This is a genomic window from Acidovorax sp. Q11, assembly GCF_054950075.1.
In genome coordinates this window covers 1-114,602 of record NZ_JBUDZG010000006.1, presented here as the reverse complement: position 1 = coordinate 114,602, position 114,602 = coordinate 1, and the positions used below count along the sequence as shown (strand labels likewise).

The window sequence follows — 114,602 nt, the reverse complement described above, 5'->3', positions numbered from 1 at the left end:
ACCGGCCCGGCGGGGAATCGAACCAGTGGTGCAAACCTATAATTTGATCGCTCATGAACTTGCTGCCGCTACCCGCCTTTACCGACAACTACATCTGGATGCTGCACGACGGCCGCCAGGCGATCGTTGTGGACCCGGGCGACGCATCACCCGTGGTGCAGGCCCTGGACACACTGGGCCTAGGCTTGCAGGCCATTCTAGTCACGCACCACCATGCCGATCATGTCGGCGGTGTGGATAGCTTGCGCGAGGCCACCGGCGCACGGGTCTACGGCCCGGCGCGCGAGCGCATTCCCGAGCCCCTGGCCCGCCTGGCGCACGGCGATGTGGTGGAAGGGGCCGATGCGCTGGGCCTGCGCTTCACAGTGATCGATGTGCCCGGCCACACTGCGGGCCACATCGCCTACTACTGCGAGGCCATGGATGGTGCACCGCTGCTGTTCTGCGGCGACACCCTGTTCTCAGGCGGCTGTGGCCGGCTGTTCGAGGGAACGCCCGCGCAGATGCTGAACTCGCTGGACCAGCTGGCCGCCTTGCCTGGCAACACCCGCGTGTGCTGCACCCACGAGTACACCCTCTCCAACCTGAAATTTGCGCGGGCCGTGGAACCTGGCAACGCCGCCCTGCTCCACTACAGCAGCCAATGCGAGGCCCTGCGGGCGCAGCTCCAACCCACGCTGCCGTCCCGCATGGACCTGGAGCGAGACATCAACCCTTTCCTGCGCGTCAGGCAACCCACGGTGGCCCAGGCCGCCCGGGACCACGATGCGCAGGTGCCTGAAAACGACGCTGTGGCGGTGCTGGCCGCACTGCGTCAATGGAAGAACGAATTCCGATGAAAATTCTGCACATCGCCTGCCTGGCGGGCCTGCTCTGGCTCACGGGCTGCGCCACCACCGGGGGCCCCTCGCCCGACCAGGCGGGCAACGACACCAAAGCCATCCCCAGCACTGCACGCTCTTCCTCCCATACCCCCCAGATCCCCAACGGGCCGCTCAAGCCCATCACGGCCGCCCAAGCCAGCAGCGGCGAGGTGGCTTCGCTGTCGGCCCCGGCCGACTTGTGGGACCGCATCCGGCGCGGCTTTGCCATGCCTGACCTGCAGCACGAACTGGTGCAGGACCGCGAGCAGTGGTACGCCACCCGGCCCGACTACATGCAGCGCATGACCGAGCGCTCCAGCAAGTACCTGTTCCACATTGTCGAAGAGCTGGAGCGCCGGGGCATGCCCACCGAGCTGGCGCTGCTGCCCTATATCGAAAGCGCGTTCAACCCCCAGGCCGTGTCCAGCGCCAAGGCGGCGGGCATGTGGCAGTTCATGCCCGCCACAGGCAACTATTTCGACCTCAAGCAGAACGCTTTTCGCGACGACCGCCGCGATGTGCTCGCGTCCACGCGCGCCGCACTCGATTATTTGCAAAAACTCCACGGCATGTTTGGCGACTGGCACCTGGCCCTGGCCGCCTACAACTGGGGCGAGGGCAGCGTGGGGCGGGCCATCGCCCGCAACCAGAAGCAAGGCCTGGGTACCAGCTACACCGACCTCAACATGCCGGCCGAGACCCGCATGTATGTGCCCAAGCTGCAGGCCGTGAAGAACATCGTGGCCAACCCCGATGCCTTCCGCACCGAGCTGCCACTCATCGAGAACCACCCGTACTTCCAGACGGTGGACATCACGCACGACATCGACGTGGCCCTGGTGGCCCAGCTCGCAGGCATCCGCGAGGAAGACTTCCGCGCGCTGAACCCCTCCTACAAGCGCCCCGTGATCCTGGCGGCGGGCACGCCCCAGATCCTGCTGCCCTGGGACAACGCCAAGGTCTTCCAGCGCAACCTCGAAGCCCGCCGCGAGGGGCAGTACGCCAGCTGGACCGTGTGGTCGGTGCCCACCACCATGAGCGTGGCCGAGGCCGCACAGCGCGCCGGCATGAGCGAGGCCGACCTGCGCACCATGAACAACATCCCGCCGCGCATGCTGATCAAGGCGGGCTCGGCACTGATGGTGCCGCGCGCCAACACCACAAGGCAGGATGTGTCTTCCCACCTTGCGGACAACGGACAGGTGGCCCTGACCCCCGAAATCGTCACCCGCCGCACCACGGTGCGCGCTGGCAAGGGCGAAACCGTGGCCAGCATTGCGCGGCGCTACAAGCTCACTGCCGCCAATGTGGCCGACTGGAACGACGTGCGCGCCAACGCCGCCTTCAAGGTGGGGCAGCAGGTGGTGGTGTACCTGCCTGTGCGGCAGGCCCAAGCCAATGCCCGGGCAGGCAGCAGCAACAAGCGCTCAGCCGCCCCTCCGGCCCGCAAGGGTGGCACGCCCTCCAAGGTCAAGCGTCGCTGATGCCCCAGGCGACCCCGGACGGCACGGGCCGCCGCCCTTGGCGGAAGAAGATCAGAACCGGAGCGTGTGCATCCCCAGCAACCCCAGGATGCCCATGATGATGAGGTACAGCGCCACGATGGTGCTGAGCAGGCGCGGCATCACCAGGATGAGGATGCCTGCAATCAGGGAAACAAGCGGGCCGATGCTGAGGCTCAGCGACATGGGACAGTCCTTGGAAAAATCAATGAAGGGGTGAGGGGCCAAACCGCCAGGCGAACTGGCAGCAACTACCTTGGGTTGTGCCTGTGATTGCACCTTGGCAACCGCCCCCGCACTGTAGTCCAAACCTGCCCCAGTTTCGGGCGACTCCCCCCGGTAAAAGCGCCATTTCGCAGACCGCAGCATGGCGGCCAGAAGCGCGGGGTTCTAAGAACCTGTTCAAGATCTTTTCGGGGTCGCACAAGTCCCTTGCCGGGATGGGGTGCTAGGCGCGGTGCGCAGCCAATAGCTCGGCTATTGGCAAGCGCCGCAACGCCGCAGACCGCCCGGCAAGGCACTTGCCCGAAGGGTTGGAGTGAAATCGGGCGATTGGAAGCCCCGGCTGCTTGCATGGGCATGAACCCATGCGGCGCATCCGGCGCGTCCACTCCTCCCGATTGCACTCCAATGCGATCCCCGAAAAGATCTTGAACAGGTTCTAAGGTCAAACGCTGTACTTCTGGCGCGCCTTGCGCACCAGGTCGTTGGTGTAGGTGCGCGCCAGTTCCACCTTGGTTTCGGCCAGCTCGGGTTGCACACGCGTCAACACGCGCAGTGCGGTAGCAGGGCCGTCGTCCGGCATGAGGCCGTTGGGCGAGAAAGTCTCCCGCACGCGGCCAAAAGCGGCCAGGTACAGGCCACGGTCGCCCATCAGATACGCGGCTGGCACCGCCTTGACCAGGTCGGCTGGCGCGGCGGTCTGCAGCCACTTGAGCGCATGCACGATGCCGTTGACCAGCGCCTGGGCCTGGGCAGGCTGCTTTTGCACAAAGGCCAGGGGCGCATACAGGCTGCCCGCTGGCAGGGTGCCACTTCCGACCAGCTCCTGCGCGGCCTTGAGCGAACGCAGGTCGCCCACGATCCGCGTGTCGGCCTTTTGCTCCAGCAGCGTCATGATCGGATCGGCATGGCACAGCGCATGCACCTGGCCCGAGCGCAGTGCATTCATCGCATTGGTGCCCGAGCCCACGCCCACAAACGCCACATCCCGGGGCGACAAGCCCGCACGCACCAGCATCAGGCTGGCCGCCAGATGGGTGGACGAGCCAACGGACGACACACCGATGCGACGCCCCGCCAGATCCCCCAAATCCTTGTAGGCGGGCACAGAGCGCAGCGACACCCCGAGGGCCAGCTGAGGTGCACGCCCCTGCAGCACCAGCGAGCGGTAGGCCTGGCCCCGCACCTGCGCCCGCAGCACATGCTCAAAGGCCCCTGAGCAGACGTCGGCCACCCCATCCTGCACGGCCTGCTGCGCCTGCGCGCCCGCCGCAAAATCGCGCACCACCACCTCCAGGCCTTCGGCACGGAAGTAGCCCAGTGCATCCGCCAGCGCCAGCGGCAGGTGGTAGAGCACCCCTTGCCCGCCCACGGCCACGGTGACGCGCCCCAGCGCGGCGCCATCGGCCTGTGCCCGCACCAGCGCAGGCGCACACACCGCAGCCGCCGACAGGGCGGACACGGTGCCAAAAGCACGGCGGGTGATCAGAGACTGGGACATGGAGTCAGGCGAAAAGACAATGCTGCATTGCAACAATCGTGCCCCAGAGGGGGACAGACCGCATCAGGGAGATTCCCTGCGGGTTTCTACGTAAGCAAAAAATGATGTAAAGGGGCCATTGCAAGCGATGCACCCCTTGAGTGCATCGGCCCGCCCGGACCCACGCCGGGGTCAGCGGTAACCGATGAAAAGGATCGCCACGTTGACCAGGAAGCCCGCCGCCCACACGGCACTGCGGGCCGTGGGCATGTCCGCAACGTACATCATCACGTAGAAGATGCGCAGCAACACAAACAGCAGCGCCAGCATGTCGAGCAGCGTCTGCCCGGCGCCCAGCAGGTGGGCAATGATCACTGCACCGATAAAAAACGGCAGGGCCTCAAAACTGTTGGCCTGGGCCGCGTTGGCCCGTGCCCGCCAGTCGGTCTGCCGGGCCATCCAGGCGCGCGGGTCGTGGTTGTCAAAACCGCCGTCTTTGCGCGACCTGCCCAGGCTGCCACTTTTGGCCAGCCAGGCGCAGCCCATGGGCAGCAGTGCGGCAATCAGCACGCACCAATAAGCTGCGGTAAACCGGGCAACATGCATGGTGGTATTCATATTTTTAGACTCTTTTTGGCCGCTACCGCCTGCTGGATAAGCGCGAGCAGCTATTAAATTGTGAGTATTCTAGTGGGCGCCGGGGTGCGGCGCTGTCACCGGCGGTCCACCAGTGCATGCGCAATGGTGCCCAGGTCCACATATTCCAGCTCGCTGCCCACGGGCACCCCGCGTGCAAGCCGCGTGACATGCAACCCACGGCTCTTCAGCGCTTCGCTGATCACATGGGCCGTGGCCTCGCCCTCGGCATTGAAGTTGGTGGCCAGGATCACCTCCTGAACGGTGCCATCCGTGGCGCGCTCCATGAGCTTGTGCAGGCCGATCTCCTTGGGACCGACACCATCGAGCGGGCTGAGCCGCCCCATCAACACGAAGTACAACCCCTTGAAGGCCCCGGTGCGCTCCATGGCGGACTGGTCCGCGGGCGTTTCGACCACACACAGCCGCGTGGCATCGCGCTCCGGGTCCAGGCAGGTGCTGCACACCTCGGCCTCGGTGAACGTGTGGCAGCGCGCACAGTGGTGCACCGTGCCCACCGCCTCCGAAAGCGCCCGCGACAGGGCCAGCGCCCCTTCGCGATCATGCTGCAGCAGATGGAACGCCATGCGCTGCGCAGACTTCACCCCCACCCCCGGCAACCGGCGCAGCGCCTGGATCAGAACGTCGAGGGAGTTGGTGGTGGACATGGACAGACTAGAGGCGATGCGCGTGACGTTGTAGGGAGCGGCGGAGCCAGGCTTCGACAAGCTCAGCCCAAACGGATGTAGGGAAGAACAACAGGTGCTCGCCCTCTGCCTTCACACCCCACCCTCAAGGGCGTAGCGAGCGGGATGAGCTGCGAGGCGGACGGAGCACAGGAACCGGAACGTACTTCCTGTACGTGAGGATTCCGAGCACCGCCCAACGACGCAGATCGCCCGCTCGGTAGCCAACCCTCAGAAAGGGAATTTCATGCCGCCGGGGAGGCCTGGCATGCCTTGAGTGAGCTTGCCCATCTTCTCCGAAGATGTCTCCTCGGCCTTGCGCACTGCCGCATTGAACGCAGCCGCCACCAGGTCTTCCAGCATGTCCTTGTCTTCCGCCAGCAGGCTGGGGTCGATGGTGATGCGCTTGACGTCGTGCTTGCAGGTCATCACCACCTTCACCAGGCCCGCGCCCGATTCGCCTTCCACCTCGATGAAGGCCAGTTCGTCCTGGGCCTTCTTGAGGTTGTCCTGCATGGCCTGGGCTTGCTTCATGAGGCCGGCGAGTTGTCCTTTGTTGAACATGGTGTGGTTTCCTTTGCTTTCTTTCTGGTTGATCGATTCCCACATGGGGACAGAGATTCGGTATCCGAGATGCACGGTATTGTGCTGTGCAATGTCAGTGGCCGTCGAAACTGGCACACGCCAATCCAGTGCACTCGTGGAGCTGGCTTTGCCAGGCCACCGAGTGCGTCCCCCTCCCGCGAAGCGAGAGAGGGGGAAGGCGCCGAAGGCGACTCAGGGGGAGCTTCATCTCACGCAGGCTTGATGCTGCCCGGCACGATTCTCGCGCCGTAGTCACGCATCAGCGATTGCACGAAGGGGTCGTTGTGCACGATTTCCTCGGCGCGGCGCTGGCGCTCTGCAGCGGCAGCGGCGTTGCGGCGGGCGGGGCTGTCGATGACCACGCCCACCTCCACGCTGATCTGGGTGGCATGGCCTGCCGCCTCCAGCGCGGTGCGCAGGCGCTCGCGCGCGGTGGGCTGGTTGAGCGATTCGCGCTCCACGCGCAGCAGCCAATGGCCGCCATCGCGCGCCACCAGTTGCGACTGCAGGGCCAGCTCCCGCACCAGGGCGTTGATGGCCTCGGCCGCGACCATCTTCTGCACCGTGGCATGCCAGACATCGCCCTCTTCAGTGGGCGTGTAGCGGGCCGACGCGGGCACAGGGGCCGAATGGGGGGCGGGCTGCAAACGCGCACCGGGCTCGGGGGCCACGCGCACGGGAATCGCTACGAATTCAGGAGCAACTTGCGCTTGCTGAGCGGGCGCAGAGGCCTGATTTTCTTCAAAACTCCGCGCTTGGCGCACGGGCAGCGCCGTGACGGCGGCGGGCGCTGCAGGTGCAGCAACTGCACCGGCTGCAGGACCTGTATCGTCTTCCGACCCGGGCCAGGGCGGGGGCTCAGAAGAAGAGGTGTCGTCAGCCGCTGCAGCCCCAGTAGCGGCATCTGCCGTGCCGACCCCCGCCTCCACAACTGCGGCCGTGCCGACGCTCGATGACGACGCTCCTGGGGGCGGCATGGGCACCGCCGTTACGGGCTGCGCTACCGGGGCGGAGGTGGCCAGAGGTGCCGCCGGGGGAATAGCAGCCGATGCCAGGGGGGCCGGAGCAGCGGCCGCAGAAGCCCCTGCAGACGCAGTTTCAGGCCGCGTCAGAGTTTTTTTTTCAGCCGATTCGCCAGCGCCCCCCTGCGGCTTGAAGGCCAGCAGGCGCAGCAACACCATGGTCAGCGCTGCATATTCGTCGGGCGCCAGCCCGAGCTCGCCGCGACCGTGCAGGCAGAGGCTGTAGAGCAGCTGGGTTTCATCGGCGGGCATCAGCGCCGCCAGGCGGGCTGTTTCGGCAGCCTCGGGGTCGTCGGCATCCACAGCACCGGCCATCTGCGGCACGGCCTGGAACACCGCCATGCGCTGCAGTACGGCACTCATCTCTTCGAGCGTGGAGGCGGCAGACAGCCCGTTCATGCGCAGCGTGTCCGAGGTTTCCACCACCGTCTTGCCGTCGCCCTGGGCGAGAGCTTCAATGAGCCGGAACACATAGGAACGGTCCACCGCGCCCAGCATCTGGCGCACACCGGCCTCTTGCAGCTGGCCGCTGCCGAAGGCGATGGCCTGGTCAGTGAGCGAGAGCGCATCGCGCATGGAGCCGCGCGCAGCGCGCGAGAGCAGACGCAAGGCCTGGGGCTCGGCAGGCACGTTCTCGGTCGCCAGCACCTGCGTGAGGTGCGAGAGCACGGTTTCAGGCGCCATGGGGCGCAGGTTGAACTGCAGGCAGCGGCTCAGCACCGTGACCGGCACCTTCTGCGGGTCCGTCGTGGCAAGCACAAACTTGAGGTATTCGGGCGGCTCTTCCAGCGTCTTGAGCATGGCGTTGAACGCCGTGTTCGTGAGCATGTGGACTTCGTCGATCATGAAGACCTTGAAGCGCCCCTGCACCGGCTTGTAGACGGCCTGCTCCAGCAGGCTTTGCACCTCGTCCACCCCCCGGTTGGACGCCGCGTCCAGCTCGGTGTAGTCCACAAAGCGGCCGCTGTCGATGTCGGTGCAGGCCTGGCACACGCCACAGGGCGTGGCGGTGATCCCGCCCTGCCCGTCAGGCCCCTGGCAGTTGAGCGACTTGGCCAGGATGCGCGACACCGTGGTCTTGCCCACGCCGCGCGTGCCCGTGAACAGGTAGGCGTGGTGCAGGCGCTGCTGGGTCAGCGCATTCGACAGGGCCTGGACCACATGCTCCTGCCCCACCATCTCGGTGAAATTGCGGGGGCGGTACTTGCGGGCGAGCACGAGGTAGGACATGCGGGCGATTCTACGGGCTGGGCCGTGCGCCCCCGGCGCCGCCAGGGCAAACAAAACAGCCACTGAAAAATCAGGGCCTTCATCCGACGTACAATTGGCGGTGACGGGCCTCCTCGCATGGTGAAGCGGCCAACCGGGTCAGGTGGGGAACCAAGCAGCCCTAACTGTGGAGTCAGTGCCGGGGGTAAGGCTCGTCAACTTCTTCTTTCTTTTTGCGCGGTCGCGCAAAAACTTCCCTCTCTCCAGTGTTTCCATCGCGTGCCGTGCACTTCAGCGGCCGCTCAAGCCCCGGCGGACTGCCCCAGCCAGCGCAGCGCCCCCTCTCCCGCCACACGGCCGCTGGCCATGCTGGCGGTGAGCAGATAGCCCCCGGTGGGCGCCTCCCAGTCCAGCATTTCGCCCGCGCAGAACACGCCCGGCAAGGCCGTGGCCATGAGGTGCGGATCCAGCGCTTCAAACGTCACACCACCCGCCGTGCTGATGGCTTCATCAACAGGCCGGGTCGCCACCAAGGTAATGGGCAGCGCCTTGATCGCGTGGGCCAGGGCCACGGGGTCGTTCATGCCGTCCTTGCCCAGGTGTTCATACAGGATGCCCGCCTTGATGCCATCCAGGCCCAGGCGACTCTTGAGGTGGCTGGAGAGCGACCGGGAACCGCGCGGGTGGCGCACCTCCACCAGCACACGTTCGGCGCTGTGGTCGGGCAGCAGGTCGAGGTGGAATGTGGCGTGGCCATGGGCTTCCACCTCGTCGCGCAGCAGGTGCGATGCGGCATAGACCAGGCTCCCCTCCACCCCCGTGGCCGTGACCACAAATTCGCCACGGCGGCTGAAGCTGCGGCCCTGGCTGTCGGTGAAGCTGAGCACCACGGTCTTGAAGGGCTGGCCCACAAACTTCTCGGAAAAATGCGGCGTCCAACCCACCGTGGGTGCGGGCGTGCGGCCCAGAAGCTCTTGCAAAAAGGCGCGGCGCGTTTCGCCTGCCGGGGCATCGGCGCGCAGCACATCAAAACCGCAGTTGGACGGGCGCAGCGGCGCCACAGCCACGCCGCGCTGCGCCAGCAGCGGCACCCAGGCGCCGTCGGACCCCAGGCGTGCCCAGCTGCCGCCGCCCAGCGCGAGCACTACGGCCTTGGCGGCCACCCGCACCTCGCCTGCCGGTGCGGCAAAGCGCAGCGCGCCCTCCTCGGCCCAGCCCAGCCAGCGGTGGCGCATGTGGAACAGAACCCCCTGCCCGCGCAGGCGCTGCAGCCAGGCGCGCAGCAACGGCGCGGCCTTCATGTCGGTGGGGAACACGCGGCCCGAGGTGCCCACAAAGGTCTCCACCCCCAGCCCCTCGGCCCAGGCGCGCAGTGCGGGCCCGCCAAAGACCCGGACCAGCGGATCGACCTGCTGCTCACGTCCGGCGTAGCGGCTCACGAAAGGCTCGTGCGGCTCGGAATGCGTGAGGTTGAGTCCACCCTTGCCCGCCAGCAAAAACTTGCGGCCCACCGAGGGCATGGCGTCAAACACATGCACGGCCACACCCGCCTGGGCCAGCACCTCGGCGGCCATCAGGCCCGCCGGGCCACCGCCGATGATGGCCACGTCGCACTGCAAGGTCTCCGCAGACAGGGTGGGAGTATCGGAAGAAGGAAGGGTGTGAGACACGGGAGGCCTTGCTTAAAAAATGGGGCGTTGCGCTGCGTGGGGACCGGCAGGACCGGTCAAAACAAGGAGCCTTGCGGAGAGTCCGCAGGCCCCGGCGCAGCACGGGCGCGCTCGGGCTTTGCCAGGGCGACCGGCGCAGCGGGGGCGAGAGTATGCCCCACCGCAGGCGCATGGGCGGCCGATGCCCCTCCCGCACTGGGCGCTTCGCCCACTGCCACCAACCGCCCATCGCCTGTGAGGAAAGCGGCGTACACGGCCTCGCCCGGCATCAGCACCGAAACGGCTTCGCGGTAGCGCTGCAGTTGCGCCACCAGCGTCTGCTGGCGCTGGGGCTGGGCGGCGCTTTTGTAATCCAGCACCCACCAGCCTGCCGCTGCGTCGTCGGCATGTGCTGCGCGGCGCAACACCAGGCGGTCGATGCGCAGGCTCTGGCCCTGGTAGTGCAGCGGGGCTTCGTTGATGGCGGTCTGTACCTGGGCTGGGTCCCAGGCCCAGGCCCCCTCCCCGGCCAGGATGCCCTGTGCCATGCGCGCGGCCAGCTCGGCGGCGGCGGGGGTGATGTCATGGTCGCTGGCCAACCGGGCGATGCGCGCAGCAGGCCAGCCGTGGGCACGCAGATCGGCCAGCGGGGCACCGGCCACACCGGCCTGCTCCAGCAGCTGGTGCATGGCATCGCCCTGGCGGGACAGCGGCGTGGAGTCGCCATCGCCGGGCATGGCCACGGGCGTGGCGCCATTGGGGTCGGCGGCTGCAGCACCCGGTTTGGTGCGGGCGCTTTGCAGGGCCTCGGGCAAGGGTTGCAGCGCGGCGATGGTGAAGGTATCGGGGGTCGCCCCGGCCCCGGCGGCAGGTGCCGGGGCCGTGCCCGCGTCCACCTCGGTGACCAGTGGTGCCAGCCGGTTCCACCAACTGCCCGGCGCCGAATTGCTGGGCAACACGGATGACAGCGCCAGGCAGTGTTTCGCGCGCGTCATCGCCACGTAAAGCATGTTCAGCTCCTCGCGGCTGCGGGCCTGCTGCTCAGCGGCCAGCGCGGCTTCGGCACTAGGCGGGGGGGTCGATTCGCTGGCCAGAAAGACGAAGGCCGAGGGCACGGTCTGCTCGCCGGGCCAATCCACCAGCACGCCCATGGTCTCGGCTTTTTGCGGGCGGGTGTCGGTGTCCAGCAGCAGCACGCAGTCGGCTTCCAGCCCCTTGGCGCCGTGCACCGTCAGCAGGCGGATGGCCTGTGCATCGGCCCGGCCGGGCGCGCGCACGCCGCCCTTCTTCATGGCCCGCACAAAGGCATAGGGCGTGAGGTAGCGGCCGCCATCGTGCTGCAGCGATGCGGCCAGCAGCGCGCGCAAGTTGGCCTGTACTGCCTGGCGCTGGGTGACCGGGGCGGCGGCGGCAAAGCGGGCCAGCACATCGCCATGCTCATAGATGGCATGCAGCGCATCGTGCGGCGGCAGGCTGCCCACCCAGGCCTGGTATTGGGTCAAAACAGCCCCTACCGCCTGATGATCATTCCCTGATAGCTCACTTTTTGATAGCAAATCAAGCCAACTGCTGCCCGCATGCTCGCTCTGGCGGCGCAGCGTGGCCAGGGCCACCAGGGCCTCGTCGCCCAGGCCGAACAGGGGCGACTTGAGCGCGCGGGCCAAAGACAAGTCATGTGTGGGCGAAACCAGCACGTCAATCAGCGCCACCATGTCCTGCACCTCGGGCGCGTCGAACAGGTCGGCTTTTTCGGGCTGCACACAGGGCAGATGCAGGGCGCGCAGGGCGTCTTGCATGCTGGCCAGGCGGTCGCGCTTGCGGGCCAGCACCAGCACCTCTTTGGGCGGCGTGCCGCTGACAATCTGCGCGGCCACCCAGGCGGCGGCCTGGGTGCATTCGCGCATGCGCTGGGTTTCTTCGGCCTCGTGGCGGGGTTCGGTCAGGCTGTCGCGCCAGGCCAGGGCGTCGCGGGCTGCGCCTTGGTTGTCGTCGTCCGCATCGGTGATAGCGGGCAGGCGCAGCAACTGGCCGGGGTGTTTGGATTCGGTGGTGTGGTCGCGAAAGCCACTCGTTTCGTGCTGCGCCTGGGCCTCGCCCATCACGGCGTTGACGGCGCCGATCACGCCCTGCGCGTTGCGGCGTGTGTGGTCGCAGCTCAGCAGGTCGCCGCCCAGCCCATCACGCACAAAGGCCTGCGCGGCGATGAACACCTGCGGCTCGGCGCGGCGAAAGCGGTAGATGCTCTGCTTGGGGTCGCCCACGATGAACACGCTGGGCGCGGCAGACCCGCCACCCGAGCCCGCATAGCCCGACAGCCAGGCGTGCAGCGCCTGCCACTGTAGCGGGTTGGTGTCCTGGAACTCATCGACCAGCAGATGGCGGATGCGGGCATCGAGCCGCTCCTGCACCCAGCCTGAGAGGATGGGGTCGGCCAGCATGACCAGGGCGGTGCGCTCCACATCGTTCATGTCCACCCAGCCATGCTGCTGCTTGACGGCGGCAAACTGCGCGATCAGGCAGCGCGCCAGCCGGGCCATGCGCTGCTGATGCTGCCAGGCCTCGTGCTGGCGGCGTGCGGTGAGCAGGCGCTGAAGCTCGGGCTCGGCTTCTTGCGCGGTGGGGAACTTCTCGAGGCTCTTGGAGAGGCGGTCCTCCTTGGCGACGAACATCGCCTTGCGCAGCATGTCCAGGCGCTGGTTCAGGTCTGGGCAGGCCAGCGCGTCGATGATGGCGTCGGCCGCCTTTTGGGGGGTCTTGTTGGTCTCGGCGCCCAGCGCGCTGGCACGGCTGCGCCAGCGCTGAAGAGCAGCGTCGGTCTGCAAGGCATCAGAGGGCTCTGCCAACGCGGCCAGTTCGGGGTAGGCCTGCTGGAACGGCGGCACCGAGGCATCCACCACACCTGCCTCGTCGGCCAGATCGAACTCCACCCGCTTGGCCAGCGCCGCCGCCAGGGCCTTGTGCGTTTGCGAGCGGCCGTGGCGGGCCACCACGGCTTCGTAGTCGGCGCGCAGGCTGGCGCTCTCAGCCACAGTCTGCAAGAACGGGGGCCACACCTCGCGCACGGCCTCGGCATCGTCTTCGAGCAGCTCAAAGTGCGCGGGCAGGCCTTGTTGTTGCAGCAGCGCCAGCGGCGCCGTGCCCAGGAGCGCGGCAAACCAGCTGTGGAAGGTGCGGATTTGCACCGGGCGGCCCGCAGTGAGCAGCTGGCGGTATAGATTTTGTAGCGCCTCGCGCTTTTCCAGTGCGCCCTGGGGGCTGATTCCCCTTGCAATCAGCTCGGCCGTGAGTTCCTCCAGCGGCTTGTGGCTGAATTGCTCCAGCCACTCCTGCAAACGCTGGCGCATCTCCCCGGCCGCCTTCTTGGTGAAGGTGATGGCCAGGATCTCGTGCGGCGCGCAGCCGTCGAGCAGCGCGCGCAGCATGCGCGAAACCAGCATCCAGGTCTTGCCCGCACCGGCGCAGGCCTCCACGGCCACGCTGCGCGCGGGGTCGCAGGCAATGGCGTAGAAGGCCTCGCGCGAGACGGGACGGCCGTTGTGTTCGTAAGCGGCCTGGGTGGATTGTGGAATGCTGACGGTCATGGCGTCTCTTGCGCGGGCAACGCCTGTTCAGCGTCCGCCCAGTAGTCTTTGCGGCACAGGCCACGCACGGCGCAGTAGTCACACACCGAGCCCTCCCCCAGCGCGGGCAGCGGCGCACCGGCGGCGATGCGGGCCATGTCGTGCTGGATGCCTTCGATCAGCACATCGCGCAGGTGCACCACTTCGTCCTGTTCGTGCATTTGCGTCTCGCCACGCTCGCCCACGTTGACGTAGGCAGCGCGCAGGGTGTCGTGGCTCAGCAGGGCGGCGTAGAAGGCCAGTTGCGTGTCCTCCGCCCCGGACTTGATGCGCTGGCGGGTCACGCTGTCGCTTTCGGTTTTGTAGTCGATCACCAGCACCGTGGGCTCGCCGGTGGACGAGACGCCATCGATGCGGTCGAGGGTGCCAACCAGCTCCAGGTCACCCAGCGGCTGGCGCGACTTGACCTCGGCCTGGCGGAAGCTGGCGCCCTGCTGCTCATGCCCGGCCAGCCACTGCAGATAGCCATCGCGCAGTTGCGCCCAGCCAGCGGCAAAGGGCAGGAAGTCGCCGTCTTGCAACCGCTGCTCGTGGGTGACAGCCTCGGCGGCGGCGTCCATGCGGGCGCGGCGCTCCTCCGCGTGGTCGGTCGGGTCGGCCAGCAAAGCCTCGTGAAACTGCTGCAGTACCGCGTGCAGCCAGGTGCCAAAGTCGCGCTTGTCCACCTCGGCGTCCAGCTCGTCGGCCTCGCGCAGGCCCAGTTGGCGCTGGGCAAAGAAGCGGTAGGGGCAGTGGCGCAGGTCGGAATACGCGGTGGACGACAGGTGTTCCACCGGCAGCGCCTGGCCCACGGGCTGGGGGCGCAGCGTGGGCGTGGCAGCCACTGCGCGGGCCGCACGGTCGTCCGTGCCGGGTATAGCGGCGCCATCCAGTTGCAGGGCCAGCACCAGGGCGCTGGCCAGCAGGGGCTCGCCGCCCTCGTCGCCGGTGCGCCACAGCACATCCACCACGGGCGTGCGCAGGGCGTGGGCCCAGGCTGCCCGCTGGGCGGCCTCCAACGACTGGCGTGTGGGCAGGCCCCAGGCCTCGCGCTGGGCCTGCGACCAGTCGCCTGATGGTTCAGGTGCGGCTTGCAAACGCTTTTCATCGCAGCCCGGCAGCACGGCGGCGGCAAAGGGGCGGGCCAGCAGCTGGGGCAGCGGCAGCACAACCACGGGGGCATCGGCCGCCTGCGCGGCCACATAGCGCCCGGCTTCAAGCACGTCTTTGACCCAGCGGGTGAACTCGGCCAGCGCCATGCGGCGGCCCGCGCTGTCGCCCCAGGCGTCCAGCTCGGCCTGCTGGCCGTCTTGCAGGCGCAGGGCCGCCAGCACGCGCATGCCAGCCGGGTCGGCCTGCAGGGCTTGCCACTGGCCGACTTGCTCCAGCACAGCGCGCAGGGCGAGCAGCCACTGCGCCAGCGGGCGCGCAGTGCACAGGGTGTCGCGCCAGGCCTCCACGGTGGCCACGGTGCGGGCCAGGTGGGGCTGGGCGCTCAGGTCGCGGGCGGCGGCAGCGCTCCAGTGCTGCACCACGCCCTTGCGCAGCCATTGCTCCAGGCGGTTCACCTCGCCCGACATCAGCGCAGGGGTGTGTTTGATCCAGTCCAGCACTACGTTGGAAGAGGCGTTCCACGCCGCAGCCTGCAGCGTGGCCATGACCCGCGAAGCGGCGCGTGTGGTCGAGAGAATCCAGCCACTTTCATCGCGCACCAGCACACCGCTGCTGTCCAGGTGGGCCAGCACGCGGCGGATCAACGCCCGGTCGGTAGCAGCCAGCGCCACGGGCACCCGGCCATCGCGCACATGGGCCAACACGCGGGCGGCGGCGCGGTGGGCTTCGTCTTCGGCATCGGTGGCGGCATGCAGAGCGCGGTGGGGTGGCGCCAGAGCTTCATCGACCAATGCTGGCAGTGCAACGCAAGCCCCCTGCTCGCCCCAATGGGCCAGCAGGGCCTGGGGCAGCGCGTCGGATTGAAAACCTTCGAGTACCACCAGCGCATCCACCGCCGCGCGCACACCAGGCTCGAACAGCACATCGGTGGCGTAGCGCGAGGCCAGCACCCATTCCAGCGCCAGGCGCGCCACCAGGGCTTCGTAATGCAGGCTGCTGCCCTCGTCGGCGGTAGCCAGCAGTTTGCGGGCCTCGTCGCCCCAGGCGGCGCGTTGCGCGGGGGGCACAGCGGCCACGGCGGGAGCCAGTTGGGCGGCGGCTTCTTGCAAGGGCGTAGCCAGCATCTCGCGCTGGGCGCCCTGCCCCACACGATCGAGCAAGGCGCGGGCCGTGAGGGTGTCGCGCGCCACGTCGCCCGCAAAGTCGTCGGCCGAAGGCTCAAACACCTGTAACTGTCGCGCCCAGTTGCGGGTGGTTTCAAAGCGCGGCGCAAAGCCTTGCGGAAACTGCAGCGCCCAGTGGCGCTGGGCCCAGGGCATGAGCTGGGCGTAGGGCACCAGCACCACGGTGCGTGCCAGGTGGGCACCCTGGGCGCAGGCATGGGCGGCCACCTGGGCCAATGCGCGCTGCCACAGGCCCATGCTCCAGCCTGCGCCATGATCGCTTTTCGCTATGACAGTCATAGCGTCGCAAGCCCCGGCCATACCGGTGAATGGGGGATTGGTTTCTGTCACAATGCCCTGACTTTAAACGTACACCGGTCTCAACCCGCCCAATATCAAGGAATCCGCCATGGCCAGCGAACTCATCAAACATGTCTCTGACGCCAGTTTTGAAGCCGACGTGCTCCAACCCGGCTCCGCCGTGCTGGTGGACTACTGGGCCGAGTGGTGCGGCCCCTGCAAGATGATTGCCCCCATCCTGGACGAAGTCGCAGGCACCTACCAAGGCAAGCTGCAGATCGCCAAGATGAATGTGGACGAAAACCGCGAGATCCCCGCCAAGTTCGGCATCCGCGGCATCCCCACCCTGATGTTGTTCAAGGATGGCCAACTGGCCGCCACCAAGGTCGGCGCGATGAGCAAGGCGCAACTGACCGCCTTCATCGATCAGCAACTGGCCTGATCCCCCAAGCCCCGCTGGTGCGCTGCCTGCGGGGCATTTTTTTGGGTGCATCTGGCGTGCACGCGGCGCCAGAGTGCCGGTGCAAGCATCGGCCCATAGCACACTCCTGAAGCACCTGCTTTTTTTCCTGTCATAATTCCTCTCGATCACCGGCCTGCACGCATTGGCAGCCGGACCAAGATCCCCGGCGGGCCGGGCCTGCAAACAGCAGCCCTTCCGGCACCAGCCCCCTCCCCCAAGATTCTTACCAGCTCCGCCAAGGAGTCATTCCATGCACTTAAACGAACTCAAGGCACTGCACGTGTCTGAAGTCCTGAAGCAAGCCGAAGAACTCGAAATCGAAAACACGGGTCGGATGCGCAAACAGGAGCTGATGTTTGCCATCATCAAGAAGCGCGCCAAGGCGGGCGAGCAGGTGTTTGCGGATGGCGTGCTGGAAATCCTGCCTGACGGCTTCGGCTTCTTGCGCAGCCCTGACACCAGCTTCACGGCGAGTACGGACGACATCTACATCAGCCCCAGCCAGGTGCGCCGCTTCAACCTGCATACCGGCGACATGATTGAAGGCGAAGTACGCACGCCCAAGGACGGCGAGCGCTACTTTGCTCTGACCAAGCTCGACGCCGTCAACGGCGGCCCACCGGAGCAGAACAAGCACAAGGTGATGTTCGAAAACCTGACGCCCCTGTTCCCCAAGGAGCAGATGCGCCTGGAACGCGAGATCAAGGGCGAAGAGAACATCACCGGCCGCATCATCGACATCATCGCCCCCATCGGCCGCGGCCAGCGCGCGCTGATCGTGGCACCGCCCAAGAGCGGCAAGACGGTGATGATGCAGCACATCGCCCACGCCATCACGGCCAACAACCCCGACGTGCACCTGATGGTGCTGCTGGTGGACGAGCGCCCCGAAGAAGTGACCGAAATGCAGCGCACGGTGAAGGGCGAAATCATCGCCTCCACCTTCGACGAGCCCGCCGCCCGCCACGTGCATGTGGCCGAGATGGTGATCGAGCGCGCCAAGCGCCTGGTTGAACTGAAGAAGGATGTGGTGATCCTGCTGGACTCCATCACCCGCCTGGCCCGCGCCTACAACAACGTCGTGCCGTCGAGCGGCAAGGTGCTGTCCGGCGGTGTGGATGCCGCTGCGCTGCAGCGCCCCAAGCGCTTCTTCGGCGCCGCCCGCAAGGTCGAGGAAGGTGGCTCGCTCACCATCATCGCCACCGCGCTGGTCGACACCGGCAGCCGCATGGACGAAGTGATCTTTGAAGAATTCAAGGGCACGGGCAACTGCGAAATCCACCTGAACCGCCGCCTGTACGAGAAGCGCGTGTTCCCCGCCATTGAGCTCAACAAGAGCGGCACGCGCCGCGAAGAGCTGCTGCTGGCGCCCGAGATCCTGCAAAAGACCCGCATCCTGCGCCAGTTCATGTACAACATGGACGAGATCGAGTCGATGGAACTCATGATCAAGAACATGAAGGCCACAAAAACGAATGTGGACTTCTTCGACATGATGCGGCGCGGGGGCTGACTCTCGGCCTATGCCATAATAGAGAGCTTTTTCTGCGGAAAGTACGCTGGATGTTCCACGGCGCAAAGGTTGCACCGGGTCCCGCACGGCTCCCGCACTTGACAAGGATTGATCATGAAAGAAGGCATTCACCCCAACTACCGCGAAGTCCTGTTCTCGGACCTGTCCAACGGTTTCAAGTTCGTGACCCGTTCGTGCGTGAACACGAAGGAAACCGAGACCTTCGAAGGCAAGGAATACCCGCTGTTCAAGCTGGACACCTCTTCTGAATCGCACCCCTTCTACACCGGCACGCAAAAGTCCGTGGACAACATGGGTGGCCGCGTGGAGCGCTTCCGCAACCGTTTCGGCAAGACCGCAGCGAAGTAATTCGCCTCCTGCGTTCCCGCCAAAAAGGCAGCCCGGGCAACCGGGCTGCCTTTTTCTTTGTTTTTGCCCTTATTCTCGGTGGCTCTTCGCATTGCTGCCCACTGACGCGTGACCCCACCCACCCCTGCCATCGTTACCCAGAATGCCGTAAGCCCGCTTCCACGCTGGGCATTGCTGCTGCTGTGCATTGCCTATGTGGTGCCGGGCTTTGTCGGGCGTGACCCCTGGAAGAATGCCGATGTCACGGCGTTTGGCTACATGCTGGAACTGGCCCAGGGCCGCACGCCATGGCTCTCCCCCCTGCTGGGTGGCATGCCACCTGAAACCGAGGGACTGCTGCCCTACTGGCTGGGTGCCTGGGCCATGCAGATCGCACCCTCCTGGCTGTCGGTCGAGATGGCCGTGCGCATTCCGTTTGCCGGGCTGCTGGCCCTCACACTCATCGCGACCTGGTACGGTGTGTACTACCTGGCGCGCAGCCCGGGAGCCCAGCCCGTGGCGTTTGCGTTTGGTGGCGAGGCCCCCCCGCTTGACTATGCCCGTGCGATTGCCGATGGCGCACTGCTGGCCTTGATCGCCTGCCTGGGGCTGGCCCAGCTGTCGCACGAAACCACCAGCTATCTGGTGCAGCTCAGCTGCACTGCGCTGCTCTTTTTTGCCGTGGCCGCCATGCCCCACCGCACCGTGGCACCTGCCGTGGCGCTGGTGGTGGGCCTGCTCGGGCTGACGCTGGCGGGGGCACCCGCCCTGGCCGCGATGCTGGGCATCGGCAGCATGGCGCTGGTGGTGCTGGCCCCTGGCAGCAGCACCGACCGCCGCTGGCCCTGGGCGCTGGGCCTGCTGGCCGTCACGCTGCTGGCGGCCTGGGCAGCCTGGGCGCTGGACCTGTGGCGCTGGCGCATTGTGGGTGGTGGTGCGGGTGGGAAGGAATGGCAAAGCCTGGTGCGCCTGCTGATATGGTTTGGCTGGCCCGCCTGGCCGCTGGCGCTATGGACCCTGTGGCGCTGGCGCAAGCAGATCGTGAGCCGCCAGGGCCACCGGCACCTGCTGCTGCCCCTGGGCTTCACGGTCGTGTCGATCGCCGCCACCCTCACCACCCAGCCTGCGGACCGCGCCCTGTTACTAGGCCTGCCCGCACTGGCCGCGCTGGCCGCGTTTGCGCTGCCCACCCTGCGCCGCAGCGTGGGTGCCCTGATCGACTGGTTCACACTGCTGTTCTTCACCGTGTCAGCGCTGGCGATCTGGGTGATCTGGATCGCCATGCAGACCGGCGTGCCCGCCAAGCCCGCCGCCAATGTGGCCAAGCTGGCTCCGGGCTTTGTGCCCCAGTTTTCAGCCCTGGCGCTGGCGGTGGCGCTGGCTGCCACCGTGGGCTGGTGTGGGCTGGTCTGGTGGCGCGCGTCCCGCAACCGTGCCCCGATCTGGAAGAGCCTGGTGCTGCCCGCCGGGGGCGCCGCCCTGGGCTGGGTGCTGCTGATGACGCTGTGGCTGCCGCTGCTGGACTACGCGCGCAGCTACACCCCCCAGGTGCGCAGCGTATTGGCAGCAATGGGGCCCGAGCCTGGATGTATTCAGACGGTGGGGCTGAGCCGCGCCCAGGTGGCCGCGCTGCAGTACCACGGCCAGCTCTCGCTACAACGGGCGGGCCTGCAGGACGAATGCCTGTGGCTGCTGGCAGACATTGCGTCCTGGCCCGCGTCCGAGCGCATGGTCAACGCTGCCTTGTGGGAGCTCAAGGCCACCCTGCCCCGCCCCACCGACAAGAACGACCACCTGCTGCTGCTGCGCCGCAAAGGCCCGGCGCACTGATGTCCGAGCGCTCCACCATCACCCGGCATGCCCTCACGGTGCTGGCCGGGCAACTGGCTGTCATGGCCTTTGGCGTGACGGACACCATCGTGGCCGGCCGCTACAGCGAAGCCTCGCTGGCCGCGCTGTCAGTAGGGTCGGCCATCTTCATCAGCGTGTATGTGGCGCTGATTGGTGTGCTGCAGGCGCTGTTGCCCGTGTGGGCAGAACAGCGCGGCGCACGCGAAACCGAGGGGGTGGGCCGCTCACTGCGCCAGGCCCTGTACCTGTGTGGTGCCGCCTCGGTGGCGGGCATGGCCATCCTGCTCTCGCCCGGGCCCATCCTGCGCTGGACCGATGTGCCAGCCGCCCTGCAGCCCGACGTGGAGAACTACCTGGCCGTGCTGGCGCTCGCGCTGCCCCCGGCCCTGCTGTTCCGCATCTACAGCACCCTGAACCAGGCCCTGGGCAGGCCCCAGCTGGTGACCTGGCTGCAGGTGGGCTCGCTGTTCATCAAGCTGCCGCTGTCGGTGTGGTTCACGTTTGGCGGTGCGGGCCTGCCCGCGCAGGGCGTGGTGGGCTGCGCCTGGGCCACGCTGGTCGTCAACTGCAGCATGCTGGCCTTGGCCATCTGGCTGCTGCGCACCCAGGACCTCTACGAACCCCTGGGCCTGTGGCGGCGTATGGAGCCGCCCCACTGGCCCACCATAGCAGGCTTTGCGCGGCTGGGCATTCCGGCGGGCCTGGCGGTGATGGTCGAGGTGACGTCATTCACGCTGATGGCTCTTTTCATCGCACGCCAGGGCACCACGGCATCTGCAGCGCACCAGATTGCAGCCAATCTGGCGGCCGTGCTCTACATGGTGCCGCTGTCATTGGCCATCGCCACCAGCGCGCGCGTCAGCTACTGGCTGGGTGCAGGCAACCCGGCGCAGGCGCGCAAGGTGGTTTTTATAGGTTTTAAGCTCTCTGCGCCCGCTGGTATTGCCTTTTCAGCTATATTATTGATAGCAAAAGATCATATAGGGAGTGTGTACTCGGCCAACGCCAGCGTGGTGGCGATGACCGGGGGCGTGCTGGTGTGGGTCGCCGCCTACCACGCGGCCGACGCGCTGCAGACCCTGTGTGTGTTTGTGCTGCGCTGCTACCGCGTCACCCTGGCCCCACTGGCCGTGTACTGCACCCTGCTGTGGGGTGCGGGCCTGGGCGGTGGCTACTGGCTGGCCTACGCTGACCACGGCCCCTGGGCGCAGGCCCCTTCGCCCACCCTGTTCTGGGCGGCCAGCGCCGTTGCTCTTGTGGTCACCGCCGCCCTGTTCATGGCCATGCTCTGGCGGGCCATCACCCCGGCAGGGCAAAACCACGCAGCCGGTTTGCCGGGAAGGTGACCGAAAACACCGAGCCCTTGCCCAGGGTGCTGGAAATGTCGAGCGTGGCGCCGTGGCGCTGCAGCACATGCTTGACGATGGCCAGCCCCAGGCCCGTGCCGCCCGTCTCGCGCGAGCGGCTGCGGTCCACACGGTAAAAACGCTCCGTCAGGCGCGGAATGTGTTCGGGCGCAATGCCGGGGCCGGTGTCCTGCACAGAAAACACGGCACCGCCGTCTTCCTTGCGCGCCCACACCACGGCAATGGAGCCGCCGGCGGGCGTGTAACGCACGGCGTTGTTGACCAGGTTGGACAAGGCGCTTTGCAACTCGGTGGGCACACCGGCAATCTCGCCCTCGCTGCGCAAGGCCTCGGCTGCCGGGAAGCGAATCTCGTGCGTGCGTTGCTGGTTCTGCGTGAGCAGCGCCGACAACGCCCGGCCCTCTTCCTCGCAGCGCTGCATCAGCGACTGCACGGGCGTCCATTCGGCCATGCCGGGCAGCGGGCTGCCCTCCAGACGCGACAGCGTGAGCAGGTCCTGCACCACGCTTTGCATGCGCTGGGCCTGCTGCGCCATCATGCCCAGATAGCGGGAACGCTCATCGGAACTCAGGGGCAGGGTCTGCAGGGTTTCGACAAAACCCGTGAGCACGGTGAGGGGTGTGCGGATCTCGTGCGACACGTTGGCCACGAAGTCGCGTCGCATGGCGTCGGCCTGCTCCAGCGCCGTGACGTCGCGTGAAAGCAATAGGGTGCGCCCGTCACCATACGGATGCAGGTGCACCGAGATACGCACCGGACGCGAGGGCGTGCTCAGCCGCCCCTCCAGCACCACGTCGCTGGAGAAATCCTTGGCCGCGAAGTAGGCCGTGAACTCGGGGTTGCGTAACAGGTTGCCAATGGACTGCATCACATCGCGCTGGGCATCAAAGCCAAACTGGCTTGCCGCCATCTGGTTGCACCATTCGATGCGGCCTTGCGTATCGAGCAGCACCACGCCGTTGGGCGAGGCCTGCAGCGCCGCCAGGATCTCCTGCAGCCGGTCCTGGCTGTCTCGGACAAGCGCCTCCTGCCGGCGCAGCAGGCGCCGAGCGCGGTCCGCCGCCTCGCCCCAGATGCCGCGCATGGCAGGCACATCCGACAGGTCACCCGTACGCAGCCAGCGCAGCACGCGCACGCCGCGCAGCAGATCCCAAACAAACCAGGCCCAGCCCGCCAGCGCGGCTCCGAGGGCTGCGCCCCAAGGGCCGCCCTCCCACCAGCCCAGCCCCCCACCCGCAATCTGCCAGAGCAGGAAATACGTTATTCGCCACAGCATGCGCTCAGCAAAGCCTTTTCAAAAACACCAGGGGCGCAACGCGTGCGCCCCGTTTACAACACAAGGAGAACCGGCTCAGACGGTGTGCAGGAACCCTGCCCGCCCGGGGCACGGGCCAGCTGGGTTCGTTCACACCGCTTCAGGCCTGCTGCAATTGCACCTGTGGCTGTGCCGTGAGCCGGTAGCCAGCGCCCCGCACGGTTTCCACCATCACCGATGCGCCGCCCAGCGCCTCGCGCAGGCGCTTCACATGCACATCCACCGTGCGCTCTTCAATGAACACGTGGTCGCCCCACACCTTGTCCAGCAGCTGCGACCGGCTGTGCACACGCTCGGCGTGTTTCATCAAGAAGTGCAGCAGCTTGAATTCGGTGGGCCCCACCTTCAGGGGCTGCGCCTGAAACGACACGCGGTAGGTCGCTGCATCGAGCACCAGCTCGCCAATCGTCACGCTGTCACTCACCTGCTCAGGGGCGCGGCGGCGCAGCACGGCGCGGATGCGTGCCAGCAGTTCCTGCGTGGAGAACGGCTTGGTGATGTAGTCGTCGGCACCGGCGTCCAGGCCCGCCACCTTGTCCGGCTCGTCGCCACGGGCGGTGAGCATCAGAATAGGGATGGGCTTGGTGCGGCTGTCAGCGCGCCATTTGCGGGCCAGTGACAGGCCACTTTGGCCGGGCAGCATCCAGTCCAGCAGGATGACGTCCGGCAGCACGGCGTCGAGCTCGCGCTGAGCGGAGTCGCCGTCTTCTGCCCAGAAAGGCTGGAATCCGTTGTGGCGCAGATTGACAGCAATCAGCTCGGCAATCGCGGGTTCGTCCTCGACGATGAGGACGCGTGGGAGCTTTCTCATGGTATTGCCAAAGCCCTTTCTTCTTACAGCACGGCCGACTCGATCTCGTCGAGGGCAGTGTGGCGCACATCCTTGCCCTTGACCAGATAGATGATCAGCTCGGCCACGTTCTTGGAATGGTCTCCGATGCGCTCGATCGCCTTGGCCAGGAACAGCAGATCCAGGCTGGGCGAGATGGTGCGGGGGTCTTCCATCATGTAGGTGATGAGCTTGCGCACGAAGCCATCGAACTCCTTGTCGATGAGGTCGTCCTCCTTGAGGATGGCGACGGCGGCCTTCACATCCAGGCGTGCAAACGCGTCCAGCGTCTTGCGCAGCAGGCCCGAGGCCAGCTCGGCGGCGGTGCGCAGATCGCTCGACGGCAGCGAGCGCGGGGCGCCGCTCTCGATGATGGAGCGCACCATGCGCGCCATCTTGTTGGCTTCGTCGCCCATGCGCTCCAGATTGGCCGTGGCCTTGGAGAAGGCCAAGAGCAGGCGCAGGTCGCGCGCGGTGGGTTGGCGGCGGGCGATGATGGAGGACAGCTCCTGGTCGATCTCGACCTCCATCGCATTGATGCGGGTCTCCATCGAAGCCACGGTGTCCACGGCCTCAAGGCTGAACTGCGAAAGCGCGTAGACCGCCTGGCGGATCTGCGACTCCACGAGGCCGCCCATCTCCATGACGCGGGCGGAGACGCTGTTGAGTTCGCTGTCGAACTGCGAGGAAAGATGTTTATCGGGCATCTCGTTGTCTCCTTAGCCGAAACGGCCAGTGATGTAGTCTTCGGTTTCCTTGCGCTCGGGCTTGAAGAAGATCTGCTCGGTGGCACCGAACTCGATCATCTCGCCGAGGTACATGTAGGCGGTGTAGTCGCTGCAGCGGGCAGCCTGCTGCATGTTGTGGGTCACGATAGCGATCGTGTAGTCGTGCTTGAGTTCGTCGATCAGCTCTTCGATCTTGGCGGTGGACAGCGGGTCCAGCGCTGAGGTGGGCTCGTCGAGCAGCAGCACCGAAGGCTTCACCGCCACGCTGCGCGCAATGCACAGGCGCTGCTGCTGGCCGCCGGACAGCGACAGGCCGCTTTGGTGCAGCTTGTCCTTCACTTCGGTCCACAGTGCAGCCTTGGACAGCGCCCATTCCACGCGGTCATCCATCTCGCTCTTGCTCAGGCTTTCATAGAGCTTCACGCCAAACGCGATGTTGTCGTAGATGGACATCGGAAACGGCGTGGGCTTCTGGAACACCATGCCGATGCGCGCGCGCAGCAGGTTGATGTCCTGCTTGGGGTCCAGGATGTCCTGGCCGTAGAAGTTGATGGAGCCCTCAGCGCGCTGGCCTGGGTACAGGCTGTACATGCGGTTGAGCGTGCGCAGCAGCGTGGACTTGCCGCAGCCCGAGGGGCCGATGAAGGCGGTGACCTTGTGTTCGGCGATGTTGAGGCTCACGTTGCGCAGGCCCTGGAACTTGCCGTAAAAAAAGCTCAGGTTGCGCAGCTCCAGCGCATTCTTGCTGGCAGTGGCGGTAGCGGTGGCGTTCATTGTCAATTCCTGAAAATGGAGACTGTCTTGTCAGTGTCTGCAGTGAGGGCAGCGGGCCGGGTCAGACGCGGTTTTTCTCGCGCAAGAAGACTCGCGCAACGACGTTGAGGATCAGCACCGAGAGCGTGATCAGCAGCGCGCCGCCCCAGGCCAGACGCACCCAGTTTTCATAGGGGCTCAGCGCAAACTGGAAGATCACCACGGGCAGGTTGGCCATGGGCGCATTCATGTTGGTGCTGAAGAACTGGTTGTTCAGCGCCGTGAACAGCAGGGGGGCTGTCTCGCCACTGATGCGGGCCACGGCCAACAGCAGGCCGGTCATTACGCCGCTGCGGGCAGCGCGCAAGGTGACCATGGTGGACACCTTCCAGCGCGGGGCGCCCAGGGCAAAGGCTGCTTCACGCAGGCTACCAGGCACCAGACGCAGCATGTTTTCGGTGGTGCGCACCACCACGGGCACGGCGATCAGCGACAAAGCCAGGCTGCCGGCCCAGCCAGAGAAGTTGCCCACGGTGGCTACGGCGATCGCATAAACGAACAGCCCCAGCACGATGGACGGCGCCGACAGCATGATGTCGGTCACGAAGCGGGTCAGCTCCGCCGTTTTGCTCTGGCCGCTGTACTCGGCCAGGTACACGCCCGCCAGCACACCAATGGGCGTGGACACCAGCACGGTGAAGCCCACCATCATCAGGCTGCCCACGATGGCGTTGGCCAGGCCACCGCCTTCGGAGCCCGGAGCGGGCGTGGACTGGGTGAACATGTTCCAGTCCAGCGCAGCGAAGCCGTTGGACAGCAGCACGCTCAGGATCCAGAGCAGCACAAACAGGCCCAGCACCATGGCGCCCAGCGACAGGGTCAGACCGATGGCGTTGGAGCGCTGGCGCTTTTTGTAGAGTTGTTGGTTGAATTCCATGGAGCTTGTCTCGATAGAGGGTTTCATGGGGGCTCAGAGGCCCTTGGCCTTCTCAGCGCGCAGCAGCATGATCTTGGCGGCCGACAGCACCACAAAGGTGATCACGAAGAGCAGGAAGCCCAGGGCGAACAGCGTGGAGAGGTGAAAATCCGCCGCTTCACCAAACTCGTTGGCCAGCGTCGAAGCGATGGAGGTACCTGGCGAAAACAGCGACGTGGGCATGCGGTTGGCATTGCCGATCACAAACGTCACCGCCATGGTCTCGCCCAGAGCGCGGCCCAGGCCCAGCATCACTCCACCAATCACGCCCTTTTGCGTGTAGGGCAGCACCACACGGCGCACCACCTCCCAGGTCGTGCAGCCCAGGCCATAGGCCGATTCGCGCAGGATGGGGGGCACGATCTCGAACACATCGCGCATCACGGCAGCCACGAAGGGCAACACCATGAACGCGAGCACAATGCCCGCCGCCAGAATGCCGAAGCCATTGGTGCTTCCACCAAACAGAAAACCCACCAGTGGCATGGAGCCCAGCAGTTTCTGCACAGGCATCTGGAAATAGTCGGCAAACAGCGGGGCAAACACGAACAGGCCGAACATGCCGTAGATGATGGACGGCACGGCCGCCAACAGTTCCACCGCCGTGCCCAGCGGGCGGCGCAGCCACACCGGACAGGTTTCGGTCAGAAACAGGGCGATACCAAAGGCCAGCGGCACCGCGATCAGCAGCGCAATGCCTGCGCTAGCCAGGGTGCCGACGATGGCAATAGCAGCACCGAATTCTTCATTGACGATGTCCCACTCCACGCGCCAGATGAACTGGGCGCCAAACTTGTGAAAAGCTGGCCACGCGTAAATGAAGAGCGAGACGATGATGCCGAGCAACGCAGCCAGCACCAGCAAAGAGAGGCTCTGGGTCAGCCGATGGAAAAAAATGTCCTGGAGTCGCTGCCGCTTGGCAATCGACACCATCGACTTAGTGGGGGCGCCCGTCACTTTGACAGACGCGGGTTGTGAACTCATGGTGGTTCCCACGCTCATGTTGACTCCCATCTGGCTTCTGGAGGCCCCACAAACCAGCACCCATCGGCCAGCCAGGCCGACCGATGGGCGCCATTTTGGAGCAGACTGCTTACTTCTTGATTTGCGACCACACCTTGGAACGGATCTCAGCGGTCAGGCTGTCGGGCAGGGGCACATAGTCCAGCTCTGCGGCCATGCTCTTGCCGTTCTTGAACGCCCAGTCAAAGAACTTCAGCACTTCGGCCGACTGGGCCTTATCGGCGGGGTCCTTGTACATGAGGATGAAGGAGGCCGTGCTAACCGGCCAGCTGTTGGCGCCCTTGGCATTCACCATCGAAATACCCATGCCGGGCACGCTGAACCAGTCGGCGCTGGCGGCGGCAGCGGCAAACGTGGCGTCGTCCGGGCTCACATACTTGCCGTCGGCGTTCTGCAGCTGCAGAAAGTTCATGTTGTTTTTCTTGACGTAGGCGTACTCCACGTAACCCACGGCACCCTTCACGCGGGTCACGTTGGCGGCCACGCCTTCGTTGCCCTTGCCGCCCACCGACGACGCAGCGGGCCACTTCACGGCCGCGCCCTTGCCCACGGAATCCGCCCATTCCTTGCTGACGGCAGACAGGTAATCCGTCCAGTTGAAGGTGGTGCCGGAACCATCTGCGCGATGGACCACGGTAATGCTCTGGTCGGGCAAGGTCTTGCCGGGGTTCAATGCAGCCAGCTTGGCGTCATTCCACTTGGCGATCTTGCCCAGGAAAATCTCGGCCAGCACGGGACCGGTCACGCGCAGCTCGCCGGGCTTGAAACCGTCCAGGTTGATCACGGGCACCGTGCCACCAATGATGGCGGGAAACTGCACCATGCCATCCTTGTCCAGGTCTGCACCGGGCACCGGGGCATCCGTAGCGCCAAAAACAACGGTCTTGGCACGGATCTGGCGAATGCCACCGGAAGAACCGATGGACTGGTAGTTGAGACCTGTCCCTGTTTCCTTCTTGTAGGCTTCCGCCCACTTGGCGTACATGGGGAAGGGAAAGGTGGCACCCGCACCGGTGATATCCGCCGCGAAAGCACTGCCGACGGCCATGGAGGCCAAGGCTACAGCGACGGTTTTGAGAAATGTGCGTTTCATTATTCAGTACCTTTTGGCTAGGGTTGACAGGAACAGGCTGAACTCTAGGGCTCCAAGATGACAATTCAGTGACACAAACAACCACCCTCCGGCCATTGCCACACAAGTGACGACGAACGCCCGGCCGAAGTCACCCATTTGTCATAAATGGGGAACACACTTCAGTGTTCTAAAAAGTCCCCCTCTTCCGGCTGGCAGGCGATTTGCTGCCCCAGCCCCTCAAAAGCTCGCGGTACGATGCCGCACGAAGCTTTCACCAGAATCACATGCAGAACGGCACACGCCTCGCCGCGGTAGACCTCGGCTCCAACAGCTTTCGCCTTGAAATCGGGCGCTATGAGTTCGGTCACATACAGCGGGTGGAATACCTCAAGGAGACTGTGCGTCAGGGCAACGGGCTGGATGAGGACCGCAACCTGACACAAGACGCCATGGAGCGCGGCTGGGCCTGCCTGGCGCGGTTTGGCGAGCGGTTGGCTGGTTTCCCCCGGGCCCAGGTCCGGGCTGTTGCCACCCAAACCCTGCGGGAAGCCCGCAACCGCGAGGAATTCCTGTCACGTGGCAGCGAAGTGCTGGGCTACCCCATCGACGTGGTGTCCGGCCCCGAAGAGGCCCGCCTGATCTACCAGGGCGTGGCGCGGCTTTTGCCGCAATCGGATGAACGGCGGCTGGTGGTGGATATCGGAGGACGCTCCACCGAATTCATCCTCGGCCAGCAATTCACCCCCCATGCTGTCGCCTCGTTTCGCGTGGGGAGCGTTGCCTGGTCCCAGCGTTACTTTGCCCATGGCGAATTCACGGCCCAGGCCTTCCTGGCGGCAGAAATTGCGGCCAAGGCGGTGCTGGACGAGGCACTGGCGACCTTCCGGCCCGACGCATGGGAGGTCGCCTATGGTTCTTCGGGCACGGCAGGCGCCGTGGGCGATGTGCTGGCTGCCGCAGGCGGGCCCGAAGGCCTGATCACGCGCGACGGCCTGAACTGGCTCCATGACCGCATCCTGCGCGCACAAAGTGCCGACCGCCTGCGCATGGAAGGGCTGAAAGAAGAGCGGCGCGCCGTGATCGGGGGCGGCATCAGTGTGCTGCGCGCTATTTTTGACCTTCTGGAGATCAACGAAATGCAGGTGGCGCAAGGCGCCTTGCGGCAAGGCGCTCTCTACGACCTGCTCGACCGCGAACAACCCGAGACCGACCTGCGCACCACCACCGTGAACGGGCTCATGCAGCGCTTTGGCGTGGACATGGAGCATGCGGAGCGGGTGGCGCGCACGGCCTGCGCGCTGTTCGACCAGGCCGCCCCGCAGGGCAGCGAGCGCGCGTCGCGCAAGCTGGACTGGGCAGCCCGCCTGCACGAGATGGGCTGCCTCATCTCGCACAGCGACTCGCACCGCCACGGCGCCTACATCCTCGACAACACCGACGCTGCTGGCTTTGCCGTGCCCGAGTTGCACCGGCTCGGCGTGCTTGTGCAAGGGCAGCGTGGCAAGGTGCGCAAGCTCGGCGTGGACCTGGAGGACCCCATCTTCGTGCTGCAGTTGCTCTGCCTGCGGCTTGCTGTGGCACTGTGCCACGCGCGCCGCGACCCAGACACCGCCGGCCTGGCGCTGCAGTGCAATGGGCAGCGCTTTTTTATCCGCACACGGGCCGGTTGGGCCACTGCGTACCCACAGTCCGCACATCTTCTGCGTGAAGAGTCACAGGCCTGGCAAAAAACACCTTGGGAGCTACTCATTGACCTGCCGTAGCAATAGGCAATAAACTATATAAACTGTTTATACCGTTTATTGAATTATTGCCATGACCAACGCGCTCTCCACACCCAGCACAACGACCTCTCCGGCAGCATCGGCCCCTGCGGCACAACCTGCCAAGGCTATCAAACCCGCCAAAGCAGCCAAACCTGCAGCCAGCGCCGCAACGAAGCCCGCCAAAAAGGTCGAAGCCAAGAAGGCCCCTGCTGCCAAAAAAGCTGTGACACCCAAGGCACCCAAAGCTGCTGCGCCAGTCGTCGCAAAGGCAAGTAAGGAAATCAAAGCCAAGAAGCCCAAGCTGGTGCGCGACAGCTTCACCATCCCCAAGGATGAATATGCAGTGATCGAAACGCTCAAGCAGCGTGCCGCCACCCTGGCCCAGCCGGTCAAGAAGAGCGAGTTGCTGCGCGCGGGCCTCAAGGTGCTGGCGGGACTGTCTGACGCTGCGCTGCGCAGCGCGTTGCAGGCCGTGCCCTCCATCAAGACGGGACGCCCCAAGGCAGAAGTTGAAGCCATCAATGCCGCACCGGCAGTAAAGGCCAGCGCAAAATCCCGCAAGTAAGGCAACGGCGGTCGTACAGCCGCTGGACGAGCGAGCGAGAGGAAATGAACGCTCCGCGCGCAACCTCCTCTTCTCGCAGCGCGAACTAGAGGAACTCCGGTGATTGCACCGTCAGCAGCACCGTCTGGCTCTGGTCCAGCCGCTGGCGCTGACGCAGCCACCACACGGCACCTTTGCGGACCGCACATTCGGTGGCCTGCAACTCCAGCAACTGGGCAATGGTCTGTCCCAGCACAGGCTGGTGTCCAACAATCAGCACCGCGCCCTTGGCGCGAGGCCACTGGGCCAGCTCCAGCAGATCCTCGACACTTCCGCCGGGAAGCAGTTCCGCACGCATCTTGAACTTGCGCCCCAGCGCGTTGGCGGTCTGCTCGGTTCGCCGTGCGGGGCTCGCCAGCACACGCAGCCCCTCTGGCAGCTGCCGATCCAGCCATGCAGCCATGCGCGCTGCCTGCTTCTCCCCCCGGGAGGTCAGAGCCCGCGCCAGATCATCGCCGCCGTCCGGAGCCTCTTCAGCCTCAGCATGACGCCACAGGATCAGATCCATCATGCGGCCCTTTGCTCGACCCGGGAAATGGCCGCAGCGGGTCCGTAGCGCACCATCAAGGCATTCTGCGCACCCAGTCCATCCGTTGGGCGCGGGGCGCGGTCATATGTGCCACGCGCGTTCAGGGTCCAGGCGTCGCGGTCATCATGCAGATAGGCGACCAGGCATTCGTCCACGATCTGTTGGCGCAAACCAGGGTCCGTGACGGGCCAGGCCAGCTCGACACGGCGCATCATGTTGCGGTTCATCCAGTCGGCACTGGACAGATACAGGTCTTCCTCCACGCCCGCACGGAAATAGAAGACACGTGTGTGTTCGAGAAAACGGCCGATCACCGAGCGCACGCGGATGTTGTCCGTGACGCCCGGCACCTGGGCGGCCAGCATGCAGGCACCGCGCACAATGAGGTCAATGCGCGCTCCACGCTGCCCCGCGAGGATCAGTGCGCGAATCAACGTCTCATCCGTGAGGGCATTCATCTTGGCGACGATCCGCGCGTCCTCGCCCCGGGCTGCGGCCTGCCCGACCTGCTCGATCTTGTCGATCATGCGACGGTGCAGATGAAAAGGCGCCAGCATGAGCTTGCGCAGCTTGGGCGGGCGATTCTGGCTGGCCAGGTGGTTGAACACCCCATCCATGTCGGCGGTGGTTTCCTCATCGGCTGTCAGGTAGCTCAGATCGGTATACAGCCGGGCTGTGCGCACGTTGTAGTTGCCGGTGGAGAGATGCCCATAACGCCGCAACTGCCGCCCTTCCCTGCGCGTGACCAGCAGCATCTTTGCATGCGTCTTGAGCCCCACCACACCGTACACCACCTGCGCGCCAATCGATTCCAAGGCTTCGGCCCAGTTGATGTTGGCCTCTTCATCAAAACGCGCCTTCAGCTCCACGACCGCCATGACCTCCTTGCCCCGGCGCACCGCCTCGGACAACAGGTCCATAAGCTCCGAATCGGCGCCCGTGCGGTAGATGGTCTGCTTGATGACCAACACCTGCGGATCGTTCACGGCTTCGCGCAAGAAGGCCAGCAGGCCATCGAAACTCTCAAAGGGCTGGTGAATCAACACATCCCGCTGGCGCAACTGGTCCATGATGGACGCACCCGGCTGCAGCTGGCGCGGCCACGACGAACTCCAGGCCGGGAACAGCAACGCGGGGTCGTTGACCAGGTCCACTAGTTGCGTCAGCCGCACCAGGTTCACGGGGCCATGCACGCGGTACAAGGCGGCAGCCGGTAGGCCGAACTGCGCCAGCAGAAAATCCGACAGAAACTTCGAGCAACCGGCCGACACCTCCAGCCGCACAGCCTGCCCGTAGTGGCGATGCTGCAACCCTTGGCGAAGCGCAGTGCGCAGGTTGCGCACGTCCTCCTCGTCCAGCGCCAGATCGGAGTGGCGTGTGACGCGAAACTGCGAGAACTCGGTGACTTCCCGGCCTGGAAAAAGATCCTCCAGGTGCGCGCGGATGATGCTCGACAAACTGACGAACAGCGCCTCGCTGGGCGCCACCTTCGCAGGAATGCGGATCAGGCGCGGCAGCGCGCGCGGCACCTTCACGATGGCGATTTCGTTTTCACGCCCGAAAGCGTCGTGCCCCTTGAGACGAACGATGAAGTTCAGGGATTTGTTGGCAACCTGCGGGAAGGGGTGCGCCGGGTCCAGCCCCACAGGAATTAGCAAAGGACGCACTTCGCGCACAAAGTAGTCATGCACCCAGCGCCTCTGCTCGGGTGATCTATCACCATGGCCAACGATACGAATGCCATGCTGAGCAAACGCAGGCACCAGGGCGTCGTTGTACAAGGTGTACTGCCGCTCCACCAGATCGTGGACTTTGATAGAGAGTGCCTCGAAGGAACCTACGGTGTAGAGCCCCTTGGTTTCGCCCTTCTTGGCCGCAGTGATGTGGGGTGCGGCGCGCACCTCGAAGAACTCGTCCAGGTTGGATGACACGATGCACAAATAACGCAGGCGCTCCAGCAAAGGCACGTCCGTACGCACTGCCCAGTCGAAGACCCGCTCGTTGAATGCCAGGATGCTGTGGTCACGGTCGAGGAACATGGCGGGACGCGCCCCATCATGGGACACCTCTGGCGGCCCCCCCTCTTCGGGCAACGGCGCCCGGGATGCGTCTGCCACAGTGTCTGAACGCTCACGCTGCACGGACACAGCATCATTTGGAAGCAAGGGCAACATGGATACGCAAACGCAAAAAATGCAGGATGACCCCAGTATTTAACGACCAGATGACAATGATGTGACAGGTTTTGTGGCAGTCGCAGAACCCGTCACAGCCGCACTGCGGGCAGGTACAAGGTACTGCTGAAACAACTGTGCAGCCTGGGCCCAGGTGAAATCCATTGCGCGGCTTCGCGCCTCGGAGCGCGGAATCGCCAATGCCTGCTGACTGGCAGTCAGCAAGCTGTCATGCAGCACGCCACCACGGGGAGTACGCCCCAGATGCGCCCCCAGCACTTCCGTGGGGCCGTCCACAGGAAAAGCCGCCACAGGGGTCCCGCAGGCCATGGCCTCCAGCATCACGAGTCCAAAAGTTTCTGAGCGACTCGGGAAAACAAAAACATCGGCCGCTGCGTACACCTGGGCCAGGGCCGCCCGATCCAGAATGCCCAGCCAGCGCACCTGTGGGTACTTTGCCTTGAGCCGCGCCTCCAGCGGCCCGACACCACACACCACCTTGGTGCCCGGCATGTCCAACTGCAAAAAGGCCTCAATGTTCTTCTCGTAGGAAATTCGCCCCACATACAAGGACACGGGGTGAGCCAAAGCCCCGGTCAGCGGGCTGGGGCAGGCCGCGCCATGGAACGGAAAAGCCTGCGTGTCCACGCCATGTGTCCACGGACGCAGATTGCGGAAGCCCCGCTGCTCCAGCATCTGCAACACTCCATGCGTGGGCACCATCACACCAGACGATGGCCGGTGAAAATGCCGGAACAGCGCGTACCCCCACGACAGGGGAACCCGCAGCGCCGCGTGGAGAATTTCCGGAAATTTGGTATGAAACGCAGTCGTGAATGCCAGCCCGCGCCGCAGGCAATGGCGGCGCCCAGCCCAGCCGAGCGGCCCCTCGGTAGCCAGATGGATAGCATCGGGCTGCATGTCATCCAGCATCTTGGCCACCAGCCGACCTGGACGCACAGCCAGATCAATGCCCGCATAACCCGGACACGGCCGAGTGGTGAACAACCCCGGATGCACCACCTGCACTTCGTGCCCTACCCCTTCCAGCTCCCGCACCAGTTCCAGCAAAGTCGTGACCACCCCATTGACCTGGGGCAACCACGCGTCCGTCAACAAAGCAATTTTCATGCGGTGACTCCGGCTTTCACAGGGGATGTTGTGCTGTGCGCAGGCACAGCAGGCCACTGCAGCAGTTCAAGCCGACCGTCCAGGTGCTCCACCAGTGCGGTATGGCTCTCTACCCAATCGCCATCGTTGCAGTACAGCGTGCCACCAATCTCCCGCATCTCGGCCCTGTGGATATGGCCACATACCACTCCGTCGTGACCACGGCGGCGCGCCTCTGCGGCCACAGCAACCTCAAAATCCGTCACGTAGTTGAGGGCCTTCTTCACCTTGCCTTTGAGGTAGGCCGACAACGACCAGTAAGGCAACCCCATGCGCGCGCGCAAAGTGTTGAGGTGACGATTGAGCTTGAGCGTGAACTCATACAGGTTGTCACCCAGGTACGCGAGCCACTTGGCGCACTGGATGACACCGTCAAAATGGTCACCGTGCGTAACCCAGAGGCTGCGGCCATCGGCCGTGGTGTGCACCGCATCCGCAACGACCTCAATGCCACCAAAGGAGTGACCAACAAACGCTCGCGCAAATTCATCATGGTTGCCAGGGACGAACACCACACGGCATCCTTTGCGTGCCCGGCGCAACAGCTTTTGCACAACGTCGTTGTGGGTTTGTGGCCAGAACCATTTGCGCCGTAACTGCCAGCCGTCCACGATGTCACCCACAAGATAAAGATGATCACTGGGGTGGTGTTTGAGAAAGTCCAACAGGGCAACGGCCTGGCACCCAGGTGTGCCGAGGTGCAAATCGGAAATGAACACGGCGCGGTACCGGTGTGGCCTGCTGGTAGACAGGAGGGTATCGGGCTCGCCTTCATCCGGCCCCAGGGGCTCATGCAGCCAAGAACCGAGTGCGTCGAACGCGGCGCGCATCAGGCCCCCAGGAAGTGCTTGCGATAGCGGGGATGCAGGTCTGCCAGTCGCATCAGCATGGGCAGGTCTGCGGTGTTGAAATCGGGGTCCCAGGCGGGAGCACCCAGCACACGCGCACCCAGGCGCAGATAGCCCTTGATCAGCGCTGGAGGCTCCACGGCAATAGAGCTGTCCAGATGCTCCACCGGCAAGGGCAGGCGCGGCAGCACATGGTATTCAATCGCGGCAAGGTGGGTCTTGCGCACCTGCTGCCATATGCTCGCAGCTGCATCCCCGCTGACCACGCCGTTGTGCAGCATCGGGATGCTGGCGCAGCCAATCATGGTGTCGAGCTGGTTGCGTACCATGAAGTCCGCCAGGGCGCTCCACAAGGCCATGATCACCCCCCCGTGGCGGTGATCGGGATGCACACAGCTGCGGCCCAACTCCACCATGCGGGGGCGCAGGGTGCGCAGGCGCGTCAGGTCGAACTCGGTATCGCTGTAGGTACCGCCCACGCGCTTGGCCTGTGCGGGCGTGAGCACCCGGTAAGTCCCAATGACTTGCTGGCTCTGGGAATCACGCACCAGAAGGTGCTCACAGTAGTCGTCGAACAGATCCACGTCATGGCCTGCGATGGGGGTCGTCAATCGAGCGCCCATCTCTGCGGCAAAAACGTCGAACCGGAGTCGCTGCGCCGCACGCACCTCATCCTGATGCCTTGCCCATGTCACCTCAATGGCTCCTCGCTCCTGACCAGACTTCGCAGCCCCAGGCGCAACTGCAGAGCGATGAGAAGAAACACCAGCACCGAGGGCATCAGCAGCGGGTGACAAGGTCAGGCGGGACAATTCATTCATGGTGCAGCGTCTCTTTCTTTGAGGACGGGGCCGGCTGGAGCCGCCAGCCACTCAGGGAATCCTTTTCCCTGGCCGCGAGTGTGGAATTGGCGCATGACGCCACCGTGTCGGCGGCATGTCAGCACCATGACAAAGAAGCCTTTGCAACGGGTGCTACGCAACCCCTGGGCCTGCATAATCGGTTCAGAAAGCCGCAACGTGTCCGCACTGCCCACCCCATCTTCCCGCCGCCCTCTGCTGGCCTTCCTGGCCGTGTTTGCGTTGGCGGCAGTCTGTGCGGGCACGCTGATCTGGACGCTGGAGCGCCAAGACAGGGCGCAGCAGCGTACTCAGGCCGCAGACATGGCGGGCGACCATGTGCAGGCGCTGCAGCGTGCGATTGAGCTGGCGCTGTCTGCCAACAATGCACTCGTAGCACTGGTCCGGCAAGGACAAGGCAATGTCACCCAGTTTGAAGAAGTGGGCACGCAGATGTTGCCGTTCTACCCCGGCGTTGCAGCAATGGGCCTCTCGCCCGGAGGAGTGGTGAGACAGGTTGTCCCCCGGCAAGGCAACGAAAGCCTGATCGGGTTTGACCAGCTCAAAGACCCCCGGCAAAGCGCCGAGTCGATCCGCGCGCGCGATACGGGCCTGCTCACGCTGGCCGGCCCCATCGAGCTTGTGCAGGGAGGCCTTGGGGTGGTGGGCCGCCAACCGGTGTACCTGGACGATGACCAGGGGCGGCGCAGCTTCTGGGGCTTCACCTACGTCACCATTCGCCTGCCCGAGGTTCTGGCAGCCACCCGGCTACCCCAACTCACAGAACGCGGCTATCACTACCGCCTTTGGCGAGTGCGGCCCGACACCGGCGAAGAACAGACCATTGCGGCATCGACCCCGCCGCCCGGAGGCGATGCGGTGGGCCGCGCACTGACTCTGCCCAACGGGCAATGGACGCTGAGCCTGGCGCCTGCCAGTGGCTGGGGTGCACCCGCCATCTTGGCGCTGCGTTGTGCCCTGGGCCTGCTGTTTGCGCTGCTCATGGCCTACCTGGCCCGCCTCCTCGTGGACCTGAAGGCGCATGAACGCGGGCTGGCCTTTCAAGTGGCACAGCGCACCTCCGAAATCCAGGCCACTCAGCAGCAGCTGCGGGCCACCATCGACGCCATTCCCGACCCCCTTTTTGAGCTTGACATTGATGGCCGCTACTACAGCGTGCACAGCCCACGCCCCGAACTGCTTGCGGCCCCCGCCGAGCAATTGATCGGGCGCAACGTGACCGATGTGCTCCCCGCCCTGGCTGCGCTGTCGGTGATGGACGTGCTGAAAGAAGCCCAGACCCAGGGTTGGTCCACCGGACGGCAAATTGTGCTGGACCTGCCTGGTCTTGGTGCCACCTGGTTTGAACTGTCGGCTGCGCGCAAACCGGGCTCGCCAAGCGCAACGCCCCGCTTCATCCTTCTGTCGCGCGACATCACGGAACGCAAGCGCTCGCAAGAGCAGCTACAGCTGACCGCCCAGGTGTTCGACCAAAGCAGCGAAGCCATCGTCATTGCAGACGCGTCCCACACCATCGTACGTATCAACCGGGCCTTCACGCGCATTACGGGTTACCAGGAAGCCGAGGCTGTTGGGCAATCCGTGCGCCTGCTCACCGTGGCCGAGTCCACTCAGGAGTTTGATGCCGATGCCGTCTACGCCCGACTCACCAAAGAAGGGCACTGGGAGGGCGAAGCCTGGGGTCGCCGCAAGGACGGCGCCACTTACCCCCAATGGTTGTCCGTGAGCAGCGTGCGCGATGGCAATGGCTGCGCCACCCATTCGATCACGCTGTTCCGGGACATCACGGTGCAACGCGAGGCACAAGACCGCATTCAGCGCCTTGCACATTTTGACCCCTTGACCGATCTGCCCAACCGCGCCTTGCTGGCCGAGCGGGCCCGGCGCCACATCACCGACGAGCAGTCCAAGGGTGGCACCCTGGCGATGCTGTTCCTGGATCTGGACCATTTCAAGAATGTGAACGACTCGCTCGGCCACCGCGTCGGCGATATCCTGCTCGTGGCCGTGGCGCGTCGCCTGCAGTCTCTTCTAAGCCCCCAGGACACCGTCTCTCGCCTGGGGGGCGATGAATTCCTGCTGCTGCTGCCCTCGGCCTCCGCAGCCCATGCTGCCGAAGTGGCCACCCGGTTGCTGACGGCCGTGGCCCAGCCTTTCCAGATCGACCCGTACGAACTCACTACGACCTTGTCTGTGGGCATCGCCATGTATCCGGCCGACGGCGATTCTTTTGACACGCTGTACCAGCGTGCAGACGCGGCCATGTACCGAGCCAAACAAAGTGGGCGCAACCGATACGGCTTCTTTACAGCCGACCTGGAGGCAAGAACGGCCCGCGCACTGCAGATCGAAAATGCCTTGCGTCGCGCCTTGGAACGCAACCAGTTCGAACTGCACTACCAGCCGCAAGTGTCACTCGCCACGCGCCAGGTGGCGGGCGCCGAAGCACTGCTGCGTTGGCGCCATCCAGAACTGGGCATGGTGTCACCGGCAGAGTTCATCCCTGTGGCGGAGAGTAGCGGCATGATCGTGGCGATTGGCGAGTGGGTGCTCCACACCGCCGTGCACGACGCCAAGCGGTGGCTGGATATGCAGCTGCCCTTGCGGGCTATATCGGTCAACCTCTCTGCCGTACAGTTCCGCCACCCGCAATTGCCAGAAATGGTGACGCGCTGCCTGCAACAGGCCGGCTTGCCTGCCCGTCGGCTGGAGCTGGAGTTGACCGAGGGAGCGGCGGTAGACGACCCTGCCGCAGCACTGGCCATGATGGACCAGTTGCACGACCGCGGTGTGCGCTTGTCGATGGACGATTTTGGCACCGGCTACTCCTCGCTGAGCTACCTCAAACGCTTCCAGATCTACAAGTTGAAGATTGATCAGTCGTTCGTGCGCGACCTCGATGAGGATGCCAACGACCGAGCCATCGTGAGTGCCATCATCCGGATGGCACAGGCGCTGGGCATGCAGACCACGGCCGAAGGGGTGGAAACCGATGGCCAACTCGAATTTCTGCGAGAACAAGGCTGCGATGAAGGCCAGGGCTACCTCTTCAGCCGCCCCTTGCCCGCCGATGAGTTCGAGGCCTACCTGCGCCAGCACCTGCGCGGCTGACTGCACCGATCTGCACGCTCATGCCACTGCGGCATACCCGCAGTAGGGTTGTAAGCTGGCACTGCTACACTTTGGCACAATTTTTTTGAGGCCACCGTCTGGCCCTGCCGCCCGTACTGGTCTCTATGTCCCCGCTGTACAGCGCTCCGGAATTGCAGCGTCCTGGAGTAGCTACTGATCCCCCACTGCATCGCACCCTGCGTGAACAACAAATCCTGCTCGACAGCGCAGGGGTGGGTATCGTTTTCCTGCGCCAGCGCAGCGTGGTCCGCTGCAACCAGCGATACGCTGAGATTTTTGGCTACCCCAGCCCCGCGCGCCTGGTAGGGCTCAACACCGAGGCCTTCTACCCCGACCGCGAAGCATTCCGCGAGCTGGGTCGCTCGGCCTACCCAGTGTTGGCACAGGGACAGTCCTTCCGAGTGGAACGCCAGTTGCGCCGCCGTGATGGCACCCTTTTCTGGGGCAGCCTCACGGGCAGACTCATCAATCCGCATGACACCACCGAAGGCTCCATCTGGATCCTCGACGACATCGACGAACAAAAACGCGCCCAGGCCGCTCTCAGCGCGGCTGAACGCGAAAAGCAACTGCTGTTCGACAGTGCCATGGTGGGCATTGTGTTTCTGCGTGACAGGCGCCTGACCCGGTGCAACGACCACTTTGAACAAATGCTGGGGTTCCAGCCCGGCGAACTCATGGGCAGTTCGTCGCGCCGCTGGTACGCCAGCGACGAGGCCTGGGAGGAAGTAGGCCGCCGCTGCTATCCAGGCCTGGCATCCGGTCAATCCTATGAAGGCGAAGTGGAACTCTGCCGCAAGGACGGCACCCCGGTGATCTGCGAGGTTCGCAGCAAGTCCATCGACCCCGCCGACCCTTCTCAGGGCTCCATCTGGATCACGATGGACATCACCGAGCGCAAACAGGCCCAGGCAGCGCTGGCCCGCGCCCACGAGGAACTGGAACAGCAGGTGCAAGACCGCACCCGCGAGCTACGCGAAACGGTGGACAACCTGCACCGCGAGATCAACGACCGCAAGGCCGACCAGGAGCGTATCTACTGGCTGGCCCACTACGATGCGCTCACGGGTCTGCCCAACCGCGCACTACTGGCCGAGCGTGCCCAGCAGGCCATCCAGGTGGCCCAAGAGCACAACACGCCACTGGCTGTGATCTTCCTGGACCTGGACCATTTCAAGCACGTGAACGACTCGCTGGGACACCGCGTGGGCGATGCCCTGCTGGTCGAGATTGCCAAACGGCTGCGTGCTGTGGTGCGCGACAAGGACACCGTGGCACGCCTAGGCGGGGACGAGTTCATCCTGCTGCTGCCTGGCGCCAATGCCCATGGGGCGGCCCGGGTGGCAGGCAAGCTGCAAGAGGCGTCACGCCAGCACTACCAGATTGACCACCACGAGCTGACCATGGCCCCATCCATGGGTGTGGCATTGTTCCCGCAGGATGGGAGCGACTTCGACACGCTTACCCAGTCTGCCGACGTGGCCATGTACCGCGCCAAGCTGGATGGCCGCAACACCTTCCGCTTCTTCACCCCTGAAATGCAGGCCCAGTCGGTGCGCGCGCTGCAGCTGGAAAACGCCCTGCGCCGCGCCCTGGAGCGCGACCAGTTCCGACTGCACTACCAGCCCCAGATGAGCCTGGCCACAGGCAATGTTCGCAGTGTGGAGGCCTTGCTGCGCTGGCAGCACCCGCAACTGGGGCAGGTCTCGCCCGCAGAGTTCATTCCCATCGCCGAAGACAGCGGGCAGATCCTGCAAATTGGGGAATGGGTGCTGCGCACTGCACTCGCACAGCTCAAGGCCTGGCGGTCTTGCGGCTTCCCGGGGCTCACGATGGCGGTGAACCTCTCTGCCATCCAGTTCCGCCAGCCCCAGTTGCCTGAGCTCGTCAGCCGCATGCTGGCAGAGTTTGACCTTCCGCCCGACTCGCTGGAGCTGGAGCTGACCGAAGGTGTGGCCGTGGACGACCCGCATGCTGCTGTGGCGACCATGGACCAGTTGCATGCACGAGGGGTACGCATGTCCATGGACGACTTTGGCACCGGCTACTCATCACTGAGCCAGCTCAAGCGGTTCCAGATTTTCAAGCTCAAGATCGACCAGTCGTTCGTGCGCGACCTGGGCAACGACAGCAACGACCGCGCTATCGTGAGTGCCATCATCCGCATGGCACAGGCGCTGGGCATCCGCACCACGGCCGAGGGCGTCGAGACGGAAGGTCAGTTGGCCTTTCTGCATGCACAAGGGTGCGATGAGGCCCAAGGCTACCATTTCAGCACGCCGCTGCCTGCAGCGGACCTGGAGGTATTCATGCGCCAGCACCTGCATCGGGCCACCGAAGCGCACGCCCTGGCCTGAGCCCCGCGCCCCCTGCAGGCAGGGCGATGGCTCCGGCGTCCGTTCAGTCCAGCAACAGCTTCTGGAAAAATTGAGCTGATCCCATCCGGGGGTCCAGCGCATAGGCAGCAAACCCTTCGCGCTCATAGGACTGGATTGCCGCCCGGTTGCCAGACAGTACCTCCAGCGTGAGCTTGCAGGCACCGCGCCCCCGGGCCAGGGCTTCGACCTCTTGCAGCATGCGCTGGGCAACGCGATGGCCACGCCAGGCCGGCACCACAACCACATCGTGCACATTGACCAGGGGCTTGCAGGCAAAGGTGGAGAACCCTTCGAAACAGTTGACCAGTCCCACAGCCATCCCGGCATGGGGCGCAGAAGTGGCCCCCTCCTCTTCCAACCAGGCCATGACGCTGAACGCCTGGGGCTGCCGCTGGCGCAGCGCCTGGACCAACCCCTGCTTGACCTCAGCCTCCAGGGGCTTGCCACCGCCTGCCACGTCCCGCGCGTAGCCGTCCAGCAAATCCACCAGTGCGGCTGCATCGCGGGGGTTGGCGTAGTCCACGGCGCGCACGGTGATGCGGGGCAAGGAGTCTGTGGCCGGTTTCATGGATCGCTCCTGAAGATTGGCATGGCGGGAAAGAATGGCCCTACAGAGGCCTGTGCAAGAGTGACCCGCCGCTTAGCCCGCACGGGCTGCATCGGCCAGCCGCTGCGCGCAGGAACTCGCCATCTGAGCATCCTGTGCCTCCACCATCACGCGCAGCAAAGGCTCCGTGCCACTGGCACGGATGAGCACACGGCCCGAAGCCCCCAGCTCGCGCTCCACAGCCTGTGTCGTATCCGCCAGCAAGCGGTTCGACTTCCAGTCTTGGCCCGGGGTCAGGCGGACATTGAGCAGCACCTGGGGGTACAGCGTGACCTCTCTCAGCAGTTGGGCCAGCGTCTGGCCACTGCGCACACAGGCCTGCAGCACCTGCAAGGCGCTCACCAGGCCATCGCCCGTGGTGTGACGGTCCAGCGCCAACAGGTGGCCAGAGCCTTCGCCCCCCAGGATCCAGCGGTGGCGCGCCAACTCCTCCAGCACATAGCGGTCGCCTACTTTGGCGCGAACAAACTTCACCCCCCGGGACTGCAGGGCCACTTCCACCGCCATGTTGGTCATCAAGGTGCCCACCACACCGGGTACATGCTCGTCGCGCCCCATGCGATCGGAGGCCATCAGGTACAGCAACTCGTCGCCGTTGTACAGGCGCCCGGTGGCATCCACAACCTGCAGACGGTCCGCATCGCCGTCCAGCGCTATCCCGTAGTCGGCCCGATTGGCACGCACAGCACGCACCAGGGCGTCCGGGTGCGTGGCGCCCACTTCCTGGTTGATGTTCAGGCCATCGGGGGCACACCCGATCGACAGGACTTCGGCCCCCAGTTCGTGAAACACCTTGGGGGCTACTTGATAGGCCGCACCATGGGCCGCATCCACCACGATTTTCAGCCCCTTGAGGGTCAAATCCTGCGGGAAGGTGCTCTTGCAGAATTCGATGTAGCGCCCAGCGGCATCATCCAGCCGCCGCGCCTTGCCCAGATTGGCCGAGTCGGCCCACACCGGTGGCTGGGCCAGGGCCTCTTCCACGGCGAGCTCCCAAGCGTCGGACAGCTTGGTGCCCTGCGCACTGAAGAACTTGATGCCGTTGTCGGGATAAGGGTTGTGGCTCGCACTGATGACCACACCCAAGCTGGCCCGCTGGGCACGGGTCAGGTAGGCCACACCGGGTGTCGGCAAAGGCCCGAGCAGCACCACATCCACGCCCGCCGAATTAAAGCCGGACTCCAGTGCGCTCTCCAGCATGTAGCCAGAAATTCGGGTGTCCTTGCCGATCAACACCGTGGGACGTTCCTCCGTCTGCCGCAAGACACGCCCCACTGCGTGCGCCAAGCGCAACACAAAATCCGGCGTAATGGGTGGCTGCCCCACCGTGCCACGGATGCCATCGGTTCCAAAGTACTGGCGCGTCATGTTGCTGCGTCTCCTCGTGTTGATCTAGTTGTTGGCGGGACGGCTCTCCATCCCACCTGTTTAGCCGCTATGGGCGCCCTCATGAATACCCTGCGCGCCGCCCCTTCAGCCCGCCTGCTGCATGGCTGACCACACGGCCAAAGCTGCAACCGTTTCGCGCACATCGTGCACACGCACCACCGAAGCCCCGCGATCCACCGCCAGCACAGCGGCGGCCACACTGGGCACCATGCGCTGGTCTACATCCAACCCCGTCACAGCCCCCAGCGACGACTTGCGCGACCAGCCCGCCAGCAGCGGATAACCGGCCTTCTTCAGAACACCCTGCCCGGCGAGCAAGGCGAAGTTCTGCTCCACCGTTTTACCGAAGCCGATGCCCGGGTCCAGGAGAATTTGGTCCTTTTTGGCCCCTTGGGCCAGCAGATTATGCGCATGCAGCTCTAAAAATGATAGCACTTGCGGCACTACATCTCCCGTCATGGGGACCGCCTGCATGGTCTGAGGGTCGCGATGCATGTGCATCAGGCAGACACCACATTGGGGATGGGATGCCACTGCGGCCAAAGCACCCGGTTGCCGCAAGGCCCAGATGTCGTTGACGATATCGGCCCCCAGGTCCAGCACCGCCCGCATCACGGCAGGTTTGTACGTGTCCACCGAAATCGGCACGCCCAACGCCACCGCCTCGCGCACCAGCGGCACCACACGGGCCAGTTCTTCGTCCAGAGGCACGGCCGGGCTGCCCGGGCGGGTGGACTCGCCCCCGATGTCCAGGATATCGGCTCCGTCCTGGAGCAATTGCTCGCAATGCCGCAACGCCGCGACGGTAGAGGCATGGCGCCCACCATCAGAAAAGGAGTCCGGGGTCACATTGACGATGCCCATGACCTTGGGTCGCTCCAGATCGATGGAAAAGCGGGAGGTTTGCCAGATCATGAATCACTACGAGGAAGCCTGTGGAGCCAGTCGAAACGGCGCGTATGCACCGAACCCAAAAGCGCAGGAGAAGAGAAGAACAACAGCCTCAAACACAACGAAAAACGGGGCACAAGGCCCCGTGGGAACGGCGGAACCAGGCAAACCCTCAGGCCGCCGTGGGCGCGGTGTCTGCTGCCACTGCAGGGGTGCCGCCGCTGGAGTTGTCACCACCCGACGGAGGGGTGCGGGGCGTCCAGTCCTTGGGAGGACGGGGCTCCTTGCCCGCCATGATGTCGTCCAGTTGCTCGGCATCAATGGTTTCCCATTCGAGCAAAGCCTTGGCCATGGCGTGCATCTTGTCGCTGTTCTCTTCGATCAAGCGGCGCGCCAGGTTGTACTGCTCGTCGATGATGCGACGCACTTCGCCATCAACCTTCTCCATGGTCTGCTCGCTCATGTTCGTGGTCTTGGTGACCGAGCGGCCCAGAAAAACCTCACCCTCGTTTTCGGCGTAGACCATAGGCCCCAGGGCCGCAGTCATGCCGTAACGGGTCACCATGTCGCGTGCGATATGCGTAGCGCGCTCAAAGTCGTTGCTGGCACCGGTGGTCATCTGGTTCATGAACACCTCTTCAGCAATGCGGCCACCAAACAGCATGCTGATCTGGTTGAGCATGTACTCACGGTCATAGCTGTAGCGGTCCTGCGCAGGCAGGCTCATCGTCACGCCCAGGGCACGGCCACGGGGGATGATCGTGACCTTGTGCACAGGGTCGCACTTGGGCAGCAGCTTGCCGATCAGGGCGTGGCCAGACTCGTGGTAGGCCGTGTTGCGGCGCTCTTCCTCAGGCATGACCATGCTCTTGCGCTCGGGGCCCATGAGGATCTTGTCCTTGGCCTTTTCAAAGTCCTGCATCTCCACGGTGCGGGCGTTGCGGCGGGCCGCCATCAACGCAGCCTCGTTGCACAAGTTGGCCAGATCGGCACCGCTCATGCCGGGCGTGCCACGGGCAATGATTGCCGGGGCTACGTCCTGCCCGACCGGAATCTTGCGCATGTGCACGTTCAGGATCTGCTCACGGCCACGGATGTCTGGCAACGTCACATACACCTGCCGGTCAAAACGACCTGGGCGCAGCAGAGCCGCATCAAGGATGTCTGGGCGGTTGGTGGCGGCCACCACGATCACGCCCAGATTCGTTTCGAAGCCGTCCATCTCGACCAGCATCTGGTTCAGCGTCTGCTCGCGCTCATCATTACCACCGCCCAGGCCGGCGCCACGCTGGCGGCCCACGGCGTCGATTTCATCGATGAAGATGATGCAGGGGGCATTCTTCTTGGCGTTGTCGAACATGTCACGCACACGGGCGGCGCCCACACCAACGAACATTTCCACAAAGTCCGAACCCGAGATGCTGAAGAACGGCACCTTGGCTTCACCCGCAATGGACTTGGCCAGCAAGGTCTTGCCGGTGCCGGGTGGGCCAACCAGCAACAGGCCGCGCGGAATGCGGCCGCCAAGCTTCTGGAACTTCTGCGGGTCCTTCAGGAAGTCCACGACTTCCTTGACCTCTTCCTTGGCTTCGTCGCAACCCGCCACGTCCGCAAACGTGACTTGGTTATTGTTCTCGTCGAGCATGCGCGCCTTGCTCTTGCCGAAGCTGAAGGCACCGCCCTTGCCGCCACCCTGCATCTGGCGCATGAAATACACCCACACGCCAATCAGCAGCAGCATGGGGCCCCAGCTGACCAGCAGGGTCATGAGAAGCGAGCCTTCTTCACGGGGCTTCACGTCGAACTTGACGTTGTGGTTGAGCAGGTCGCCCACCAGGCCCCGGTCCAGCACTGACGCGTTCGTACGGATCTTGCGGTCATCGGTCGTGATCGCCACGATTTCACCGCCGCTCAAGCCCTCAGGGATGGTCGCGCTCTTGATGCGGTTGTTCCGGACTTCGTCAAGAAATTCGGAATAGCCGATGTGTCCGGCACTGGCGCCAGTGCGGGTGTCAAACTGTTTGAACACCGTGAACAGCACCATGGCTATAACCAGCCATACGGCAATTTTTGAAAACCACTGATTGTTCAAGCGGGGCTCCAGTTGCGGGGAACAGAAAACGGACACACTGCCGTCACGGCGTATGTGTGGCGCATTTTAGGTCTTTCAAGCCACCGGGACACCCATATTCCCACTGACGGCCATGGGATCAGCACGGGCTTTGCTGCCAAATTTCACGAATTCCTGACCGGAGGCAAGCTAACTCAGACCGCCTTCTTAAGCCCCATGCCCACGAGAAAGGTTTCTGACGACTTGTCGCGCGAAGCCTTGGGTTTGAGCGGTTTGACCACTTTGAAGGTCTGCTTGAACAAGGTCACCAGATCGTTGTATCCGCTGCCGTGAAAGAGCTTGACCACCAGAGCCCCATCCGGTTTCAAATGGTTGCAAGCAAAATCCACAGCAAGTTCCACCAGGTGGGCAATGCGGGCTGCATCGGCCGACCCGATACCAGACAGGTTGGGCGCCATGTCGGACACCACCACATCCACCACACGGCCATCGAGCGCCTGCTCCAGGCGCTCCAGCACATCGGGCTCACGAAAATCGCCGTTGAGGTAGGTCACGCCCTCGATGGGCTCCATGGGCAGGATATCCAGCGCGATGATCGCGCCATTGAGCTGCCCTGCCGCCGCACCCGTGGGGGACAGGCGCCGACGCAGGTACTGGCTCCAGGCCCCCGGGGTGGAGCCCAGGTCCACCACCGTGTAGCCCGGTTTGATGAGGCCCAATTGCTCGTCAATCTCCTTGAGTTTGTAGGCAGCGCGCGCGCGGTATCCCTCTTTCTGGGCCAATTTGACGTAGGTGTCGTTGACGTGGTCGTTCAGCCACGCCTTGTTGACCTTCTTGCTCTGGGTTTTGACTTTCATTACTTTTTTCTTTCAGCCTCGATAATACGGCCCATGCCCCAAATTCAACTGACTCCCGCCGAGCGCCGGGAACAACGCGCCAATGCCCACCACCTGGACCCCGTAGTCCTGATCGGCGGCGATGGTCTGACCCCTGCCGTCAAGAAAGAGGTGGATGCCGCCCTCAATGCCCACGGGCTCATCAAGGTCCGCGTCTTTGGCGACGACCGCCCGGCGCGCGAACTGATGTACCAGGAACTCGCCGCCGAACTCAACGCCGCCCCCGTTCAACACATTGGCAAACTGCTTGTACTCTGGCGCCCCATGCCCGCCAAGGCCAAGGCAGTGGACGAAGACCGCATGCCCGGCCCACGCGATGTCAAGGTGCTCAAGTTCAGCAAACAGGGCGGCCAACGCCCGGAAATCAAACAACTGCGCGTGCTGGGCAACCAGCGCCTGACCTCGGGTGGCCAGATAAAGCGTGCCAAGCCCAAGCAAAAATCCATCAAGAAACGCCAGGCAGACTGATGAACCGCGCGGCAGCACCTGCAGCCCCGGTCGGCGCGGCGCCTGTCCGCCACATCCTCTGCATGAAATGGGGCACGAAGTACGGCCCCGAATATGTCAACCGGCTTTACGCCATGGTCCGTCGGCACCTGAGCGGCGATTTCCGCTTTGTCTGCCTGACGGATGACAACACCGGCATACGCAGTGAGGTGCAATGCCTGCCCATCCCTCCACTCGATCTGCCGCCTGGCATTCCCGAGCGGGGGTGGACCAAGCTGGCCACCTTCAGCCGGGACTTGCATGGCCTCAAAGGCACGGCCCTGTTCCTCGATGTGGACGTGGTAATCACCGGATCGCTGGATGATTTCTTCACCCGGCCCGGCGAATTCCTGATCATCCACGACTACAAGCGACCCTGGCGCATCACCGGCAATTCGTCCGTGTACCGCTTTGAGCTGGGCGCGCACCCCGATGTGCTGGAGCATTTTCGGGGGCATTTTGCAGAGATTCGTCTGCAGTTTCGTAACGAACAAGCCTACTTGTCGGACTTCCTGCACCGCCAGGGCAAGCTCGCCTACTGGCCTGCGGACTGGTGCCCGAGTTTCAAGTACCACGGCATCCCGGCGTGGCCTACCAATTACTGGCGTGCCCCCTTTGTGCCGCCTGGTGCGCGTATCGTGATCTTTCACGGGGAATGCAACCCGCCCGATGCACTTGCCGGTCGGCGCAACCGTCGCTTTCGCTACATCCGGCCCGCCACCTGGGTTGCTGAGCACTGGCACGATTAGGCCCATAGAAAACAGCAGCTACAGCGTCACCAACAGCAGCGCAGCCCCGCTGGTCAGTTAGTGCTGTACAAAAGCCCGGGGCAATCCTGGATCGCCCCAGCAAGCACCATCAGACACTGGCCGAATCAACTTCAGACTCAGTCAAAGCCGTTTCCTGCCGCAGGGTGTGCCAAAACACCACCAGGGCGCAGACCCACTGCAGCACGTACATCACCGTCCCCACGCTGTGCCACAGACGCAGGTCCTGCCGGGCCACGATGCGAGGTGCTACGCCATACTGATTGAGCAACGCCAGCAGCAGGCCACCCAATATAAAAAGCATAGCAGCCTGCGCCCATGGGTATTGCGCTACGGTATTGCGGGGCCGAGAAATCAGCAACAACACCAGACAACATGCCACGGCCACCCAGGTCTGCGCAGCAAACAGCCGGGCCGCCATGTTGCCAGCAATGCTGGGAGACGGCAGGTAGGCAAACAACAGAGGCACCACCAGAAACCCGATGGTGGTCAAGCTGCCCCACCAGAGGGATGCCACCAGGGCGGGAAGGCGGTGGCGCATGCGCCGCACGGCGGTGTTCACAGGTAGCTCACGGCCACCACTTCGTAGCGACGGATGCCGCCGGGCGCCTGCACTTCGGCGGTGTCGCCCTCTTCCTTGCCGATCAGCGCGCGCGCGATGGGGCTGGAGATATTGATCAGTCCCTGTTTCAGATCGGCCTCATCCTCGCCCACGATCTGGTACTTCACGGTATCACCAGAGTCCTCATCCTCCAGCTCGACCGTAGCGCCAAAGACCACCTTGCCGCCGCCATCCACCCCGCTGGGGTCGATGACTTGCGCCACAGAGAGCTTGCCCTCGATCTCCTGAATGCGGCCTTCGATAAAGCCCTGGCGATCCTTGGCCGCGTCGTAGTCGGCGTTTTCACTCAGGTCGCCTTGCGCACGCGCTTCGGCGATGGCCGTGATCACGGCGGGCCGCTCCACGGTCTTGAGGCGGTGCAGCTCTTCCTTGAGCTTTTCAGCGCCGCGTTTGGTAATCGGAATGGTGGCCATTTTGTTGAGACTCCACAAATCAAAACGGTGAAAGCGCAAAGCACTTCCACCGGTCAGCCGCCGTATCACACCCCGGACGGGCCGGGCAGTGTGAAAAGGCAATCTACAAAAGGAAACCGCCGCACGTTGCCGCGCGGCGGTGTCTGGTCAGAGGCAGATTATGCCGCTTTTACCGGGCGGCAAGCCACCCCCAGGCCTCGATCAAGCGGCCAACTGGGCGTGCAGTTCCTGCACCGAGTACACGTCGAGCTTATCGAGGTACTTCATGCCCTCGACGGCCGCCTCGGCACCAAAGATGGTCGTGAAAGTCGTCACACGGGCCAGCAAGGACGAGGTGCGGATCGCACGCGAATCGGCAATCGCATTGCGACGCTCTTCCACGGTGTTGATCACCATCACGATCTCGTTGTTCTTGATCATGTCCACGATGTGCGGCCGGCCTTCGGTGACCTTGTTGACCACCACCACCGGGACACCTGCCTCAGCAATCGCTGCAGCAGTGCCCTTGGTCGCCACCAGATCGAAGCCCAGCGCCACCAGCTGACGCGCGATATCCACCGCACGGGGCTTGTCGTTGTTCTTCACAGTGAGGAACACCTTGCCCGAAGTCGGCAGCTTGGTGCCCGCACCCAGCTGGCTCTTCACAAAGGCTTCGCCAAAGGTCTTGCCCACGCCCATCACCTCGCCGGTGGACTTCATCTCGGGGCCGAGGATGGTGTCCACACCAGGGAACTTGACGAACGGGAACACAGCTTCCTTCACACTGAAGTACGGCGGTGTGGCTTCCTTGGTGATGCCCTGCGAAGCCAGCGACTGGCCCGCCATGCAGCGTGCTGCGACCTTGGCCAGCTGGATGCCGGTGGCCTTGGAAACAAACGGCACCGTGCGCGAGGCCCGGGGGTTCACCTCCAGCACGTAGATCACATCCTTGCCGTCCACTTCCTGGATGGCGAACTGCACGTTCATCAGGCCGACCACGTTCAGGCCTTCGGCCATGGCAGCAGACTGGCGCTTGAGCTCGTCCACCGTGGCTTGCTTGAGGTAGTACGGGGGCAGCGAACAGGCCGAATCACCTGAGTGCACGCCGGCTTGCTCAATGTGCTCCATCACACCACCGATGAAGGTCTTGCCTTCGGGGTCGCGCAGGCAATCCACATCGCACTCGATGGCGTCATTCAGGAAGCGGTCCAGCAGCACGGGCGAGTCGTTGCTCACCTTGACAGCCTCGCGCATGTAGCGCTCCAGGTCGCGCTGCTCGTGCACGATTTCCATCGCGCGGCCGCCCAGCACGTAGCTGGGGCGCACCACCAGGGGGTAACCCAGCGTGGCGGCCTTTTCCAGAGCCTCGGCTTCAGTACGCGCCGTGGCATTGGGCGGCTGGCGCAGGCCCAGGTCGCCCAGCAGCTTCTGGAAACGCTCGCGGTCTTCGGCCGCGTCGATCATGTCGGGGCTGGTGCCGATGATTGGCACGCCTTCGGCTTCCAGGCCCAGTGCCAGCTTGAGCGGCGTCTGGCCGCCGTACTGCACGATCACGCCGTGTGGCTTTTCCTTGTCCACGATCTCGAGCACGTCTTCAAGCGTCAGCGGCTCGAAGTACAGGCGGTCGGAGGTGTCGTAGTCGGTCGAAACCGTTTCAGGGTTGCAGTTGACCATGATGGTTTCGTAGCCATCCTCGCGCATGGCGAGTGCAGCATGCACGCAGCAGTAGTCGAACTCGATGCCCTGACCAATGCGGTTGGGGCCACCGCCCAGCACCATGATCTTCTTCTTGTCGGTGGGCTCGGCCTCGCACTCTTCCTCGTAGGTCGAGTACATGTAGGCGGTGTTGGTCGCAAACTCGGCGGCGCAGGTGTCCACGCGCTTATAAACGGGGCGCACCTTCAGGGCACGGCGTGCTTCGCGCACCAATTTCTCGGTGGTCTTGAGCAGCTTGGCCAGGCGGCGATCGGAGAAACCCTTCTTCTTGAGCGTACGCAGCGTGTCGGCATCCAGTGCGGCCAAGGCCGCATCGCCCTTGTCGGCGGCGAGCTGGTCGAGTTCGAGTTCGATCTTCACGATCTCTTCGATCTGCACCAGGAACCACTTGTCGATCTTGGTGAGGTCGTACACCTCGTCCACCGACAGGCCCATGGCAAACGCATCACCCACATACCAGATGCGCTCGGGGCCGGGCTCGCCCAGTTCCTTTTCGAGCACTTCGCGGTCCTGGGTCTTTTCGTTCATGCCGTCCACGCCCACTTCCAGGCCACGCAGGGCCTTCTGGAAGGACTCCTGGAAGGTGCGGCCCATGGCCATCACTTCACCCACAGACTTCATCTGCGTGGTCAGGCGACTGTCGGCCGTGGGGAACTTCTCGAACGCGAAACGCGGGATCTTGGTGACCACGTAGTCGATCGAGGGCTCGAACGACGCGGGCGTGGCACCGCCCGTGATTTCGTTGCGCAGTTCGTCCAGCGTATAGCCCACAGCCAGCTTGGCTGCGACCTTGGCGATGGGGAAGCCCGTGGCCTTGGACGCCAGCGCGGACGAACGCGACACGCGCGGGTTCATCTCGATGACGATCATGCGGCCGTCCTTCGGATTCACCGAGAACTGCACGTTGGAGCCGCCGGTGTCCACGCCGATCTCACGCAGCACCGCGAGCGACGCGTTGCGCATGATCTGGTATTCCTTGTCGGTCAACGTCTGCGCAGGGGCCACCGTAATCGAGTCGCCGGTGTGCACGCCCATCGGGTCCAGGTTCTCGATGGAGCAGATGATGATGCAGTTGTCCGCCTTGTCGCGGACCACTTCCATCTCGTACTCCTTCCAGCCAAGCAGCGACTCTTCGATCAGCAGCTCGTTGGTGGGCGAGGCTTCCAGGCCGCGCTTGCAGATGGTCTCGAACTCTTCAGGGTTGTAGGCAATGCCGCCGCCGGTGCCGCCCAGCGTGAAGCTGGGGCGGATCACGGTGGGGAAGCCCACGCTCTTTTGCACGGCCCAGGCTTCGTCCATGCTATGAGCGATGCCGGAGCGCGCGGAGCCCAGACCGATCTTGGTCATGGCGTCCTTGAACTTCAGGCGGTCTTCGGCCTTATCAATGGCTTCGGGCGTGGCGCCGATAAGCTCGACCTTGTACTTGTCGAGCACGCCGTTGCGCCACAGGTCGAGGGCGCAGTTGAGCGCTGTCTGGCCACCCATGGTGGGCAGGATCGCGTCGGGACGCTCCTTGGCGATGATCTTCTCGACCGTCTGCCAGGTGATGGGCTCGATGTAGGTGACGTCGGCCGTGGCCGGGTCGGTCATGATCGTCGCAGGGTTGCTGTTGATCAGGATGACCTTGTAGCCTTCTTCGCGCAGGGCCTTGCAGGCCTGCACACCGGAGTAGTCGAACTCGCAGGCTTGGCCGATGATGATCGGGCCGGCGCCGATGATGAGGATCGATTTGAGGTCTGTGCGCTTTGGCATTATTTCTTCTCCATCAGCGCGGTGAAGCGGTCAAACAGGTAGGCGATGTCGTGCGGGCCGGGCGATGCTTCGGGGTGACCCTGGAAGCAGAACGCGGGCTTGTCGGTGCGGGCCAGGCCCTGCAGCGTGCCGTCGAACAGGCTGATGTGCGTGGCACGCAGCGTGGCGGGCAGCGAGGTCATGTCCACCGCAAAGCCGTGGTTCTGGCTGGTGATGCTCACGCGGCCGTTGTCCAGGTCCTTCACGGGGTGGTTGGCGCCGTGGTGGCTGTTGTCCATCTTGAAGGTGGTGGCGCCGCTGGCCAGGGCCATGATCTGGTGGCCCAGGCAGATGCCAAAGGTGGGCACGCCCGCGTCGATGATCTGGCGCGCGGCTTCGATGGCGTAGTCGCAGGGCGCTGGGTCGCCGGGCCCGTTGGACAGGAAGACCCCATCAGGATTCATGGCCAGCACGTCGGCGGCAGGCGTTTGGGCGGGCACCACGGTGACTTTGCAGCCACGTTCGGCCAGCATGCGCAGGATGTTCTTCTTCACACCGAAGTCGTACGCCACCACATGGAAGCGGGGCTGCGCGAGAACGCCGTAGCCGGAACCCAGCTGCCACTCGGTCTGCGTCCACTCGTAACGCGATGCGGTGGTCACCACCTTGGCCAGATCCAGCCCGGCCATGTTGGGGGCAGCCTTGGCTTTGGCGATGGCTTCATCGATGAGGCCCAGCGTCACCACCTGCCCTGCGGCCAGGCCCACGATGGCGCCATTCTGGGCACCCTGGGTGCGCAGCAGGCGGGTCAGCTTGCGGGTATCGATGTTGGCAATGGCCACCGTCTTTTCGCGTACGAGGTACTGCGAAAGCGTTTCCGTGGATCGGAAGTTGCTGGCCAGAAGGGGCAGGTCTTTGATGATCAGGCCTGCAGCATGGACCTTGTCGGCTTCGATGTCTTCCGCATTGACGCCGTAGTTGCCGATGTGCGGATACGTGAGCGTCACGATCTGCTGGCAATAGCTGGGGTCGGTGAGGATTTCCTGGTAGCCGGTGATGGCGGTGTTGAACACCACTTCGCCGACCGTGGTGCCGGTGGCACCAATCGAGTTGCCGATAAAGACCGTGCCGTCTGCGAGCGCCAGGATGGCGGGCGGGAAACTTCCCTGTAGAGACAAAAGCACTGGGTTCTCCGGATGGTTACGGTCGCCCGGCGCCTGCAGGCCACCCACACACACAAGGTGCGATAGTGCCAGTGGCTGCTCTCAGATGGGTTGTTGCTTTGGGTGCGGTCGGGCGACGCTGTTGCGAGAAAAGCTCCCGATTATACCCTTGCCCCTGCACTTCACACCAAATGCATGTCTTGCATAACCTTGTTACGTAAGCAAACGTTGCCCGTGTTGCGGGCCGTGCCGGTCCACCTAGACTGCGCCGCTGATCTGCAACCACCCAAGGACACGTTTCCATGCGCCCCCTCCCCCTCACTGTGACATTGGCCCTTGTCGGCAGCCTTGCCGCCATGGCATCCCACGCCATCGAACTGGCCAAATACCCCCAGGTGTTTGTGGCCCCGCAGGGGGTGGAAGTGGTGCTGGCACCCTCGGCCGACGGCAAGCAGGCGCTGGTGCGCGTAAGTGGAATCAATGACCCCATCGACCAGGTGGTGTTCCTGAGCACCCGGGAACCCCAGGGCTCCGCGCGCGAGGTCTACACCACCCGCATCGATGGCCGCAGCTACGGTTTGCTGCACAAACAGAGCCACGCCTACCGTGGCGGAGACCACTACGTGGTGTACCTGCCTGGCAAGCGGGATGGCGTCTCCCTGACCTTCAGCGACGACAAGAGCAAGGCTTTCAAGCTGGCCGACCTGCAAGCCAGCTACGAGCGCCAGCTGAAACAGGGCCTGCAAGAGAAGCTGGGCCGCTTCGACCGTACCAAGCGGTTGGCAGGCGCCCAGGCAGAACTCGCCAAGATGGACCAGGACGCCAGCGCGTCTTGCGGCACCCCCGTAAAGACCACGGTGGACTGGGCCAGCATCGACGACGAAAAGCTGCAGAGCCTGAGCATCCCCAGTTTTTGCGGTGTGGTGGCCTCGGAGATCGACAGCCTCTGCCGCAACACCCCGCAGTTCAAACCAACGGCCGCAGGCCTGGGCCAGGTGCAGTGCCACTTCGGCCCCCGGCTCAAGATCCGGGTGGAGAACCAGCAGGTGGTGTTCAGCACCGAGAAGGACGCCCCCAACCAGGAGGAGTTTGTCCGCCAGTTCCTGCGCAACCAATAAGTCGTAAGCACAAAGGACTCACCGGGCCTGATCCGAAGGCCCTTACAGTCCAGCTCCAAATGCGGCGTGGAGCGTTTGTGGTGCCCGCGCTATCTGAGTTCAGCGGCCCGCGCCGCTGGCATGCAGGCAGATGGCTGCAGCAGCCGCCACATTCAGAGACTCCTCACCCCCCGGTTGGGCGATACGGATGCGCAGGGCGGCCCGCTCCTCCAGCGCAGCAGAAACACCCTGCCCTTCGTGCCCCATGACCCAGGCGCAAGGCCAGGGCAAGGCGGCGCGGTGCAGATAGTCGCCCGCGTGCGAGCTGGTCACCAGCAGGGGCACCTGGAGCGCCTGGACGTCCTCCAGCCCCACCCCTTCAATCAGGTCCAACGCAAAATGCGCGCCCATCCCGGCGCGCAAGACCTTGGGCGACCACAGCGCAGCACTGCCCTTGATGGCCACCACCTGCCGAAACCCGAACGCCGAGGCACTGCGCAGGATGGAGCCCACGTTGCCCGCGTCCTGCACCCGGTCCAGCACCACGGTCGCGGCATCGGGCCGCAAGGCAGCAGGGGCCGGCAGATCCAGGATGAACCCCATGCGCGCCGGAGATTCCAGACCGCTGATATCGGCAAACAGCGCATCGGCCAATACTATTGTTTTGATAGCATCCTGGGCATACTCAACGCGCGCAGACGGCCAAAAAGACTCAGAAAAAACCGCCACCGACGCGCGCAGCCCGCGCGCCAGCGCTGCGCGGCAGAGATGGTCCCCCTCCAGCCACACACGGCCTTGCTTGCGATAGGCCGTGGTGTCCTGGGCCAGGCGGCGCAGGTCCTTGACGAAGGCGTTGTCGCGGGAGTGGATGGCAATCACAGACGAAGAAGTCATCGGTAGTCTCGTGCAGCCCGGTCAGCTCGGTAGGTTCTGGGCCACCGGGGCGAACGAGCGCCGGTGGTGCACACAGGCGCCATGCTCGCGCAGGGCGGCCATGTGCACGGCCGTGCCGTAGCCCTTGTGCCCGGCAAAACCGTATTGGGGAAATTCTTCGTGCACCTGCACGCACCAGCCGTCGCGGTGCACCTTGGCCAAAATGGACGCCGCCGAGATGGACGGCACCAGCGCATCGCCCTTGACAATGGCTTCGGCGGGCACATCCAGCACGGGCAGCCGGTTGCCATCCACCAGCACCATCACCGGTTTGAGGCGCAGCCCCATCACGGCGCGGCGCATGGCCAGCATCGTGGCCTGCAGGATGTTGAGGCGGTCGATCTCTTCCACACTGGCCTCGGCAATACAGAAACACAGTGCCTTGGCACGGATCTCGTCATAGAGCTTTTCGCGCCGCGCGGGGGTGAGCTTCTTGGAGTCGGCCAGGCCTGCAATCGGATGCAGGTCATCAAGGATGACGGCAGCAGCCACCACGGGCCCGGCCAGAGGGCCCCGGCCCGCCTCATCCACCCCAGCCACCAGGCCGGGCGGATGCCAGGGCAGGCAGGCCTGCTCAGGCAGCGGGGGAGAGGATTTTCTGGATCGCATCGGCAGCCAATTGGGGGGTATTGCGTTGCAGGCTTTCGTGCAACGCTGCAAAGCGCTGCTCCAGCGCCGTGATTTTTGCGGGGTTGTTACTCCGTGCATCCAGCCATTCCAGCGTGGCCGCGCAGAGCGCCTGCGGTGTGGCGGCATCCTGGATCAGCTCGGGCACCACAAACTCGCGGCACAAAATGTTGGGCAAGCCCACCCAGGGTTGCAGCTGCTTGCGGCGCATCAGCCACCAGCTCAGCGGGTGCATGTGGTAGCCAATCACCATGGGGCGCTTGAACAGTGCGGCTTCGAGCGTGGCGGTGCCACTGGCAATCAGCGTGGCGTCACAGGCCGCAAGCACCGTGTGGGACTGCCCGGTGATGATCTGCACGGCATCCCCCAGGCCACAGGCCTGGGCAGCTTGCTCGATGCGAGCACGCAGCGCCGGGACGGCTGGAACTATCAATTTAATAGCTGGTCGCGCTTGGCGGACCAGCGCAGCCGCCTCAAAAAAGGGACGGGCGATGTACTGGACCTCTGAAGACCGGCTGCCGGGCAGGATGGCCAGAACCTCGTCTGCGTCCTTCAGGCCCAGTTGCGCCCGTGCTGCTGCGCGGTCTGGCACCATGGGGATCACCCCGGCCAGTGGATGGCCCACGTAGGTGGCAGCAATGCCATGCCGCGCGAGCAACTCCGGCTCGAACGGAAAAATGCACAGCACATGGTCGGCACTGCGGCGGATTTTCTCCACCCGCTCGGCGCGCCAGGCCCAGATCGACGGGCACACGAAGTGCACCGTCTTGACGCCAGCGGCCCGCAGATCAGCCTCCAGCCCCAGGTTGAAATCGGGCGCGTCCACACCAATGAACACATCGGGGCGGTCCTTGAGCAGGCGCTCTCGCAGTTGTTTGCGGATGCCCAGCAGCTCGCGCAGGCGGCGCAGCACTTCCATGCTGTAGCCATGCACAGCCAGCTTTTCGCTGGGCCACCAGGCGCTGAAGCCCCGGCGTGCCATCTGCGGGCCGCCGATGCCGCAGGATTGCAACCCCGGCCAATGGGCCTGCATGCCATCGATCAACAGACCGGCGAGCAAATCGCCCGATGTCTCGCCCGCCACCATGGCGATGCGGGGGGAAGCACTCATCACAGCCCCTCAGCGCGCGATGCCGCGCGTGGACGCATCCAGGAACGACAGCACCAGCGCGACATCGGCAGCCGCCTCGGGGTGGGCGGCAGGCAACTCGGCCATGGCGGCGCGCGCGGCCTCCAGCGTCAGCCCCTGGCGGTACAACGCGCGGTGCATCTGCTTGATGCCGGCCACACGCGCAGCCGAGAACCCCCGGCGGCGCAAGCCTTCCAGGTTGAGTCCCCGCACGGACAGCGGGTTGCCATCCACCATCATGAAGGGCGGCACGTCCTGCGACACAGCGCTGGAGAACCCGATCATGGCGTGCGCCCCGATCTTCACAAACTGGTGGATACCGGTGAGCCCGCCCACCGTGACCCAGTCGCCAATCAGCACATGGCCGGCCAGCGTGGTGTTGTTGGCCATGGTCGTGTGGTTGCCCACATGGCAGTCGTGCGCGATGTGGGTGTAGGCCATGATCCAGTTGTCGTCGCCGATGCTGGTCTTGCCACCCGCACCCGGAACACCCCGGTTGAAGGTACAGAACTCGCGCACCGTGTTGCGGTCGCCGATGACCAGCTCGGTGTCCTCGCCCTTGTACTTTTTGTCCTGCGGCTCGGCCCCCAGGGACGCAAACTGGAAGATCCGGTTGTCCTGGCCGATAGTGGTGCGGCCCTGGATCACACAGTGAGGGCCCACGGAACTGCCTGCACCGATCACGACCTGCGAACCGATCACCGCATAGGGCCCCACCGTGACAGAGGGGTCGATGCGGGCACCCGCCTCAACGATGGCAGTGGGATGAATGTTGCTCACGATCCAATGGCCAGAGTCGGTCAGCCCACGCTGCGCATGGTGCACATGAGTTCGGCCTCGCAGGCCACTTCCTCGCCCACACTCGCCACACCCTTGAACTTCCAGATGCCGCCGCGCACACGGTCAATGGTGATGGTCAAAATCAGCTGGTCGCCCGGCTCCACGGGGCGCTTGAAGCGCGCACCATCGATGCCGACAAAGTAGTAGATGTTGTTTTCATCGGGCACCTTGCCCATGGCATCAAAAGCCAGCAGCCCGGCGGCCTGCGCCAGGGCTTCGAGAATCAGCACGCCGGGCATCACAGGACGTCCCGGGAAATGCCCACCAAAATACGGCTCGTTGAAGGTGACGTTCTTGATCGCCTTGATGCGGGTGTTGCTCTCAAGCTCGATCACCTTGTCCACCAGCAAGAAGGGGTAGCGGTGCGGCAGTTGCTTGAGAATTGCGTGGATATCCATCATCGAGTTGTTCTTCCGTTCATGCTGCTTTGAGGGCCTGCTCCAGCGCCTTGATGCGCTCGCGCAGGCTGTGCAGTTGTTTGAGTGTCGCAGCGTTCTTTTCCCACCGCGCATTGTCGTCGATGGGAAACATGCCCGTGTACTGGCCAGGCTGGGTCAGTGACCGGGTGACGACGGTGGCCGCCGAGATATGTACGTTGTCGGCCAGTTCCAGGTGCCCCAGCACAATCGCGCCCCCGCCCACGGTGCAATGCGCGCCAATGGTGGCACTGCCCGCAATGCCCACACACCCAGCCATCGCTGCATGTTTGCCGATGTGCACGTTGTGGCCCACCTGGATCAGGTTGTCGAGCTTCACGCCGTCTTCGATCACGGTGTCTTGCAGCGCGCCCCGGTCGATGCAGGTATTGGCGCCGATTTCCACATCGTCGCCAATGCGGACTGCACCCAGTTGCTCAATCTTGACCCATTGCCCGTTTTCAGGCGCAAAACCAAAACCGTCGGCCCCGATCACCACGCCGGAGTGCACGATGCAACGCGCACCGATATGGCAGTCCTCGCCCACAGTGACCCGCGACTTGAGCACGGTGTCGGCCCCCACATGCGCCCCGCGCTCGACCACACACAGCGGGCCGATGGTCGCTGTGGGGTGCACCTGGGCCATGGGATCCACCACGGCACTGGGATGCACGCCAGCGGGCCGTGCGGGCGCATTGCGCTGCCGCCACAACTGGGTGGCACGCGCAAAGTAGACATAGGGGTTATCTGCCACGATGCAGGCACCCCGCGCCAATGCAGCTTCGCGCAAGGCGGGCGCCACAATGACACAGGCCGCCCGGGAGGCGGCCAGTTGCTGTTGGTAGCGGGGGTTGCTCAGGAAACTGAGGTCCCCGGGGCCTGCCACCTCCAGTGGCGCGATGCGGGCGATGGCGGTATCACGCGCCCCCCCCTCCAGCGAACCACCGAGCACATCCACAATGTGCCCGAGCAGCAAGCCGCTCACGCGTCACCTGCCCAGCGCTGTGGCTGATTACTTGGCGCCAGCAGCGGCATTCAACGCCTTGATCACCTTGTCGGTGATGTCATGCTTGGGGTTGATGTAGACGGCCTCTTGCAGGATCACGTCGTACTTCTCGGCCTCGGCCACTTGCTTGACCACCTTGTTGGCGCGCTCCAGCACCTGGGACAGCTCTTCGTTCTTGCGGGCGCTCAGGTCTTCCTGGAACTCACGGCGCTTGCGCTGGAAGTCACGGTCCTGGTCCACAAGTTGGCGCTGGCGCGTGGTGCGCTGGCTCTCGGCCATGGTGGGGGCTTCGCGTTCGAATTTATCGGTGGCGGCTTTCAGGGTGTTGCCCAGGTCCACCAGTTCTTTCTCGCGGCGGGAGAACTCCTGCTCCAGCTTGGCCTGCGCAGCCTTGGCGGTGCTGGCTTCACGGAAGATGCGATCGGTATTGACAAAACCGGCTTTGAATTCCTGCGCCTGCGCAGGGGCTGCGACGGCAACAACGCTAAGCAGCAGGGCCACAGAGAGATGGCGAGAAAAGGATTTCATTAGAAAGACGTTCCGATCTGGAATTGCAATTTTTGGATTTTATCGCCAGCGAACTTGCGCACCGGCTGCGCAAACGCCAAACGCAGCGGACCGAGCGGGGAAATCCAGCTCAGCCCCAGGCCCACGGAAGCACGCATGTCGCTGAAAGTGACTTTTTCATGCTCTCCGTACACGTTCCCCACGTCCACAAAAGTGAACACGCGCAGGGTCCGGTCGTTCCCTGCGCCCGGGAAGGGAGCAATCAGCTCCGCATTCAGGGTCACCTTCTTGGGCCCGCCCAGAGAGGCCCCTGTCACGTCGCGGGGGCCGAGCGTGCCCTGATCGAAGCCACGCACAGAACCCAGGCCACCCGAATAGAAGTTCTTGAACACAGGGAAGGGGCGGCCGTTCATGCCCTTGCCAATGCCCGCCTCACCATTGAAGGCCACCGTGAAGCGCTTGTTGAGCGGTATGTACTGCTGGTACTGGTAGTTGGCACGCACGTATCGCGCATCGCCGGCCACGGACCACTCGGAATTCAGGCGCTGATAGCGGCCCGAATTGGGGGCCAGGGCGCTATCCCGGTCGTCGCGCGACCAGCCCACCGTCAAGGGAATGGAGGTGCTGGTGTAGCCAAACTTATCGGCGTAGTACAGATAGGTCGCGGGAATGTTGGTTCCGGGCTTGATCTGGGTCTGCTCCAGACCACCGCCAAAGAACACGGTGTCGGTTTCACTGAACGGCACCCCGAAGCGCACCGAAGTCCCGGTCGTGACCAACTGGTAGTTGCCGCCCTGATCTTCATAGGGTTTGTCGGTGCGGTAGTACACGTCCAGCGTGCGTGAAATACCGTCCGGCGTGAAGTACGGATTCGTCGTGCTGAACACCAGCGTGCGGCGGTACTTGCTGGTGTTGACATCAATCCCCAGATAGTTGCCGGAGCCGAAGATGTTCTCCTGCTTGATGCCGAACGAAAGCGATGCCTTTTCAGCACTGGAAAAACCCACCCCCATCTGCAACGAACCCGTGGGCTTCTCGGCCACGTTGATCACCAGATCCACCTGGTCCGGCGCGCCCGGCACTTCCAGGGTCTCGACATTGACTTCCGTGAAGAAGCCCAGGCGGTCCACGCGGTCGCGCGACAGGCGAATCTTGTCACCGTCGTACCACGAGGCCTCGTACTGGCGGAACTCGCGGCGGATCACTTCGTCCCGCGTGCGGTTGTTGCCGCTCACATTGATGCGGCGCACATAGGCGCGGCGCGATGGCTCGGCCTGCACAACCAGCACAGCGCGGTTGTTTTCGCGGTCGATTTCCGGCACGGCCTCGACCCGGGCGAATGCAAAACCGAAACGCGCGAAGTATTCGGAGAACGCCTTGGTGGTTTCGGTCACCTGATCGGCGTTGTAGGGCTCACCGGGGCGGATGGTCACAAGGGACTTGAACTCGTCTTCACGGTCCAGGTAGTTGCCCTCCAGCCTCACCCCCGACACCACAAAACGCTCACCCTCGGTGATGTTGACGGTGATGGAGATATCCTGCTTGTCAGGCGAAATCGCCACCTGTGTGGAATCCACACGGAACTCCAGGTAGCCGCGCTGCAGGTAGTACGAGCGCAGCGTCTCCAGGTCGGCATTGAGCTTGGCACGGGAATAGCGGTCGGACTTGGTGTACCAGCTGAGCCAGCCACCCGTGTCCTGGTCGAACAGACCTTTGAGGGTGGATTCGCTGAAGGCCTTATTGCCCACCAGGCGTACTTCCTTGATGCGTGCAGGCTCGCCCTCCACCACCGTGAAGGTCAGGTTCACACGGTTGCGCTCGATGGGCGTCACGGTGGTCACCACCTCGGCGCCGTACAGGCTCTTGTTGATGTACTGGCGCTTGAGTTCCTGCTCGGCCCGGTCAGCCAGGGCCTTGTCGTAAGGGCGGCCTTCTGCAAGGCCCACGTCGCGCATGGCCTTCTTCAAGGCGTCCTTGTCGAACTCGCGGGCGCCCGCAAAGTCCACATCGGCGATGGAGGGGCGCTCTTCGACCACCACCACCAGCACGTTGCCGCTGGCCTCCAGGCGCACGTCCTTGAACAAGCCCAGGCCAAACAGCGCGCGAATAGCTGCTGCGCCCTTCTCGTCGTTGTAGTCATCACCCACCCGCAGGGGCATGGAGGCAAACACGGTGCCGGGCTCTACACGCTGCAGACCTTCCACACGGATGTCCTGCACCTTGAAAGGCTCCAGAGCCCATGCCGCATTGGCGGCAAAAACCATGGCGGCAACGGCCGATGCGGTACGCACGCCCAGGCGATTGATGTGTTTTTTCATGAATGAAGCTGGAGCCGCCATTGCAGGGCAATCGCGGCAAAAGGTTAGCCAAAGAGCCGGGTGATATCGTTGAACAGGGCGATGGACATCATGAGAAGCAGGACCGCAACGCCTCCACGCTGCAGACGCTCCATCCATGCGTCCGACACTCCCCTGCCCGTGACACCCTCCCAAAGATAATACATCAGGTGCCCACCGTCCAAGACAGGCAGCGGCAGCAGGTTGAGCACGCCCAGGCTCACGCTGATCAGGGCGAGAAACACCAGGTACTGGGTCAACCCCATGCTGGCCGAACGCCCGGCGTAGTCAGCAATCGTCAAGGGGCCGCTCAGATTCTTGAGGGAAGCCTCGCCAATCACCATGCGTCCCATCATGCGCAAGGTCAGCACCGACACATCCCAGGTCTTGACCAAGCCAGCCCAGACGCCTTCCAGCAGGCCGTATTCCACGGTCACAAACTCGGGGGGGGCGCCTACAAAGGCACCGATGCGCCCCACCGTGGCGCCCTGCTCGTGCTTGGCTTCGGGCAACACTTCCAGCGTGAGCAGCTGCCCCGCACGGTCAATGCGCCAGGCCTGTGACAGGGGTTCACTGCCGCGCAGCGACTGGCGGATCAGCTCCCGCAACTGCTGGCCATCCACCACGTCGGTGGCCCCCAGCTTGAGCACCACATCCCCCTGGCGCAGCCCAGCTCGGGCCCCCGCACCATCGGGCATAACCTCGCCCAGGACAGGACGCGTCCACGGACCCAGAATCCCGATCTTGCGGAACAGCTGTGCGTCGGCCTCCCGGCTGTCGATGCCCGACATGTCTAGCAGGATATCTCTGTGCGCAGCGCCTGCCTGCGGCTTCACATCCAGGCGCACGGTCTGGCCTTCCAGCGCGCCACGCGTGAGCAGCCAGCGCAGATCCTCGAACGAGCGGACTGGCTCCATCTCGTCGGCGCCCAGCGCTGCACGCTCCACCAGTTCGCCTCCCCGCAAGCCCGCTTTGTGCGCGACCGATCCGGCCACGGGGCTGGCCAGCAGCGCACGGGGCTCCTCCACCCCATTCCAGTTCACGATGGAGTACAGCAGCACCGCCAGCAGCAGGTTGGCCAAGGGGCCTGCCGCCACAATGGCGGCCCGCGAACGCAGAGGCTGAGTGTTGAACGCCAAGTGGCGCTCTTCGGGTGGCACGGGCGCCTCGCGCTCGTCCAGCATGCGCACATAGCCGCCGAGCGGAAAAGCACCAACCACAAACTCCGTGGGAGACCCCTTGGGTTGCCAGCGCAGCAGGGGCTGGCCAAAACCCACCGAGAAGCGCAGCACCTTCACCCCACACGCCACGGCCACCCGGTAGTGCCCGTACTCATGCACTGCAATCAAAAGACCGAGGGCCACGACAAAAGCAACAAGGGTCAGCAGCATGGCGAAATGGTTCCGAAGGTCGGGAGGGCTCAGGCCGCCAGTCGGCCTGCGGCGTGCTCGGCTGCACTGCGGGCCTGGGTGTCCAGATCCAGCAGGGCTTCGAGCGAATCCGGCTTGGAGGGCATCACGGCCTCCAAAGTTGCAAGGTTGACCGCATGAATGTGGTCAAACCGCAGGCGCCCAGACAAAAACGCCCCCACGGCCACTTCATTGGCGGCGTTCAGCACGGCGGTCGTGCCTTCGGCCGCCTTCAGCGCCTGCCACGAAAGATGCAGGCCCGGAAAACGGGTGGCGTCGGCCTCTTCGAACGCCAGTGCGCTCAAGGTCGAAAAATCCAGCTTGCTGGCACCGCTGGCAATGCGCTCAGGCCAGGCGAGGCCACAGGCGATGGGCACGCGCATGTCCGGCGTGCCCAGTTGCGCGAGGATGGAGGCGTCCTTGAACTGCACCATCGAATGAATGATCTGCTGCGGATGGATCACCACCTTGATTTGGTCGGGATGCAGGTCGAACAGCCAACGCGCCTCGATCACCTCCAGTGCCTTGTTCATCATGGTGGCCGAATCGACCGAGATCTTGCGGCCCATCGAGAAATTGGGGTGCGCGCAAGCCTGGGCCGGGGTGATCTCAGCCAGGGTGGCAGGGTCACGCTGGCGGAAGGGCCCGCCGGATGCCGTGAGCAGGATGCTGTCCACCCGATCGGGCCAGGTGGACGGATCTTCAGGCAGGCACTGGAAAATGGCGGAATGTTCGCTGTCGATGGGCAACAACGTAGCGCCGCCCTGGCGCACCGTCTGCATGAACAAGCCTCCGCCCACCACCAGCGCCTCCTTGTTGGCCAGCAGCAGCCGCTTGCCCGCCCGGGCAGCGGCCAGACAGGGCGCCAGACCCGCAGCCCCCACGATGGCGGCCATGACGGCATCCACATCGGGATGAGATGCTATATTTTTTATAGCATCATTTTCAACCAGGACGAGCGTAGGCAGGTTGTTTTCTTTGATTTTTTCGGCCAGCAGCTGAGCATGGGGCGCACTGGCCATCACCGCATAGCGAGGCCGGAACTGCGCGCACTGGGCCAGCAGCAAATCCACCTGGGTGGCAGCACTCAGGGCAAACACTTCAAAACGGTCCGGGTGGCGGGCCACCACATCGAGCGTGCTGGTGCCGATGGAGCCGGTGGAACCGAGGACGGTGATTTTTTGTTTCATCATGGGGTCGTCAGGCGCGTGAGCATCATGGCCAGGGGCAAGGTTGGCAGCAGGGCGTCCACGCGGTCGAGCACGCCGCCGTGCCCCGGCAGCAGGCCACTGCTGTCCTTGACCCCCGCGCTGCGCTTGATGAGCGATTCCACCAGGTCGCCCGACACACTCATGGCCACCATGAACAACGCAGCAACCACCAGCAGCCACCAGCCCTGCTGCGCCATGCGGCTGTAGAAGCTGGGCACTGCGGCCTGCCAGTGGGCATCAGCCGCCACCCAGACAAAGGCCATGACCACCACGCCCGCCAGCCCGCCCCACACGCCTTCCCAGCTCTTGCCCGGGCTGATGGAGGGGGCCAGCTTGCCCTTGGTGAAGCGCAGGCCAAATGCACGGCCGACAAAGTAGGCAAAGATATCGGCCACCCACACCAGCAGCAGCACCGACAGCAAGAAATTGATACCCACATTGCGCGCCTGTACCACCGCCAGCCAGGCCAGCCACAGGGCCAGCACCCCGGCCACCAAGCGCACGACCGCAGGAATGTGGGGCCAGCCCGGCACGCCGGCCTGGAGCAGCCATGCGGCCGCCAGCACCCAGAGTCCGCCCCCCGCGACCCACAGCGCCGTCAGCGGGCGATCCACCCAGCCCAGCGCCCAGGACCCCGCACACAATGCGGTGCAGACAGCACCCACGGCCACCGAGCCCGTCTGGCCCAGCCCGCTCAGGCGGCCCCACTCCCACGCGCCAGCCGCCATGAGCACCAGCACCACCACGGTAAAAGGCACGGTGGACGGGTAAAAAAGTGCTGGCAGCAAGATGGCCAGCAGAACAAGGGCGGTGATGACACGCTGTTTGAGCATGGGGCCTTTCAGAACCTGCTGAGGTTCTCAACCCGGCATCGGATGAGGACGCGCGGACAGGATCTGTTCGGAAGTTTTGCCAAAACGGCGTTCGCGGCTGCCGAAGGCGGCAATCGCCTCGTCCAGCGCCGACTCATCGAAGTCCGGCCACAGCCGGTCACTGAACACAAACTCGGCGTACGCAGATTGCCACAGCAAGAAGTTGCTGATCCGCATCTCGCCGCCGGTGCGGATCACCAGGTCCGGGTCGGGCACATGGGACATGCCCATCGCACCATGCAGGCTGGCTTCGGTGATGGGCTCGCCGCGCGCCGCCAGCGAAGCGGCAGCCTGGGCAATGTCCCAGCGGCCACCATAGTTGAAACACACATTGAGCACCAGGCGCGTGTTTTCGGCCGTAGCAGCCTCGGCCTGCGCCAGCCCCTCGCGGACCTTCGGAGAAAGACCCGCACGTTCGCCCACAAAGTACAGGCGCACGCCGTCCTTCTTGAGCTGCGGCACTTCACGGCCCAGCGCCAGCGCGAGCAGCTCCATGAGGCCCGAGACCTCGTCTGCAGGGCGGTTCCAGTTTTCGGAAGAGAACGCAAAAACGGTCAATACGCCGACGCCGCGCTCAGCGCAGGCGCGCACACAGCGGCGCAGCGAGTCAACCCCTTGCTTGTGGCCCGCCAGGCGCGGCAGAAAGCGGCGCTTGGCCCAGCGGCCGTTGCCATCCATGACGATGGCAATGTGGTGTGGCACCACCGGAGAAACAGACATGGGAACGATCAAGCCCTGGGGGCTTAAACCGCCATGATTTCCTGCTCTTTGGCCGCCACCAGCGCATCGATCTCGGCGATGTGCTTGTCGGTGAACTTCTGCACGTCGGTTTCGGCGCGCTTCTGGTCGTCTTCCGACGCCAGCTTGTCCTTGACCAGCTTCTTGACCGATTCGTTTGCGTCACGGCGCAGGTTGCGCACGGCAATCTTGGCGCTTTCGCCTTCGTTGCGCGCCAGCTTGGTCATTTCCTTGCGGCGCTCTTCGCTCATCGCGGGCATCGGAACGCGGATCAGGTCGCCCAGGGACGCAGGGTTCAGGCCCAGATCGCTTTCGCGGATGGCCTTTTCGATCTTGGCGCCCATGCCTTTTTCCCAGGGCTGCACGCTGATGGTGCGCGAGTCGATCAGCGCCACATTGGCCACCTGGCTCAAGGGAACCATGGAGCCGTAGTACTCGACCTGCACCGTATCAAGCAGCGCGGGGTTGGCGCGGCCGGTGCGGATCTTCTGCAGGTTGTTCTTGAAGGCCGCAATGGACTGGTCCATCTTGGTCTCAGTGGTTTTCTTGATGTCGGCAATCGTCATGTTTTCTCCTCGGGGTCGACCTGCATCCGGTGCAGGTCCATCCATCGTGATCAGGCGTAAACCAGCGTACCTTCGTCTTCACCCATCACCACGCGCTTCAAGGCACCGTGTTTGATGATGGAAAACACCTTCACCGGCAGCTTCTGGTCGCGGCACAGGGCAAAGGCGGTCGCATCCATGATGCCCAGATTGCGGGACATGGCCTCGTCAAAGCTGAGCTTTGTATAGCGCGTGGCCGTGGGGTCCTTCTGGGGGTCGGCAGTATAAACGCCGTCCACCTTGGTGGCCTTGAGCACCAGCTCGGCGCCAATCTCGGCACCGCGCAGGGCCGCTGCTGTGTCAGTGGTAAAGAAAGGATTGCCCGTGCCAGCGGCAAACACAACGACCTTGCCCTCTTCGAGGTACTGCAAGGCCTTGGGGCGCACATAGGGCTCAACCACCTGCTCGATGGCAATGGCGGACATCACACGGGCCACCAGGCCCTGCTTGTCCATGGCATCGGCCAGGGCCAGCGCGTTCATCACGGTGGCCAGCATGCCCATGTAGTCAGCAGTGGCACGGTCCATGCCGACCGAACCGCCCGCGACGCCACGGAAAATATTGCCCCCACCGATCACCACCGCCACCTGCACACCCAGGCGGGTGACCTCGGCGATCTCCTCCACCATGCGGACGATGGTGGCACGGTTGATGCCAAAGGCGTCATCCCCCATCAGCGCCTCACCAGACAGCTTGAGCAGGATGCGCTTGTGGGCTGGTGCAGCGTGGGACATGGGTGATTTCTCCAAAGGCAGGTACGGCGGTAAAAAATGTGGGGGACGGGCTGCAGTGCAGCCGATCAGGCAGCAGCAGCCTTGGCAGCAGCCACTTGGGCGGCCACTTCGGCAGCGAAGTCGTCGGCCTTCTTCTCAATGCCTTCGCCCACAACGTAGAGGGTGAAGCCCTTCACGTTGGTGTTGGCAGCCTTGAGCATCTGGGCCACGGTTTGCTTGCCGTCGGCAGCCTTCACGAAGACCTGGTCGGCCAGCGAGACTTCCTTGAGGTACTTTTGCACAGCGCCGTCGATGCGCTTGGCGGTGATTTCGGCGCTTTGTGCAGGCTTGCCAGCGGCAACCAGTTCCTTGTTGGCTTCGTCGGCCTTGCCTTCAGCGACCGAGCGCTCCTTGGCGATCAGGTCGGCAGGCACATCGGCGCTGGTCAGGGCCACGGGCTTCATGGCGGCCACGTGCATGGCCACGTCCTTGGCGGCAGCTGCGTCGCCGTCAAATTCGACGACCACACCGATGCGCGAACCGTGCAGGTAGGCAGCCAGGTTGGAGCCGCTGAAGCGCTTGAAGCGGCGGAACGACATGTTCTCGCCGATCTTGCCGATCAGGCCCTTGCGCACGTCTTCCAGTGTGGGGCCAAAGCTGTCTTGCTCGTAGGCCAGGGCGCCCAGGGCTTCGATGTCGGCTGGGTTGTGCTCGGCCACCAGCTTGGCGGCGGCGTTGGCCATGGCGATGAAGCTGTCGTTCTTGGAAACGAAGTCGGTTTCGCTGTTGACTTCGATCAGGGCGCCCAGGTTGCCGTTGATGAAGCTGGCGACCACGCCTTCAGCCGTCACGCGCGAGGCGGCCTTGCCAGCCTTCGTGCCCAGCTTGACGCGCAGCAGCTCTTCGGCCTTGGCCATGTCGCCGTCGGCTTCCGTCAGTGCCTTCTTGCATTCCATCATGGGGGCATCGGTCTTGCCACGCAGTTCAGCGACCATGCTTGCGGTAATTGCAGCCATCTTTATTCCTTCAGTGTTCAGTTCAATCGATTGGATTCAGCCTAAAAAAAAGGGGGCTCACAGGGGCCCCGCTTTTCTTCGCGACGTATCGCGCAGCCGGGTATCAGGCGGCGGCTTCTTGCACTTCCACGAACTCGTCCGAGCTTTCGGACGCAGCGGCCTTGACCACTTCGTTCACGGCATTGGCGCGGCCTTCGATGATCGCGTCAGCGATGCCACGGGCGTACAGCGTCACAGCCTTGGCCGAGTCGTCGTTGCCAGGGATCACGTAGTCGATGCCTTCAGGCGAGTGGTTGGTGTCAACCACGCCGATCAGCGGGATGCCCAGCTTCTTGGCTTCGGCCACGGCGATCTTGTGGAAGCCCACGTCGATGATGAAAATGGCGTCGGGCAGTGCAACCATATCCTGGATGCCGCCGATGTCCTTTTCGAGCTTCTCGATTTCGCGGGAGAACGTCAGTTGCTCCTTCTTGCTCAGGCTGTCGAGGCCAGCTTCTTGCTGGGCCTTCATGTCCTTGAGGCGCTTGATCGAGGTCTTCACGGTCTTGAAGTTCGTCAGCATGCCGCCCAGCCAGCGCTGGTCCACGAAAGGCACGCCAGCGCGCAGGGCTTCGGTGGACAGGATTTCACGGGCTTGGCGCTTCGTGCCGACCATCAGGATCGTGCCGCGGTTGGCAGCCAGTTGCTTGGCGAACTTTTGGGCTTCCTGGAACAGTGGCAGCGACTTTTCCAGGTTGATGATGTGAATCTTGTTGCGATGACCGAAGATGTAGGGGGCCATCTTGGGGTTCCAGAAGCGGGTTTGGTGACCGAAGTGGACACCGGCTTCCAGCATTTCGCGCATGGTAACGGACATAAAAATACTCCAAAGGTTAGGTCTAAAATCAGCCCCAATATTTGCAGCACCGTGTTCTTCACGAATGCCGCAACACCTTGACAGGGCTGCTTTGCGATTGGCTTTGCGACAGCCGCCACACCTGCGATGCAATGCACCGCCTGCGTCACTGCTCCCAGCAAAACCCAAAGATTCTAGCACACCATGCTGCCTGACCTGATCACCGCCCGCGACCGACTGCGGGAGGGCGCCACCACTGCGCCCGCCGAGCTGGAACGTTGCATCGATGCCTCCCAGGCCCCCGCCAACACCCACAGCTTTGTACGAACAATGTTCGACGAGGCACGCACCACAGCGGTGCAGCCCGGCATGACCCAGTTGCCCCTGGCGGGGCTGGCTGTGTCGGTCAAGGACCTGTTCGACATCGCAGGCCAGGCCACGCCCGCAGGCTCCACCGTTCTGGCCGACGCGCCTGCCGCCGCCCAGGACTGTCCTGCAGTCGCCCGCCTGCGCGCGGCCGGGGCCAGCCTGATCGGCCGCACGAACATGGTCGAGTTCGCCTTTTCGGGCGTGGGCGTGAACCCGCACCACGGCACGCCTGCGGCCTGGGATGCACGCTCCGGCGCCCTGCCCGGCGCGCAGCGTGTGCCGGGCGGCTCGTCCTCTGGTGCGGGCGTGTCGGTGGCCACAGGGGCGGCCTTCATCGGGCTGGGGTCGGACACCGGCGGCTCCATACGGATCCCTGCTGCACTCAACGGCATCGTGGGCTTCAAGAACACGGAGCGCCTGGTGCCCACCACGGGTGCCGTGCCCCTTTCCACCACGCTCGACACCGCCTGCGCCATGACGCGCAGCGTGCGCGACGCCATCGTGGCGCACGAGGTGCTGGCCGCCCGGCGCGTCACGCGCAGCCTGGCAACGCTGTCCCAGTACCGGCTGGCCGTCCCGTCCACCTTGTTTCTGGACGGGCTCGACGCGACCGTGGCCCAGGCTTTCGAGCGCACCCTGCGCGCCCTGCGCCAGGCGGGGGCCCACATCGACACCATCGCCCTGCCCGCCGTGGCGGAGCAGCCCGCCTACGGCTTTGCAGCCCCCGAAAGCTATGCCTGGCACCGCGCGCTGTTGCAGCACGCTGGCAACCGCTACGACCCCCGCGTGCGCACCCGCATCGAACGAGGCGCCACCCTGATGGCCTGGGAATACATTGATCTGCTGCAGGCCCGCCAGCAATGGATCGCACGCATGCAGGCCGACATGGAGGGCTACGACGCCCTGCTCTCGCCCACCGTGCCCATCGTGGCCCCCTTGCTGGCCGATGTGGCCCCGGCTGACGGCGCCGATGCGGCCCGGGATGCCGCGCGCGATGCCGAGTTCTTCCGCGTCAACAATCTGCTGCTGCGCAACACCAGCGTGGTCAACCTGCTGGACGGCTGCGCACTGTCGCTGCCTTGCCATGCAACGGGGGAACTCCCGGTGGGCCTGATGGTCTGGCACGGGGCCTTGCGTGACGACACCGTGCTCAACGTGGGTCTGCAGATCGAACAAACACTACAAAAATAATAGCTACTCGCGCTTTACCAACAGGCGCAAGAGGCCAAAAACACCCAAATTTCATGAAGATTGCCATCGTGGGCGCCGGCATTGTCGGCGTCACCACCGCGTACGAGCTGGCCAGCGACGGCCACGAAGTCACCGTTTTTGAACAACGCAGCGCCGCCGCCGAAGAAGCCAGCTTTGCCACAGCAGGCCTGCTCGCCCCCCACCTGCTCAGCCCCTGGGCCGTGCCCGGATTCGGCCATGCCCTGCGGCTGATGGGGCCACACGCCACGCTGCGGCTGTCCGGCGGGCTGAGCCGCGCCAACTGGGACTGGCTCAGCCGCTGGCGCAGTGCCACACACGCCAGCAGCGCCCCCGCGGCGGCGCTGGAGCGCCTGGCGCAATACAGCCAAAGCCGGCTACAGGCCCTGGCCCAACGGCACGAACTCGACTTTGAGGCCAGCGTAGGCCGCCTGGTGCTGCTGCGCACGGAACAAGAACGCGCCCAGATCCAGCCCGCGCTGCAGGTGCTGCGCGACAGCGGCGTGGCCCTGCGCGAAGTGGATGCCGACATCGCGCGCCAGATCGAGCCCGGCCTGTCGCCCGAGGCGTCGCTGGCCGGTGCCATCCACCTGCCCGATGCCCGCGCTGGCAACTGCCGCCTGTTTGCGCAGCTGCTGCGCCAGGGCACGCAGGGCTCGGGTGTGCACTTTGCCTTCAACACCCGCATCGATCGCATCGGGGCCACCCCGGTCGGCGTGGTGGTGCAGGGCGAGAGCGACCTGCGGCGTTTTGATGCCGTGGTGCTGTGCGCCGGCACGGCCTCGGCCGCGCTGCTGCCCGCGCTCGGCCTGCGCCTGCCCATGACGGCGGTGTATGGCTACTCCGTCAGCGCCCCACTGCGCGAATCCACCCATGCCCCCCAGGGCAGCGTGGTGGATGTGGCCCAGCAGATCTCCATCACGCGCCTGGGCCAGCGTGTGCGCATTGCGGGCGGCGCCGAACTGGCGGGTGCCGACGCCGAGCACCACACCGCCACTTTGCAGCGCCTGTACCGCACGCTCAACGACTGGTTCCCGGGCGGTGCGCAGCTCTCGTCCGGCGTGCAGGTCTGGCGCGGTGCGCGCCCCCTGCTGCCCGACGGTGCCCCGGTGGTGGGCGCCAGCGGCGTGCCCGGCCTGTGGCTCAACACCGGCCACGGCGCGGGTGGCTGGGCCCTGGCCTGCGGCAGCGCCCGCGCCCTGGCCGACCTGATGGCGCAGCGCGAGCCCGAGGTTCCGCTGGACGGCCTGGGCATGCGGCAGTTCTGACGCACGGCGCGTTGTCGCCCCGGGGTCGGCGACGCACAATGGCAGGCGCACGGCATGGCGCCGTGCAGCCCCTGCCGCCACCATGCACCGCATCACCCCCCACCAACCCCACCCGCTGTTCCACACCGCCGCCACCCGCCGCATCGAGCAGGCGGCGGCTGTCACCCTGCCCCCGCACACCCTGATGCAGCGCGCGGGCCTGGCCGTGGCGCAACTGGCCCTGGCCCTGGCGCCCCACGCGCGCACGGTCTGGATTGCCTGCGGCCCCGGCAACAACGGTGGCGACGGGCTGGAGGCCGCCATGCACCTGCAGCGCAGTGGCCGCCAGGTGGTGGTGACCTGGCTCGGCCAGCCCGACAAGGCTCCGGCGGACGCAAAAGCATCATGGCAACGCGCCCTGGCTGCGGGCGTGACATGGGCTGACACGCCCCCCGCCGACCTGGGCCCGCAGGATCTGTGCATTGACGCGCTGCTGGGCATTGGCGTGTCCTCATCGCCCCACGCCCCCATCCGCATGCCCGATGCGCGACTGCGGGCCTGCCAACACGCCCTGCAGCACAGCCCGGCGCCCGTGCTGGCCGTGGACTTGCCCAGCGGGCTGGATGCCGACACCGGCCAGTTTGCAGCGGGCTTAGCGCCCCACGTTGCGCAGCTTCACCATCCACACACGCCAAGCCCGGCACGCCACACGCTGAGCCTGCTGACCCTCAAGCCCGGCCTGTTCACCGCTGCCGGGCGCGATGCTGCGGGCCAGGTGTGGTGGGACGACCTGGGCACCCACCCCGGGCACGAGCCGCCCACAGCCTGGCTCTGCGGCCCGCCGCTACCCGCGCCGCGCGCCCATGCCAGCCACAAAGGCAGCTACGGGGACGTGGCCGTGGTGGGTGGCGAGGGGCTGGCAGCACGCGGCTTGGGCATGGCGGGCGCCCCGCTGCTGGCCGCGTCGGCGGCCCTGCACAGCGGCGCGGGCCGTGTGCTGGTAGCGTTGCTCGACAACGGCCACCAGCAGCTCGACCCGCAGCAGCCCGAGCTGATGTTCCGCCGCTTCGATGCGCTGGCACTGGAACAGCTCACCGTGGTCTGTGGCTGTGGCGGCGGCCAGGCCATCGCACAGGTGCTGCCCGAGGCCATCACCCGCGCCGCGCGCCTGGTGCTGGATGCCGATGCACTCAACAACATCGCCACCGAAGCCGCACTGCACGCGCTGGTGGTGGCACGTGGCCAGCATGGGCAGCCCACGGTCATCACCCCCCACCCGCTGGAGGCCGCCCGCCTGCTGGGCCTGAGCACCGCCGAGGTCCAGGCCGACCGGCTGGATGCCGCGCAACAACTCGCTGACCAATTCAACTGCGTGGCTGTGCTCAAGGGTTCGGGCACCGTGATTGCCGCACCGGGCCGCGTCCCCGCAATCAACCCCACGGGCAACGCACGGCTGGCAACGGCAGGCACGGGCGATGTGCTAGCGGGCATGGTGGGTGCACACCTGGCCGCAGGTGCCAGTGCCCTGCGCGCTGCGAGCGAAGCGGTGTACCAGCACGGCCAGGCCGCTGATGCCTGGCCAGCGGGCCGCGCCCTGACCGCCAGTGCGCTGGCGCGGCACGTAGGCGGGTGATAGGGGTCAATCCAGCAGCGTGACCTGCTTGAGCGGCTTGAGCACGCTCGACGGCGTCATGCCAAAGGTCTGGCGGAACATGCGGCTGAAATGCGCCGAGTCCGCAAAGTCCCCATGCAGCGCCGCATCCGTCAGGCGCGGGCTGACCGCCAGCCCGGCCATGGCCAGCCGCACCTGCGACCATACGCGGTAGCTGCGCAGGCTCACGCCCATTTCGGCGCGGAACAAATGGTTGAAGCGCGAGGCAGACAGTTGCGCCCCGGACGCCAGCCCCGCCCGCGCCAGGCGCCCCTGCCCGTGCTGAGGGCGGCGCAGGGCGTGCAGGCTGTGTGCCACGCGCGGGTCCAGCGGGGGCGCCGCCTGCAGCAGGTGGCGGTGCAGCAGCGCCGGTAGATCGAAGGCACGCAAATGGCCTTCCATGGCCGCACGCGCCCCCACTGGCGCCGCCACATCCAGCAGCATCCCACCCTGCCGCTGGAACACGCTGCGCAGGCTGCGGGCCTCCGGCGAATCCGGCTCCAGGTACACCAGCGCCACCACTTCACCGCAGGGGTCGAACAGATGCTCCACCCCAGCATCCACCAGCGCGCTGTGGCAGGTCTCCACCAGCCCGGTGCCCCAGTGCAACGCAAACCGGCCCGAAAGCCCCATCAGCAGAACGGGCGATGCGTGGCAATGCCAGCCCGTGGCCGGGATCCCGCCCACATACAGCGCCCGGTCAGTGCCCAGCGTCAGGGTGTTCGTGCGCTGCGGCATAGCCCAAACCTACAAGTCTTGAAGCACGGTTCTCGGTAGCCTTGCCCGGCCTGCGCGCGTGGCCACAGCGCCGGGCCTCGGCACCCCACATTTCTTTTTGGAGACTGGTTCTTGAAACGCATTGCCTTCTTTTCTGTTGCCGCCGCCTTCGCCCTCAGCGGCGTGGGCTTCTACTACGGCGCCCCGTCGCTGTTGAAGGAGCCCCTGCTCCACCTCAACCGCAGCCTCTCGGGCATGGAAGAAAAAACCACCACCGCCGCGCTGCACACCATCCACTACATGGACAGCGGTGCGCCATCCCAGCCAGCGCCCACAAACCCAGGTACGACACCCCTGGTGCTGCTGCACGGCATTTTTGCAGAGAAGGACCATTGGGTGGATTTTGCGCGTCCCCTCACCGGCCAGTACCGGGTGGTTGCCCCAGACTTCCCCGGTTTTGGCGAGAGCACGCGGCTGGACGACCAACCCTATGACTACGCCGCCCACACCCAGCGCCTGGGCGCATTGCTGGACGCGCTGGGCATCGAAAAGGCCCACCTCGCAGGCAACTCCATGGGCGGCACCATCGCCGCCCTGTTTGCGCTGCAGCACCCCGAGCGCGTGGCCAGCGTGGCCTTCATCGGCGCACCCCATGGCATCCGCTCGCCCAAGCCCAGCACCATGGACCGGCTCATCGACACCGGGCAGCGCCCGCTGGTCGCCCACGACGCCACTGCCTTCGGCGCCATGATGGACCTGGTGTTTGAAAAACGCCCCTTCCTGCCCTACCCCATCCTGCACGCCACCGAGCAGGCAGCGCTGCGCAACGCGCCATCGAACACCCGCCTATGGGACGCTCAGCTCAAGGACCGCTACCTGCTGGAGCAACGGCTGGGCGATTTGCAGAAGCACCCCGTGCTCGCGCTATGGGGCGACAGCGACCGCGTGTTCGATCGTTCGGGCCTGCTGCCCTTGCAGAAGCTGTTGCCCCAGGCACAACTGGAAGCCCTGCCCGGCATCGGCCATCTGCCCATGATGGAAGCTCCCGCCGACACGGCGCAGCGGTATGCGCGTTTTCTGGAGGGCCTGGCCCCGCCCAGCGCGCTGGCGTCCCAGAAAATTCAATAAAAATAGCCGCTACCTCCCGTCCATCAAGCGGTAGCAGCTATCAATTAATGAGCAATCGATCTCAACAACCAGCGCCCGGGGGGACGCGGCCGATCACCCCCGGCGTGGCTTGCGCGCCTTGCCCTTGCTGGACTTGCCCGCCACCGCCTTCTTGACCGAAGCCTTCAGCGACTGGATGGGCGAACGCGCCGCGCGCTCGCGGGTCAGGCCCGCCTTTTCGGTGGCCGACATCGCAGCGCCTTTGTCTGCCTTGCGGCCACCCGCACGGCCACCGGCCTTGCGTGCGCCGCCGCCTGCGCCGTCAGGGCCCACCCCTTTGTCCTTGAGCGCACGGCCCAGCAGCTCCTCGCCCTCGCGCACCAGGCGGAAGTCGATCTTGCGCCCGTCCAGATCGACGCGGCTGACCTGCACCCGCACGCGTGCACCGATGGCATAACGGATTCCGGTACGCTCGCCACGCAGTTCCTGGCGTGCTTCGTCGAACTTGAAGTATTCGCCGCCCAGCTCGGTGATGTGCACCAGGCCCTCGACGTACATGGCATCGAGCGTGACGAAGATGCCGAAGCTCGTCGCCGCACTCACCACGCCGCTGTATTCCTCGCCCAGGTGCTCACGCATGTACTTGCACTTGAGCCAGGCTTCCACGTCGCGGCTGGCCTCGTCGGCGCGGCGTTCGTTGGCGCTGCAATGCAGGCCGGCGGCTTCCCAGGCCTGGGTCTCGCGGCTGGGCGGCTTCACATCCTTGCGCGGCTTCATTCCAGGCGCGGCCACACGCGCAGCCAGGCGCTTGGACAGCTTGGCATGCGCCTCGCCGGGTGTGGGCAGCGCGGGCAGTTTGTACTGCGTCTTGTTCAGGATGGCCTTGATGACCCGGTGCACCAGCAGGTCGGGATAGCGACGGATGGGGCTGGTGAAGTGGGTGTAGGCATCGAACGCCAAGCCAAAGTGACCGCTGTTGATGGGCGTGTAGATGGCCTGCTGCATGGAGCGCAACAGCATGGTGTGGATCTGCTGCGCGTCGGGCCGGTCCTTGGTGGCCGTGGCAATGGCCTGGAAGTCACCCGGCTTGGGGTCGTCACCAATGCTCATGCCCACGGCCATGGCCTTGAGGTAGTTGCGCAGGATCTCCTGCTTCTCGGGCGTGGGGCCTTCGTGCACGCGGAACAGGCCGGGCTGCCCGCCCTGCGCGATGAAGTCGGCGCTGCACACGTTGGCGGCCAGCATGGCCTCTTCGATGAGCTTGTGCGCGTCGTTGCGGGTACGTGGCACGATCTTTTCGATGCGGCCGTTTTCGTCGCAGACGATCTGCGTCTCCGTCGTCTCAAAGTCCACCGCGCCGCGCGCCTGGCGCGCGATCAGCAGCGCGCGGTACACATCGTGCAGGTTGAGCAGGTCCTTGACGCGGTCCTTGCGCTTGCTGGCCTCGGGGCCGCGCGTGTTGGCCAGGATGGCCGCTACCTCGGTGTACGTGAAGCGCGCGTGGCTGAACATCACAGCCGGGTAGAACTGGTAGGCGTGCACCTCGCCCTTGGCCGTGACCAGCATGTCGCAGACCATGCACAGACGCTCCACCTCGGGGTTCAGAGAACAGAGCCCATTGCTGAGCTTCTCGGGCAGCATGGGGATCACGCGGCGCGGGAAGTAGACGCTGGTGGCGCGGTCGTAGGCATCGATGTCGATGGCGCTGCCGGTCTCCACATAGTGGCTCACATCGGCAATGGCCACCAACAGGCGCCAGCCCTTGCTGCGGCCCACCTTGGCGGGCTCGCAGTACACGGCATCGTCGAAGTCGCGAGCATCTTCGCCGTCGATGGTGACCAGGGGCACGTCGGTCAGGTCCACACGGCGCTTCTTGTCCTGCGCGCGCACCTTGTCGGGCAACTCCTTGGCCTGGGCCAGGCACTCGGCCGAGAACTCGTGTGGCACGCCGTACTTGCGCACGGCGATCTCGATCTCCATGCCGGGGTCGTCCACCTCGCCCAGCACTTCGGTGATGCGGCCCACGGGCTGGCCGAACAGTGCTGGCGGCTCGGTCAGTTCAACCACAACGACTTGCCCGGGCTTCGCTGCGCCTGTGGCGCCCTTGGGGATCAGCACATCCTGGCCGTAGCGCTTGTCCTCCGGCGCCACCAGCCACACGCCACTTTCCTGCAGCAGTCGGCCAATGATGGGCTGGGGCGGGCGTTCGATGATTTCGACCACGCGGCCCTCGGGGCGGCCACGGCGGTCCTGGCGCACGATGCGCACGCGCACACGGTCTTTGTGCAGCACGGCGCGCATTTCGTTGGGGGGAATAAAGATGTCGCCTTCGCCATCGTCGCGGATGACAAAACCGTGTCCATCACGGTGCCCCTGCACGCTGCCTTCAATTTCCTGAGACAAATGCGCAACGGGTTGCGCGCCGGGGGTGGTTTTTTTGTTATACAATCTGAGTCTTTCCTGAAATGCCCAGGTGGCGGAATTGGTAGACGCACTAGTTTCAGGTACTAGCGAGTAACATCGTGGAGGTTCGAGTCCTCTCCTGGGCACCAAGTTTAACGAGAACCGGAGACGGTTTTCAAAATATCAAAGCCGCTGCACACACAGCGGCTTTTTTATTTCTCGAACGGCCCACGTTCGCAATCCAGATGCGCGCACCACACGGGCCACCGCCTCCCGCACACGCACCAACCAGCCGCGGCGCCGCACGATGACAAAAGGTCGTCGCGACAATTTTCAAAAAAATGAGCAATTTGGCCGGAGCCCCAAAAAAACGCTCTATAATTCAAAGCTGATCTGAAAGCCCAGGTGGCGGAATTGGTAGACGCACTAGTTTCAGGTACTAGCGAGTAACATCGTGGAGGTTCGAGTCCTCTCCTGGGCACCAAATACGAAGCCTGCAAGTTGCAAAACTTGCAGGCTTTTTCTTTGCCTGTCTCGCCCCGAAAGACGCGCTTGAACCCCGGCCCGACGCGCTCAGCACACAAGGCCCGGATCACGCAAGATCGTCGGCTATTGAGCCAACCCGGTGCCCGCCGCATCGCCTGCCCGCCCCATCGCCTCCGCCAGTCATGTCGGCTTCGCAAAGAAGGCAACCAGCCGTAACAGCCTGCCTATGGCGCCCAGATATCGCCCTTGTCTTACAGACGGAACTGCGGCACCTTGCTGAAATCCTATTTGGTAGCCATTGAGGCCACCTGGGCGGTCATTGAGACGCCCACCCTTTTTTGTCTCTTGATGACGAGGACTTCATCATGAAACGCCATTCCCTTCCACCTGGAGCACGCGCCGTAGCAGCCTTTCTCGGCACCGTGGTGCTGGCCGTGCTGGCAGCGGTGACCGTGTTGATGCCCGAAGTGGCCGTGCAGTCGGTGGATTCGATGCTGCACCTGCCTGCCGGGCTGGACGAGATTTTGTCCAGCGGCTTTGTGAGCCACTGAGCCACAGCACTCCATTGCGGCTTGGGTATCACGCCTGACGCGCGGGCGCGTGGGTCAAAACAGCAACACCGTAGCAAAAACGATAGCATCAGAGTACCATTCCGCGCTGCACACCTTGATTTTTGGGTGGCATTCAGGAATGGAGGACGATCGTGAACCCACGTTTTCGAATCCCTGCAGACATTCTTCGCTCACTCTTCACCGCCCGTCCTTGGGTAGCCCTTGCGCTCCTGGGGGGGCTTGTGGGATGCTCCAGCCCCCGCGACGGGGCCCTGGAGGAGTTCTCGCGATGGCATGACAACGCGCGGGCCCAGGCCCAGGCAGGCGCGCTCAGCTGGAGCGAGTTGTACAAACAAAGCTTTGACCGCCTCACGGCCCTGCCACCGTCGCTGCAACAAGACACACGGCTGGAAAACACGGTGCTGCTGCTGTCCATGGCACGCAAATTTGAAGCCAACGAGATCAGCGCCCAGCAATTTGCTGCAGAGCGCAGCGACATCGAGAGCCAGCTTCAGGCGCGCCTGCGCTGAGCCGCTCCACCGCCTACTTCACCTTCGTCGCGCCCTGCTCCACGATGCCCACGCGGCGGCGCAGTGCTGCGGCGGCTTCCGCATCCCCGGCCGCCTCGGCCCGCTGCACCTGAAGTAGCAACCAGGCCATCAACGGCCTGCGCCAGCCTTGGGCGGATGCTGTGTCTGTCGCAGCAGCGATCACAGCAGGGCTGGCGCGCCCGGCCTGGAACAACACCCCGGCAGCAACCAGGCGCGAGAGCGGGTCTTCGATGCCCGCCAGCGCGGCGGCTTCGCCCGACGCTGCCACTTTGCGCTGGGCTTCAGGCAGCAATGGTGCCTGCTGCGGCGACACGCGGCCAGCCAGGTAGTCGGCATACGCCTGCTCTGGCGCCGACGCATCCGGGCGCAGCGCTTCAAACCGATCACACGGAACAACCTCCAGGCTGGCCACCTGCGCCGCGCAGCGCATCAGCTCCAGCCGGGCCATCAGATCAGCGCGGCCGGTTCGGGCCACTTCGGCGCGGGCCCGCTCCCACTCCAGCTGCTGCACGCGTGCATTGCCAGACAGATAGGCCTCGGTGGCCTTGGTGGCGGCCGCCTGGGCATTCATCTGCCAATCAGGCACAGGGGGCTTGCTGGAGCAGGCCGCCAGCAGCAAGGCGCAACCCATGGCGGCGAGCCGCTCTGGCGCCCACAGACGATGAAAGGCATATCGCTTCATGGCAGTTTCAGCTCCGTGTCGCGTGCAAAAGGCCACTTGCGGTTGATCTCGTTGACCAGGCTCTCCACCTTGCGCAGGTTGCTCTCCACCTCGGCGCGCAGAGCTCCCAGGTCATTGGTGGCTTCGCGGGCGTTGGCGCCAACGGCCTGGGCTTCGACCAGCACGGCGTCCACCTTCTTGACGCTGGCGCGGGTGTCGGCCAACAGGCCATTGAGCTGCGCCACGGCCGCGCGCACCTCTGGCACCAGGGCATCCTTGCTGCCGTCGCTGCCCAGCACCTGCCGGTCGGCCCGCGCGGCCATGCCGTCGAGCCGCGCCAGCAACGTGTTGGTGCGCTCCAGCGTGGCGATGATCTTCCTGGCATCGGCCTCGTTGCCCATCAGCACGCCCAGCGCGCCACCGGGGCCGTTGAGGCGGTCGGTGAGGGTTTTCACATTGGTCAGGCTGTTGCCCAGTGCGGCATCGGGGGCGGTCAAGGCATTGAGATTGGTGAGCAGCTCGCGCGCGGTGGCCATGAGCTGGGGGATCTCTGCCGTGGCATCGCCGCGCAGCACCGGCCGCACGGCACCGTCGGGCAACGGGTCGTCGGTGAGGATGCCGGAATACGCCCGGATGTTGGTGCCGCCCACCAGCCCCCGCACCAGCGTGAACACGCTGGACGCGCGCAGCCAGTGCGCGTCCTTGCGCGGCACATCGACCAGGATGCGGGCATTGCCGCTGTCTGCCAGCTCGATGCGGCGCACCCGGCCGATGGGAAAGCCCGAGAACGTCATGTCCATGCCCACCACCACGCCTTCGGAATCGTCGGCCGTGAGGATCAGGGTCTGCGTGGGCTCGAACGCCCCCCGCGCATACAGCAGGTACAGGCCCGAGCCCACGATGAGTGCCAGCGTGAACAGCAGCAGCGCGGCGGCCTTCAGCTCCAGGTAGGCCACCGGGCGCAGGGTTTCGACCGCAGGCACATCGGCCGCAGCAGGGGGCACAGGCGTGCCATGCGGTGCCTTGGGAGGGGTGTCGTTCATGTCGTTAGGGTGCACAGGTGGGGCGACCGGCACGGGCCGTCAGTAATAGTTGCCCATGAGCGAGGCCGTCTCGATCAGCAGCAGCACAGCAAACATGCGGGCCAGGCCACCCAGTTCCGAGTCGGGCTGGGCGCGTTCGCCTGTGTCGTAAAGGCCTGCGGCCATGGGGATCAGCGCCACGGCCAGGCTGAAGAACAGGGTCTTGATCACAAACACCATGGTCACGCTGGGTGAGAACACCTGGCCGAACATGCGCGTGTAGCCAGACAGCCCGGCCATGTTGAAACCATACACGCCCAAGTAGGCCAGCACCAGCGCCACCACACAACTCAGCGCGGCCAGGGTGACGCAGGCAAACACGCCCGCAATCACACGCGGCAGCAGTTCGATGCGCACGGGGTCGGAGCCCTGGCTGCGCAGCGCATCGAACCGGCCCGCCTGCCGCAGGCGCGACAGCTGCGCGCCGTTGGGGATGGTGCAGCGCATGGCCACAAAAAGGGCCGCAGTGAGCGGAATTAACTCCAGCACCAGCACGCGGATCACCATCTCCAGCGCGTAGCGCGACAGCCCATAGCTCAACGCCGTGACCACCACAATGCGCGTGAGCACCAGGCTGATGAGCGCCGCCAGCACCGTGAAGCCCAGCAGCACGGGCGCAGTGTCCAGATACAGGTGGCGGGCCAGGGCCCGGCGTGTGCCCTTGCCGTAGCTGGACGGCGACAGCACCAGCACCAGCACCACGGCCCCCAGGTACAGGATGCGCCACCAGGCCACCGCCCAGCGCCGCGCGGTGTTCCACACACGTTCGGGCAGGGAGAGGCCGGGCAGGCGCGAGATCATGGCCGGATCATAGCGGCGGCCTGCACGCGAGCGCATGGCGCGCCTGCAGGTACCGGGATTCGAACTTTTTTGGGCTCTTCCGCCTGATGGATATGCCTTTTAAGCTATCAAAAAAATAGCAATCACCATCCCTCGGAAACATGCCCTCACACATGGCGCTTACCCGGCCCCGCCGGGGCGGGCGCGGCCGCCTGCTGCGCATCGGCCCGCTCGTGCAGGGCTTCGATGATGTGGCAGGTGGCGTCCGAGCCATCGCAGCGGCTGCGCAGTGCGAGCAGGTCGGACTCCAGCGCCTGCAGCTCGGCCAGGCGCGTGCGCACATGCTGCAGGTGGGCATCCAGCGTGTCGCGCGCGGCGTCGCAGTCGGCCTTGCGGCCCCAGTCCAGCGCCAGCAGGGTGCGCACCTCGTCCAGCGACATGTCCATGGCCCGGCACAGGCGGATGAAGCGCAGCTGGTGCACATCAGCGCCGCTGTACAGGCGGTAGCTGTTGCCCTCGCGCGCACCGGGGGGCAGCAGGCCCTCTTTTTCGTAATAGCGGATGTTGGCGGCCGACACCCCGGACTGCTGGGCGGCCTCGCCAATACGGAACTGCGCGGCATGTTGATGCATGGGCTTGACCTTCAAGTGACTTCAAGGTTTCCAATGATGCCATCGCTTTCAAAAACCGCCAGGAGAAGAAATCCATGTCTGCCCATTGCAATCACGACCACCACGACCACGGCGCCCCCGGCCACAGCCACGGCGCGCCCGCTGGTGCCGACCCGCGCTACCGCCGCATCCTGTGGATTGCGCTTCTCGTCAACGCCGCGATGTTCGTGCTGGAGCTGGGCGCGGGCATGCGCTCGGGCTCGGCCTCTCTGCTGGCCGATGCCATCGACTTTCTGGGCGACGCAGCCAACTACGGCCTGTCGCTGTGGGTGCTGGCCATGGCCCTCAGCTGGCGCGCCCGCGCCGCCTTGGTCAAAGGCGCCAGCATGCTGGCCTTTGGCGTGTTTGTGATCGGCCGCGTGGCCTGGGGCGCATGGCAGGGCATTCCGCCCGAGCCCTTCACCATGGGCGGCGTGGGCCTGCTGGCGCTGGCCGCCAACCTCGGCGTGGCCGTGCTGCTGTATGCCTACCGGGAGGGCGATGCCAACATGCGCGGCGTGTGGCTGTGCACCCGCAACGACGCGCTGGGCAACCTGGCGGTGGTGGGCGCGGCCCTGGGCGTGCTGGGCACGGGCACCGTGTGGCCTGACCTGGTGGTGGCCGCCATCATGGCGGGCCTGGCCATCAGCGGGGGCTGGAGCGTGGTCCGCCAGGCCCGGCAGGAGCTGGCTGGCACCGCTGCGGGTGCACAACTGCAGGGGCATTGAGCCATGCGCGTGCACCTGTCCACCCCCTTGAACGCGCCGCCCGACTGGGTGGCCGCACAACTGCAAAGCACCGCTGTGTTCCGCCACATCACCGCGCCGCTGGTGCGATTCAAGCGCCCCAGCGGCGCGCCCTGGCCAGCCCACTGGTCCCCCGGCGACCTGCGCGTGCAGATGTGGCTGCTCGGCCTGCTGCCCATGGGCCCACAAACCGTGCGCATCTCCGTCGAAGCACCTGCGCAGGCCGGTGGCTGGCCCACGCTGCGCGACAACGGCGAAGGCGCGCTGATGCGGCGCTGGGACCACCGCATCACCCTGCAGGCGCTGCCCGACGGCCTCACGCTGTACACCGACGACATCGAGGTGGTGGCCCGCCACCTGCCCTGGCTGATGACGCCGCTGAGCGCGGTCTTTGCCCAGTTGTTCTACCGGCACCGCCAGCGGCGCTGGCGCCAGCTGGCCGCACAGCACGGTGCAGGCGCTGCCACCCCGCCCTGGCAACAACAAGCCGCGTTCGACCACCTGCTTGCCACCTTTGCCCGCGAGGCCGGGGCGCCGCCCGCCACCCGCTGGCACTGGCTGGAGGCCGCCCATGTGCTGGGGCAGACCACGCTGTCGCTGCATTGGCGCTCGCACACCGCCATGCTGCGCCATGCCTTGCAGCTGCGCGACGCGCGCGAGGCAGCGGGCCAGTTGCTGCGGCTGGCGCTGGTGCCGCTGGGCCATGCGCTGGCACGCCTGCCCATGGGCAACATCGGCCGTGCACGGGTGAGCGCGTTCGCGCCCATGGAGCCCAGGCCGGAGATCACCCAGTTGATTGACGAAGCGCTGGCCGCCACGGCGGTGAGCGAAATATTGGATAAAAAATGGCCTTTGCGCTCGACCAGCTTGCCCAAGCAGCTATCAAATGATGAGTAAACCCGTGCCACAAAGGGGCCCCCGCCCCACTGCGGTCAGAGCCCGGCACGGCGCCAGAACTTGACGCGCGACAAGCCAGGCATGGGGCTTGCGTGCTTCAATGCGGCGCACGCCCTCCCCCAGCACTCCTTCGCCGAACATGTCCAGCTCCCCCGCAGCCCCAGCCCCGTCCACCCCCAGCGCAGCGCCCGCCGCACCGGTGGTGGTGCCCCACAGCCTCACGGAAGACGCCGTGGCGATCTTCACCGGGGTGCTGCTGATCTCGGTGGGGGTGGCGTTCTTCACCAGCGCGGGGTTGCTCACCGGGGGCACGGCGGGGCTGGCGTTTTTGCTGCACTACGCCACGGGCATTGGCTTCGGCAAGATCTTCTTTGTGCTCAACCTGCCGTTCTACTGGCTGGCGCTGCGCAAGCTGGGGCGGGCATTCACCGTCAAGACCTTCATCGCCGTGCTGCTGCTGTCGCTGCTGACCGAGCTGCAGTCGCAGTTCCTGCAGTTTGCGCAGCTGCAGCCGCTGTATGCGGCGATTGCGGGCGGGCTGATCACGGGAACTGGCTTCCTCGTGCTGTTCCGCCACCGCTGCAGCCTGGGCGGCGTGGGCATTGCCGCGCTGTACCTGCAAGACCGCTACGGCTGGCGCGCAGGCAAGGTGCAGATGGCCGTGGACTGCTGCATTGTGCTGCTGGCGCTGTGGACGGTGGAGCCCCTGCGTGTGGTCTGGTCCATTGCGGGCGCCGTGGCACTCAACCTGGTGCTGGCCATGAACCATAGGCCGGGCCGCTACATGGCGGTGTAGGCCCCGGCCAAGGGTGGTTGAGCGCCTTGCAGAGACACGCCTTCTACGTGGACACCTGCAAGCCCAGCCCGCTGTGCAGGCGGTGCTCCAGCACTTCGATGGGCATAGGGCGGCTGAACAGGTAGCCCTGCCACAGCGTGCAGCCATGCTGCTCCAGAAACGCACGCTGCGCCTCGGTCTCCACGCCCTCAGCAATCGCGTCGATGCCCAGGCTCTGCGCCATGCCGATGATGGTCTGCACGATGAGCGCATCCGTGTGCTGGATGCCGATGTTGCGCACAAAACTCTGGTCGATCTTGAGCTGGTCCAGCGGCAGCCGCGTGAGGTAGGACAGTGACGACTGCCCCGTGCCGAAGTCGTCCATCGAGAAACCCAGGCCCAGCACGCGCAGGGCGTTCATCTTGGCGATGGTGTCGTCCACGTTGTCCAGCGCCAGGCTTTCTGTCAGCTCCAGCTTCAGGCGGTCGGGCCGCGCGCCGGTCTGGCGCAGCGCCGTGACCACCTGCTCGATGAAATCGTCCTGGTGGAACTGGCGCGCGCTCACGTTCACGGCCAGTTGCAGCTCGGCGGTGGCAGGATGGTGCTGCCAGCGGCGCAGTTGCGCACAGGCAGTCTGCAGCACCCACAGGCCAATCGGCAAGATCAGGCCGGTTTCTTCGGCCAGGGGGATGAACTCGAACGGCGACACCATGCCCCGTGTGGGGTGGTTCCAACGGATCAGCGCCTCGGCCCCCACCACGCGGGTGCCACACCCCACCTGCACTTGGTAGTGCAGCGTGAACTGGCGCTGCTCCACGGCCGTGCGCAGGTCGTTCTCCAGCGTTGCCCGGGCCGTGACGGCGGCCTGCATGCGGGGGTCAAAAAAGCGGATGCCGTTGCGCCCAGCGGTCTTGGCGGCATACATGGCCAGGTCGGCGTGCTTGACCACGTCTTCCACGGTCTGGCTCTGGCCGCTAAACAGCACGGCGCCCACGCTGGTAGTGCTGTGCACATGGTGCGACGCGAGCTGGTAGGGCTGGTTGAGCGCGGCCAATATTTTCTCGCCCACCGTCTGCGCCTGTTCAGCCGCGTCGGTGGCCTGGGCGCCCAGGTCTTCCAGCAGCACCAGAAACTCGTCCCCGCCCAGGCGCGCCACGGTGTCGCCTTCGCGCACACAGCGGGTCAGGCGCTCGGCCACCTGCTGCAGCAACACGTCCCCCATGTCGTGGCCCAGGGTGTCGTTCAGGGTCTTGAAATGGTCCAGGTCCAGGCACAGCAAGGCCCCTTGCAGGCCGGAGCGGGCGCCGGTGGCAAAAGCCTGCTGCAGCCGGTCCATCATCAGGCGGCGGTTGGGCAGGTGGGTGAGCGGGTCGTAGAAGGCCAGGTGCTCGATCTCTCGCGCGGCGGCTGCGCGCTGGGTGATGTCGCTGAGCGTGGCCACGTAATGGGTCAGCGCGCCGTGGCGGTCCGTCACGGCCGTAATAGCCAAGAAATGCAGGTTAACCTCGCCGCTCTTGCAGCGGTTCCACAGCTCGCCCTTCCACTCGCCCGCACTGGCCAGGCTGGCCCACATGGCGTCGAAGAAGGCTTTGTCATGGTGGCCCGAGGCCAGCAGGCGGGTGTGCTGGCCCACCACCTCGTCGGCGCTGTAGCCGGTGATGCGGCTGAAGGCGCGGTTGGTGCGCAGGATGCGGGTATCGGCATCGGTGACGATCATGCCCTCCTGCGACTCAAAGGCGATGGCGGCAATGCGCAGCTCGTTTTCGTCGCGCTTGCGGGCCGAAATGTCTTTGCCCACGCCCCGGTAGCCACAAAACCCGCCGTCTGCGTCGAACACCGGCGTTCCGCTGATAGACACCCAGTACGAATTGCCCTGCTGGTCGTGGCGCTCGAACTCGAAGTCGCGAAACTCCTGGTGGCGTTCCAGCAGCGCGCGGTGCTCTTCCCACAGCGCATCGCTCATGCCTGGCGCGGCCATCTCCCAGCGCGTCTTCCCCATGTGCAGCGACGCTTCCTGCACCAGCCGCTCATCTGCGCGGCCTTTCACAAGCGTAAGGCGAAATTGCGCGTCCAACTCCCAATACCAGTCGGACGACAGCGCCGTGAGGGTGCGAAAGCGCGCCTCGTTGTCCTCCAGCTTGCGGCGCACGCGGTAGGACTCGCTCACGTCGCTGAACACCAGCACCACGCCCACGATCTGGCCCTGGGGGTTGCAGATGGGGGCGGCACTGTCGGCGATCTGGTACTCGACCCCGTGGCGCGCGAGCAAGGTGGTGTGGTTGCTCAGCGCCACCACCTGGCCCTTGTCCATCACCTGCCGCACCGGGTCCACCTGCGGCTCGCGCGTGCTGGCGTTGACGATGCGGAACACATCGGCCAGTGGCTGGCCAAGGGCCTGTGCCAGCGGCCAGCCGGTCAGGCGCTCGGCCACCGCGTTCATCCGGGTGATGCGGCCCTGCGCATCGGTGGCCACCACCGCATCGCCGATGGAATGCAGCGTGATGGCCAGGTTCTCCTCACTCTGGCGCAGCTCGGCCTCGGCGTTCTGGCGGGTCAGCGCCATGCGGTCGAAGCGGCGGCCCAGCTCGGCCAGCTCCTGCAGCCCCGTGGCGGGCGCGCGCGACACATAACGCCCCTCGGCCAACTCGTCGGTGGCGTGCAGCAGGCGCCGCAGGGGCCGCACCACGCCACGCCGCACGCCCACCTGGGCCACCACCACCGACACCACCAGGCCCGCCAGCAAGAAGGCCATCTCGGTCCACATGCGCTGGTTGGCGGCGGCATACAGGTTTTCCAGCGGCACCGTGAGGCTCATGGTGGCCACGGGTTTGCCACCGGCCTCGATGAGGGGCAGGAACACCACCAGCTCGGGGGCGCCGTCGGCACGCGTGCGCTGGCGCTGGCGCTGGCCCTGGGGGGTTTGCAGCACCATGGCACGGAACTCGCCATCGGCGAACGGGGCGCCCAGCTCGCTGGCTTCGGGCGGGTAGCGGGCCAGCACGCGGCCATCGGGGTCCGACACCCGGGCCACCGCGCCGTCGGGCAGGCCCAGGTCGGTGAGCCGCAGGCTCCACCACTCCAGCGACACCACCGCCACGGCCGCCCCCACCACGTCCTGCGTGCCAGCCGGGACCACCGGGTAGGCAAAGTTGACGCTGGCCACCTGGGCGGCGCGGTCCACCTGGAAGCTGCCCACGGCAAAGTCCCGGCCGGTGATGGTCTGCTGAAAATACGGGCGGTTGGCCACATTGACGGGTGCCTTCAGCGGGCGGGCATTGCACAGCAGTTGGCCGTCCGCTGAAGGCACGCCGATGTTGACGTAGGTGGTATTGAGCGACAGCACCTCGGCCAGGTAGCGGCCACATTCGGGCGCCGAGGGGTCGCGCACCTGCGGCATGGCCGCCAGTTGCTGCAGAAACTGCCGCGTGTTCTGGATCAGGCGCTGCTGGGTGCCCGCCACAGAATGCAGCGTCTGCAGCGCGCGCTCTTCAGCCGCCGCGATCGCGTCGGCACGGTGGGCCCGGGCCTGGTAGACGACCAGCAGCACCGCTGGCAACGTGGCCCACAGCACCAGCCAGCGGATGCGCGCGGGCAAGGTGCTCCACATTCCTGCAACCCAGAGGGGCATACCGACCTTTCTGTGCAAGACGAGGAAAGAAGGCTGGTGCGCAAGCCCGCCGCACAGGCCACAACCCATGGGCCGCACCCCGCAGCGGACATATTTTGTTGCATGTTAGCGCCCCCCGCCCCAGCCGTCCTCCATTGTTTGCGCAGGTCGGCCAACGTCCCGGGGAGGAGAAAAGTCCGCGCACAGGGGAACCAACCCCTTGCGCGCCGTATCATTGACGGATGCGTCGCGGCCTCTCCCTTTTGCTGATGGTGGTGCTGGTCCTGCGGGGCCTCACCGGCACCGCCATGGCCGCCGGGGTGTTGCCCCCGCTGCAGTCCCCAGCCGCGCCGCACAGCCACATCCAGGCCGATACCGCCCGTGCCGCCCCCCACACCCCGGCCGAGGCCCATCAGGCCCCCTCTGCCACCCATGGCGCACATGGCGCACATGGCGCACACCATGGCAGCCCCCCGCCCCCCGAAAGCACGGCCACAGAGCCCGAAGCCGAACACGATCACCACGATCACGACCATGACCACGCCTTGGTGGCCCCAGCCGCCGCCGATGTGGCCGCCTGCGATGGCGCCAGCACCGGCTGCGCTGCCCACGACCACCACGCCAGTGCCTGTTCGGCCTGCGAAATCTGCCATTCGGCCATGCTGGATGTGCCTGCAGCGCTGACCCCGGCGCACCAGCCCCCCGGCCCCCTGCGCGCCCTGAGCGCCGCGCCATTTGACAGTGCCCCGGCGGCACTGGCCATCAAACCACCCATCGCCTGATCTCCGACGCCCGAAGTGCGTCTGCACCGCCGGTCCGCCCCACCTGGGGCGTGCCGGTTGCAACGCATTGCCTGTTTTTCTCGCTGTCTGGAGATCGCCATGCGCGCCCTTTTTTACCCCCCGGCTCCACGCCTGCGGCAACCCCGCACCCGGCTGGCCTGTCTTGCACTGCTTGCAACGCTGTTCACACCGTGGGTCGCGGTGCCCACCGCCTTTGCCCAAAGCCCCCGCGCTGCCGCCCTGGCGGCCGACCCCGGTGCGGCCACGGCGCCACTGACTCATCCCGCCCCCCCACCCCCCGCCGCCTCGGCCGATCTGCCCACGGGGCAGACCTGGCAGGACGCCCACCATGCGGTCGGCCAGTTCCCGCGCGGCCACGCCGACATCGTGGTGTGGGAGAAGCAGCAGGGCACTGCAACCAAGCCGCCCGCCCCCTCGCAGCACCAGCACAGTGGCGCTGAAGCGGCCCCTGGCGCAGCCCGCAAGCCCATGCACCAGCACCACCGCAGCCACCACGGCGCCCAACCCATGCACGGGGGCAAGCCATGACTCGCCTGCCCCACCTGCAGCGCCTATCCGCCCTCGCCGCAGGCCTCGTCCTCGCAGGCTGCGCCAGCGTGTCGCCCGACGGCCTGCGCGGCGACGTGGCCGCGCTCACCCAGGGCCGCACCGGTGGCGTGCAGGCAGCCCTGCCCGCCACCGACGCCGCCGCCCGCACCATCGCGCAGCAATCCATCGAGGGCTGGCTGGCCCAGCCCCTCACACAGGACGCTGCCGTGCGCATTGCCCTGCTCAACAACCCCGGCCTGCAGGCCCGCCTGGCCGCGCTGGGCGTGGCCGACGCCGAGCGGGTGCAGGCCATCACCCTGCCCAACCCCCACTTGAGCCTGGGGCGCTTTGCCAACAGCCACGAGCGCGAAATCGAGCGCACCCTGGCCTTTGGCCTGCTGGACCTCATCACCCTGCCCTGGCGCACCCAGCGCCAGGCCGAGCGCCTGCAGATCGCCACGCTGCAAGCCGCGCAGGACGTGGTGCTGCTGGCCGCCGACACGCGCCGCGCCTGGCTGCGCGCCGTGGCGGCCGAACAGGTGGCCGCCACGCACGGCCGCATGGTGGAAGCCGCCGAGGCTGGTGCCGAACTGGCCCGCCGCATGGTGCAGGTGGGCAACTGGAGCCGCCTGCAACAGGCCCGCGAGCAGGCCACGCTGCAAGAGGCCCGCAGCCAGCACGCCCGCGCCCGCCTGGCTGCCGCCACCGCGCGCGAGGAACTCCACCGTCGCATGGGCCTGTGGGGCGTGCAAACGCAATACCAGCTGGCCGCCCAGCTGCCGCCGCTACCCACCAGCACCCTGCCCGCAGACGGCATCGAGGCCACCGCCCTGCGCGAGCGGCTCGATGTGCAGGCAGCCCGCCGCCAGCTCGACACCCAGGCCGTGCGCCAGGGCTGGAGCCGCGCGGGCGCGGTGTTTGGCGACATCGGCCTGGCGTACAGCCGCAACACCGCCACCGAGCGTGACAGCGGCCACCGCGAAATCACCCGGGGCTGGGAGCTTGAGCTGCCCCTGCCCCTGTTCGACTGGGGCGGCGCCGCACGCACCCGCGCGCAGGCCGAGGTGGAACAAAGCGCCGCCCAGCTGCAGGACACCGCCGTGCGCGCCCGCAGCGAGGTGCGCGCCGCCTGGCTCACCTACCGCACCGCACTCGACCTGGCGCGCCAGCAGCAGAGCGAGGTCGTGCCCCTGCGCCAGTTCATCGCCCAGGAGACCACGCTGCGCTACAACGGCATGCTGGCCAGCGTGTGGGACATGCTGGCCGAAGCGCGCAACAGCACGCAGGCCGTGGCCAATGCCATCGAAGCGCAGCGCGACTTCTGGCTGGCGGAGACCGACCTGCAACTCGCACTGACGGGCACATCGCCCGGCGCCCTGCAGGGCCTCACCTCCGGCGCCGCCGCCTCCACCACCCCACAAGGCCATTGACATGAACCGCCGCAATTTCTTCTCCGGCGCAGCCACGGCCGTGGCCGCCGCTTCTGTCAGCAGCGTGGCCCTGGCCGCGCTGCCCGAGCCCGCCATGCAATCGAGCGCCGACACCGCGCCGCCGCTGCACCCGCCCACGGGCCGCCCCTACAACCCCGTGGTCACGTTGAACGGCTGGACCGCGCCCTGGCGCATGAATGCAGGCGTCAAGGAATTCCACCTGGTGGCCGAGCCCGTGGTGCGCGAGGTGGCGCCCGGCTTCCTGGTCAACATGTGGGGCTACAACGGCCAGAGCCCTGGCCCCACCATCGAGGTGGTTGAGGACGATCGCGTGCGCATCTTCGTCACCAACCGCCTGCCCGAGCACACCACCATCCACTGGCACGGCCAGCGCCTGCCCAACGGCATGGACGGCGTGGGCGGGCTCAACCAGCCGGCGATTCCACCGGGCAAAACCTTTGTGTATGAGTTCGTGGCGCGCCGCCCCGGCACCTTCATGTACCACCCGCACGCCGACGAGATGGTGCAGATGGCCATGGGCATGATGGGTCTGTGGATCACCCACCCCAAAGGCATCCACCCGCAGATTGCCGCCGTGCAGCGCGACTACGCGTTTTTGCTCAACGCCTTCGACGTGGAGCCCGGCAGCATGACCCCCAAGGTCAACACCATGCTGGACCACAACATCTGGAGCTGGAACAGCCGGGTGTTCCCGGCCATCAGCCCACTGGTGGCGCGCCAGGGCGAGCGGGTGCGCATCCGCGTGGGCAACCTCACCATGACCAACCACCCCATCCACATCCACGGCCATGAGTTCGAGGTGACCGGCACCGACGGCGGCCCCGTGCCCAAAAGCGCGCGCTGGCCGGAGGTGACCACCGATGTGGCCGTGGGCCAGATGCGGCAGATCGAGCTGATGGCCGACGAGCCCGGCGACTGGGCCCTGCACTGCCACAAGAGCCACCACACCATGGGCGCCATGGGGCACGACGTGCCCACCATGATCGGCGTGGACCACCGGGGCCTGGTCGGCAAGATCCAGAAGATCGTGCCCGACTACATGGTGATGGGCGAGCGCGGCATGGCCGACATGGGTGCCATGGAGATGCCCCTGCCCGACAACACCTTCCCCATGATGACCGGCACCGGCCCCTATGGCCCGCTGGAGATGGGCGGCATGTTCACCACCTTCAAGGTGCGTGCGGGGCTGGCGGCAGGCGACTACCGCGACCCCGGCGACTACACCCAGCCACCGGGCACGCAGGCCTACGAATGGCAGGGTGCCCCGGCCAGCACACCCCGCCCCGCGCGCACCACGGCGCCGGGCACCGCCCCCGGCGCGGCCAGCGCCCGCAAACCCGCCGCCAGCGGCCACCAACACTGAGACAGGACACACCATGAATACTATTAAATTGATAGCTATTTGCGCTTTACTAGCGGGCGGAAACGCCTCTTTTGGTCATGAAAACATGCCCCATCACAACCGCAATGCCCCGGTGGTGAAGGAACAAAAGCCTTGGGGCATAGCAGGCGACACCCAGGCCGTGGCCCGCACCATCACCATCCGCATGACGGACGACATGCGCTTCACGCCCCGCCACATCGAAGTGCGTGAGGGCGAGACCGTGCGGCTGCGCGCCGAGAACAAGGGCCAGGTGCTGCACGAGATCGTGATCGGCACCAAGGCCGAGCTGGACGCGCACGCCGAGATGATGGTCAAGCACCCCGGCATGGAACACGACGAGCCCTACATGGCCCATGTGGGCGCGGGCAAGAAGGGCGACATCGTGTGGCAGTTCAACCGCGCGGGCCAGTTCGACTTTGCCTGCCTGATCGCGGGCCACTACCAGGCGGGCATGACGGGCACCATCACCGTTCGCCCGCGCAAACCATGACCCGCACCCATCCACGCAGGAGCAACACCATGACACCCACACCACGCACCACACCTGCCCAGCCCACCCGCCGCCAATGGCTGGCCGCCGCCCTGCCCGTGGCGGGCGCGGGCCTGGCCATCGCCCTGCTGCCCACCACCGCCCGCGCCGCCCCAGGCACGGCGGCCACCACGCCCGTCGAGGTCTGGAAAGACCCGAACTGCGGCTGCTGCCAGGACTGGGTGGACCACATGCAGGCCAACGGCTTTGCTGTGAAGGTGCATGCCACCGGCAACAACGCGGTGCGCGCCCGCCTGGGCCTGCCGCAAAAGCTGGGCTCGTGCCACACCGCGCTGGTGGGCGGCTATGTGGTCGAAGGCCATGTGCCCGCCAGCGACGTGCGCAAGCTGCTGCAGCAAAAGCCCAAGGCACTGGGCCTGGCGGTGCCGGGCATGCCCGTGGGCTCCCCAGGCATGGACGGCCCCGTGTATGGCGACCGGCGCGACCCCTACGACGTGCTGCTGGTGGCGCACGACGGCAGCACACGCGTGTTCAACAGCTACAACAAGAAGGCATCCACATGAAGAAGGCACTCCTTTCCATCCCGCTGGCGGCCAGCCTGGTCCTGCTTGCCGAGGGGCCCGCGCTGGCGCAGGCACCCGCCGCAACCGCATCGGACAGCCACGGCAGCCACCACCCTGCAGCCACCGCAGCGCCCGCACCACAAGCAGAGCTGAGCGAAGGCGAAATCACCCGCTGGGACCCGCGGACCCTGCGCCTCACGCTGAAGCACGGCGAGATCAAGAACCTGGAGATGCCGCCCATGACCATGGTGTTCCGGGTGGCGGACGCCAGCGTGGTGGGCGATCTGAAACCGGGTGACAAGGTGCGTTTCCGGGCCGAGCAGGTCAACGGCGCCTACCACGTCCAAAAGATTGAGAAAGCGCCCTGATGCGGTTCCAAACGCAGCATCAGGCCACTGATGCTGCGCAAGCAGGGCACTGCGCCCGGGCACCATAATCAACGGCCATGAGTTCCTCCAACGCACTGGCTGGCGACGCTGGCAGCATCACCCGCGTGGCCGGCATCGAGGTCGGCCACTTCACCGAAACCCGCCGCCCCACGGGCTGCACCGTCATCATCACCCGCGAAGGCGCCGTGGCTGGCGTGGATGTGCGTGGCGCCGCGCCAGGCACACGCGAGACGGACCTGCTGCACCCCTCCAACCTGGTGGACCAGGTGCACGCCATCATGCTGGCGGGCGGCAGCGCCTGGGGGCTGGATGCGGCCACAGGCGCCGTGCGCTGGCTCGAAGAACGCGGCGTGGGTTTTGACGTGGCCGTGGGCCGCCTGCCCATCGTGCCCGCCGCCGTGCTGTTTGACCTGCTGGTAGGCGACATGCGCGTGCGCCCTGATGCCGCTGCGGGCTACGCCGCCTGCGCGGCGGCTACCACCGCCGACCCGGCCGAAGGCAATGTGGGCGCGGGCACGGGTGCAGCCTTGGGCAAGATCTTTGGCATCCAGCGCGCGATGAAGGGCGGCATCGGCACGGCGTCCGTCACCGTGGACGGCGTCACGGTGGGCGCCCTCATCGCCTGCAATGCACTGGGCGATGTGATCGACCCCGACACCGCGCAAGTCATCGCCGGGGCCCGCACCGACGACGGCCTGCGCCTGCGCGACACACGCCGCGCCCTGCTGCGCGGCGACCCGCCTCAGCCTTTGCTGGCGGGCACCAACACCACCATCGGCGTGGTGGCCACCGACGCAGTCATCACCAAGGTGCAGGCCCACCGCCTGGCCGTGGCCGCGCACGACGGCCTGGCGCGCAGCATCAACCCGGTGCACACCATGTCGGACGGCGACACACTCTTCAGCCTGGGCACTGGCCGCAGCGGCAAGAGCCTGGGCATGATGGTGCTAGCCACCATGGCGGCCGAGGCCACGGCCATCGCCACGGCGCGGGCGGCACGGGCGGCCAGGGCCATCACCACGGCGGAGGGCTTGTACCTGCCCTCTGCCTCCGAACTGGGCTGAGGCCCACCGGGTGTGGCACTGGACCACCCCGATGCGCCGAAGACACTCCAGGCTCTCAGCAACGGTATCCAGGAACCCAGCGGACGGCGTACGAAGCCGTGCCGTACGCGGTCAAAAAAACCTTGACGGGGCTGAAAAGCAGCCCAGCATCAAGGGTTGTGACACGCCGTGGCGCCCCCGTGCAACGGGAGCGCGCGTGGCGATCTGCTCACAAAACTCTGAAAACATGGCGCTTTGACCAACAAAAGTGCATCATCGTTATCACTAGCTGGGGGGCCCATGGCATGAATGTCCTGCAAAACCTGAGCATCAAGACGCGACTTGGCATTGGTTACTTGGTTATCACCGGTGCCTTGATCCTGGTGGCCATCATGGGCCTGCACGGAGAAGCGAAGACGCAGGAGAGCCTGGACAACCAGGTCAATCACCTGAATGTGGTCAAGAGCCTGGGCAACCAGGTGCTGGATGCGGCCAACGCGCGGGCCATCTCGGCACGCAACCTGATGATTGCGGGGTCGAAAGAAGATGCCGCCGCCGAACTCCGGCTCATCGGGGCAGCGCACGACAGCATGGGGCGGGCCCTGAAGAGCGTGGAGCAGGCCCTCCAGACCGCCCCGCCCGAAACAGCGCCCCTGCGCAGCCTGCTGGCCCAGATCAAGGAGACGGAAGCCGCCTATGGGCCGATCGCGTTGGAGATCACGCGGCTGGGCAGCCAGGGCGAGAAGGACGCAGCGGTCCAGAAGATAAACACGGAATGCCGCCCTCTGCTGACCAAGCTGGTGGGCAACATCGGCACATTTCTGGCCGAGAGTGACGCCATCAGCAAGCGGGCCAGCGAGCAGTCAGTGCGCCAGTTTGAATCGCTGCGCCTGCAACTGATCGTGCTGAGTGTGGCGATGGTGGTGTTTGCCTGCGTACTGGGCATCGCCACCATGCGCTCCATCGTCAGGCCCCTGAACGAGGCCAGCCGGGCCAAGCAGGAGTTTGCGCGGGGCAACCTGGCCACGCCGCTGGTGGCGCAGGGGAGGGACGAAATCGCCACGGTGGTTGCCTCGATGGAGGCCATGCGCCAAAGCCTGTCGAACCTGGTGGCGGGGGTGCGCCAGGGGTCGGAGAGCGTCTCTACCGCCAGCGTCGAGATTGCGCAGGGCAATCAGAACCTGTCGATGCGCACCGAACAGCAGGCCAGTGCGTTGCAGCAAACTGCGGCATCGATGGAGCAGCTCGGCTCCACTGTGCGGCAGAACGCGGACAACGCGGTGAATGCCAACCGACTCGCGCATTCGGCCTCGACCGTCGCGCAGCAGGGGGGCGAAGTGGTGGCCATGGTGGTTGCCACCATGAAAGACATCAACGACTCCAGCCGCAAGATCAACGACATCATCAGCGTGATCGACGGCATCGCCTTCCAGACCAACATCCTTGCGCTGAATGCCGCCGTGGAAGCCGCCCGCGCAGGCGAGCAGGGCCGGGGCTTTGCCGTGGTGGCCAGCGAGGTGCGCAACCTGGCCCAGCGCAGCGCCGCTGCCGCCAAGGAGATCAAGCACCTGATCACCGAAAGCGTGGGGCGCGTGGAGCACGGCACCGCCCTGATGGACAAGGCAGGCCAAACCATGACCGAGGTGGTGGCCAGCATCCGCAATGTGACGCACTTCATGGGCGAGATCAGCGCTGCCAGCTCCGAACAGAGCGCGGGGGGTCACGCAGGTGGGCGAAGCGGTCACGCTGATGGACCAGGCGACCCAGCAGAATGCCGCACTGGTGGAGGAAATGGCGGCCGCCGCATCGAGCCTGCGCGGGCAGGCCGACGACCTCGTGAATGCCGTGGCGGTCTTTCGGATTCACGGCAGCGGGTCGGCACTGCTGCTCAAGTGAACAGGGTTGGGTGGCGTTACTGCGGGCGGGAGGGTGGTGCCGCGCGCAGCCCGGCCAGCAGTTCCACCAGGGGCATCGCGCGGGCGAACTTCCAGCCCTGGGCCTGGCGCACGCCGCGCGCGATCAGGAAGTCCACCTGGTCCTGCGTCTCCACGCCCTCGGCAATCAGCGCCATTTTGAGCGTGTGGGCCATTTCGATGATGTGGGTGGTGACCGGGCTGATGGCAGCCTGCGCGCCGATGCTGGCGATGAAGATGCGGTCGATCTTGAGGGTGTCGATGTCGATGGACTCCAGCATGGACAGGCTGGAGTAGCCCGTGCCGAAGTCATCCAGTGCAATCGACGCCCCGATCTGCCGCGCAGACTGCTGCGCAGGGCGCGCAGCTTCGATGTCCACCAGCCCCCGCTCGGTGACTTCCAGCATCAGCGCGCCTGCCGGAAACTCCACGGCGCTGAAACGCCGCTGCAGGTATTGCACGGGCCCGTCGGCCACCAGGTCCTGGGGCGAGAGGTTCAGGCTCACATGAAACCCCGGGCGGGCCTTGAGCAGCTCAGGCAGGTCGGCCAGCACCATGTCGATCACGTAGCGTGTGATGGAAGCGATGACCCCGGCCTTCTCGGCTTCGGCAATGAACTCGTCGGGCGGCACCAGGGTGCCATTGCGGCGGCGCCAGCGCAGCAGCGCCTCGGCCCCCACCCATTGGCCCGTTTGCAGATCGACGATGGGCTGGTAAAGGATGAAAAACTCGCGCCGACGCAGGGCTGCCCGCAGCCGCACACGCGGCGACATCTGCCACCGGGTCAGCACCGCCACGCCCAGTGCAAACAGGGCACTGGCGACCAGGCCCAGCGGCGCAAGGATCAGCGCCTGGGCCCAGAGCCCGCCGTAGGCCTGGGCCTTGGGGCTGCGGCAATGGCTGCAATGTTGTTGTCTTTCGATGCCCGGAAAACGATGTGGTGGGTGTCGCTTTCGACCTGGCTGCTGGCATGGGGGGTGTACAAAGCCAGCCACTGCGCATCCAGCGGTCCCTTGGACCGTATCAGCGCCTGCGGCGCGCTGATCAGCAACCCCAGCGAGACATCGGCGTGAAGCACCGGCATGTCGATCACGATGCCGGGGTGGATGATCACCGCGTGGCCGTTGCGGGCGTAGATGTTGAAGGGCTGATCAGGCGCAAAAGGCAGGCGGGCGCCAATCCAGCTGGCAATCCCGGTGGAGGTGACCATGTGGTTCCCAGTGAGCGGCACCAGGTCACTGCCCTGGGTTAGCGTGCTGCAGACCAGGGTGCCGTCCATCACCGACCCCATGCCTTGCAGGTAGAACGAGGTGCCCACGAGCTGCTACATGCGCGTGAGGCTGGCCTGGCTGCAGGGTGGGTGCGGGTCCCGGTCCAGCGCGTTGAGCGCGGCCACCAGCTGCTGGCGCGAGGCCACGCCGCGCCGCAGCACTTCGTCCGCCAACGACGTCAGGTAGGTGATCTGATCGTCCTTGGCTTTGCGATGGGCTACCCACAGCGAGGCCGCAATCGGAATCAGCGCCGCCAGCAGCAGTGGGATGGAGGCAACGACATAGAAGCGTTTCATCGGGCACGGCAGTGGTTGGGAATGACACAGGCAGACACAGTCTTGCCCTGGCGCGGTGCCATCATGCACGAACCGGCGCCGTGGGGCCTACGGGATTTCAACCGATGGCGCGAACTACAACCGAACGCGATGGCTGCAGGCCATCCTATGATGCAGACAGCGGGTGGCGCCCTGCGGCGAGCCCTGCCAGCCCCCCGCCCCTTATCGCAACGAGGAGAGAAAACCATGAAAGACCCGGCCTTTCGGAAACCCGCGTGGCTGCTGTGCCTGCCATTGCTCATGAGCGTCCAGGCGGTGCAGGCGCAGGACCAGGTGGTGGATTTGCAGTCCAGCGGCGGCTATACCTCCTACCGCCTGGCGGACGATGTTACCCAGGTCGATCTGGTGGAGCAGACGCAGGGCGCCTGTCGCTTCAACCGCACCTGGGGCTATGACCTGACCAACCGCGAGCTGTGGACCAACGGCGGCTGTGGCGGGCGCTTCAAGGTCACGCGCAGCTACGCCCCCGGCAGCAACAGTGGCTCCAACGCCGGAGCGGCCGTGGCGGCGGTGGCCGCCATCGCGGGGATTGCCCTGCTGGCCAACCACAACCGGCACGACAACGACCGGAGCCCCGAGTACCCGGACTACCCCCATCAGGGTGGCGACTGGGGCCGCGAGATCCGTGCGGGCGGCGGCCTGTGCCTGGATGTGCGCGGCGGCAAGTTTCAGCCCGGCACTACGCTGCAAGTGTATGAATGCAACGGCACGGCGTCGCAGCGATTCGCAGTGGGGCGCGGCGGCGAGATCCGGGTGCGCGACCTGTGCGTGGACGTAGACCGGGGCGACCCGCGCGATGGCGCGCGGGTGGTGCTGTGGTCCTGCTCGGGCTCGCGCAGCCAGAGCTGGAGCACCCGGGGCGGGCAGATCGTGAGCCAGCTCACCGGCAAATGTCTGGATGTGGAGGCCGGCCAGGTTCGCCCGGGCGCGCACACCATGGTCTGGCCCTGCAACCGCAGCCCCAGCCAGCGCTGGTGGTGGTAAGGAGTGCGTGATGATGATAAAAAAAGCCGTTCGCCGCATCTGCGCAGCCACCTGCGCTCTGGCCTCGTTGGCCTTCCTGGCTGTTGCCCCGGCAGCCCACGCAGCCGATGCCCCCGTGGCATCCCCCACCACCCCGGCCCAGCCCGCCAAAGCGGGCTCCAAGCAGGCGGCCAGGCCGCTCGCCGACCGCCTCCAGGCCATTTGCTCATCGGCCGACCTCAACCACGATGGAAACGTGTCGCTGGACGAGTTCCACCAGGACATCGTGCAGAGCTGGCACAGCCTGGGGCCCGATGCACAGGGCTACGTGCACTTGGCTCAACTGGGCCAGGTGCCCCGCATCGGTAAGGGCGCGCTGCGGAGGCTGGCTGCGGCCGACAAGGACGCTGATGGCAAGCTGTCCTTCTCGGAGGTGGTGCAGGCGCGCATGGCCTACTTCGAGGCCGCAGACGGTAATCAGGACGACCTCTTGTCCCTGCAGGAGTGCATTGCCTACGAGCGCCAGCGGCGGCGCCAGCCACAGTAAGCCGTGGGCAAGGGGGCGGTCGGTTGTCTTGCCACCCCGAGCCCCGCGCAGCCCAGCTGGTACCAGCTGGGGTTGGGGTGGCGCGGACTTCCGCCCGCCACACACTCCACGGCCCGGGATAATCGACGGGGCCGCCGAACAGACTTTCTGCGGGCGGGGCTGGAGCATCCTTTCAGTCCCGGCCCAAAGCCGTGTCGTACCTGCCCCGCTGCTTTTGTGATCTTCATCCCTATCCCATGTCCCAGGCCTTTCGCAACACCCTGCTTTCCCTGCGCGATCTGATCGTTTCCGCCGGTCCGCTCGCTTTTCTGGCCGTGGGGCTGCTGGCGCTGGCCTACTGGTGGCTCAATCCCAATCCGCCCAAAACCGTGACCCTGGCCACTGGGCCTGCGCAAAGCGCCTACGAAGAGTTTGGCAAGCGCTACCAGAAGGCACTCGCAGTGGATGGTATAGAGGTGGTGCTGTTGCCCAGCGAGGGCTCATCGCACAACCTGCAACTGCTGCGCGAAGGCAAGGCGGATGTAGCGTTTGTGCAAGGCGGAACTGCCGAACTCCTGCCCGACGACCCCGATGAACTGGTCTCTCTGGGCAACCTGTTTGTGGAGCCTGTGTGGCTGTTCTACCGCTCCGAAACGGCGCAGCGCACGTATGACACCCCCCGGCTCGACGGGTTGCGGCAACTGCGTGGCCTGCACGTGAATGTCGGATCGCAGGGAAGTGGTGTGCCCACGCTGATGGAGCGCCTGCTGGAGGCCAACAAGGTTGAGCGGGGAGCGGTCAAGCTGTCGCGCCTGGACCAGACCCCGGCCACCGTGGACTTCCTGGCGGGCAAGCTGGACGCGCTGGTGTTCGCATCGGCCCCTGAATCCCTGATGGTGCAGATGCTGCTGCAAACCCCCGGTGTCCAGTTGCTGGACTTCGCGCAGCACGAGGCCTATGCGCGGCGCTTTCCGTTCCTGACACCGGTCACCCTGCCGCGCGGCGTGGTGGACCTGGCCGCCAATGTGCCCACGCGGGACGTGCGCCTGGTGGCGTCCACCACCTCGCTGCTGGCCCGCGAGGGCACGCACCCGGCCTTGCTCACGCTGTTTGCACAGAATGCCCAGAAGCTGCACGGCGTCGCTGGCTGGTTCAACCGCGCGCGCGAGTTCCCCAATGCACGCAACAGCGAGCTGCCCATTGCCAAGGAAGCCGATCGCGCCATGAACGAGGCCGTGCCCATGCTGCAGCGTTACCTGCCCTTTTGGATTGCCAACCTGATTGAGCGCATGTGGCTGGTCCTGGGTATTCTGCTGGCGATCATGCTGCCGCTGTCGCGCATCGTGCCGCCGCTGTACCAGTTCCGCGTGCGCTCGCGCGTGTTCCGCTGGTATGGCCGCCTGCGCGAAATCGAGAGCGACCTGGAGGCCGGCAAAACCGACACGACCGAGTTGCTCAAGGCCCTGAGCGCACTGGAAGCCCAGGCCGAAAAAGTGAGCGTGCCCCTCTCCTACGCCGATGAGCTGTACGCCCTGCGCAATCACATTCACCTGGTCCGCAAAAAACTCATCCGCGCATCGGAGGGGGGAGAACCCAGGCCACTTCAGGAGGCTGCAGCCCCCTGACCGCAGGAAGCCAAGTCGGGCGACTCAGCGGCTTTTGGAAGACTTGGCGCCCGACGAGGGAGAGAGAGGCGCCGACTTGGACAGTGGCGCCATCTTGGAGCTGGACGATGGCCGCGCACCGGAAGCACGGCCGTCGGAAGACCTGCGCTCCGAGCCTGTTGCGCCTGCCGCCCCTGCACCCGCAGCATCTGCTGCGCGGCTGGAGCCCTTGGGCGGATTCGCTGGTACCACGCGCAGGGCCCCCTCCTGGGCCAGCTTATCCCGCATCCGTCGCGTCATGGACTGGGTGCTTGCGTCTGGCGCGGTGAACAGGAACAGCGTGCCATGGGGGCTGGCCCAGGTGAGCTGCGTACGCACCACGCGCCCATTGGTCACCAATTCAACCCATGCACCGATCACAAAATCGGCATAGGGGTCGGGCACTTCCACAGGCTGTGTACTGCTGCCCTCGGTCTCTTCGGGCGCCGCAGGCGGCGCTTCGACGGCTACGGCCTCGGGGGGGACCTCCACCGCAGGCTCTGGCGCAACGACGGGCGCAGGCTTTTCAAAGGCCTCCTGGTGCAAACCCACCAAGCGCTGCAGCAAGGCACTGGTCTGGACTGCGGGGTAGTTGACGGTCTTGAGGCCCTTGCGCAGCTTGGCGAGCAGCCCGGGAATGGCTTCATTGAGCCGGTCCGGCTCTTGCCGTGTCAAGTTCGGCTGGGCACTCCAGAGCAGCACGGGCACCAGCGCCAGGTACCCCCCCGGGTCGTCCTTGCCGCCGTCGCTGTTCATCACCTGTGCCAGGGCAATCACGTCGGCCCAGGGGCCTGCGGCGAAATCAAGAATGTCGGCAGGTACCTGCTCCAGGTCAGGCAGCTTGCGGATATCCGCCGCCACCTTTTCAGCCAGCAGCTCCCGCTGCTCGGCATGCAGGCGGGCTTTTTCCTCGGCTTCCTGCTCTGCCTTGATTTTCTGTTCTTGCTTGTCCCATGCCGACTGCAGCGCCTTGAGCACGGTATCGAAAGGACCAGCGTCTTTGATCTCGTTGGTGGACAGGTGCTCAACGGCTTCCGTCACCAAGCGCATGAAACGGCTGAATCCCTGGTCTGTCTCTGCGGTAAAGGCTAGGCTGCGCTGGGTCAGCTCGTCAAGCAGGCGACGTGCGGGATGGGTGCCATCGGTAAAAAAGCGCCCATCGTGGTGCACCAGTTGCTTGAGTGCGGGCTCCAGGCTCTTGACCGCCAGCTGGACCGGGGGCAGCAAACGCGCATCCTGCGCGATGTTCGCCATCATGCGGCCCACCACCTCCACCGCCATGGCGGTGGACTGCGTCGCAGCCTCCATGGGCATGGAGGCATACACCACCGGCGCCACCCCAGGGCCGCGCCATCCTGACAAAGGCACCGGCAATGATCCGCCTTGGCTGGCACCAGCGCCACCCGCCAGGCGCCCCACCAGCCGCTCCAGCTGGGCCATGTCCTCGATGGCCTCGGCTGCCGCTCCCGGGGGGAAATACGCCCCGGACAGCGAAGACTGCGCGCTGGCCGTGCCCGCGCGGGGATCCACCCATCCGGGCTGCCCTGCCACAGGTTGCGCAACCACGGCCCCATAACCTGGGGGGGCAAACGGATCGCCACCGGCCAGCATCTGGCGCAGGATGCCCACCGTGAGCAGGGCTTCTTCAGCCGCATCCACCGCCGCCAACATGGGGGCTTGCTGGGAGTCTCCGCTCCAGCCCGTGGACGGCCCCACACCCCGGCCGTAGCCGGTGTTGCCGTAGTCGCCCATGGGGGCATTCATTGAATGGCCATAGCCCGAGTACCCGGTGCCATAGCTGGTGCCAGGACCACCATAGCCCCCCTGCCCATAGCCCGTGCCCGGGCCGCTGTTGCGGCCGCCGCCACCCGATGGCGTGCCCAGCACGGCATAGCCCACTGGCTGGACACCATGCTCGCGCAGGCTCTTGGCGGTGTTTTTGTATTCCTCTACGAGCAGCTTGCCCAGCAAGTCCCGCATGTGCTGCATCCAGAGCTGCCGGACTTCGGGGGACACGCCCGTATCGCTGACTACCCGCTGCAGAGCCCGTATGTAACTTTCGGGGCGCAACGGGTTGCGCTCGGGCTGCACACTGCGCAATCCCTGAGCAGCGCTGACCAGGGTATTGAGTTCAGCCAGAACGGCATCGGTGGCATGCAAGGCCGATTGCTGGGCCTTGGAGAGTTCCACCTGCGCCAGCATCTCGTTTTCGTCCATGAGCGACAGCTCACCGAAATCCATGCCGGTGTCGTCGGCAGAACTGCGCCCCTTGGCAACGGCAGGCCCCTCGGCAAAGATTTCCAGCAGGGCCATGGGATAGCCCTTGACCAGCGCAGCCTCATGCTGGTTGAGGTAACGCAGGCTGTCGCTGATCAGGTTGCGCTGCTGGATGCCGACACTGCCCGTCTCTTCCTCCGCCAAGGCCCCTTGGGTGACCTTGACCAGCTGCTGCATCAATGCCTCGCCCCCGCGCACGGCGTTGACGACACAGGCACGAAACACGGTTCTCGTACGAGACGCAGGCTGGGACATGGTGGGGAGGAGTCGGCGAACAGGTTTCCAGTTGCAATCCTACTTGACCTGAAGGCTGGATTCAGGTCTTTGAACCGCCTACCGGTGGCTTATTTCAGGGCTTTGTAACGCATCCGCTTGGGTTTAGCACCCTCCTCGCCCAGACGCTTCTTCTTGTCGGCCTCGTACTCCTGGTAATTGCCGTCAAAGAACGTCCACTGGCTGTCACCTTCGGCCGCCAGGATGTGGGTGGCAATCCGGTCCAGGAACCAGCGATCGTGGCTGATTACCAACATCGTGCCAGCAAACTCCAGCAGTGCATCTTCCAAAGCACGCAAGGTTTCCACGTCCAGATCGTTGGACGGCTCATCGAGCATCAGTACGTTGCCGCCCGCAATCAGGGTCTTGGCCAGGTGCAAACGACCGCGCTCCCCCCCGGAGAGCATGCCAACCTTCTTTTGCTGGTCGCCGCCATTGAAGTTGAACCGGCCGCAGTAGGCGCGGCTGGCCATCTGGAACTTGCCGACGTTGAGGATGTCCAGGCCGCCCGAGACGTCTTCCCACACCGTCTTGTCGTTGGACAGGTCGTCACGGTGCTGGTCCACGAAGGCCATCTTGACGGTGGAGCCGATGACGACTTCGCCCGAATCGGGCTTTTCCTTGCCGGCGATCAGTTTGAACAGCGTGGACTTGCCAGCGCCGTTGGGCCCGATGATGCCGACGATGGCGCCCGCAGGGATGTTGAAGCTCAGATTGTCGATCAGCACCCGGTCGCCAAACGATTTGGTGACGTTCTTGAACTCGATCACCTGGCTGCCGAGGCGGTCAGCCACGGGGATGAAGATTTCGTTCGTTTCGTTGCGCTTCTGGTATTCGTAATCGCTCAGTTCCTCAAAGCGGGCCAGACGGGCCTTGCTCTTGGCCTGGCGGGCCTTGGGGTTCTGGCGCGACCATTCAAGTTCCTTCTTCAGGGCCTTGGCGCGGGCTTCCTCACCCTTTTGTTCGGCTTCCAGACGGGCGCCCTTCTGGGTCAGCCAGTCGGAGTAATTGCCCTTGTACGGAATGCCGGACCCACGGTCCAGTTCCAAAATCCATTCGGCGGCGTTGTCCAGGAAGTAGCGATCGTGGGTAATGGCCACCACGGTGCCGGAGTAGCGCTGCAGGAACTGCTCCAGCCAGTCCACCGATTCGGCGTCCAAGTGGTTGGTAGGCTCGTCGAGCAGCAGCATGTCGGGCTTGGACAGCAGCAGGCGGCACAAGGCCACGCGGCGCTTTTCACCACCGGAGAGCACGCCAATGTTGGCGTCCCATGGAGGCAGGCGCAGCGCGTCAGCAGCAATTTCAAGCTGGTGTTCCGAGTCGGTACCGGCGGTGGCAATGATGGCTTCCAGCTCGGCCTGTTCGGCGGCCAGCGCGTCAAAGTCGGCATCTTCGGCGCCGTAGGCGGTGTAGACCTCTTCGAGGCGCGCCTTGGCGGCGAACACCTTGCCCATGGCCGCTTCCACGCTCTCGCGCACGGTTTGTGTCGGGTCCAGCTGGGGTTCCTGGGGCAGATAGCCAATGTTCAGACCGGCCATGGGGATGGCCTCGCCTTCGATTTCCTTGTCAAGGCCCGCCATGATCTTCAGGAGGGTGGACTTGCCGGAGCCGTTGGTCCCCAGCACGCCAATCTTGGCGCCCGGGAAGAAGCTCAGGGAAATGTCTTTGAGGATCTGGCGCTTGGGCGGCACGATCTTGCCGACGCGGTTCATGGAAAATACGTATTGGGCCATTTGCTTGTGTCTTAAACCTGCGAAAGTGGGCAGAAGAAATTCTGCGTGCAAACCGAGATTATCGGGCCATGCGACAATACCCGTCGTAGCGAGCTCCAGTTGCCCGCTGCATCAGCACACTGCTGGGGACGAAAGAAGCACCCTGCTTCCGGGCTCCCAATCCTGAACCTCATCGGCTTGAGACTGGCTCGGCAACCCCCGGTTGCACGACAGGCCGATACCCAGCGCCCCGGACGGGCGCATCCAAAGACATGACATTTGACGAACTGAACCTGGCTCCTGCCATCCTGAAGGCCGTGCACGAAACGGGCTACGAGACCCCCACGCCCATTCAGGCCCAGGCCATTCCCGCTGTTCTGGAAGGTCACGACCTTCTGGCCGGCGCCCAGACTGGCACCGGCAAGACCGCCGCGTTCACCCTGCCCATGCTGCACCGCCTCTCGCAAGGCGCAGCCCCCAAGAACAAGTTCGGCGGCAAGGGCATCCGCGCCCTGGTGCTGACCCCCACCCGCGAACTGGCCGCCCAGGTGGAAGAGTCCGTACGCGAATACGGCAAATACCTCGACATCAACTCCACCGTCGTCTTCGGCGGTGTGGGCATGAACCCCCAAATCGACCGCATCAAGCGCGGCGTGGACATCCTGGTGGCCACCCCCGGCCGCCTGCTGGACCTCCAGCAGCAGGGCTTCCTGGACCTGTCCACCGTGGAAGTGCTGGTGCTCGACGAAGCCGACCGCATGCTGGACATGGGCTTCATTCACGACGTGAAGAAGGTGCTGGCCCTGGTGCCCAAGGACAAGCAAAGCCTGCTGTTCTCGGCCACCTTCAGCGACGAGATCCGCGACCTGGCCAACACCCTGCTCAAGAACCCGCAAAGCATCCAGGTCACCCCCCGCAACACCACGGTGCAGCGCATCACCCAGGTGATTCACCCCGTGGGCCGTGGCAAGAAGAAGCAGGTGTTGCTGCACATCATCCAGCAGCACAACTGGAGCCAGGTGCTGGTGTTCACCCGCACCAAGTTCGGCGCCAACAACGTGGCCGAGTTCCTGACCAAGAACGGCGTTCAAGCCATGGCGCTGCACGGCAACAAGAGCCAGAGCGCCCGCACACAGGCCCTGGCAGGCTTCAAGAGCGGTGACATCCGCGCGCTGGTGGCGACCGACATCGCAGCACGCGGCATCGACATCGACGACCTGCCCCATGTGGTGAACTACGAAATCCCGAACGTCTCGGAAGACTATGTGCACCGCATTGGCCGCACCGGCCGCGCAGGCGCAACGGGCGAAGCCGTGAGCCTGGTCTGCATGGACGAAGAAGGCTTCATGATGGAGATCGAGCGCTTCACCAAGCAGCAGATCCCCGTGCAGGTCATTGAAGGCTTTGGCCCCGATGCCGGTGAAAAGGCCGAGCCCATCGCCATGGGCCGCCAAACCATCTGGGGCGGCGCAGGCAAGCCCCCGAGCCGTGACGTGATGCAGGCAGCCGCCAAGGCCGCCCGCAGCGAAATGATGGAACGTATTCGCACCAACAAGGCCGGCCAGGGCGCTGGCAATGGCGGCGGCGTCGGCGAGCGCGGCCTCCGCCCTGCCGGTGGTGGCAATGGCGGCGGTGGCCGTGGCGGGCGCGCCGGTGGCGGTGCTGCAGCGAATGGCGGTGGCAATGGCCCGCGTGGCGGCCGTGCCGGTGGTGGTCAGGGCGGCGGCGCACGTGCCGGTGGCCAAGCCCCTGCACGCGGTCGCTCCGGTGGCGGTGGTTACGAGGGTGGCGGCGGCAATCGCTATGACGACTCGCAACCCCCACGCGCCAATGCCCACCTGGGTACACACTCGGGCCACAGCAACCCCGGCAACCGCCACTCGGGCCATTCGGCTGGTGGACAGCCTGACCCCATGCGCACCAGCGTAGACAGCATGGGCGGCGGCGGTCGCCGTGGTGGTGGCGGTTATCGTGGCGGCAACGGTGGAGGTGGCGGCTATGGCGGCGGCAATTCTGGTGGCCGGGGCAACGGGCCTCGTGGGTCGGGCGGTCCTCGCGGCTCTTTTAACCGCTGACACAATCCCGTCGAGGGGCCACGCAGCGGCGCCAATGGCCGCTGCAGGCACCTCGCCGCCTGTTTCAACAGACTCCCCGGGCGCAGCCACCATCCATGTGCTGCATGCCCGGGACCGGCGCCCTCCGGCGCTGGCCCATCCTCGGCTGCAACTGCATGCGGTCGATTTTTCCGACCTGCCCCCATTGCCGACGGTGGACGATGTCTACATCACCCTGGGCACCACCATTGCGGCGGCGGGCAGCCAGAGCGCTTTTCGCAAGGTGGACTACGACGCGGTGATGGCCACAGCCCAGGCCGCACGTGCCGCTGGCGCAAGCCGCTGCGGCGTGGTGACTGCCATGGGCGCGAATCCGCATTCACGCATCTTCTACAACCGCGTCAAGGGCGAGGTCGAGCGCGACCTGCAGGCCCTGGGCTTTGCCACCCTGGTCGTTGCCCGCCCCTCTTTGCTGATCGGCGAGCGCCAGGCTTTGCAGCAGGCTGCACGCCCGGCCGAATCCCTCTCGATCCAGCTCTTCAAATGGCTGGACCCGCTCATTCCCGACAACTACCGAGCCCGCCCCGGCACCGATGTGGGGCGTGCGCTGGTCCATGCCGTACAGTCAGGCCCGCCCGGGCTGCAGGTGCTGTCGGGCCGCGCGCTGCGGCCGACTTGACGCTGGCCCAGCTCCAGCGCTTGAGATCTGACCCGCAAGTTTTTTGCCCCTACGGATTCCCCGCCTCCTACTCCTCATGCGCCCCAACGACCCACCCCAGCCCCTGGCCACCCTGATGGTGGCCACCTGCAATGTGTTGAACCTGGCCAACCCCGGGCGCATGTTCTATGAAAACCAGGACCCCTACAGCGCCGCAGAGTTCGAGCGCAAGCTCACCTGGCTGGGGGAGCGCCTGCGCGTGCTCAATGCTGATGTGTTGGCAGTGCAAGAGGTCTGGGACGAAGCCGCCTTCAAGGGCGCCCTCAGCCGCAGCGGCCTGCGCTACGACTTTGTGGCCGTCCCCGGTGCCGAGAACGACGCCGAGCGCCATGGCGCGCAAGGTACACCCCGCGTGGGCATTGCCACGCGGCTCAAAGTGGATGCTTTGCAGTCGTTTGCTGACTTCCCCCCGGGCTTCCAGGTGGAGGTGCCCGGCATGGGGCCGCACACCCGCTTCGAGCGCCCACCCCTGGTCGCCACGCTGCGCATGAAACATGGTCAGACCCTCAATGTGCTGACCGCACACCTCAAATCCAAACGCCCCAAGTTCCTGCAGGATGCACAGGGCAACCCCACCGAGGACCGCGACGACCGCAAGGTGATGGCGTTGGCATCGCTGCGCTCGCTGGTCATGCGGGGTGCTGAAGCCATGGCGCTGCGCTGCCTGATCATCGACCTGCTGCACCGCACCAGCATCCCGCTGGTGGTGCTGGGCGACTTCAACGACACGCCTGACAGCGTGACCACCCAGCTCATCTGCGCCACCACCGAGATCGCATACGACCGATCGGCGCGGGATGTGGCACTGTTCAACGCCTATGACCTCCAGGGCGAGGCTGCCCTGAAAAAAGACGTGGCGTATTCGCACATCCACCAGGGTTCGCCCTCCGTGCTTGACCAGATCCTGGTGAGCGAAGAGTTCATGGCCACCGGGCGCAACAGCGTGGGTGATGTGCGCCGGGTGGACTACTTCAACGACCACCTGCACGAAGGCCGCGACCGCACCCGGTCCGACCATGGGTTTGTGCGTGCGCTGCTGCGGCTCAAGATGCCGCCCGCAACACCACAGTCGCCACCATAGCCATCGCCACAAGACCATTCGGCCTGGAGTGCAGACCCCTCGCCATGTCAACCAGCGCATTGCAACGGGATGTACGCCGATACAGCTTGGCACAACTGCACAGGTAACATCCATGGCACAGACGCCCCCAGCGAGGCATCCCTTGGCAGAACACCCATGACCATGCACCCATCTCTTCGCCGCACGCCCCACGCAGGGACAGACACCGCCCGCCCCGTCACGGCTTCCTTGCGGGCCATGCGCTGGACGGTCTCAGCCACCCTCGCTGCCCTGCTGCTGACGGCCTGTGGCAGCACACCGCTGCCCCCCTGGCCCTCCACACCAGCCGCCCAGCGGCCCACCGCTCCAGCCCCGCTGCCACGCGCGCAGCAGGGTACGGTGGTGCCTGCGCCGCTGGGCCAGCAGCAACTGCCACCGCAGCAGCCGCCACAGCGCGCAGCCGTGGTGTCCACCCCTCTGCCCCCGGCTGCACCGTTGGTGGTGCAGAACGAAGGCCCCATGGCGCCGCCCTACAGCGCCGCCGTTGCCGCACGTTTCCCCAATCCACCCATTTCCTACAACACTCCGGGGTTGGCACAGGATCGCCGGGCTTTCACCACCAACGCCGAGCTGGGCCAATGGCTGCGGTCCCTCTCGGATGCAGTCCCCCGTGGCGCCACACGCACCAAGCTGCTCAACATCGGTACCTCGCAGCGCGGCGAGCCCATCCAGGGGCTGCTGCTCACCCGCGCGGCAGGCACGGACCCCGCCAGCCTGGACAACAGCGGCCGCCCCACGGTGGTGCTGATCGGCCAGCAGCATGGTGACGAGCCCGCAGGCAGCGAAGCCTTGCTGGTCATCAGCAGTGAACTGGCCCAGGGGCTGCTGGAGCCGCTGCTGGACCGCATCAACGTGGTGGTGGTGCCCCGCGCCAATCCCGATGGTGCCGAGGTCGGCACCCGCGTCACGGCCAATGGCACAGACATGAACCGCGACCACCTGCTGCTCAACACCCCCGAGGCCCGCGCACTGGCCCGGGTCATCAACGACTACCGTCCCATCCTGGTGGTGGATGCCCACGAATACACCGTGGTGGGCCGATACCTGCAGAAGTTCAACGCCGTCCAGCGCTACGACGCCCTGCTGCAGTACACCACCACAGCCAACTACCCCGAGTTCCTGACCAAGGCATCGCAAGAGTGGTACCACCAGCCCATGGTGGCCGCGCTCAAGGCCCAGGGCATCACCAGCGACTGGTACTACACCACCTCGACCAACCTGGAGGACAAGCGCATCTCCATGGGCGGCACGCAGCCCGACACGGGGCGCAACGTCAATGGCCTCAAGAACACCGTCAGCCTGCTCATCGAGACACGCGGCGTGGGCATTGGCCGCATGCACATCCAGCGCCGTGTGCATTCGCAGGTTACCGCCATCTCCAGCGCCCTGCGCAGCACGGCCGAGCGGGCCGCCAACCTCGAACAGGTGCGTTCTTTTGTCGCCCGGGACGTGAGCGCCCAGGCCTGCCGCGATCAGGTGGTGGTAGAGGCTGCAGCCACCCCCACCCAACGGGACCTGGACTTCCTGGACCCGGAGACCGGTGCAGACCGCACCATCCGCGTGGACTGGAACTCGTCGCTCACCCTGCGTGCCACCAAGTCGCGCGCACGTCCCTGCGGATACTGGCTGGCGGCGGGCTCCACAGCGGCGGTGGAGCGCCTGCGGCTGCTGGGCCTGCAAGTGATGCGTGTGGCCGAGCCCGGCGCCATGCTGGCCGAAACCTACCGGGAAACCGCGCGCGAAACCGGCGACCGCCAGGACGTGATTGGCACCATTGCCGGCGGCACCGGCATCGTACGTGTCCAGGTGTCCACAGTGCGCAGCGCTGTGGATGCTCCGGCAGGCAGCTTCTACGTCCCGCTGAACCAACCCCGCGCCAATCTGGCCGTGGCCGCGCTGGAGCCAGACACGCAGAACAGCTACTTCGCCAACCGGATGATCGAAGACCTGGGCCAGATGGCCCGTGTCATGGCCACGCCCGCCTTGGTGTTTGAAGAAACCGAGTAATTCGTAAACCACGCCCCAACGGAAGGGCGCGGCACCCTCGGCCGCTGTAGCGGCAGAGCAGACCGCCTGCGCAGAGAGGGCCTGCGGTCACCAAAACGTGCAGACGCCCCGGTGGCAGCGAGGGGTGTTTGACGGCCGACATGGCCAGCCTGCTTCGGGCGGGCCATTTCAGAGCAGGCGCAGGCGCGGTGGGTGATTCCAGGAAAAAGCGACAGCATGGGGTTGCTATAAAATATATAGCAACAAATCCTTTATGGTAGCGCGCAGAGCCCTTTTTTTCTTGGCGGTTTAAACAACGAAGTGCACGTAGCCAAAAGGTAGGCCCAGACAAGTGAGTGAAGATGACTTGTGTGACCTGCCAGTCAACCCAAGTGCACCATGAACTACACCCATCTGAGCCAAAGCGAACGTTACCAAATCCAATGTCTGCGCGACGTGGGGCTGTCGATCACGCAGACAGCCCTGCGCCTGGGGCGCCACCGCAGCACCATTGCCCGCGAGATCCGGCGCAACAGCAGCGCCAGCAAGGTGTACCAAGCCCCAAGAGCCCATCAACAGGCTCTTGCGCGCCAAAGCGGCCAGACCAACGCTCAGCGCTTTGACGATGCCCAGTGGGCGCTGGTGCTGTCGTATCTGCAGCTGGACCTGTCGCCTCAGCAGGCAGCAGCCCGCCTGGGGCTGGAAAGGCGCCTGCGCATCAGCCACACCTGCATCTACAACCGGCTGCGCCGCATGGGGCAGGTTGCACCGCGCCTGCGTTGCGGCCAGCACCGGCGCAAGGCACACACGGGTGCGGGGCAGCTGCGCGATCGCGTGGGCATCGCACAGCGCCCCGCCATCGTGGACAAGCGAGCGCGCCTGGGTGACTGGGAGGGCGACACCATCGCCTCGGGTGCGG

98 protein-coding genes, 2 tRNA genes, 1 other RNA gene and 1 pseudogene (1 of these 102 running past the window's edge) are annotated in these 114,602 nt (G+C 65.4%); 43 read left to right on the top strand and 59 right to left on the bottom strand.

Annotated features, from left to right (window positions below; all coding sequences use genetic code 11):
- A protein-coding gene (locus ACYZGB_RS07530) for a class I SAM-dependent methyltransferase (protein WP_462387628.1) crosses the window boundary here: on the bottom strand, positions 1 to 55 show its beginning. The gene continues 803 nt to the left of window position 1, outside the view; only the first 55 of its 858 coding nucleotides appear in the window; it begins with the start codon at positions 53 to 55; its stop codon lies off the left edge, out of view.
- Between ACYZGB_RS07530 and gloB the strand changes: the two genes are divergently transcribed.
- Both gloB and ACYZGB_RS07520 read left to right on the top strand, forming a co-directional pair.
- Complete coding sequence (gene gloB, locus ACYZGB_RS07525) at positions 54 to 839, top strand: hydroxyacylglutathione hydrolase (protein ID WP_462387627.1); 786 nt, start codon at positions 54 to 56, stop codon at positions 837 to 839. The genes ACYZGB_RS07530 and gloB overlap by 2 nt on opposite strands.
- Entirely contained in the window at positions 836 to 2,347 is a 1,512-nt protein-coding gene (locus ACYZGB_RS07520) for a transglycosylase SLT domain-containing protein (RefSeq protein WP_462387626.1), read from the top strand. The genes gloB and ACYZGB_RS07520 overlap by 4 nt, the downstream gene beginning before the upstream one ends.
- Positions 2,348 to 2,398: 51 nt before the next feature.
- Here ACYZGB_RS07520 and ACYZGB_RS07515 read toward each other — a convergent pair whose 3' ends face one another.
- From ACYZGB_RS07515 to dnaX, 6 genes are all read right to left on the bottom strand, one after another.
- Entirely contained in the window at positions 2,399 to 2,551 is a 153-nt protein-coding gene (locus tag ACYZGB_RS07515) for a DUF3096 domain-containing protein (RefSeq protein WP_015013605.1), read from the bottom strand.
- 481 nt (positions 2,552 to 3,032) lie between these two features.
- Positions 3,033 to 4,088, bottom strand: coding sequence for an ABC transporter substrate-binding protein (locus ACYZGB_RS07510; RefSeq protein WP_462387624.1), 1,056 nt, complete (start codon positions 4,086 to 4,088; stop codon positions 3,033 to 3,035).
- Positions 4,089 to 4,259: 171 nt separating this feature from the next.
- Positions 4,260 to 4,685: an MAPEG family protein gene (locus tag ACYZGB_RS07505; protein ID WP_462387623.1), complete on the bottom strand. Its 426-nt coding sequence runs from the start codon at positions 4,683 to 4,685 to the stop codon at positions 4,260 to 4,262.
- A 95-nt stretch (positions 4,686 to 4,780) separates the two neighbouring features.
- Positions 4,781 to 5,371, bottom strand: coding sequence for a recombination mediator RecR (recR, locus tag ACYZGB_RS07500; protein ID WP_462387622.1), 591 nt, complete (start codon positions 5,369 to 5,371; stop codon positions 4,781 to 4,783).
- Positions 5,372 to 5,620: 249 nt separating this feature from the next.
- On the bottom strand, positions 5,621 to 5,953 hold the full coding sequence (locus tag ACYZGB_RS07495; protein ID WP_055398201.1) for a YbaB/EbfC family nucleoid-associated protein: 333 nt from the start codon (positions 5,951 to 5,953) through the stop codon (positions 5,621 to 5,623).
- A 230-nt stretch (positions 5,954 to 6,183) separates the two neighbouring features.
- Positions 6,184 to 8,226 (bottom strand): DNA polymerase III subunit gamma/tau, encoded by a 2,043-nt coding sequence (gene dnaX, locus ACYZGB_RS07490; protein WP_462387621.1) that lies wholly within the window; start codon positions 8,224 to 8,226, stop codon positions 6,184 to 6,186.
- Positions 8,227 to 8,328: 102 nt separating this feature from the next.
- Here dnaX and ffs point away from each other — a divergent pair.
- An RNA gene (gene ffs, locus ACYZGB_RS07485) (signal recognition particle sRNA small type) lies at positions 8,329 to 8,425 on the top strand.
- An 82-nt stretch (positions 8,426 to 8,507) separates the two neighbouring features.
- Here ffs and ACYZGB_RS07480 read toward each other — a convergent pair.
- The 3 genes from ACYZGB_RS07480 to ACYZGB_RS07470 form a co-directional block, all read right to left on the bottom strand.
- Complete coding sequence (locus tag ACYZGB_RS07480) at positions 8,508 to 9,839, bottom strand: TIGR03862 family flavoprotein (RefSeq protein WP_462387709.1); 1,332 nt, start codon at positions 9,837 to 9,839, stop codon at positions 8,508 to 8,510.
- 92 nt (positions 9,840 to 9,931) lie between these two features.
- Positions 9,932 to 13,435 carry a UvrD-helicase domain-containing protein gene (locus ACYZGB_RS07475; protein WP_462387620.1) on the bottom strand — a complete coding sequence of 1,168 codons (3,504 nt, stop codon included), beginning with the start codon at positions 13,433 to 13,435 and terminating at the stop codon, positions 9,932 to 9,934.
- Positions 13,432 to 16,029: a PD-(D/E)XK nuclease family protein gene (locus tag ACYZGB_RS07470; RefSeq protein WP_462387619.1), complete on the bottom strand. Its 2,598-nt coding sequence runs from the start codon at positions 16,027 to 16,029 to the stop codon at positions 13,432 to 13,434. Before ACYZGB_RS07470 ends, ACYZGB_RS07475 begins: the two co-directional genes overlap by 4 nt.
- A gap of 109 nt (positions 16,030 to 16,138) precedes the next feature.
- On the opposite strand from ACYZGB_RS07470, the gene trxA reads away from it, so the two are divergent.
- The 5 genes from trxA to ACYZGB_RS07445 all read left to right on the top strand — a co-directional run bounded on the left by trxA (position 16,139) and on the right by ACYZGB_RS07445 (position 21,550).
- Entirely contained in the window at positions 16,139 to 16,471 is a 333-nt protein-coding gene (gene trxA, locus ACYZGB_RS07465; protein ID WP_008906761.1) for a thioredoxin TrxA, read from the top strand.
- Between the two features lie 271 nt (positions 16,472 to 16,742).
- Positions 16,743 to 18,005 (top strand): transcription termination factor Rho, encoded by a 1,263-nt coding sequence (gene rho / locus ACYZGB_RS07460; RefSeq protein WP_063459546.1) that lies wholly within the window; start codon positions 16,743 to 16,745, stop codon positions 18,003 to 18,005.
- A 114-nt stretch (positions 18,006 to 18,119) separates the two neighbouring features.
- Positions 18,120 to 18,374 (top strand): type B 50S ribosomal protein L31, encoded by a 255-nt coding sequence (locus ACYZGB_RS07455; RefSeq protein ID WP_056163725.1) that lies wholly within the window; start codon positions 18,120 to 18,122, stop codon positions 18,372 to 18,374.
- Between the two features lie 108 nt (positions 18,375 to 18,482).
- Positions 18,483 to 20,183 carry a hypothetical protein gene (locus tag ACYZGB_RS07450; protein WP_462387618.1) on the top strand — a complete coding sequence of 567 codons (1,701 nt, stop codon included), beginning with the start codon at positions 18,483 to 18,485 and terminating at the stop codon, positions 20,181 to 20,183.
- Positions 20,183 to 21,550 carry an MATE family efflux transporter gene (locus ACYZGB_RS07445; protein ID WP_462387617.1) on the top strand — a complete coding sequence of 456 codons (1,368 nt, stop codon included), beginning with the start codon at positions 20,183 to 20,185 and terminating at the stop codon, positions 21,548 to 21,550. The genes ACYZGB_RS07450 and ACYZGB_RS07445 overlap by 1 nt, the downstream gene beginning before the upstream one ends.
- Here ACYZGB_RS07445 and phoR read toward each other — a convergent pair.
- The 7 genes from phoR to pstS form a co-directional block, all read right to left on the bottom strand.
- The gene (phoR, locus tag ACYZGB_RS07440; RefSeq protein ID WP_462387616.1) at positions 21,504 to 22,847 is read right to left on the bottom strand and encodes a phosphate regulon sensor histidine kinase PhoR; all 1,344 of its coding nucleotides are present in this window, start codon (positions 22,845 to 22,847) and stop codon (positions 21,504 to 21,506) included. The two genes, ACYZGB_RS07445 and phoR, sit on opposite strands and share 47 nt — an antisense overlap.
- Positions 22,848 to 22,986: 139 nt before the next feature.
- Positions 22,987 to 23,697 carry a phosphate regulon transcriptional regulator PhoB gene (gene phoB / locus ACYZGB_RS07435; protein WP_108616849.1) on the bottom strand — a complete coding sequence of 237 codons (711 nt, stop codon included), beginning with the start codon at positions 23,695 to 23,697 and terminating at the stop codon, positions 22,987 to 22,989.
- 23 nt (positions 23,698 to 23,720) lie between these two features.
- On the bottom strand, positions 23,721 to 24,422 hold the full coding sequence (phoU, locus tag ACYZGB_RS07430) for a phosphate signaling complex protein PhoU (protein WP_094287905.1): 702 nt from the start codon (positions 24,420 to 24,422) through the stop codon (positions 23,721 to 23,723).
- A gap of 12 nt (positions 24,423 to 24,434) precedes the next feature.
- A complete protein-coding gene (gene pstB, locus ACYZGB_RS07425) occupies positions 24,435 to 25,217 on the bottom strand; it encodes a phosphate ABC transporter ATP-binding protein PstB (RefSeq protein ID WP_094287903.1) in 783 nt (260 codons plus the stop codon).
- Positions 25,218 to 25,278: 61 nt separating this feature from the next.
- Positions 25,279 to 26,133 (bottom strand): phosphate ABC transporter permease PstA, encoded by an 855-nt coding sequence (gene pstA / locus ACYZGB_RS07420; RefSeq protein WP_082836311.1) that lies wholly within the window; start codon positions 26,131 to 26,133, stop codon positions 25,279 to 25,281.
- A gap of 33 nt (positions 26,134 to 26,166) precedes the next feature.
- Entirely contained in the window at positions 26,167 to 27,186 is a 1,020-nt protein-coding gene (gene pstC, locus ACYZGB_RS07415; RefSeq protein ID WP_137748294.1) for a phosphate ABC transporter permease subunit PstC, read from the bottom strand.
- 79 nt (positions 27,187 to 27,265) lie between these two features.
- Positions 27,266 to 28,288, bottom strand: coding sequence for a phosphate ABC transporter substrate-binding protein PstS (gene pstS, locus ACYZGB_RS07410; RefSeq protein WP_462387615.1), 1,023 nt, complete (start codon positions 28,286 to 28,288; stop codon positions 27,266 to 27,268).
- A 266-nt stretch (positions 28,289 to 28,554) separates the two neighbouring features.
- On the opposite strand from pstS, the gene ACYZGB_RS07405 reads away from it, so the two are divergent.
- Together ACYZGB_RS07405 and ACYZGB_RS07400 are read left to right on the top strand one after the other, a co-directional pair.
- Positions 28,555 to 30,033, top strand: coding sequence for a Ppx/GppA phosphatase family protein (locus ACYZGB_RS07405; RefSeq protein WP_462387614.1), 1,479 nt, complete (start codon positions 28,555 to 28,557; stop codon positions 30,031 to 30,033).
- A gap of 52 nt (positions 30,034 to 30,085) precedes the next feature.
- Positions 30,086 to 30,601: a hypothetical protein gene (locus ACYZGB_RS07400; protein WP_462387613.1), complete on the top strand. Its 516-nt coding sequence runs from the start codon at positions 30,086 to 30,088 to the stop codon at positions 30,599 to 30,601.
- 85 nt (positions 30,602 to 30,686) lie between these two features.
- Here ACYZGB_RS07400 and ACYZGB_RS07395 read toward each other — a convergent pair whose 3' ends face one another.
- Genes ACYZGB_RS07395 through ACYZGB_RS07375 form a run of 5 tightly spaced genes read right to left on the bottom strand, consistent with a single transcriptional unit; the run spans position 30,687 to position 36,182 of the window.
- Positions 30,687 to 31,151, bottom strand: a complete 465-nt coding sequence (locus ACYZGB_RS07395) for a SixA phosphatase family protein (RefSeq protein ID WP_462387612.1) — start codon at positions 31,149 to 31,151, stop codon at positions 30,687 to 30,689.
- A complete protein-coding gene (ppk1, locus tag ACYZGB_RS07390) occupies positions 31,148 to 33,343 on the bottom strand; it encodes a polyphosphate kinase 1 (RefSeq protein WP_462387611.1) in 2,196 nt (731 codons plus the stop codon). Before ppk1 ends, ACYZGB_RS07395 begins: the two co-directional genes overlap by 4 nt.
- A gap of 39 nt (positions 33,344 to 33,382) precedes the next feature.
- Positions 33,383 to 34,474 carry a glycosyltransferase family 4 protein gene (locus ACYZGB_RS07385; RefSeq protein WP_462387610.1) on the bottom strand — a complete coding sequence of 364 codons (1,092 nt, stop codon included), beginning with the start codon at positions 34,472 to 34,474 and terminating at the stop codon, positions 33,383 to 33,385.
- Positions 34,471 to 35,343 (bottom strand): UDP-2,3-diacylglucosamine diphosphatase, encoded by an 873-nt coding sequence (locus ACYZGB_RS07380; RefSeq protein WP_462387609.1) that lies wholly within the window; start codon positions 35,341 to 35,343, stop codon positions 34,471 to 34,473. Before ACYZGB_RS07380 ends, ACYZGB_RS07385 begins: the two co-directional genes overlap by 4 nt.
- Positions 35,343 to 36,182: a GNAT family N-acetyltransferase gene (locus ACYZGB_RS07375; protein ID WP_462387608.1), complete on the bottom strand. Its 840-nt coding sequence runs from the start codon at positions 36,180 to 36,182 to the stop codon at positions 35,343 to 35,345. Before ACYZGB_RS07375 ends, ACYZGB_RS07380 begins: the two co-directional genes overlap by 1 nt.
- 198 nt (positions 36,183 to 36,380) lie before the next feature.
- Here ACYZGB_RS07375 and ACYZGB_RS07370 point away from each other — a divergent pair, with 198 nt between their 5' ends.
- Complete coding sequence (locus ACYZGB_RS07370) at positions 36,381 to 39,332, top strand: bifunctional diguanylate cyclase/phosphodiesterase (protein WP_462387607.1); 2,952 nt, start codon at positions 36,381 to 36,383, stop codon at positions 39,330 to 39,332.
- 125 nt (positions 39,333 to 39,457) lie between these two features.
- Positions 39,458 to 41,710: a sensor domain-containing protein gene (locus tag ACYZGB_RS07365; RefSeq protein WP_462387606.1), complete on the top strand. Its 2,253-nt coding sequence runs from the start codon at positions 39,458 to 39,460 to the stop codon at positions 41,708 to 41,710.
- A gap of 43 nt (positions 41,711 to 41,753) precedes the next feature.
- Here ACYZGB_RS07365 and ACYZGB_RS07360 read toward each other — a convergent pair whose 3' ends face one another.
- The 5 genes from ACYZGB_RS07360 to ACYZGB_RS07340 all read right to left on the bottom strand — a co-directional run bounded on the left by ACYZGB_RS07360 (position 41,754) and on the right by ACYZGB_RS07340 (position 47,546).
- Positions 41,754 to 42,299, bottom strand: a complete 546-nt coding sequence (locus ACYZGB_RS07360; RefSeq protein ID WP_462387605.1) for a GNAT family N-acetyltransferase — start codon at positions 42,297 to 42,299, stop codon at positions 41,754 to 41,756.
- A gap of 72 nt (positions 42,300 to 42,371) precedes the next feature.
- The gene (gene glmM, locus ACYZGB_RS07355) at positions 42,372 to 43,706 is read right to left on the bottom strand and encodes a phosphoglucosamine mutase (protein WP_462387603.1); all 1,335 of its coding nucleotides are present in this window, start codon (positions 43,704 to 43,706) and stop codon (positions 42,372 to 42,374) included.
- A gap of 105 nt (positions 43,707 to 43,811) precedes the next feature.
- On the bottom strand, positions 43,812 to 44,642 hold the full coding sequence (gene folP, locus ACYZGB_RS07350) for a dihydropteroate synthase (protein WP_462387602.1): 831 nt from the start codon (positions 44,640 to 44,642) through the stop codon (positions 43,812 to 43,814).
- A gap of 148 nt (positions 44,643 to 44,790) precedes the next feature.
- Positions 44,791 to 46,710, bottom strand: coding sequence for an ATP-dependent zinc metalloprotease FtsH (gene ftsH, locus ACYZGB_RS07345; protein WP_462387601.1), 1,920 nt, complete (start codon positions 46,708 to 46,710; stop codon positions 44,791 to 44,793).
- Positions 46,711 to 46,883: 173 nt separating this feature from the next.
- A complete protein-coding gene (locus ACYZGB_RS07340; protein WP_108616866.1) occupies positions 46,884 to 47,546 on the bottom strand; it encodes an RlmE family RNA methyltransferase in 663 nt (220 codons plus the stop codon).
- Positions 47,547 to 47,579: 33 nt separating this feature from the next.
- Here ACYZGB_RS07340 and ACYZGB_RS07335 point away from each other — a divergent pair, with 33 nt between their 5' ends.
- A complete protein-coding gene (locus ACYZGB_RS07335) occupies positions 47,580 to 48,053 on the top strand; it encodes a YhbY family RNA-binding protein (protein ID WP_462387600.1) in 474 nt (157 codons plus the stop codon).
- Entirely contained in the window at positions 48,053 to 48,820 is a 768-nt protein-coding gene (locus ACYZGB_RS07330; RefSeq protein ID WP_462387599.1) for a glycosyltransferase, read from the top strand. Before ACYZGB_RS07335 ends, ACYZGB_RS07330 begins: the two co-directional genes overlap by 1 nt.
- Before the next feature lie 109 nt (positions 48,821 to 48,929).
- Here the strand turns inward: ACYZGB_RS07330 and ACYZGB_RS07325 are convergent, their stop codons facing one another.
- The 4 genes from ACYZGB_RS07325 to carA all read right to left on the bottom strand — a co-directional run bounded on the left by ACYZGB_RS07325 (position 48,930) and on the right by carA (position 54,483).
- Complete coding sequence (locus tag ACYZGB_RS07325) at positions 48,930 to 49,379, bottom strand: DUF4149 domain-containing protein (RefSeq protein ID WP_462387708.1); 450 nt, start codon at positions 49,377 to 49,379, stop codon at positions 48,930 to 48,932.
- Positions 49,380 to 49,396: 17 nt separating this feature from the next.
- Entirely contained in the window at positions 49,397 to 49,873 is a 477-nt protein-coding gene (greA, locus tag ACYZGB_RS07320) for a transcription elongation factor GreA (protein WP_094287859.1), read from the bottom strand.
- A gap of 201 nt (positions 49,874 to 50,074) precedes the next feature.
- Entirely contained in the window at positions 50,075 to 53,320 is a 3,246-nt protein-coding gene (gene carB, locus ACYZGB_RS07315; RefSeq protein WP_462387598.1) for a carbamoyl-phosphate synthase large subunit, read from the bottom strand.
- On the bottom strand, positions 53,320 to 54,483 hold the full coding sequence (carA, locus tag ACYZGB_RS07310) for a glutamine-hydrolyzing carbamoyl-phosphate synthase small subunit (protein WP_462387597.1): 1,164 nt from the start codon (positions 54,481 to 54,483) through the stop codon (positions 53,320 to 53,322). The genes carB and carA overlap by 1 nt, the downstream gene beginning before the upstream one ends.
- A 281-nt stretch (positions 54,484 to 54,764) precedes the next feature.
- Here carA and ACYZGB_RS07305 point away from each other — a divergent pair, with 281 nt between their 5' ends.
- A complete protein-coding gene (locus ACYZGB_RS07305) occupies positions 54,765 to 55,580 on the top strand; it encodes a hypothetical protein (RefSeq protein WP_462387596.1) in 816 nt (271 codons plus the stop codon).
- A 99-nt stretch (positions 55,581 to 55,679) separates the two neighbouring features.
- On the opposite strand, the gene ACYZGB_RS07300 is transcribed toward ACYZGB_RS07305, so the two are convergent.
- The 16 genes from ACYZGB_RS07300 to rpsB form a co-directional block, all read right to left on the bottom strand.
- Positions 55,680 to 56,453, bottom strand: a complete 774-nt coding sequence (locus tag ACYZGB_RS07300; protein WP_462387595.1) for a TrmH family RNA methyltransferase — start codon at positions 56,451 to 56,453, stop codon at positions 55,680 to 55,682.
- A 21-nt stretch (positions 56,454 to 56,474) separates the two neighbouring features.
- Positions 56,475 to 57,101 (bottom strand): ribonuclease HII, encoded by a 627-nt coding sequence (gene rnhB / locus ACYZGB_RS07295; RefSeq protein ID WP_462387594.1) that lies wholly within the window; start codon positions 57,099 to 57,101, stop codon positions 56,475 to 56,477.
- The gene (lpxB, locus tag ACYZGB_RS07290; protein WP_462387593.1) at positions 57,067 to 58,230 is read right to left on the bottom strand and encodes a lipid-A-disaccharide synthase; all 1,164 of its coding nucleotides are present in this window, start codon (positions 58,228 to 58,230) and stop codon (positions 57,067 to 57,069) included. Before lpxB ends, rnhB begins: the two co-directional genes overlap by 35 nt.
- Positions 58,231 to 58,239: 9 nt before the next feature.
- The gene (gene lpxA, locus ACYZGB_RS07285) at positions 58,240 to 59,028 is read right to left on the bottom strand and encodes an acyl-ACP--UDP-N-acetylglucosamine O-acyltransferase (RefSeq protein WP_462387592.1); all 789 of its coding nucleotides are present in this window, start codon (positions 59,026 to 59,028) and stop codon (positions 58,240 to 58,242) included.
- A 20-nt stretch (positions 59,029 to 59,048) separates the two neighbouring features.
- A complete protein-coding gene (gene fabZ / locus ACYZGB_RS07280; protein WP_063459515.1) occupies positions 59,049 to 59,489 on the bottom strand; it encodes a 3-hydroxyacyl-ACP dehydratase FabZ in 441 nt (146 codons plus the stop codon).
- A 16-nt stretch (positions 59,490 to 59,505) separates the two neighbouring features.
- On the bottom strand, positions 59,506 to 60,489 hold the full coding sequence (gene lpxD, locus ACYZGB_RS07275; protein WP_462387591.1) for a UDP-3-O-(3-hydroxymyristoyl)glucosamine N-acyltransferase: 984 nt from the start codon (positions 60,487 to 60,489) through the stop codon (positions 59,506 to 59,508).
- Positions 60,490 to 60,516: 27 nt separating this feature from the next.
- On the bottom strand, positions 60,517 to 61,038 hold the full coding sequence (locus tag ACYZGB_RS07270; RefSeq protein WP_462387590.1) for an OmpH/Skp family outer membrane protein: 522 nt from the start codon (positions 61,036 to 61,038) through the stop codon (positions 60,517 to 60,519).
- Positions 61,038 to 63,335: an outer membrane protein assembly factor BamA gene (gene bamA / locus ACYZGB_RS07265; protein WP_462387589.1), complete on the bottom strand. Its 2,298-nt coding sequence runs from the start codon at positions 63,333 to 63,335 to the stop codon at positions 61,038 to 61,040. The genes ACYZGB_RS07270 and bamA overlap by 1 nt, the downstream gene beginning before the upstream one ends.
- A 44-nt stretch (positions 63,336 to 63,379) precedes the next feature.
- A complete protein-coding gene (gene rseP, locus ACYZGB_RS07260) occupies positions 63,380 to 64,744 on the bottom strand; it encodes an RIP metalloprotease RseP (RefSeq protein ID WP_462387588.1) in 1,365 nt (454 codons plus the stop codon).
- A 29-nt stretch (positions 64,745 to 64,773) separates the two neighbouring features.
- On the bottom strand, positions 64,774 to 65,952 hold the full coding sequence (gene ispC, locus ACYZGB_RS07255; RefSeq protein ID WP_462387707.1) for a 1-deoxy-D-xylulose-5-phosphate reductoisomerase: 1,179 nt from the start codon (positions 65,950 to 65,952) through the stop codon (positions 64,774 to 64,776).
- Complete coding sequence (locus ACYZGB_RS07250; RefSeq protein WP_462387587.1) at positions 65,952 to 66,806, bottom strand: phosphatidate cytidylyltransferase; 855 nt, start codon at positions 66,804 to 66,806, stop codon at positions 65,952 to 65,954. The genes ispC and ACYZGB_RS07250 overlap by 1 nt, the downstream gene beginning before the upstream one ends.
- 27 nt (positions 66,807 to 66,833) lie before the next feature.
- Positions 66,834 to 67,565, bottom strand: a complete 732-nt coding sequence (gene uppS / locus ACYZGB_RS07245; protein ID WP_462387586.1) for a polyprenyl diphosphate synthase — start codon at positions 67,563 to 67,565, stop codon at positions 66,834 to 66,836.
- A 23-nt stretch (positions 67,566 to 67,588) separates the two neighbouring features.
- Positions 67,589 to 68,149, bottom strand: a complete 561-nt coding sequence (gene frr, locus ACYZGB_RS07240) for a ribosome recycling factor (protein WP_462387585.1) — start codon at positions 68,147 to 68,149, stop codon at positions 67,589 to 67,591.
- Positions 68,150 to 68,199: 50 nt separating this feature from the next.
- Entirely contained in the window at positions 68,200 to 68,922 is a 723-nt protein-coding gene (gene pyrH, locus ACYZGB_RS07235; RefSeq protein WP_026436856.1) for a UMP kinase, read from the bottom strand.
- 65 nt (positions 68,923 to 68,987) lie between these two features.
- Positions 68,988 to 69,917, bottom strand: a complete 930-nt coding sequence (gene tsf, locus ACYZGB_RS07230) for a translation elongation factor Ts (protein WP_462387584.1) — start codon at positions 69,915 to 69,917, stop codon at positions 68,988 to 68,990.
- 103 nt (positions 69,918 to 70,020) lie between these two features.
- Positions 70,021 to 70,773 carry a 30S ribosomal protein S2 gene (gene rpsB, locus ACYZGB_RS07225; RefSeq protein WP_462387583.1) on the bottom strand — a complete coding sequence of 251 codons (753 nt, stop codon included), beginning with the start codon at positions 70,771 to 70,773 and terminating at the stop codon, positions 70,021 to 70,023.
- Between the two features lie 183 nt (positions 70,774 to 70,956).
- Here rpsB and ACYZGB_RS07220 point away from each other — a divergent pair, with 183 nt between their 5' ends.
- The 3 genes from ACYZGB_RS07220 (at position 70,957) to ACYZGB_RS07210 (ending at position 75,210) form a co-directional block, all read left to right on the top strand.
- Positions 70,957 to 72,312: an amidase gene (locus tag ACYZGB_RS07220; protein WP_462387582.1), complete on the top strand. Its 1,356-nt coding sequence runs from the start codon at positions 70,957 to 70,959 to the stop codon at positions 72,310 to 72,312.
- A 53-nt stretch (positions 72,313 to 72,365) separates the two neighbouring features.
- Positions 72,366 to 73,598, top strand: coding sequence for an FAD-dependent oxidoreductase (locus ACYZGB_RS07215; protein ID WP_462387581.1), 1,233 nt, complete (start codon positions 72,366 to 72,368; stop codon positions 73,596 to 73,598).
- Between the two features lie 82 nt (positions 73,599 to 73,680).
- Positions 73,681 to 75,210: an NAD(P)H-hydrate dehydratase gene (locus tag ACYZGB_RS07210; protein ID WP_462387580.1), complete on the top strand. Its 1,530-nt coding sequence runs from the start codon at positions 73,681 to 73,683 to the stop codon at positions 75,208 to 75,210.
- 6 nt (positions 75,211 to 75,216) lie between these two features.
- On the opposite strand, the gene ACYZGB_RS07205 is transcribed toward ACYZGB_RS07210, so the two are convergent.
- On the bottom strand, positions 75,217 to 75,966 hold the full coding sequence (locus ACYZGB_RS07205) for a helix-turn-helix domain-containing protein (protein ID WP_462387578.1): 750 nt from the start codon (positions 75,964 to 75,966) through the stop codon (positions 75,217 to 75,219).
- Positions 75,967 to 76,077: 111 nt separating this feature from the next.
- Between ACYZGB_RS07205 and ACYZGB_RS07200 the strand changes: the two genes are divergently transcribed.
- Positions 76,078 to 77,073 (top strand): alpha/beta fold hydrolase, encoded by a 996-nt coding sequence (locus ACYZGB_RS07200; protein ID WP_462387577.1) that lies wholly within the window; start codon positions 76,078 to 76,080, stop codon positions 77,071 to 77,073.
- A gap of 93 nt (positions 77,074 to 77,166) precedes the next feature.
- On the opposite strand, the gene rnr is transcribed toward ACYZGB_RS07200, so the two are convergent.
- Entirely contained in the window at positions 77,167 to 79,500 is a 2,334-nt protein-coding gene (gene rnr / locus ACYZGB_RS07195; protein WP_462387576.1) for a ribonuclease R, read from the bottom strand.
- 19 nt (positions 79,501 to 79,519) lie between these two features.
- Here rnr and ACYZGB_RS07190 point away from each other — a divergent pair.
- The 4 genes from ACYZGB_RS07190 (at position 79,520) to ACYZGB_RS07175 (ending at position 81,022) form a co-directional block, all read left to right on the top strand.
- Positions 79,520 to 79,604 (top strand) — tRNA-Leu (locus ACYZGB_RS07190).
- 250 nt (positions 79,605 to 79,854) lie between these two features.
- Positions 79,855 to 79,939 (top strand) — tRNA-Leu (locus ACYZGB_RS07185).
- 367 nt (positions 79,940 to 80,306) lie between these two features.
- Entirely contained in the window at positions 80,307 to 80,492 is a 186-nt protein-coding gene (locus ACYZGB_RS07180) for a hypothetical protein (RefSeq protein ID WP_300214982.1), read from the top strand.
- A 242-nt stretch (positions 80,493 to 80,734) separates the two neighbouring features.
- Entirely contained in the window at positions 80,735 to 81,022 is a 288-nt protein-coding gene (locus ACYZGB_RS07175; protein WP_462387574.1) for a hypothetical protein, read from the top strand.
- A 13-nt stretch (positions 81,023 to 81,035) separates the two neighbouring features.
- Here the strand turns inward: ACYZGB_RS07175 and ACYZGB_RS07170 are convergent, their stop codons facing one another.
- The 4 genes from ACYZGB_RS07170 to ACYZGB_RS07155 all read right to left on the bottom strand — a co-directional run bounded on the left by ACYZGB_RS07170 (position 81,036) and on the right by ACYZGB_RS07155 (position 84,198).
- The gene (locus ACYZGB_RS07170; protein WP_462387573.1) at positions 81,036 to 81,725 is read right to left on the bottom strand and encodes a hypothetical protein; all 690 of its coding nucleotides are present in this window, start codon (positions 81,723 to 81,725) and stop codon (positions 81,036 to 81,038) included.
- Complete coding sequence (locus ACYZGB_RS07165; RefSeq protein ID WP_462387571.1) at positions 81,722 to 82,747, bottom strand: MlaD family protein; 1,026 nt, start codon at positions 82,745 to 82,747, stop codon at positions 81,722 to 81,724. Before ACYZGB_RS07165 ends, ACYZGB_RS07170 begins: the two co-directional genes overlap by 4 nt.
- Before the next feature lie 39 nt (positions 82,748 to 82,786).
- Positions 82,787 to 83,587, bottom strand: coding sequence for an MlaE family ABC transporter permease (locus ACYZGB_RS07160; RefSeq protein WP_462387706.1), 801 nt, complete (start codon positions 83,585 to 83,587; stop codon positions 82,787 to 82,789).
- Positions 83,588 to 83,733: 146 nt separating this feature from the next.
- The gene (locus ACYZGB_RS07155; protein WP_462387569.1) at positions 83,734 to 84,198 is read right to left on the bottom strand and encodes a Cd(II)/Pb(II)-responsive transcriptional regulator; all 465 of its coding nucleotides are present in this window, start codon (positions 84,196 to 84,198) and stop codon (positions 83,734 to 83,736) included.
- A gap of 74 nt (positions 84,199 to 84,272) precedes the next feature.
- Here ACYZGB_RS07155 and ACYZGB_RS07150 point away from each other — a divergent pair, with 74 nt between their 5' ends.
- The 3 genes from ACYZGB_RS07150 (at position 84,273) to ACYZGB_RS07140 (ending at position 86,655) form a co-directional block, all read left to right on the top strand.
- A complete protein-coding gene (locus ACYZGB_RS07150) occupies positions 84,273 to 84,944 on the top strand; it encodes a cation transporter (RefSeq protein WP_462387567.1) in 672 nt (223 codons plus the stop codon).
- Positions 84,945 to 84,947: 3 nt separating this feature from the next.
- Positions 84,948 to 85,859: a DUF3703 domain-containing protein gene (locus ACYZGB_RS07145; protein ID WP_462387565.1), complete on the top strand. Its 912-nt coding sequence runs from the start codon at positions 84,948 to 84,950 to the stop codon at positions 85,857 to 85,859.
- A gap of 139 nt (positions 85,860 to 85,998) precedes the next feature.
- Positions 85,999 to 86,655 carry a YitT family protein gene (locus ACYZGB_RS07140; protein ID WP_462387563.1) on the top strand — a complete coding sequence of 219 codons (657 nt, stop codon included), beginning with the start codon at positions 85,999 to 86,001 and terminating at the stop codon, positions 86,653 to 86,655.
- A 43-nt stretch (positions 86,656 to 86,698) separates the two neighbouring features.
- On the opposite strand, the gene ACYZGB_RS07135 is transcribed toward ACYZGB_RS07140, so the two are convergent.
- Positions 86,699 to 90,262, bottom strand: coding sequence for an EAL domain-containing protein (locus ACYZGB_RS07135; protein ID WP_462387562.1), 3,564 nt, complete (start codon positions 90,260 to 90,262; stop codon positions 86,699 to 86,701).
- Between the two features lie 221 nt (positions 90,263 to 90,483).
- On the opposite strand from ACYZGB_RS07135, the gene ACYZGB_RS07130 reads away from it, so the two are divergent.
- From ACYZGB_RS07130 to ACYZGB_RS07090, 9 genes and pseudogenes are all read left to right on the top strand, one after another.
- Complete coding sequence (locus ACYZGB_RS07130; protein WP_462387561.1) at positions 90,484 to 91,023, top strand: hypothetical protein; 540 nt, start codon at positions 90,484 to 90,486, stop codon at positions 91,021 to 91,023.
- 99 nt (positions 91,024 to 91,122) lie between these two features.
- Positions 91,123 to 91,572 (top strand): hypothetical protein, encoded by a 450-nt coding sequence (locus ACYZGB_RS07125; RefSeq protein WP_462387560.1) that lies wholly within the window; start codon positions 91,123 to 91,125, stop codon positions 91,570 to 91,572.
- Positions 91,569 to 93,002 (top strand): TolC family protein, encoded by a 1,434-nt coding sequence (locus ACYZGB_RS07120; protein ID WP_462387559.1) that lies wholly within the window; start codon positions 91,569 to 91,571, stop codon positions 93,000 to 93,002. Before ACYZGB_RS07125 ends, ACYZGB_RS07120 begins: the two co-directional genes overlap by 4 nt.
- A gap of 1 nt (position 93,003) precedes the next feature.
- A complete protein-coding gene (locus ACYZGB_RS07115) occupies positions 93,004 to 94,386 on the top strand; it encodes a multicopper oxidase family protein (protein WP_462387558.1) in 1,383 nt (460 codons plus the stop codon).
- Between the two features lie 13 nt (positions 94,387 to 94,399).
- On the top strand, positions 94,400 to 94,897 hold the full coding sequence (locus tag ACYZGB_RS07110; RefSeq protein ID WP_252658306.1) for a cupredoxin domain-containing protein: 498 nt from the start codon (positions 94,400 to 94,402) through the stop codon (positions 94,895 to 94,897).
- 29 nt (positions 94,898 to 94,926) lie between these two features.
- Positions 94,927 to 95,460 (top strand): DUF411 domain-containing protein, encoded by a 534-nt coding sequence (locus tag ACYZGB_RS07105; RefSeq protein WP_462387557.1) that lies wholly within the window; start codon positions 94,927 to 94,929, stop codon positions 95,458 to 95,460.
- The gene (locus tag ACYZGB_RS07100) at positions 95,457 to 95,828 is read left to right on the top strand and encodes a copper-binding protein (RefSeq protein ID WP_462387556.1); all 372 of its coding nucleotides are present in this window, start codon (positions 95,457 to 95,459) and stop codon (positions 95,826 to 95,828) included. Before ACYZGB_RS07105 ends, ACYZGB_RS07100 begins: the two co-directional genes overlap by 4 nt.
- Positions 95,829 to 95,905: 77 nt before the next feature.
- Positions 95,906 to 96,913, top strand: a complete 1,008-nt coding sequence (locus ACYZGB_RS07095) for a P1 family peptidase (RefSeq protein ID WP_462387555.1) — start codon at positions 95,906 to 95,908, stop codon at positions 96,911 to 96,913.
- A 284-nt stretch (positions 96,914 to 97,197) separates the two neighbouring features.
- A pseudogene (locus ACYZGB_RS07090) lies at positions 97,198 to 98,788 on the top strand (methyl-accepting chemotaxis protein).
- Between the two features lie 16 nt (positions 98,789 to 98,804).
- Here the strand turns inward: ACYZGB_RS07090 and ACYZGB_RS07085 are convergent.
- From ACYZGB_RS07085 to ACYZGB_RS07075, 3 genes are read right to left on the bottom strand one after another with little or no spacing between them, the layout of a single operon-like run.
- Complete coding sequence (locus ACYZGB_RS07085; protein WP_462387554.1) at positions 98,805 to 99,602, bottom strand: EAL domain-containing protein; 798 nt, start codon at positions 99,600 to 99,602, stop codon at positions 98,805 to 98,807.
- 47 nt (positions 99,603 to 99,649) lie between these two features.
- The gene (locus tag ACYZGB_RS07080) at positions 99,650 to 100,123 is read right to left on the bottom strand and encodes a CSS-motif domain-containing protein (protein ID WP_462387553.1); all 474 of its coding nucleotides are present in this window, start codon (positions 100,121 to 100,123) and stop codon (positions 99,650 to 99,652) included.
- A gap of 6 nt (positions 100,124 to 100,129) precedes the next feature.
- On the bottom strand, positions 100,130 to 100,372 hold the full coding sequence (locus tag ACYZGB_RS07075; RefSeq protein WP_462387552.1) for a hypothetical protein: 243 nt from the start codon (positions 100,370 to 100,372) through the stop codon (positions 100,130 to 100,132).
- A 225-nt stretch (positions 100,373 to 100,597) separates the two neighbouring features.
- On the opposite strand from ACYZGB_RS07075, the gene ACYZGB_RS07070 reads away from it, so the two are divergent.
- The 3 genes from ACYZGB_RS07070 (at position 100,598) to ACYZGB_RS07060 (ending at position 103,525) form a co-directional block, all read left to right on the top strand.
- Positions 100,598 to 101,395, top strand: a complete 798-nt coding sequence (locus ACYZGB_RS07070; RefSeq protein WP_462387551.1) for a lectin — start codon at positions 100,598 to 100,600, stop codon at positions 101,393 to 101,395.
- A 10-nt stretch (positions 101,396 to 101,405) separates the two neighbouring features.
- Positions 101,406 to 101,921 carry a CREC-EF hand family protein gene (locus tag ACYZGB_RS07065; protein WP_462387550.1) on the top strand — a complete coding sequence of 172 codons (516 nt, stop codon included), beginning with the start codon at positions 101,406 to 101,408 and terminating at the stop codon, positions 101,919 to 101,921.
- 236 nt (positions 101,922 to 102,157) lie between these two features.
- Complete coding sequence (locus tag ACYZGB_RS07060) at positions 102,158 to 103,525, top strand: TAXI family TRAP transporter solute-binding subunit (RefSeq protein ID WP_462387549.1); 1,368 nt, start codon at positions 102,158 to 102,160, stop codon at positions 103,523 to 103,525.
- 24 nt (positions 103,526 to 103,549) lie between these two features.
- On the opposite strand, the gene ACYZGB_RS07055 is transcribed toward ACYZGB_RS07060, so the two are convergent.
- A complete protein-coding gene (locus ACYZGB_RS07055) occupies positions 103,550 to 106,075 on the bottom strand; it encodes a DUF1631 family protein (protein ID WP_462387548.1) in 2,526 nt (841 codons plus the stop codon).
- Positions 106,076 to 106,164: 89 nt separating this feature from the next.
- Positions 106,165 to 107,826, bottom strand: a complete 1,662-nt coding sequence (ettA, locus tag ACYZGB_RS07050; RefSeq protein WP_462387547.1) for an energy-dependent translational throttle protein EttA — start codon at positions 107,824 to 107,826, stop codon at positions 106,165 to 106,167.
- Between the two features lie 251 nt (positions 107,827 to 108,077).
- Here ettA and ACYZGB_RS07045 point away from each other — a divergent pair, with 251 nt between their 5' ends.
- The 5 genes from ACYZGB_RS07045 to ACYZGB_RS07025 form a co-directional block, all read left to right on the top strand.
- Entirely contained in the window at positions 108,078 to 109,880 is a 1,803-nt protein-coding gene (locus tag ACYZGB_RS07045) for a DEAD/DEAH box helicase (protein WP_462387546.1), read from the top strand.
- A 34-nt stretch (positions 109,881 to 109,914) separates the two neighbouring features.
- A complete protein-coding gene (locus ACYZGB_RS07040) occupies positions 109,915 to 110,538 on the top strand; it encodes a Rossmann-fold NAD(P)-binding domain-containing protein (protein ID WP_462387545.1) in 624 nt (207 codons plus the stop codon).
- Positions 110,539 to 110,614: 76 nt separating this feature from the next.
- Positions 110,615 to 111,658 carry an endonuclease/exonuclease/phosphatase family protein gene (locus ACYZGB_RS07035; RefSeq protein WP_462387544.1) on the top strand — a complete coding sequence of 348 codons (1,044 nt, stop codon included), beginning with the start codon at positions 110,615 to 110,617 and terminating at the stop codon, positions 111,656 to 111,658.
- 156 nt (positions 111,659 to 111,814) lie between these two features.
- Positions 111,815 to 113,704, top strand: coding sequence for a M14 family metallopeptidase (locus ACYZGB_RS07030; RefSeq protein ID WP_462387543.1), 1,890 nt, complete (start codon positions 111,815 to 111,817; stop codon positions 113,702 to 113,704).
- A 378-nt stretch (positions 113,705 to 114,082) separates the two neighbouring features.
- Positions 114,083 to 114,602, top strand: a 520-nt coding sequence (locus tag ACYZGB_RS07025; RefSeq protein ID WP_462387542.1) for an IS30 family transposase, incomplete at its 3' end; no start/stop codon positions are given.

Coding starts and splice junctions, on each gene's coding strand:
- gloB (WP_462387627.1), top strand. CDS start 54: ATGAACTTGCTGCCGCTACCCGCCTTTACCGACAACTACATCTGGATG.
- ACYZGB_RS07520 (WP_462387626.1), top strand. CDS start 836: ATGAAAATTCTGCACATCGCCTGCCTGGCGGGCCTGCTCTGGCTCACG.
- ACYZGB_RS07515 (WP_015013605.1), bottom strand. CDS start 2,551: ATGTCGCTGAGCCTCAGCATCGGCCCGCTTGTTTCCCTGATTGCAGGC.
- ACYZGB_RS07510 (WP_462387624.1), bottom strand. CDS start 4,088: ATGTCCCAGTCTCTGATCACCCGCCGTGCTTTTGGCACCGTGTCCGCC.
- ACYZGB_RS07505 (WP_462387623.1), bottom strand. CDS start 4,685: ATGAATACCACCATGCATGTTGCCCGGTTTACCGCAGCTTATTGGTGC.
- recR (WP_462387622.1), bottom strand. CDS start 5,371: ATGTCCACCACCAACTCCCTCGACGTTCTGATCCAGGCGCTGCGCCGG.
- ACYZGB_RS07495 (WP_055398201.1), bottom strand. CDS start 5,953: ATGTTCAACAAAGGACAACTCGCCGGCCTCATGAAGCAAGCCCAGGCC.
- dnaX (WP_462387621.1), bottom strand. CDS start 8,226: ATGTCCTACCTCGTGCTCGCCCGCAAGTACCGCCCCCGCAATTTCACC.
- ACYZGB_RS07475 (WP_462387620.1), bottom strand. CDS start 13,435: ATGACCGTCAGCATTCCACAATCCACCCAGGCCGCTTACGAACACAAC.
- ACYZGB_RS07470 (WP_462387619.1), bottom strand. CDS start 16,029: ATGACTGTCATAGCGAAAAGCGATCATGGCGCAGGCTGGAGCATGGGC.
- trxA (WP_008906761.1), top strand. CDS start 16,139: ATGGCCAGCGAACTCATCAAACATGTCTCTGACGCCAGTTTTGAAGCC.
- rho (WP_063459546.1), top strand. CDS start 16,743: ATGCACTTAAACGAACTCAAGGCACTGCACGTGTCTGAAGTCCTGAAG.
- ACYZGB_RS07455 (WP_056163725.1), top strand. CDS start 18,120: ATGAAAGAAGGCATTCACCCCAACTACCGCGAAGTCCTGTTCTCGGAC.
- ACYZGB_RS07445 (WP_462387617.1), top strand. CDS start 20,183: ATGTCCGAGCGCTCCACCATCACCCGGCATGCCCTCACGGTGCTGGCC.
- phoR (WP_462387616.1), bottom strand. CDS start 22,847: ATGCTGTGGCGAATAACGTATTTCCTGCTCTGGCAGATTGCGGGTGGG.
- phoB (WP_108616849.1), bottom strand. CDS start 23,697: ATGAGAAAGCTCCCACGCGTCCTCATCGTCGAGGACGAACCCGCGATT.
- phoU (WP_094287905.1), bottom strand. CDS start 24,422: ATGCCCGATAAACATCTTTCCTCGCAGTTCGACAGCGAACTCAACAGC.
- pstB (WP_094287903.1), bottom strand. CDS start 25,217: ATGAACGCCACCGCTACCGCCACTGCCAGCAAGAATGCGCTGGAGCTG.
- pstA (WP_082836311.1), bottom strand. CDS start 26,133: ATGGAATTCAACCAACAACTCTACAAAAAGCGCCAGCGCTCCAACGCC.
- pstC (WP_137748294.1), bottom strand. CDS start 27,186: ATGGGAGTCAACATGAGCGTGGGAACCACCATGAGTTCACAACCCGCG.
- pstS (WP_462387615.1), bottom strand. CDS start 28,288: ATGAAACGCACATTTCTCAAAACCGTCGCTGTAGCCTTGGCCTCCATG.
- ACYZGB_RS07405 (WP_462387614.1), top strand. CDS start 28,555: ATGCAGAACGGCACACGCCTCGCCGCGGTAGACCTCGGCTCCAACAGC.
- ACYZGB_RS07400 (WP_462387613.1), top strand. CDS start 30,086: ATGACCAACGCGCTCTCCACACCCAGCACAACGACCTCTCCGGCAGCA.
- ACYZGB_RS07395 (WP_462387612.1), bottom strand. CDS start 31,151: ATGATGGATCTGATCCTGTGGCGTCATGCTGAGGCTGAAGAGGCTCCG.
- ppk1 (WP_462387611.1), bottom strand. CDS start 33,343: ATGTTGCCCTTGCTTCCAAATGATGCTGTGTCCGTGCAGCGTGAGCGT.
- ACYZGB_RS07385 (WP_462387610.1), bottom strand. CDS start 34,474: ATGAAAATTGCTTTGTTGACGGACGCGTGGTTGCCCCAGGTCAATGGG.
- ACYZGB_RS07380 (WP_462387609.1), bottom strand. CDS start 35,343: ATGCGCGCCGCGTTCGACGCACTCGGTTCTTGGCTGCATGAGCCCCTG.
- ACYZGB_RS07375 (WP_462387608.1), bottom strand. CDS start 36,182: ATGAATGAATTGTCCCGCCTGACCTTGTCACCCGCTGCTGATGCCCTC.
- ACYZGB_RS07365 (WP_462387606.1), top strand. CDS start 39,458: ATGTCCCCGCTGTACAGCGCTCCGGAATTGCAGCGTCCTGGAGTAGCT.
- ACYZGB_RS07360 (WP_462387605.1), bottom strand. CDS start 42,299: ATGAAACCGGCCACAGACTCCTTGCCCCGCATCACCGTGCGCGCCGTG.
- glmM (WP_462387603.1), bottom strand. CDS start 43,706: ATGACGCGCCAGTACTTTGGAACCGATGGCATCCGTGGCACGGTGGGG.
- folP (WP_462387602.1), bottom strand. CDS start 44,642: ATGATCTGGCAAACCTCCCGCTTTTCCATCGATCTGGAGCGACCCAAG.
- ACYZGB_RS07340 (WP_108616866.1), bottom strand. CDS start 47,546: ATGAAAGTCAAAACCCAGAGCAAGAAGGTCAACAAGGCGTGGCTGAAC.
- ACYZGB_RS07335 (WP_462387600.1), top strand. CDS start 47,580: ATGCCCCAAATTCAACTGACTCCCGCCGAGCGCCGGGAACAACGCGCC.
- ACYZGB_RS07330 (WP_462387599.1), top strand. CDS start 48,053: ATGAACCGCGCGGCAGCACCTGCAGCCCCGGTCGGCGCGGCGCCTGTC.
- ACYZGB_RS07325 (WP_462387708.1), bottom strand. CDS start 49,379: ATGCGCCACCGCCTTCCCGCCCTGGTGGCATCCCTCTGGTGGGGCAGC.
- greA (WP_094287859.1), bottom strand. CDS start 49,873: ATGGCCACCATTCCGATTACCAAACGCGGCGCTGAAAAGCTCAAGGAA.
- carB (WP_462387598.1), bottom strand. CDS start 53,320: ATGCCAAAGCGCACAGACCTCAAATCGATCCTCATCATCGGCGCCGGC.
- ACYZGB_RS07305 (WP_462387596.1), top strand. CDS start 54,765: ATGCGCCCCCTCCCCCTCACTGTGACATTGGCCCTTGTCGGCAGCCTT.
- ACYZGB_RS07300 (WP_462387595.1), bottom strand. CDS start 56,453: ATGACTTCTTCGTCTGTGATTGCCATCCACTCCCGCGACAACGCCTTC.
- rnhB (WP_462387594.1), bottom strand. CDS start 57,101: ATGCGATCCAGAAAATCCTCTCCCCCGCTGCCTGAGCAGGCCTGCCTG.
- lpxB (WP_462387593.1), bottom strand. CDS start 58,230: ATGAGTGCTTCCCCCCGCATCGCCATGGTGGCGGGCGAGACATCGGGC.
- fabZ (WP_063459515.1), bottom strand. CDS start 59,489: ATGATGGATATCCACGCAATTCTCAAGCAACTGCCGCACCGCTACCCC.
- ACYZGB_RS07270 (WP_462387590.1), bottom strand. CDS start 61,038: ATGAAATCCTTTTCTCGCCATCTCTCTGTGGCCCTGCTGCTTAGCGTT.
- bamA (WP_462387589.1), bottom strand. CDS start 63,335: ATGAAAAAACACATCAATCGCCTGGGCGTGCGTACCGCATCGGCCGTT.
- rseP (WP_462387588.1), bottom strand. CDS start 64,744: ATGCTGCTGACCCTTGTTGCTTTTGTCGTGGCCCTCGGTCTTTTGATT.
- ispC (WP_462387707.1), bottom strand. CDS start 65,952: ATGAAACAAAAAATCACCGTCCTCGGTTCCACCGGCTCCATCGGCACC.
- ACYZGB_RS07250 (WP_462387587.1), bottom strand. CDS start 66,806: ATGCTCAAACAGCGTGTCATCACCGCCCTTGTTCTGCTGGCCATCTTG.
- uppS (WP_462387586.1), bottom strand. CDS start 67,565: ATGTCTGTTTCTCCGGTGGTGCCACACCACATTGCCATCGTCATGGAT.
- frr (WP_462387585.1), bottom strand. CDS start 68,149: ATGACGATTGCCGACATCAAGAAAACCACTGAGACCAAGATGGACCAG.
- pyrH (WP_026436856.1), bottom strand. CDS start 68,922: ATGTCCCACGCTGCACCAGCCCACAAGCGCATCCTGCTCAAGCTGTCT.
- tsf (WP_462387584.1), bottom strand. CDS start 69,917: ATGGCTGCAATTACCGCAAGCATGGTCGCTGAACTGCGTGGCAAGACC.
- rpsB (WP_462387583.1), bottom strand. CDS start 70,773: ATGTCCGTTACCATGCGCGAAATGCTGGAAGCCGGTGTCCACTTCGGT.
- ACYZGB_RS07220 (WP_462387582.1), top strand. CDS start 70,957: ATGCTGCCTGACCTGATCACCGCCCGCGACCGACTGCGGGAGGGCGCC.
- ACYZGB_RS07215 (WP_462387581.1), top strand. CDS start 72,366: ATGAAGATTGCCATCGTGGGCGCCGGCATTGTCGGCGTCACCACCGCG.
- ACYZGB_RS07210 (WP_462387580.1), top strand. CDS start 73,681: ATGCACCGCATCACCCCCCACCAACCCCACCCGCTGTTCCACACCGCC.
- ACYZGB_RS07205 (WP_462387578.1), bottom strand. CDS start 75,966: ATGCCGCAGCGCACGAACACCCTGACGCTGGGCACTGACCGGGCGCTG.
- ACYZGB_RS07180 (WP_300214982.1), top strand. CDS start 80,307: ATGAAACGCCATTCCCTTCCACCTGGAGCACGCGCCGTAGCAGCCTTT.
- ACYZGB_RS07170 (WP_462387573.1), bottom strand. CDS start 81,725: ATGAAGCGATATGCCTTTCATCGTCTGTGGGCGCCAGAGCGGCTCGCC.
- ACYZGB_RS07165 (WP_462387571.1), bottom strand. CDS start 82,747: ATGAACGACACCCCTCCCAAGGCACCGCATGGCACGCCTGTGCCCCCT.
- ACYZGB_RS07160 (WP_462387706.1), bottom strand. CDS start 83,587: ATGATCTCGCGCCTGCCCGGCCTCTCCCTGCCCGAACGTGTGTGGAAC.
- ACYZGB_RS07155 (WP_462387569.1), bottom strand. CDS start 84,198: ATGCATCAACATGCCGCGCAGTTCCGTATTGGCGAGGCCGCCCAGCAG.
- ACYZGB_RS07150 (WP_462387567.1), top strand. CDS start 84,273: ATGTCTGCCCATTGCAATCACGACCACCACGACCACGGCGCCCCCGGC.
- ACYZGB_RS07145 (WP_462387565.1), top strand. CDS start 84,948: ATGCGCGTGCACCTGTCCACCCCCTTGAACGCGCCGCCCGACTGGGTG.
- ACYZGB_RS07140 (WP_462387563.1), top strand. CDS start 85,999: ATGTCCAGCTCCCCCGCAGCCCCAGCCCCGTCCACCCCCAGCGCAGCG.
- ACYZGB_RS07135 (WP_462387562.1), bottom strand. CDS start 90,262: ATGCCCCTCTGGGTTGCAGGAATGTGGAGCACCTTGCCCGCGCGCATC.
- ACYZGB_RS07130 (WP_462387561.1), top strand. CDS start 90,484: ATGCGTCGCGGCCTCTCCCTTTTGCTGATGGTGGTGCTGGTCCTGCGG.
- ACYZGB_RS07125 (WP_462387560.1), top strand. CDS start 91,123: ATGCGCGCCCTTTTTTACCCCCCGGCTCCACGCCTGCGGCAACCCCGC.
- ACYZGB_RS07120 (WP_462387559.1), top strand. CDS start 91,569: ATGACTCGCCTGCCCCACCTGCAGCGCCTATCCGCCCTCGCCGCAGGC.
- ACYZGB_RS07115 (WP_462387558.1), top strand. CDS start 93,004: ATGAACCGCCGCAATTTCTTCTCCGGCGCAGCCACGGCCGTGGCCGCC.
- ACYZGB_RS07110 (WP_252658306.1), top strand. CDS start 94,400: ATGAATACTATTAAATTGATAGCTATTTGCGCTTTACTAGCGGGCGGA.
- ACYZGB_RS07105 (WP_462387557.1), top strand. CDS start 94,927: ATGACACCCACACCACGCACCACACCTGCCCAGCCCACCCGCCGCCAA.
- ACYZGB_RS07100 (WP_462387556.1), top strand. CDS start 95,457: ATGAAGAAGGCACTCCTTTCCATCCCGCTGGCGGCCAGCCTGGTCCTG.
- ACYZGB_RS07095 (WP_462387555.1), top strand. CDS start 95,906: ATGAGTTCCTCCAACGCACTGGCTGGCGACGCTGGCAGCATCACCCGC.
- ACYZGB_RS07075 (WP_462387552.1), bottom strand. CDS start 100,372: ATGAAACGCTTCTATGTCGTTGCCTCCATCCCACTGCTGCTGGCGGCG.
- ACYZGB_RS07070 (WP_462387551.1), top strand. CDS start 100,598: ATGAAAGACCCGGCCTTTCGGAAACCCGCGTGGCTGCTGTGCCTGCCA.
- ACYZGB_RS07065 (WP_462387550.1), top strand. CDS start 101,406: ATGATGATAAAAAAAGCCGTTCGCCGCATCTGCGCAGCCACCTGCGCT.
- ACYZGB_RS07060 (WP_462387549.1), top strand. CDS start 102,158: ATGTCCCAGGCCTTTCGCAACACCCTGCTTTCCCTGCGCGATCTGATC.
- ACYZGB_RS07055 (WP_462387548.1), bottom strand. CDS start 106,075: ATGTCCCAGCCTGCGTCTCGTACGAGAACCGTGTTTCGTGCCTGTGTC.
- ettA (WP_462387547.1), bottom strand. CDS start 107,826: ATGGCCCAATACGTATTTTCCATGAACCGCGTCGGCAAGATCGTGCCG.
- ACYZGB_RS07045 (WP_462387546.1), top strand. CDS start 108,078: ATGACATTTGACGAACTGAACCTGGCTCCTGCCATCCTGAAGGCCGTG.
- ACYZGB_RS07040 (WP_462387545.1), top strand. CDS start 109,915: ATGGCCGCTGCAGGCACCTCGCCGCCTGTTTCAACAGACTCCCCGGGC.
- ACYZGB_RS07035 (WP_462387544.1), top strand. CDS start 110,615: ATGCGCCCCAACGACCCACCCCAGCCCCTGGCCACCCTGATGGTGGCC.
- ACYZGB_RS07030 (WP_462387543.1), top strand. CDS start 111,815: ATGACCATGCACCCATCTCTTCGCCGCACGCCCCACGCAGGGACAGAC.